General features: G+C 72.0%; 107 protein-coding genes and 3 pseudogenes (1 of these 110 running past the window's edge). 62 read left to right on the top strand and 48 right to left on the bottom strand.

Translation table 11 applies throughout. The features are described from left to right. Positions 1-102 precede the first annotated feature (102 nt). Together NQO67_RS04580 and NQO67_RS04585 are read left to right on the top strand one after the other, a co-directional pair. Positions 103-639, top strand: a complete 537-nt coding sequence (locus NQO67_RS04580) for a GNAT family N-acetyltransferase (protein ID WP_255946790.1) — start codon at positions 103-105, stop codon at positions 637-639. A 382-nt stretch (positions 640-1,021) separates the two neighbouring features. Further along, positions 1,022-1,486 (top strand): HIT family protein, encoded by a 465-nt coding sequence (locus tag NQO67_RS04585; protein ID WP_255946792.1) that lies wholly within the window; start codon positions 1,022-1,024, stop codon positions 1,484-1,486. 60 nt (positions 1,487-1,546) lie between these two features. Here the strand turns inward: NQO67_RS04585 and NQO67_RS04590 are convergent, their stop codons facing one another. Then, positions 1,547-4,336, bottom strand: coding sequence for an AfsR/SARP family transcriptional regulator (locus NQO67_RS04590; protein ID WP_255946794.1), 2,790 nt, complete (start codon positions 4,334-4,336; stop codon positions 1,547-1,549). A gap of 753 nt (positions 4,337-5,089) precedes the next feature. On the opposite strand from NQO67_RS04590, the gene NQO67_RS04595 reads away from it, so the two are divergent. Both NQO67_RS04595 and NQO67_RS04600 read left to right on the top strand, forming a co-directional pair. Beyond that, complete coding sequence (locus NQO67_RS04595; protein WP_255946796.1) at positions 5,090-5,578, top strand: hypothetical protein; 489 nt, start codon at positions 5,090-5,092, stop codon at positions 5,576-5,578. A gap of 133 nt (positions 5,579-5,711) precedes the next feature. Continuing rightward, positions 5,712-6,311, top strand: coding sequence for a hypothetical protein (locus NQO67_RS04600; protein WP_255946798.1), 600 nt, complete (start codon positions 5,712-5,714; stop codon positions 6,309-6,311). Positions 6,312-6,387: 76 nt separating this feature from the next. Here NQO67_RS04600 and NQO67_RS04605 read toward each other — a convergent pair whose 3' ends face one another. Together NQO67_RS04605 and NQO67_RS04610 are read right to left on the bottom strand one after the other, a co-directional pair. Continuing rightward, positions 6,388-8,220 (bottom strand): cholesterol oxidase substrate-binding domain-containing protein, encoded by a 1,833-nt coding sequence (locus NQO67_RS04605; RefSeq protein ID WP_255946808.1) that lies wholly within the window; start codon positions 8,218-8,220, stop codon positions 6,388-6,390. A gap of 247 nt (positions 8,221-8,467) precedes the next feature. After that, on the bottom strand, positions 8,468-9,076 hold the full coding sequence (locus tag NQO67_RS04610; protein WP_255946810.1) for a DUF6461 domain-containing protein: 609 nt from the start codon (positions 9,074-9,076) through the stop codon (positions 8,468-8,470). A 277-nt stretch (positions 9,077-9,353) separates the two neighbouring features. On the opposite strand from NQO67_RS04610, the gene NQO67_RS04615 reads away from it, so the two are divergent. The 3 genes from NQO67_RS04615 to NQO67_RS04625 all read left to right on the top strand — a co-directional run bounded on the left by NQO67_RS04615 (position 9,354) and on the right by NQO67_RS04625 (position 13,015). Continuing rightward, the gene (locus tag NQO67_RS04615; protein ID WP_255946812.1) at positions 9,354-9,707 is read left to right on the top strand and encodes a VOC family protein; all 354 of its coding nucleotides are present in this window, start codon (positions 9,354-9,356) and stop codon (positions 9,705-9,707) included. A gap of 738 nt (positions 9,708-10,445) precedes the next feature. After that, entirely contained in the window at positions 10,446-12,308 is a 1,863-nt protein-coding gene (locus tag NQO67_RS04620) for an ABC transporter ATP-binding protein (protein WP_255946814.1), read from the top strand. A gap of 35 nt (positions 12,309-12,343) precedes the next feature. After that, on the top strand, positions 12,344-13,015 hold the full coding sequence (locus NQO67_RS04625) for a tetratricopeptide repeat protein (RefSeq protein WP_255946816.1): 672 nt from the start codon (positions 12,344-12,346) through the stop codon (positions 13,013-13,015). Positions 13,016-13,068: 53 nt separating this feature from the next. Here NQO67_RS04625 and NQO67_RS04630 read toward each other — a convergent pair whose 3' ends face one another. Beyond that, complete coding sequence (locus tag NQO67_RS04630) at positions 13,069-13,785, bottom strand: alpha/beta fold hydrolase (RefSeq protein ID WP_255946818.1); 717 nt, start codon at positions 13,783-13,785, stop codon at positions 13,069-13,071. Between the two features lie 252 nt (positions 13,786-14,037). Here NQO67_RS04630 and NQO67_RS04635 point away from each other — a divergent pair, with 252 nt between their 5' ends. From NQO67_RS04635 to NQO67_RS04645, 3 genes are all read left to right on the top strand, one after another. Next, positions 14,038-14,784 carry an AraC family transcriptional regulator gene (locus NQO67_RS04635; protein ID WP_374118898.1) on the top strand — a complete coding sequence of 249 codons (747 nt, stop codon included), beginning with the start codon at positions 14,038-14,040 and terminating at the stop codon, positions 14,782-14,784. A 417-nt stretch (positions 14,785-15,201) separates the two neighbouring features. Then, positions 15,202-16,128: a non-homologous end joining protein Ku gene (gene ku / locus NQO67_RS04640; RefSeq protein ID WP_255946829.1), complete on the top strand. Its 927-nt coding sequence runs from the start codon at positions 15,202-15,204 to the stop codon at positions 16,126-16,128. A gap of 198 nt (positions 16,129-16,326) precedes the next feature. Further along, positions 16,327-16,725, top strand: a complete 399-nt coding sequence (locus tag NQO67_RS04645; protein ID WP_255946831.1) for a hypothetical protein — start codon at positions 16,327-16,329, stop codon at positions 16,723-16,725. 88 nt (positions 16,726-16,813) lie between these two features. On the opposite strand, the gene NQO67_RS04650 is transcribed toward NQO67_RS04645, so the two are convergent. Then, positions 16,814-17,509, bottom strand: a complete 696-nt coding sequence (locus NQO67_RS04650) for a TetR/AcrR family transcriptional regulator (protein ID WP_255946834.1) — start codon at positions 17,507-17,509, stop codon at positions 16,814-16,816. A gap of 72 nt (positions 17,510-17,581) precedes the next feature. On the opposite strand from NQO67_RS04650, the gene NQO67_RS04655 reads away from it, so the two are divergent. Further along, positions 17,582-19,198: an FAD-dependent monooxygenase gene (locus NQO67_RS04655; RefSeq protein WP_255948396.1), complete on the top strand. Its 1,617-nt coding sequence runs from the start codon at positions 17,582-17,584 to the stop codon at positions 19,196-19,198. Here the strand turns inward: NQO67_RS04655 and paaE are convergent. From paaE to paaN, 9 genes and pseudogenes are all read right to left on the bottom strand, one after another. Beyond that, on the bottom strand, positions 19,186-20,292 hold the full coding sequence (gene paaE / locus NQO67_RS04660; RefSeq protein WP_374118925.1) for a 1,2-phenylacetyl-CoA epoxidase subunit PaaE: 1,107 nt from the start codon (positions 20,290-20,292) through the stop codon (positions 19,186-19,188). The genes NQO67_RS04655 and paaE overlap by 13 nt on opposite strands. A gap of 11 nt (positions 20,293-20,303) precedes the next feature. Then, on the bottom strand, positions 20,304-20,819 hold the full coding sequence (gene paaD / locus NQO67_RS04665; RefSeq protein ID WP_255946847.1) for a 1,2-phenylacetyl-CoA epoxidase subunit PaaD: 516 nt from the start codon (positions 20,817-20,819) through the stop codon (positions 20,304-20,306). Further along, on the bottom strand, positions 20,813-21,643 hold the full coding sequence (paaC, locus tag NQO67_RS04670; RefSeq protein WP_255946860.1) for a 1,2-phenylacetyl-CoA epoxidase subunit PaaC: 831 nt from the start codon (positions 21,641-21,643) through the stop codon (positions 20,813-20,815). The genes paaD and paaC overlap by 7 nt, the downstream gene beginning before the upstream one ends. A gap of 9 nt (positions 21,644-21,652) precedes the next feature. Then, the gene (gene paaB / locus NQO67_RS04675) at positions 21,653-21,955 is read right to left on the bottom strand and encodes a 1,2-phenylacetyl-CoA epoxidase subunit PaaB (RefSeq protein ID WP_255946870.1); all 303 of its coding nucleotides are present in this window, start codon (positions 21,953-21,955) and stop codon (positions 21,653-21,655) included. Beyond that, positions 21,952-22,938: a 1,2-phenylacetyl-CoA epoxidase subunit PaaA gene (gene paaA / locus NQO67_RS04680; protein WP_255946881.1), complete on the bottom strand. Its 987-nt coding sequence runs from the start codon at positions 22,936-22,938 to the stop codon at positions 21,952-21,954. The genes paaB and paaA overlap by 4 nt, the downstream gene beginning before the upstream one ends. 110 nt (positions 22,939-23,048) lie before the next feature. Next, on the bottom strand, positions 23,049-23,903 hold the full coding sequence (locus NQO67_RS04685) for a 3-hydroxyacyl-CoA dehydrogenase family protein (RefSeq protein WP_255948398.1): 855 nt from the start codon (positions 23,901-23,903) through the stop codon (positions 23,049-23,051). A 59-nt stretch (positions 23,904-23,962) separates the two neighbouring features. Beyond that, a pseudogene (locus tag NQO67_RS44770) lies at positions 23,963-24,243 on the bottom strand (enoyl-CoA hydratase/isomerase family protein); the annotation flags it as partial. Continuing rightward, positions 24,235-24,406 (bottom strand): annotated as a pseudogene (locus NQO67_RS04695) (thiolase family protein); the annotation flags it as partial. The pseudogenes NQO67_RS44770 and NQO67_RS04695, both read right to left, overlap by 9 nt. Then, positions 24,406-26,118, bottom strand: a complete 1,713-nt coding sequence (gene paaN, locus NQO67_RS04700; RefSeq protein ID WP_255946894.1) for a phenylacetic acid degradation protein PaaN — start codon at positions 26,116-26,118, stop codon at positions 24,406-24,408. The gene paaN and the pseudogene NQO67_RS04695, both read right to left, overlap by 1 nt. A gap of 96 nt (positions 26,119-26,214) precedes the next feature. Here paaN and paaI point away from each other — a divergent pair, with 96 nt between their 5' ends. The 5 genes from paaI (at position 26,215) to NQO67_RS04725 (ending at position 31,956) form a co-directional block, all read left to right on the top strand. Then, the gene (gene paaI, locus NQO67_RS04705) at positions 26,215-26,649 is read left to right on the top strand and encodes a hydroxyphenylacetyl-CoA thioesterase PaaI (protein WP_255946896.1); all 435 of its coding nucleotides are present in this window, start codon (positions 26,215-26,217) and stop codon (positions 26,647-26,649) included. Continuing rightward, a complete protein-coding gene (paaK, locus tag NQO67_RS04710) occupies positions 26,646-27,992 on the top strand; it encodes a phenylacetate--CoA ligase PaaK (RefSeq protein WP_255946907.1) in 1,347 nt (448 codons plus the stop codon). The genes paaI and paaK overlap by 4 nt, the downstream gene beginning before the upstream one ends. A gap of 667 nt (positions 27,993-28,659) precedes the next feature. Continuing rightward, the gene (locus NQO67_RS04715; protein WP_255946909.1) at positions 28,660-29,994 is read left to right on the top strand and encodes an alpha/beta hydrolase; all 1,335 of its coding nucleotides are present in this window, start codon (positions 28,660-28,662) and stop codon (positions 29,992-29,994) included. A gap of 81 nt (positions 29,995-30,075) precedes the next feature. After that, positions 30,076-30,756: a TetR/AcrR family transcriptional regulator gene (locus NQO67_RS04720; protein WP_255946911.1), complete on the top strand. Its 681-nt coding sequence runs from the start codon at positions 30,076-30,078 to the stop codon at positions 30,754-30,756. 51 nt (positions 30,757-30,807) lie between these two features. Continuing rightward, entirely contained in the window at positions 30,808-31,956 is a 1,149-nt protein-coding gene (locus NQO67_RS04725; protein ID WP_255946913.1) for an FAD-dependent oxidoreductase, read from the top strand. Between the two features lie 84 nt (positions 31,957-32,040). Here the strand turns inward: NQO67_RS04725 and NQO67_RS04730 are convergent, their stop codons facing one another. Next, positions 32,041-32,709, bottom strand: coding sequence for a DUF1707 SHOCT-like domain-containing protein (locus NQO67_RS04730; RefSeq protein WP_255946915.1), 669 nt, complete (start codon positions 32,707-32,709; stop codon positions 32,041-32,043). A gap of 137 nt (positions 32,710-32,846) precedes the next feature. Continuing rightward, positions 32,847-33,371, bottom strand: a complete 525-nt coding sequence (locus NQO67_RS04735) for a MarR family winged helix-turn-helix transcriptional regulator (RefSeq protein ID WP_255946917.1) — start codon at positions 33,369-33,371, stop codon at positions 32,847-32,849. A 40-nt stretch (positions 33,372-33,411) separates the two neighbouring features. Between NQO67_RS04735 and NQO67_RS04740 the strand changes: the two genes are divergently transcribed. The 4 genes from NQO67_RS04740 to add all read left to right on the top strand — a co-directional run bounded on the left by NQO67_RS04740 (position 33,412) and on the right by add (position 37,368). Next, positions 33,412-34,341: a DMT family transporter gene (locus NQO67_RS04740; protein ID WP_374118899.1), complete on the top strand. Its 930-nt coding sequence runs from the start codon at positions 33,412-33,414 to the stop codon at positions 34,339-34,341. A 142-nt stretch (positions 34,342-34,483) separates the two neighbouring features. After that, entirely contained in the window at positions 34,484-35,488 is a 1,005-nt protein-coding gene (locus tag NQO67_RS04745) for a 2-dehydropantoate 2-reductase (RefSeq protein ID WP_255946919.1), read from the top strand. A gap of 319 nt (positions 35,489-35,807) precedes the next feature. Beyond that, positions 35,808-36,344, top strand: a complete 537-nt coding sequence (locus NQO67_RS04750; protein ID WP_255946921.1) for a hypothetical protein — start codon at positions 35,808-35,810, stop codon at positions 36,342-36,344. Positions 36,345-36,420: 76 nt separating this feature from the next. Beyond that, entirely contained in the window at positions 36,421-37,368 is a 948-nt protein-coding gene (gene add, locus NQO67_RS04755) for an adenosine deaminase (protein ID WP_255946923.1), read from the top strand. Between the two features lie 106 nt (positions 37,369-37,474). Here the strand turns inward: add and NQO67_RS04760 are convergent, their stop codons facing one another. Both NQO67_RS04760 and NQO67_RS04765 read right to left on the bottom strand, forming a co-directional pair. Beyond that, positions 37,475-38,437 (bottom strand): MerR family transcriptional regulator, encoded by a 963-nt coding sequence (locus NQO67_RS04760; RefSeq protein ID WP_255948402.1) that lies wholly within the window; start codon positions 38,435-38,437, stop codon positions 37,475-37,477. A gap of 20 nt (positions 38,438-38,457) precedes the next feature. Next, on the bottom strand, positions 38,458-39,297 hold the full coding sequence (locus tag NQO67_RS04765; protein ID WP_308295618.1) for an MFS transporter: 840 nt from the start codon (positions 39,295-39,297) through the stop codon (positions 38,458-38,460). Positions 39,298-39,509: 212 nt separating this feature from the next. Between NQO67_RS04765 and NQO67_RS04770 the strand changes: the two genes are divergently transcribed. Further along, positions 39,510-40,067 carry a 2'-5' RNA ligase family protein gene (locus tag NQO67_RS04770; protein ID WP_255946925.1) on the top strand — a complete coding sequence of 186 codons (558 nt, stop codon included), beginning with the start codon at positions 39,510-39,512 and terminating at the stop codon, positions 40,065-40,067. 82 nt (positions 40,068-40,149) lie between these two features. Here NQO67_RS04770 and NQO67_RS04775 read toward each other — a convergent pair whose 3' ends face one another. Both NQO67_RS04775 and NQO67_RS04780 read right to left on the bottom strand, forming a co-directional pair. After that, complete coding sequence (locus NQO67_RS04775; protein WP_255946927.1) at positions 40,150-41,436, bottom strand: phosphatase PAP2 family protein; 1,287 nt, start codon at positions 41,434-41,436, stop codon at positions 40,150-40,152. Between the two features lie 308 nt (positions 41,437-41,744). Then, positions 41,745-42,413 (bottom strand): class I SAM-dependent methyltransferase, encoded by a 669-nt coding sequence (locus NQO67_RS04780; RefSeq protein ID WP_255946929.1) that lies wholly within the window; start codon positions 42,411-42,413, stop codon positions 41,745-41,747. Between the two features lie 404 nt (positions 42,414-42,817). Between NQO67_RS04780 and NQO67_RS04785 the strand changes: the two genes are divergently transcribed. Next, complete coding sequence (locus NQO67_RS04785; RefSeq protein ID WP_255946931.1) at positions 42,818-43,633, top strand: hypothetical protein; 816 nt, start codon at positions 42,818-42,820, stop codon at positions 43,631-43,633. A gap of 78 nt (positions 43,634-43,711) precedes the next feature. On the opposite strand, the gene NQO67_RS04790 is transcribed toward NQO67_RS04785, so the two are convergent. The 3 genes from NQO67_RS04790 to NQO67_RS04800 all read right to left on the bottom strand — a co-directional run bounded on the left by NQO67_RS04790 (position 43,712) and on the right by NQO67_RS04800 (position 46,791). Continuing rightward, a complete protein-coding gene (locus NQO67_RS04790) occupies positions 43,712-44,818 on the bottom strand; it encodes a mandelate racemase/muconate lactonizing enzyme family protein (protein ID WP_255946933.1) in 1,107 nt (368 codons plus the stop codon). 14 nt (positions 44,819-44,832) lie between these two features. Then, entirely contained in the window at positions 44,833-45,504 is a 672-nt protein-coding gene (locus tag NQO67_RS04795) for an RraA family protein (protein ID WP_255946935.1), read from the bottom strand. Positions 45,505-45,633: 129 nt separating this feature from the next. Beyond that, positions 45,634-46,791, bottom strand: a complete 1,158-nt coding sequence (locus tag NQO67_RS04800; protein ID WP_255946937.1) for an FAD-dependent monooxygenase — start codon at positions 46,789-46,791, stop codon at positions 45,634-45,636. 86 nt (positions 46,792-46,877) lie between these two features. Between NQO67_RS04800 and NQO67_RS04805 the strand changes: the two genes are divergently transcribed. After that, the gene (locus tag NQO67_RS04805) at positions 46,878-47,435 is read left to right on the top strand and encodes a TetR/AcrR family transcriptional regulator (RefSeq protein ID WP_255946948.1); all 558 of its coding nucleotides are present in this window, start codon (positions 46,878-46,880) and stop codon (positions 47,433-47,435) included. Positions 47,436-47,449: 14 nt separating this feature from the next. Further along, a complete protein-coding gene (locus NQO67_RS04810; protein ID WP_374118901.1) occupies positions 47,450-47,740 on the top strand; it encodes a GNAT family N-acetyltransferase in 291 nt (96 codons plus the stop codon). Positions 47,741-47,762: 22 nt separating this feature from the next. Here the strand turns inward: NQO67_RS04810 and NQO67_RS04815 are convergent, their stop codons facing one another. Further along, positions 47,763-48,224 carry a nucleotidyltransferase domain-containing protein gene (locus NQO67_RS04815; RefSeq protein WP_255948404.1) on the bottom strand — a complete coding sequence of 154 codons (462 nt, stop codon included), beginning with the start codon at positions 48,222-48,224 and terminating at the stop codon, positions 47,763-47,765. Here NQO67_RS04815 and NQO67_RS04820 point away from each other — a divergent pair. Beyond that, positions 48,172-48,369: a hypothetical protein gene (locus NQO67_RS04820; RefSeq protein WP_255948502.1), complete on the top strand. Its 198-nt coding sequence runs from the start codon at positions 48,172-48,174 to the stop codon at positions 48,367-48,369. The genes NQO67_RS04815 and NQO67_RS04820 overlap by 53 nt on opposite strands. 292 nt (positions 48,370-48,661) lie before the next feature. Here NQO67_RS04820 and NQO67_RS04825 read toward each other — a convergent pair whose 3' ends face one another. Continuing rightward, positions 48,662-49,336, bottom strand: a complete 675-nt coding sequence (locus tag NQO67_RS04825) for an esterase/lipase family protein (protein WP_255946950.1) — start codon at positions 49,334-49,336, stop codon at positions 48,662-48,664. Between the two features lie 158 nt (positions 49,337-49,494). Between NQO67_RS04825 and NQO67_RS04830 the strand changes: the two genes are divergently transcribed. From NQO67_RS04830 to NQO67_RS04840, 3 genes are all read left to right on the top strand, one after another. Continuing rightward, on the top strand, positions 49,495-52,287 hold the full coding sequence (locus NQO67_RS04830) for a LuxR C-terminal-related transcriptional regulator (protein WP_255946951.1): 2,793 nt from the start codon (positions 49,495-49,497) through the stop codon (positions 52,285-52,287). Positions 52,288-52,465: 178 nt separating this feature from the next. Continuing rightward, positions 52,466-52,795, top strand: coding sequence for a MazG-like family protein (locus NQO67_RS04835; RefSeq protein WP_255946952.1), 330 nt, complete (start codon positions 52,466-52,468; stop codon positions 52,793-52,795). Between the two features lie 239 nt (positions 52,796-53,034). Beyond that, complete coding sequence (locus NQO67_RS04840) at positions 53,035-54,390, top strand: COG1361 family protein (RefSeq protein ID WP_255946953.1); 1,356 nt, start codon at positions 53,035-53,037, stop codon at positions 54,388-54,390. 79 nt (positions 54,391-54,469) lie between these two features. Here the strand turns inward: NQO67_RS04840 and NQO67_RS04845 are convergent, their stop codons facing one another. After that, complete coding sequence (locus NQO67_RS04845; protein ID WP_255946954.1) at positions 54,470-55,882, bottom strand: aminotransferase class V-fold PLP-dependent enzyme; 1,413 nt, start codon at positions 55,880-55,882, stop codon at positions 54,470-54,472. Between the two features lie 585 nt (positions 55,883-56,467). On the opposite strand from NQO67_RS04845, the gene NQO67_RS04850 reads away from it, so the two are divergent. The 10 genes from NQO67_RS04850 to NQO67_RS04895 all read left to right on the top strand — a co-directional run bounded on the left by NQO67_RS04850 (position 56,468) and on the right by NQO67_RS04895 (position 67,030). Then, positions 56,468-57,832, top strand: a complete 1,365-nt coding sequence (locus NQO67_RS04850; RefSeq protein ID WP_255946955.1) for an NAD(P)/FAD-dependent oxidoreductase — start codon at positions 56,468-56,470, stop codon at positions 57,830-57,832. Further along, the gene (locus NQO67_RS04855; RefSeq protein WP_255946956.1) at positions 57,829-58,212 is read left to right on the top strand and encodes a (2Fe-2S)-binding protein; all 384 of its coding nucleotides are present in this window, start codon (positions 57,829-57,831) and stop codon (positions 58,210-58,212) included. The genes NQO67_RS04850 and NQO67_RS04855 overlap by 4 nt, the downstream gene beginning before the upstream one ends. Continuing rightward, positions 58,209-59,681, top strand: a complete 1,473-nt coding sequence (locus NQO67_RS44165) for an FAD-dependent oxidoreductase (protein ID WP_255946957.1) — start codon at positions 58,209-58,211, stop codon at positions 59,679-59,681. Before NQO67_RS04855 ends, NQO67_RS44165 begins: the two co-directional genes overlap by 4 nt. After that, positions 59,678-60,634: a dihydrodipicolinate synthase family protein gene (locus NQO67_RS04865; protein WP_255946958.1), complete on the top strand. Its 957-nt coding sequence runs from the start codon at positions 59,678-59,680 to the stop codon at positions 60,632-60,634. Before NQO67_RS44165 ends, NQO67_RS04865 begins: the two co-directional genes overlap by 4 nt. Then, the gene (locus tag NQO67_RS04870; protein WP_255946959.1) at positions 60,634-61,635 is read left to right on the top strand and encodes a proline racemase family protein; all 1,002 of its coding nucleotides are present in this window, start codon (positions 60,634-60,636) and stop codon (positions 61,633-61,635) included. The genes NQO67_RS04865 and NQO67_RS04870 overlap by 1 nt, the downstream gene beginning before the upstream one ends. Positions 61,636-61,736: 101 nt before the next feature. Continuing rightward, the gene (locus NQO67_RS04875; protein ID WP_255946961.1) at positions 61,737-62,720 is read left to right on the top strand and encodes an aminoglycoside phosphotransferase family protein; all 984 of its coding nucleotides are present in this window, start codon (positions 61,737-61,739) and stop codon (positions 62,718-62,720) included. Positions 62,721-62,878: 158 nt separating this feature from the next. Further along, positions 62,879-63,286 carry a YciI family protein gene (locus NQO67_RS04880; protein WP_255946963.1) on the top strand — a complete coding sequence of 136 codons (408 nt, stop codon included), beginning with the start codon at positions 62,879-62,881 and terminating at the stop codon, positions 63,284-63,286. Between the two features lie 8 nt (positions 63,287-63,294). Then, entirely contained in the window at positions 63,295-64,440 is a 1,146-nt protein-coding gene (locus NQO67_RS04885; RefSeq protein ID WP_255948406.1) for an RNA polymerase sigma factor, read from the top strand. A 134-nt stretch (positions 64,441-64,574) separates the two neighbouring features. Continuing rightward, positions 64,575-66,077: a pyridoxal phosphate-dependent decarboxylase family protein gene (locus NQO67_RS04890; protein ID WP_255946965.1), complete on the top strand. Its 1,503-nt coding sequence runs from the start codon at positions 64,575-64,577 to the stop codon at positions 66,075-66,077. Between the two features lie 119 nt (positions 66,078-66,196). Beyond that, positions 66,197-67,030 carry a MerR family transcriptional regulator gene (locus NQO67_RS04895; protein ID WP_255946967.1) on the top strand — a complete coding sequence of 278 codons (834 nt, stop codon included), beginning with the start codon at positions 66,197-66,199 and terminating at the stop codon, positions 67,028-67,030. Positions 67,031-67,293: 263 nt separating this feature from the next. Here the strand turns inward: NQO67_RS04895 and NQO67_RS04900 are convergent, their stop codons facing one another. Next, a complete protein-coding gene (locus NQO67_RS04900; protein WP_255946969.1) occupies positions 67,294-68,607 on the bottom strand; it encodes an alpha/beta fold hydrolase in 1,314 nt (437 codons plus the stop codon). 285 nt (positions 68,608-68,892) lie between these two features. On the opposite strand from NQO67_RS04900, the gene NQO67_RS04905 reads away from it, so the two are divergent. The 3 genes from NQO67_RS04905 to NQO67_RS04915 all read left to right on the top strand — a co-directional run bounded on the left by NQO67_RS04905 (position 68,893) and on the right by NQO67_RS04915 (position 72,799). Continuing rightward, positions 68,893-71,100: a glycoside hydrolase family 127 protein gene (locus NQO67_RS04905; protein ID WP_255946971.1), complete on the top strand. Its 2,208-nt coding sequence runs from the start codon at positions 68,893-68,895 to the stop codon at positions 71,098-71,100. A gap of 115 nt (positions 71,101-71,215) precedes the next feature. Further along, entirely contained in the window at positions 71,216-71,959 is a 744-nt protein-coding gene (locus NQO67_RS04910; RefSeq protein ID WP_255946973.1) for a sulfite exporter TauE/SafE family protein, read from the top strand. A 207-nt stretch (positions 71,960-72,166) separates the two neighbouring features. Beyond that, on the top strand, positions 72,167-72,799 hold the full coding sequence (locus NQO67_RS04915) for a LysE family transporter (RefSeq protein WP_255946975.1): 633 nt from the start codon (positions 72,167-72,169) through the stop codon (positions 72,797-72,799). A 75-nt stretch (positions 72,800-72,874) separates the two neighbouring features. Here NQO67_RS04915 and NQO67_RS04920 read toward each other — a convergent pair whose 3' ends face one another. Together NQO67_RS04920 and NQO67_RS04925 are read right to left on the bottom strand one after the other, a co-directional pair. After that, positions 72,875-73,318: a GNAT family N-acetyltransferase gene (locus tag NQO67_RS04920; RefSeq protein WP_255946976.1), complete on the bottom strand. Its 444-nt coding sequence runs from the start codon at positions 73,316-73,318 to the stop codon at positions 72,875-72,877. 245 nt (positions 73,319-73,563) lie between these two features. Beyond that, positions 73,564-74,661 carry a glycoside hydrolase family 53 protein gene (locus NQO67_RS04925; protein ID WP_308295628.1) on the bottom strand — a complete coding sequence of 366 codons (1,098 nt, stop codon included), beginning with the start codon at positions 74,659-74,661 and terminating at the stop codon, positions 73,564-73,566. Between the two features lie 505 nt (positions 74,662-75,166). On the opposite strand from NQO67_RS04925, the gene NQO67_RS04930 reads away from it, so the two are divergent. Both NQO67_RS04930 and NQO67_RS04935 read left to right on the top strand, forming a co-directional pair. Then, positions 75,167-75,451 (top strand): hypothetical protein, encoded by a 285-nt coding sequence (locus NQO67_RS04930; RefSeq protein ID WP_255946980.1) that lies wholly within the window; start codon positions 75,167-75,169, stop codon positions 75,449-75,451. Positions 75,452-75,783: 332 nt separating this feature from the next. Continuing rightward, a complete protein-coding gene (locus NQO67_RS04935; protein WP_255946982.1) occupies positions 75,784-76,428 on the top strand; it encodes an NADPH-dependent F420 reductase in 645 nt (214 codons plus the stop codon). Between the two features lie 67 nt (positions 76,429-76,495). Here NQO67_RS04935 and NQO67_RS04940 read toward each other — a convergent pair whose 3' ends face one another. Both NQO67_RS04940 and NQO67_RS04945 read right to left on the bottom strand, forming a co-directional pair. Then, positions 76,496-77,923 carry an FAD-binding oxidoreductase gene (locus tag NQO67_RS04940; RefSeq protein WP_255946993.1) on the bottom strand — a complete coding sequence of 476 codons (1,428 nt, stop codon included), beginning with the start codon at positions 77,921-77,923 and terminating at the stop codon, positions 76,496-76,498. After that, positions 77,920-79,092: a fumarylacetoacetate hydrolase family protein gene (locus NQO67_RS04945; protein ID WP_255947009.1), complete on the bottom strand. Its 1,173-nt coding sequence runs from the start codon at positions 79,090-79,092 to the stop codon at positions 77,920-77,922. The genes NQO67_RS04940 and NQO67_RS04945 overlap by 4 nt, the downstream gene beginning before the upstream one ends. A 168-nt stretch (positions 79,093-79,260) precedes the next feature. Between NQO67_RS04945 and NQO67_RS04950 the strand changes: the two genes are divergently transcribed. Next, on the top strand, positions 79,261-80,331 hold the full coding sequence (locus NQO67_RS04950) for an enoyl-CoA hydratase (protein WP_255947011.1): 1,071 nt from the start codon (positions 79,261-79,263) through the stop codon (positions 80,329-80,331). Between the two features lie 192 nt (positions 80,332-80,523). On the opposite strand, the gene NQO67_RS04955 is transcribed toward NQO67_RS04950, so the two are convergent. The 10 genes from NQO67_RS04955 to NQO67_RS05000 all read right to left on the bottom strand — a co-directional run bounded on the left by NQO67_RS04955 (position 80,524) and on the right by NQO67_RS05000 (position 89,923). Next, entirely contained in the window at positions 80,524-80,655 is a 132-nt protein-coding gene (locus NQO67_RS04955; RefSeq protein WP_255947013.1) for a hypothetical protein, read from the bottom strand. A 19-nt stretch (positions 80,656-80,674) separates the two neighbouring features. Continuing rightward, on the bottom strand, positions 80,675-81,607 hold the full coding sequence (locus tag NQO67_RS44530) for a hydrogenase maturation protease (RefSeq protein WP_374118903.1): 933 nt from the start codon (positions 81,605-81,607) through the stop codon (positions 80,675-80,677). Continuing rightward, on the bottom strand, positions 81,604-82,653 hold the full coding sequence (locus NQO67_RS04965) for a hypothetical protein (protein ID WP_255947015.1): 1,050 nt from the start codon (positions 82,651-82,653) through the stop codon (positions 81,604-81,606). Before NQO67_RS04965 ends, NQO67_RS44530 begins: the two co-directional genes overlap by 4 nt. After that, complete coding sequence (locus NQO67_RS04970) at positions 82,650-83,375, bottom strand: DUF6084 family protein (protein ID WP_255947024.1); 726 nt, start codon at positions 83,373-83,375, stop codon at positions 82,650-82,652. Before NQO67_RS04970 ends, NQO67_RS04965 begins: the two co-directional genes overlap by 4 nt. A gap of 73 nt (positions 83,376-83,448) precedes the next feature. Next, on the bottom strand, positions 83,449-83,658 hold the full coding sequence (locus NQO67_RS04975; protein WP_255947026.1) for a hypothetical protein: 210 nt from the start codon (positions 83,656-83,658) through the stop codon (positions 83,449-83,451). Further along, positions 83,651-84,508: a DUF5947 family protein gene (locus tag NQO67_RS04980; protein WP_255947028.1), complete on the bottom strand. Its 858-nt coding sequence runs from the start codon at positions 84,506-84,508 to the stop codon at positions 83,651-83,653. The genes NQO67_RS04975 and NQO67_RS04980 overlap by 8 nt, the downstream gene beginning before the upstream one ends. Continuing rightward, positions 84,505-85,059, bottom strand: a complete 555-nt coding sequence (locus tag NQO67_RS04985) for a NifU-related iron-sulfur-binding protein (protein WP_255947041.1) — start codon at positions 85,057-85,059, stop codon at positions 84,505-84,507. Before NQO67_RS04985 ends, NQO67_RS04980 begins: the two co-directional genes overlap by 4 nt. Positions 85,060-85,074: 15 nt before the next feature. Beyond that, positions 85,075-86,823 carry a nickel-dependent hydrogenase large subunit gene (locus tag NQO67_RS04990; RefSeq protein ID WP_255948410.1) on the bottom strand — a complete coding sequence of 583 codons (1,749 nt, stop codon included), beginning with the start codon at positions 86,821-86,823 and terminating at the stop codon, positions 85,075-85,077. 148 nt (positions 86,824-86,971) lie between these two features. Next, positions 86,972-88,036 (bottom strand): NADH-quinone oxidoreductase subunit B family protein, encoded by a 1,065-nt coding sequence (locus tag NQO67_RS04995; RefSeq protein WP_255947043.1) that lies wholly within the window; start codon positions 88,034-88,036, stop codon positions 86,972-86,974. Positions 88,037-88,147: 111 nt separating this feature from the next. Then, positions 88,148-89,923: a hydrogenase maturation protein gene (locus tag NQO67_RS05000; RefSeq protein WP_255948412.1), complete on the bottom strand. Its 1,776-nt coding sequence runs from the start codon at positions 89,921-89,923 to the stop codon at positions 88,148-88,150. 581 nt (positions 89,924-90,504) lie between these two features. On the opposite strand from NQO67_RS05000, the gene NQO67_RS05005 reads away from it, so the two are divergent. From NQO67_RS05005 to hypE, 5 genes are all read left to right on the top strand, one after another. Beyond that, the gene (locus NQO67_RS05005; protein WP_255947045.1) at positions 90,505-90,861 is read left to right on the top strand and encodes a hydrogenase maturation nickel metallochaperone HypA/HybF; all 357 of its coding nucleotides are present in this window, start codon (positions 90,505-90,507) and stop codon (positions 90,859-90,861) included. A 22-nt stretch (positions 90,862-90,883) separates the two neighbouring features. Further along, positions 90,884-91,735: a hydrogenase nickel incorporation protein HypB gene (gene hypB / locus NQO67_RS05010; protein WP_255947054.1), complete on the top strand. Its 852-nt coding sequence runs from the start codon at positions 90,884-90,886 to the stop codon at positions 91,733-91,735. Positions 91,736-91,823: 88 nt separating this feature from the next. Beyond that, positions 91,824-92,222 (top strand): HypC/HybG/HupF family hydrogenase formation chaperone, encoded by a 399-nt coding sequence (locus NQO67_RS05015; protein WP_255947056.1) that lies wholly within the window; start codon positions 91,824-91,826, stop codon positions 92,220-92,222. Positions 92,223-92,235: 13 nt separating this feature from the next. Next, a complete protein-coding gene (hypD, locus tag NQO67_RS05020) occupies positions 92,236-93,486 on the top strand; it encodes a hydrogenase formation protein HypD (RefSeq protein WP_255947066.1) in 1,251 nt (416 codons plus the stop codon). 64 nt (positions 93,487-93,550) lie between these two features. Next, entirely contained in the window at positions 93,551-94,540 is a 990-nt protein-coding gene (gene hypE / locus NQO67_RS05025) for a hydrogenase expression/formation protein HypE (protein ID WP_255948414.1), read from the top strand. Between the two features lie 19 nt (positions 94,541-94,559). Here hypE and NQO67_RS05030 read toward each other — a convergent pair whose 3' ends face one another. The 3 genes and pseudogenes from NQO67_RS05030 to NQO67_RS05040 form a co-directional block, all read right to left on the bottom strand. Then, positions 94,560-95,288 (bottom strand): polysaccharide deacetylase family protein, encoded by a 729-nt coding sequence (locus NQO67_RS05030; protein ID WP_255948416.1) that lies wholly within the window; start codon positions 95,286-95,288, stop codon positions 94,560-94,562. Between the two features lie 508 nt (positions 95,289-95,796). Beyond that, positions 95,797-96,708, bottom strand: a pseudogene (locus NQO67_RS05035) (DMT family transporter); the annotation flags it as partial. Next, on the bottom strand, positions 96,659-97,471 hold the full coding sequence (locus NQO67_RS05040; RefSeq protein WP_255947079.1) for an SDR family NAD(P)-dependent oxidoreductase: 813 nt from the start codon (positions 97,469-97,471) through the stop codon (positions 96,659-96,661). The pseudogene NQO67_RS05035 and the gene NQO67_RS05040, both read right to left, overlap by 50 nt. Positions 97,472-98,139: 668 nt before the next feature. Between NQO67_RS05040 and NQO67_RS05045 the strand changes: the two genes are divergently transcribed. The 7 genes from NQO67_RS05045 to NQO67_RS05075 all read left to right on the top strand — a co-directional run bounded on the left by NQO67_RS05045 (position 98,140) and on the right by NQO67_RS05075 (position 102,788). Further along, on the top strand, positions 98,140-99,270 hold the full coding sequence (locus NQO67_RS05045) for an MGDG synthase family glycosyltransferase (RefSeq protein ID WP_255947081.1): 1,131 nt from the start codon (positions 98,140-98,142) through the stop codon (positions 99,268-99,270). Positions 99,271-99,366: 96 nt separating this feature from the next. Beyond that, the gene (locus NQO67_RS05050; RefSeq protein WP_255947083.1) at positions 99,367-100,536 is read left to right on the top strand and encodes a YihY/virulence factor BrkB family protein; all 1,170 of its coding nucleotides are present in this window, start codon (positions 99,367-99,369) and stop codon (positions 100,534-100,536) included. 183 nt (positions 100,537-100,719) lie between these two features. Further along, on the top strand, positions 100,720-101,118 hold the full coding sequence (locus NQO67_RS05055) for a phage holin family protein (RefSeq protein WP_374118927.1): 399 nt from the start codon (positions 100,720-100,722) through the stop codon (positions 101,116-101,118). Then, the gene (locus tag NQO67_RS05060; protein ID WP_255947087.1) at positions 101,115-101,525 is read left to right on the top strand and encodes a DUF3618 domain-containing protein; all 411 of its coding nucleotides are present in this window, start codon (positions 101,115-101,117) and stop codon (positions 101,523-101,525) included. The genes NQO67_RS05055 and NQO67_RS05060 overlap by 4 nt, the downstream gene beginning before the upstream one ends. Before the next feature lie 357 nt (positions 101,526-101,882). Further along, positions 101,883-102,068 carry a hypothetical protein gene (locus NQO67_RS05065; protein ID WP_255947089.1) on the top strand — a complete coding sequence of 62 codons (186 nt, stop codon included), beginning with the start codon at positions 101,883-101,885 and terminating at the stop codon, positions 102,066-102,068. A 63-nt stretch (positions 102,069-102,131) separates the two neighbouring features. Beyond that, positions 102,132-102,359, top strand: a complete 228-nt coding sequence (locus tag NQO67_RS05070) for a DUF6480 family protein (protein WP_255947091.1) — start codon at positions 102,132-102,134, stop codon at positions 102,357-102,359. A gap of 96 nt (positions 102,360-102,455) precedes the next feature. After that, on the top strand, positions 102,456-102,788 hold the full coding sequence (locus tag NQO67_RS05075) for a DUF3140 domain-containing protein (RefSeq protein ID WP_255947093.1): 333 nt from the start codon (positions 102,456-102,458) through the stop codon (positions 102,786-102,788). A 137-nt stretch (positions 102,789-102,925) separates the two neighbouring features. Here the strand turns inward: NQO67_RS05075 and NQO67_RS05080 are convergent, their stop codons facing one another. Together NQO67_RS05080 and NQO67_RS05085 are read right to left on the bottom strand one after the other, a co-directional pair. Continuing rightward, entirely contained in the window at positions 102,926-104,407 is a 1,482-nt protein-coding gene (locus tag NQO67_RS05080; RefSeq protein ID WP_255947095.1) for an MGH1-like glycoside hydrolase domain-containing protein, read from the bottom strand. Then, positions 104,404-104,556: a hypothetical protein gene (locus NQO67_RS05085; RefSeq protein ID WP_255947097.1), complete on the bottom strand. Its 153-nt coding sequence runs from the start codon at positions 104,554-104,556 to the stop codon at positions 104,404-104,406. Before NQO67_RS05085 ends, NQO67_RS05080 begins: the two co-directional genes overlap by 4 nt. Before the next feature lie 608 nt (positions 104,557-105,164). On the opposite strand from NQO67_RS05085, the gene NQO67_RS05090 reads away from it, so the two are divergent. Then, positions 105,165-106,385 (top strand): ROK family protein, encoded by a 1,221-nt coding sequence (locus NQO67_RS05090; protein ID WP_255947099.1) that lies wholly within the window; start codon positions 105,165-105,167, stop codon positions 106,383-106,385. Positions 106,386-106,472: 87 nt separating this feature from the next. Here NQO67_RS05090 and NQO67_RS05095 read toward each other — a convergent pair whose 3' ends face one another. Next, the gene (locus NQO67_RS05095) at positions 106,473-106,880 is read right to left on the bottom strand and encodes a DUF4190 domain-containing protein (protein ID WP_255947101.1); all 408 of its coding nucleotides are present in this window, start codon (positions 106,878-106,880) and stop codon (positions 106,473-106,475) included. Between the two features lie 258 nt (positions 106,881-107,138). Here NQO67_RS05095 and NQO67_RS05100 point away from each other — a divergent pair, with 258 nt between their 5' ends. From NQO67_RS05100 to NQO67_RS05110, 3 genes are all read left to right on the top strand, one after another. Beyond that, positions 107,139-108,395 carry a DUF4032 domain-containing protein gene (locus tag NQO67_RS05100; RefSeq protein ID WP_255947103.1) on the top strand — a complete coding sequence of 419 codons (1,257 nt, stop codon included), beginning with the start codon at positions 107,139-107,141 and terminating at the stop codon, positions 108,393-108,395. 182 nt (positions 108,396-108,577) lie between these two features. Next, positions 108,578-109,054, top strand: coding sequence for a VOC family protein (locus NQO67_RS05105; protein WP_255947105.1), 477 nt, complete (start codon positions 108,578-108,580; stop codon positions 109,052-109,054). Positions 109,055-109,199: 145 nt separating this feature from the next. After that, positions 109,200-109,853 carry a phosphoribosyltransferase gene (locus NQO67_RS05110; RefSeq protein WP_255947116.1) on the top strand — a complete coding sequence of 218 codons (654 nt, stop codon included), beginning with the start codon at positions 109,200-109,202 and terminating at the stop codon, positions 109,851-109,853. 85 nt (positions 109,854-109,938) lie between these two features. Here the strand turns inward: NQO67_RS05110 and NQO67_RS05115 are convergent, their stop codons facing one another. After that, complete coding sequence (locus NQO67_RS05115) at positions 109,939-110,418, bottom strand: Dps family protein (RefSeq protein ID WP_255947118.1); 480 nt, start codon at positions 110,416-110,418, stop codon at positions 109,939-109,941. A 374-nt stretch (positions 110,419-110,792) separates the two neighbouring features. Between NQO67_RS05115 and NQO67_RS05120 the strand changes: the two genes are divergently transcribed. Beyond that, on the top strand, positions 110,793-111,608 hold the full coding sequence (locus NQO67_RS05120) for a VOC family protein (protein WP_255947120.1): 816 nt from the start codon (positions 110,793-110,795) through the stop codon (positions 111,606-111,608). A gap of 108 nt (positions 111,609-111,716) precedes the next feature. Continuing rightward, positions 111,717-111,905, top strand: the 5' portion of a protein-coding gene (locus tag NQO67_RS05125; protein WP_255947122.1) for a DNA polymerase ligase N-terminal domain-containing protein. It continues 492 nt past the right edge of the window; only the first 189 of its 681 coding nucleotides appear in the window; its start codon is at positions 111,717-111,719; its stop codon lies beyond the right edge, outside the window.

A 111,905-nucleotide genomic window follows, 5' to 3' on the forward strand; every position in this document is an offset into this window, starting at 1 on the left:
CTAGTGGCTCGTATCGCATTGTTGGACGGTTAGCAGCCTCACGCGGGCGGCAATAGCGTGGTGGTCGACGATGCGCTGGGGTGGGGAGGTGGCATGGGAGGAATGGGTCTGCGGTTCGCCGCCTACGTGCCGCGTCCGCTTGAGCGGCACGCCCCCGCGTCCGCAGTGGTGGCGGAGGCGACCGGGGACGACGTGTCGGTGCTGGCCGTGTTGCAGGCCCGGGCGCGCGGTGGTTCGGCGCGCGAATGGGCGGGCCGCATCCATCGGGCGCGCTGTGGCGATCGCAGCCTTGTGGTCACTGCGAAGGTGGCCGGCGAAGCCGTCGGATATGCGAACGTGGCATTCCTTCCTGAACACCCTATGGACCATGCCCCGGCCGGCTACTACCTGACCGGCGTCACGGTGGATCCTGCCTGGCGGCGGCGCGGCATAGCGAGGCTGCTGACCCGGCGGCGCATGGACTGGGTCTGGGAACGGGACTCGGCAATCTGGTGCTTCATCTCCGCCCGGAACCGCGCCTCGCTCGACTTGCATCGAGAACTCGGGTTCCATCACGTGCTGTTCGGCGCCTCGTTCCAGGGCGTCGAGTTCACTGGCGGTGAGGGTTGGCTTCTGCGGGCGGACCGGCCGCAATCGTGACGGCATGGGGTGCGTGGGCTCCGGACCCGGCTCAGTCGCACCCGGGGTCACTGAATTGCGCCACCCTTTCCCACTGCGGGGACAGTCGGTGGCTTGTCAGGCAGCCTGGGGCCTGGGCGAGGGATTCGGTCCACTGACGGATCGGTGAGTCGGGCGCGAAGTCAACACCGCCCCCATCGAAACCGGCATCGAGTCCTACTGTCCGGCTCGCCCCAGAGCCAAGCAGAATGGCAGGGGCGAAGTGGACCACCGCGACACGATGCCCCGAGTGGACTCGGACCCGGGGAGAGGCCAGATGCGGGGGGGGCAAGTCGCTCGCGCCTGGGTGCCGCTTCTGGTGTTGTGAGCGGCACGACGTACTCGGGTTTTGAGGGGACAGGCCGTGACGGACGACGGATGCATCTTCTGTGCAATAGCCGGGAGGAAAGCGGACGCCAGCATCGTCCACGAAGACGACTCGGTGATCGCTCCTATGGATCTCCAGCCCGTCACCCCGGGCCACCTGCTGGTCATCCCCAAGGCGCACGCGGTGGGGCTGGAGGATCTTCAGGAGGACGTCGGCGTTCAGGTCTGGAAAGTGGCACATCAGCTCGGACGTGCACTCCGCCGATCAGGCTTGCGGTGTGAGGGCGTCAACTTGTTCCTTGCGGACGGCGAAGCAGCCTTCCAGGAGGTTTTCCACGTTCACCTGCATGTCTTTCCCCGCTTCACAGGTGACCCATTTCGCATTGATGCTGACTGGCGCGTCCAGGAACGCGACCAACTCGACAAGACGGCTGCTGCCGTCCGTGGCGGCCTCGCTGCCCTCGACGACCTCGACGACCTCGACGACAGACAACGACGCTGACGGCCTTCGCTCTTCGGGCCGGACGGTCTTTCGTCTGAGGCGCCGAGGAAGCACGCCACCTCACAAGGGGGCGCCGTATCCGTCCGTGCGCACGTCCCTGAGTCGGGCTTGAACTGCTTCGGCATCGGGGTGGTCGAGTTCCAGGAAGATTTCCAGGGCGCGCTGCCAGGCGGTGCGGGCGGCTTCAGGGTCACCTGCTGCGAGGTGTGTCTCGCCTGAGCGGGTGAGGATCTCACCCTGGCGGTAGCGGTCGCCCAAGTGCTGGTGTAGCTCGAGGGCGTTGCTGTAGCACGCGAGAGCGCGGTCGTGTTCTTTGAGGTGGTGGTGGATGTAGCCGAGGCTGTCCCAGGTGGCGGCCTGCCCGTGCGGTGATCCGAGTTGCTCGAACATGTGCAGGGCCTGCTCGCAGGGTGCCACGGCCTCCTGGCATCGGTCCAGCAGACAGAGGTCCACGCTGATCGAGTTGAGAGCGTGGGCCATGCCGCTGAGGTTGCCGTCGGCCTCGTAGAGGGCGTGGGCCTGCCGGGAGTGGGTCAATGACTCCGAACAGCCTTGCTGGAACCCCAACAGCCAGGCCGCGTGTTGGTGCATGCGGGCCTGCCCGGTCCGGTCGCCGAGTTCGGTGAAGAGCGCAAGGGCCCGGTCGAGATGGTGGCGCGCGTTGCCGTGTCGCCCGAGCCGGCCCAGAGCCCAGGCAAGGCCTGCGTGCATCCAAGCCTGCCCGGCCGTATCCCCGGCGCGTTGGGCGGCGTGCAGGACACGTTCGTGGGTGGCCACGGCCGAGTGCCAGTGGCCCTGCATGTCCAAGAAGGTGGTGAGTATCCCGGCCAGCTGCCAGGCGTGAGTGACGAAGTCGGTGTCGGTGGCGAGTTCCATGGCCGCGTCCAAGACCGGCAGCTCGCTGCTGAGCCAGACGATGGCGGCACCCTGATCGGCGGGTTTCACTGGAGCGACGCCGGGCGCGTGCGGCGGGAGGGCGATGGAGTGCGGGCTCCTTGTCACATATGCTTGGGCGTTTGCGGCGCTGTGGAGGTAGTGGTCGAGGATGCGTCGCACGGCGTCGTGCCGTTCGTCCTTGGTGTCGATTGCCTCGGCGAGTTCGGCGGCGTAGGCGCGCAGCAGGTCGTGCAGGGTGTACCGGCCGGGGCTGTACTCGTCGATCAGGTGGGCGCGGGCCAGTTCGGCCAGGGGCGGGCGCAGCTGTTCGGTGGTGGTGCCGGCCAGGGCGGCCATGGCCGTTGTGGAGATGTCCGGGCCGGGGTAGTGGCCCAGTCGTCGGAAGAGTCGGGCGGCCGGTGGGGTCAGGGCGTGGTAGGACCAGGAGAAGACGGCCCGTACGCTCGCGGTGATTTCTCCGGTGTCGAAGGCGTCCAGGCGGTTCGGATCGGCCCGTAGCTCGGCCGCGAGGTGGGCAAGCGGGAAGTCGGGGCGTAGGGCGGCGCGGGCGGCGACGACGCCCAGGGCCAGTGGCAGTCCGCCGCAGCGTTCGAGCAGGTCGGCCACGGCTTCGGGTTCCGTTGCGACGCGTGCCGGGCTGAGGTGGTCGGCGAGTAATCGGTACCCCTCGGCGTCGTCGAGGGTGTCCACGGTGATGGGACGGGCACAGTGCGCGGTGATCAGGCTGGGCAGCTGCTGGCGGCTGGTGACGAGCACGGTGCAGCTGGTGCCGCCGGGTAGGAGGGGGATGACCTGTTCGGAGTTGCGGGCGTTGTCGAGCACGATCAGCATCCGCCGTTCGGCCACCAGGCTCCGGTAGAGGGCTGCCTGGGCGTCCAGGTCCGCCGGGATGGAACGTGGGCTGGCGCCGAGCGCTTCGAGGAAGGTGTGTAACGCCGCGCCGGGTGGCATGGGCGACTGCGCCGGGTCGAAGCCGCGCAGGTTCACATACAGCTGCCCGTCGGGGAAGTCCTTGACCCTCTGGTGCGCCCAGTGCAGCGCGAGCCAGGTCTTGCCGATGCCGCCCGTCCCCCCGATCGCGGAGATCACCAGGGTGGCACCGTGATCGCCGTCCCTGCCCAGGGCATCATCCAGACGGGCCAGCTCGCGGGAGCGGCCCGTGAAGATCGCTGGAGGCGCCGGCAGCTGCCGCGGCACAGGAACAGCGGCCCGCCCGGGCACGGTCACCGGTCGCGCAGGTGCCGTCAGGGTCGGGTCGGCCTGGAGGATGCGTTGGTGTAGTTCGGCGAGTTCCGGCCCCGGGTCGACGCCGAGTTCGTCTGCGAGGAGTCGGCGGATGTCGGCGTAGACGTCGAATGCTTCCGCCTGCCGGCCGCTGCGGTACAACGCCAGCATCAACAACGCGCGCAGCCGCTCCCGCAGCGGGTACTGGGCAGCCAACGCCGTCAGGTCGGAGATCACGTCGTTGTGCAGGCCCGCCTCCAGGCTGATCTCGCTGCGCAGCTCCAGCAGGCCGAGCTTGAACTGTGCCAGGCGCTCGCGTTGGGCGTGAGCGTAAGGGCCTGCAACTCCCGCCAGCGGCTCGCCCTCCCACAGCACCACCGCCTTGTCCAAGGCCTCCCGCGCCGCGGACAGATCCCCCTCCGCGCGGGCCTGCTGCGCCTGCGCCTGGTACCGCTCGCACACGGTCAGATCCAGCTCTCCCGGCGCAACCCGGAGCAGGTATCCGCCGGCCTCGGAGACCAGCACGTCAGAGCCGACCGTCCTGCGTAGCCTGGAGGCGTAGGTACGCACCGTGGCCAGAGCCCGATCGGGGGGCGTCTCGCCCCACAGCGCGTCGATGAGTTCCGCGGCGGAAACCACCCGGCTCTCCTGTAACAGCAGGACGCACAACATCGCGCGCTCCTGAGGACCGCCCACCCGCAGCGCGTCGGGCCCGCGCCAGATACGCACCGGCCCCAGCACCGTGAACCGAAGCGGAGCCGGCGACGTCACCGATACACCTGAACCACCCAAGCTCACCTGGGCTTCCAAAGCCTGATCGCTTCGGCGGTGCACAGGAACGCAGAAGCCCAGCTGCTCCAACGGCATGCCGAACATCTCTTCCAGCACCCGCTGCTTCGAGGGGCGTGGACACGGCGGATCGGGCTGACGCCACCGGTGAAACTGCCGCGCCGTCACCTCCCCCGGCTCCCCCGGCTCCCCCAGCCTCCCGGCCACCACCGCATAGGCAGCACGGAACACCGCAGGCTGACCCCACCCACGCTCCTCACACGCCACAGCAAAGGTCGTCGCCTGCCCCATCGCACCCATCCCCCGCACCCCCGGCTGCGCACGCCCGGCTCCAACACCACACCGTAGGGGCCCAGACCAAACAGCTCACAGGGGCCAATCAGCCGAAGGTCCGTGTCGCCTCGCCACCCATGCTTCATGGGGGCTGTTCGGAGGCGGAATGCAACGACGCGCGCTTCTGACAAACCCGAGCCATGTCAACCGCGTACGCGAGTTCCGCTCTCCTTAACGGCTCTCCTGGTGTCCGGGTTGGGTACCACTCCAGAAAATACGGACCCGCTGGCGGACTCCCGCACCGTTGACAGGGAATCCCGGGCTGCGCGGAATTCGCAGCCTGATGCCTTGCTCGGCCGCCGGGTTCGGCCTCGAAGCCCACCTGGCGCCGCCGTCACGGTGTGACGCAAGCTGGTCCGCATGGATTGGTTGCCACTGCTCTCCACCTTGGCCGGGGCCGTGATCGGCATCGTCGCTACGCTCATCGCGGATCGGAACCGGTGGAAGCGCGAGGATGCCAAGGACGCTCTCAAGCTACGGCTGGACGCCTACACGCAGTACACCACCGTCGTGAAGGTCCTGGGTGAGACCCTGCGGGCCTTGGCCGGGCGAGAAAACCCTTTCCATGAAGAGCGGGCACTTGCGCTACGCGAAGCCTTTCGGGACTCGGGCATCGCCATCGCATCCGAACGGATGTGGCTCATTGCGCCCGAACCTGTCGTCAAGGCCTCCAACAGCGTGTACCACTGCCTGCGGCGCATCTGCGACGGATACATCGACGGCACTGCCGTCAGTAGTCCGGAGGATCAGGCGCGCTGGGAGGCACGTGGCAAGGCGGCCGCCGAGATGCGCAAGCTCATGCGGGAAGACCTTGGCGTGGGCCCGCTCACCGAACGTCACAGCGCTTGAGTGGTCGGTAGGGGGTTCCGCGGCTCGGACGCTTGTCGGGGAGAGTGGCATAGCCGTGGCGGAGCGACACCGGACTGTAGAGAGACAAGCGGAGGGGAGGACGGACATGCAGAGGTACGTCCACCACCAATTGATGACCGTTGTCGAAGCGGCGTGCGCAGTGGCGATCAACGCGGCTGTGGTGTTCGGTGTGAGCGGTCCTCCCAAGGGGGACGCCGGTTGGCAGGCCGTTGTTTTCGTCATTGCGCTCGCCGCCGTATTCGGGGCTCTCGTCTTCACCGGGTCAGCCTGGCTGGGCGGCGAAAGGCGTGACTTCGAGAGCGCGGTTCCTCTGGCCAGCCCTGAGACGGTACTACCTGCGCCGCGCGAGTCTCTCCGCCACAGCTTTGAGTGGGCCTTCGTCGTCCTTCTGGTGGCGCCGAGCCTGGTCATCGGCCTGATATGGGAATCCTGGGTGGCGTTATGGCCACTGGTGATCGTGATCGATCGGCTCGCAAGGGGCGCATACGGAATCTACTGGGAACGACGCCACGGTCTACTGCTGTGGCGGGGGAACGTTCCGGACCAGCCTTCTGGGGAAGGGCCAACACCTCTATTCATCCATACGGCAACCCACGCCCTAAGAGGCATGCACGATCTCCTTCGGCGGTTGTGCCGTTGCGTTCATGCTGCGAGTCAACGCCGATTGCCCTTCCCGCAACATCAGCGCGCGTACCCAACCGAGTGTGCCTGAGGTACGCACCGGGTCCGCGAGCGGCGCGCCGCGCGGGATGTCAAGGGTCGCGCCGGGAGCCCGGCTGCCCGCCCGCTCAGCGCAGCAGCGCGTCGAGGAACGGGCTGGATAACACATGGTGGGGGTCGAGCCGGTCGAGCGTCGCGATCGCTTCATCCCAGCCCGGGCCGCCCCCGGCGCGCTGGCTGGCGGGGATGGCGCGGGTGAGGACGTCCGGGTCGGACCATGCGGCGGTGTCGCTGTAGGCCCAGCCCTTGGACCATTCCACGCGAACCGTCGCGCGGTCTCCGTCCAGGGTCAGGAGGAACTGCTCGATGTCGCGGTAGAAGCGGTGCAGGGCGGGTGTGGTCGGCAGGGAGAGGATGTCGATCCACACGGCGGTGTCGATGTCCGGCCGGTCGGGACGCGGCCGCAAGGCGGACAGCAGCGGGGGCCGCGCGTCGGGGACGCCGCACACGGATGGATCCTCCAGGCCCGTCACACGGATCTCCACCTGACCGTTGACCGGGTACTCGCCGCGTGCCGCGTACTGAGCGAGCAGCGTGCGGTAGAAGTCGGCGAACTGGCTGACCACCCATTGCAGATCGGCGCGGCGGGTGAGGACGGCGTAGCCGTTGGCGGTCTCGCGCAGCGTGGTGGGCCGCACGTACTGCAAGAGGTTGCGGGAGGCGCCCCACAGGTCCGAGCGCAGGCCGCCGGCCAGCAGGTGGGTGAGCACGTCGCCGGTCAGCACGTCCCGCACGGGGGTCCCCGAGAGCAGGACGTCGGTGATGTCGCCGGTCAACGCGACCTTGGCCAGCAGGTACTGGACCTGCCCGAAGAGCGGCGCGCTCGCCCAGGCCCCGGAGACCAGGTCCCCGGCCAGCCGGGCCACCGGCTCGGGGAGGGAGTCGGAGAACGGGTAGTTGTACGGTTCGTCGACCGCGCGGGCGGTGAACGGCCGGTTCGGGGCAACGCTCCAGACCTTCAGCCAGGGGTTGCCGGTGAAGGCGAACCAGATCGCCTCCACCCGGCCGGTGCGGTCCACGAAGCCGGCCAGGGTCCGGGTGCCGACCGGGGCGCCGGGGGCGGCGAACAGTTCGGTGGCGGGGATGTCCAGAAAGGACTGGCAGCGGAGGTTGTCGTCGGTGCCCGTCCGCAGGACGGCCTCGGTGACGAGCGAGCGGCCGAGGTGGGTGAGGAGCGCGGCGCAGTCGGGCTCGGCTCGGTTGACGCTCCGCAGGACGTAGCGGCCGGCGTCGTCGTCCCAGACGACCACGGTCAGTTCGGTGACCAGGTTGCTCAGCGAGCCGTAGCCGTGGCCGGGCGAAGGTCTCTCGCCGACGGCGGGGGCGGCCGTGCCGTGCGCACCGATGGCGAGCGCACCACCGACCGACAGATCACCGGGTGCCGGCGCGGAGACGACCCCGTACCCGCCCGCGCCGGCGAAAGCGAGCAGCGTCTCCAGCGAGGCGCCGGCCTGGCCCCGGACCCCGGCCGACCCGTCGGCGGCCTGCCGCTCCAGCGACACCGCGGTGAGGTGCACGGTGGTGTCCAGCAGGACGACCCGGGCCGCGGCGGGTGTGCCGTCGGCGACCGTGAGGGGGGCCCAGCCGTGCCGGTGCCCTTGCGCGCGTACCGTCCAGCCGGCGCCGTAGGCCCAGTTGACGACGTCGAGCACCTCCTGAGGGCTGCGGGGCGCGCACGTCCACAGCCGGTCGGTATGGATCTCACCGGCCCAGTTCTCGTAGGCGCGCTGGTAGACGTCGATCCCGGCCGGGAAGCCCGGCGGCAGTGGCGCTGCCGCGTACGCACTGCCCGGCCGGACCAGCCCGGGCAGCAGCCAGACCGCGCCGCTCGCGGCGGCCGACGACGCGAGCAGCCTGCGCCGCGACGGCCCGCCGCCCTGGTTCGAAGGGTCGCCCGTCATCCGTACATCCCCCTGCCCCGCTCCGGACCGGCCTGCCGGACCGGTCGAGCACGCACATTACCCAGCAACGAGGGCCTTACGGTCATACGTTCGGTCGATTCACATGAACGAGTGAATGTCTCGTGAATCAACCTATCTCGGGAGCTCAAGCCATATAGGAGTCCTGCCCGGTCTACCCGGTGCAGGCAAGAGGCAGCGGCGACCCGCGCCGGCGGCCCGGGTGCCGGACGAGCGATCCCTGCCGAACTCAAGTGGAACGGCCAGGTGAGAAGGCGGGGCAGGAGACGCCGCCCGTCCACGGGGCGTCGAAGTCGGCTGCGGTGAGGGTGATCCCCGTCAGGACGCGTACGGCGAGGATGAGGCAGCCTTCGGGCTCTTCCGTGTCGGCTTCGCCGCTGGGTTCGCAGTCCTCGGAGGCATCGAAGCCGGCTGCGGTGAGGGAGGCGACGACGGGGTGGCCGGTGTCCACGCTGCCGGAGGGTCCGCCGAAGTAGCCGCCGGACAGTTCCAGACGGCCGAGGATGGCGCCGTCGTGGGCGATGGTGGCCGTCTTCGTGTCGGGGTCGCGGTAGGCGCTGACGGCGGTACGGCCGTCGGCGGCGAGGGTGCGCAGGACGTCGTCGTCGAAGCCGATCCAGCTTTCGAATTCCACGGTGAGGGTCCAGCCGCCGGGCATTGCGCGGCCGAGGATGAAGGCGCCTTCGCCCTGGTGCTCCTGGAGGAAGCGTGTGGCGTGGTTCAGGCCCTCGGGGCAGGGGACGGGGTCGGCCACCCCCATGAGGTGGAGGGTTTCGGTGAGGGGGTGCGGGGCGAGGGTCATGCACCAGCCTTCGCCGAACATCTCGTCCAGGTCCACGGTGCGGGGCCTTTCTACTCGGGTCCGTCGGACGGTGTGGGGCCGCTATCTGCTGGGGACGTCGTCGACGGCCGGGGCGTGCACGACGACCGGTGCGCAGACGCGGCCGTCGAACCGGGCAGACACCCGACCACGAACGCCCGACGTCGGCTGTACTCGTTGAGTCGGAGCATGGCCTAGCGCTCGTGTTCCACGGCATCGCAGCCGTGCACGCCAGAACATCCCCATGACGCCGGAGTGCTGACGACATGACGAACCGCTGGATCGGAGTGACCGTATGACGAACCGCTGGACCGGAGTGACCGTCGACTGCGTCGACGTGGAACGGGTGGCACGCTTTTGGAGCACGCTGCTGGACCGCCCGCAAGGGCCCTCCGAACCCGGCTGGATCTACCTCGGCCAGCCCGACGACCCACTGCCCCGCCTCGTCTTCCAGCCTGTCGGCGAACCCAAACAGGGCAAGGTGCGTCTGCACCTCGACATCGCGGTCGACGACATCGACCAGGGCATCGCCCAGGTCGTCGCCCTCGGCGGCCGGTTCACAGGCGAGCGGCACGACTACGACGACGGTGTGGTCGTCGTCATGGCCGACCCCGAGGAGCACGAATTCTGCCTCACCCAGTACTACTGACACCGCACACAGCCCCGCCTTTCACGGCGCGCCAAGCGCCGACGCCCGACACCTTCGGCACGGCGACGGCGACGGCGACGGCGACGGTCTGCAACGCCACCCGGGCCCCGTGTCCTCCGACCGTCCCCCGACCCCCGTCCGACCCGACCGGCATCAGACGCTCGCAACGAAGCCGTAGAACACGCCGCGCCGTTGACCTGGTCCAGCCACCAGCCCACAGGCAGTGTCCGGCATCCAGGACAAGACCACGAACGGGTGACGTGATGCGTTCGAGCGCCCTTCTTTCCCCCTGGAGTGCGACCTGCCCGGCCCGTACCAGCCAATAGAACATCCGTCCATCATCTGCCCCTGAGAAGCCCGTTACGGACCCCCTGCGGAGGCGTTCTTAGAGCATCAGTACCCCTTACGCGCCCAGATGGAGGACGCCATGCATCCTGTACTCGCCCTCGTGCGCACGCCTCTTGGATTCGAACAGCGGCGGCCCGTCGCAAAAGCGTCCGTCGTCGACACGCAGAAGGTTGACGCCGCCGCCTCCCGTCGCTCAGCACGCCCGCAAACGAGGTGGGCGGCATGAGCGGACCCACCGATGCAGCCGCCGACAGCGCCCCCGAATCGCGCGCCGCCCGCCGGAATCCCCCGGACACCACGGCACCTGCCGAACCCGCGGGCGAACCGGAGGTCGTCCCCACCGCCTGCGAGCCGGACGCCACCTCGCAGACCGCTGCCCCCGGGTCGCAGATGCGGTACGTCGACCTGACCGGGAGGCGTGAAACGGCCGGCCGTTCCATTCGGATGCGTGACATGGCCCGTCGGCTGCCCCAGTTGGTGCGTCGTTCACTGGCGCTCGCCTGGCGGGTCGACCGGCGGGCGACCCTGGGCCTGCTGCTGTGCCAGGCGGTCTCCGGCGTGATGCAGGCCCTCGGCCTCGTCGCCATCAGTGGAACCCTCACCGCACTGCTGACCAGCGGACACGTCTACGACAGGCTGGTGCAGGCGTGGCCGTCCGTGGCCCTGCTGGCCGGCGCCAGCGGCGTACGCGCCCTGCTGGGCATCACCGTCAACTGGCTCTCCGCCCGCCTGGGCCCGCTGATGTCGCGCGAGGCCGAGCAGATGCTGCTGACCGGCTGTGCCGAGGTGGAGCTGTGCGCCTATGACGAACCCGACTTCAACCGCGCCCGTGAAGCCGCCGACCGCGGCGCCCAGGTCACCGGTGACCTGATCAACCAGGGCCAGGACCTGATCGCTTCAGGCGCCAGCTTCCTCGCCGGGGCGATCGTGCTGGCCGGAGTGCACTGGGTGCTCCTCCCGCTCCTGGTGGCGGCCAGCCTGCCACAGGCCGTCGCCCAGGTCAGCGCCGCCCGCGTACGGTACCTGGCGAACCTACGCAGCAACGGCGACCTGCGGATGCTGTCGGTGCTGCGCTGGCACATCTACACGAAGGACGCCGCCGACCAGATCCGCGCCAGCACCATGGCCGCGTTCCTGTCCGACCGATACCGGCAGACGGTCGCCCGGATCAACCGCGAGGACCGGTCCGCAGCCGACCAGGGCGCCCGCATGTCCCTGGTCGGCGCCCTGTGCGGAGGCCTGGGATCCGCAGTCGTGTGGGCGGCGGTCGTGTGGCTGCTGGCCAACGGCCGTATCAGCGTCGGCCATGCGGGAACGGCCGTCTTCGCCTTGCAGACGGTGGGCCAGTCGGTCCGCGCCCTGGTGTCCGTCGGGGCGCGAGCCGTGCGCACGGGACTGTTCATGGACGACTGGAGCGGCTTCCTGGACAAGGCGGGCGGGTTCCGCATGCACAGGGGCCCACGCCAGCCCGGGCCACCGCGGACCATCGAGATCAAGTCGGTCACCCACCGCTACGCAGGCAAGGACCAGGATGCACTGTCCGACGTGTCCCTCACCCTGCGCCAAGGCGAGGTCACCGCTTTGGTCGGCTTCAACGGCTCGGGCAAATCCACGCTTTCGAAGCTGGTCAGCGGCCTGTACCTGCCCACACACGGACAGGTGCTGTGGGACGGCGCCCCCACGGACCAGGCCGACCCGCAGGCGCTGTGGCAGCATGTGGCCCTGGTGCCGCAGGACTACGCGCACTGGCCACTGACCGCACGCGAGAACGTCACCCTCGGGCAGCCCACGGCACGCGGTGACGCCGCGGTGCAGGAAGCGTGCCAGGCCGCGGGCGCCGACGAGGTCGTCGACAGGCTCAACTCCGGCCTGGACACCCTCCTCGCCCGCGAGTGGCTGGGCGGTGAAGAGCTGAGCGGCGGACAGTGGCAGCGCATCGCCCTCGCGCGGGCGTTCTTCCGCAAGGCGGGGCTGCTCGTTCTCGACGAGCCGACCGCGAACCTGGACCCCCGTGCCGAACACCGCATCTTCCAGCGCCTGCGGGACCTCGCTCGGGACCGGGTAGTGCTGCTGGTCACGCATCGCATCACCAACGTCGCCGTGGCCGACCGGATCGTGGTTCTCGACGAAGGCACGATCGTGCAGGAAGGCACCTACCCGGAGCTCGCCCAGCAACCGGGCCTGTTCCAGCAACTGCTGTCGTACCAGGTCACCGCCGAGCAGGAGAGCCGGAAACACCAGACACCCGCATGAACCGCCCCACCACCACGTCAAGAAGCCCAGTCCCGATGGCTTCCCAGAGCCGGGCGGGCGCAGCCCATGAGGCCGTGGCCACCGCGGAGCGCAGTGTGGCCCTGTGCCGGCGTGCCGCGAACCACTCACCGGAGCGTTACGAGCCGGCCCTTGCCCGTGCGCTGCCGCTCCTGAGCCTCCTTCAGGGACGGGTCGACGACCCCGCAGCAGCCGTGGCGTCGGCCAGCGAAGGGGTGGCCCTCACCCGGCGCCTGGCCGAGTCCGACTGGCGGACGTACCACCCCCTGACCGCCCGACGGCTCCGTTTCCTCGCCCGTGCCCTGCTGCGCGCCGGTGACCATGCGGCTGCCCTGGCCTGCCTCGAGGAGTCCGAGTCCGTCCTGCGGGAGGTGCTGGAGCGCGCCGGTGCGGAGACCGACCGCCACACGCCCGAACTCGCCGAGACCCACTTCCACCTCGCCTTCGCCCTCCGTGCGGCAGCGCTGGCGCACCTCGCCGCCGGCCGCCCCGGCGAAGCGGTCACCGCACTGTGCGCTCTCCTTGCCCTCACACAGCGCGCCGACGGCACCGGTGTCCACGCCCTCTGCGTCAGGGCCTTCGCCGAGGCCCGCGCGGCGGAACCGGAGGAGATCGTGCCGGCGTGGCAGCGGCAGGTGGCCGAGCCGTACCCGACGTTCGTCTATCGCATCTCGACGGACGGGGCCTGAGATGACGGGCCTGCGCCCCCGGGAGCGCGGGATGCGCAGCGCACGCGTCGCCCTCAAGGGCAGGCCTGCCGTGTGTGCGTCGACGCATCGGCCGTACCCTCGCCGAGCAGGAGTGCAGCGACCGCCTCCGGGGCCTCGTGCATGGCGTCGTGGCCGGTCGGGAGGTCGTGCACCCGCCACTCGGGATCGGCTAGGAGTCGGGTGCGCAGTCCAGCGAACGGCGTCCGGTCCTCCCATCCCGAGCAGTAGACGAACTCCCGGCAGGGAACCCGAGCGAGCGCGCCGGTGAGCCGGATCGTCTGGAGGAACGACGCGAGGGGATGGGGACGGCGGCGGGGGTCGTCGCTGCCGCCGTCCGGCGGTCGGACGGCGTAGCCGGTGCCCGCCACGCCGGCGACGGCCACCGCCCGGAAGTACTCGTTCGTCGACGACCACCACGAGTCGCCGTCACGCGGCACGAAGGCGTCGAGATGCACCAGCCGTGAGATCCGGCCGTCGGCGCGGTCGGCGACGGCGGCGATCACCAACCCGGCGTAGCTGTGGCCGACCAGCGTCGCGCCGGTGATGTGGTTGTGCTCGAGGTACCGCACCACGTCGTCGGCGTGCGTGTCGAGGTTGGCGGTCGCGACCGTCGCGTTGTCGTCGTCCGGCCGCAGACCGGTCAGGGTCAGGGCGTGCACGGCATGACCGGCTCGCTCCAGCAACGGAACCACCTCCTCAAACGCCCAGGAACCCTTCCAGGCGCCGGGCACGAGGACGAACGTTGCCATGCGTCTCTCCTTCTGTCGCAAGCCGCGGCGGCGAGGCGCGCCACCGCGCCGCCGTGTGGTCCGCTCGGACGCTCCGCCCGTCTGAAGACCACTCCGCATGGAGGCAGTGTCACCAGATCACCGTGTGGCGTGCTACCGCTAGAATGCCAACCGATGCCCGTTCGCCGCCAACCTCGCCCGACGGCCGGTGTGACGTCACATGTGTGGCCCTCCGGCGGGCGCCACCTGTGGCCGTCCGGCGAGACAAGCGCCGTGCAGTCGCACGCACGGGGACACCTGGTATACGCGGCCAGCGGCGTCTTGGCGGTTCACACCCAGTACGGCACGTCGATCGTCCCCGCCAACCGGGTCGCCTGGACCCCCGCCGGCTTCACGCACTACCACCGCGCCCATGGCGACACCGATATGCGGATCGTCTTCCTCGCACCGTCCCTCGCCCGGCTCCTGCCGGACGATCCCGCCGTGTTCCGGGCCTCCGGCCTGGCCCGCGAGGTCCTGCTCGCGCTGACCGGCCCTCGCAACTACGACGATGACGCGCCGCACTACAGCCGCGCCGCGCGCACTCGCCTCCTTCGCGTCCTCGTCGATGAACTCCGCGAAGCGCACGAGCAGCCACTGCACCTGCCGGAGCCACGGGACGACCGGCTGCAGGCCATCGCCCGGATGCTGCGGGAGAAGCCGGCAGACAACACCACGCTGGCCGAACTCGGGAAGTCGATCGGAGCCAGCAACCGCACCCTCAGCCGGCTGTTCCGCAACGAACTCGGCATGACCTTCTATGAGTGGCGCACGCAGCTACGCGTCTACCACGCACTCGTACTCCTCGCTGCCGGCCACGACACCATCCGAACCGCCTACGCCTGCGGATGGGCCAACCCCAGCAGCTTCATCGCGGCGTTCACCCACATCATCGGAACGACCCCGGGCCGCTACCGAACCGGTCTCCAGACCACTGCCCACGCCTCCCGACTCCCGACGGCGGCCGCGTCCTCGGGGTGACTCGTACTGGCTCACCCCCGGGCCGATGCGATCCTCCACCGCGACACGTGGCCGCACAGCTGCGATGCCGGAAAATCGCCAGCCCTTCCCGTAGCGCGCGCTCACTGTCGCGGCATGTCGCTCGAGAGTCGAGCCATCGTCCAGGCGGTCGGCAAGGAGGCGATCACGCGCTTCCTCGCCGAGGACGTCCCCCGGTTGTTCGTGCCGCGACGTCGACGTCGCGTTTCACGGCCTTCGCGCCGCCGCCGAGCGGGTGGTCGTGGAGGAGACCATGACGGCGACCGGAGCCACTGGTCCGTAGGCGACGACGCCCGCTGCCCCCTCCCCCGCACGGCCAGCCCCGGCCCTCGTTTCACGTGTGGGGTGAGAAGCTCGGCGGTAGGCTGACCCTCTCGGGGCTTTTCGGGAGGTACCGCCATGCCCCGACCCATCTGGTCCGGTTCGATCAGCTTCGGCCTGGTCACGATCCCCATTCGGGTGACGGCGGCTGCCGAGGACCACTCGATCTCCTTCCACCGGATCCACCTCGCCGACGGCGGCCGCGTCCGCAACCGCAAGGTGTGCGAGCTGGAGGACCGAGAGGTACCCGCGGACGAGATCGGGAAGGGCTACGAGATCACGCGTGGCACCGTCGTCCCCATCAGCGACGACGAGCTGGACAACCTGCCCCTGCCCACGGCCAAGGCGATCGAGATCGTCGCCTTCCTGCCCGCCGAACGCATCGACCCGATCCGCATCGCCGACGGCTACTACCTGGAGGCCGCCAACTCCGCGGCGAACAAGCCCTACGTGCTGCTGCGGCGGGCGCTGGAGCGTTCCAGCAAGGTGGCCATCGCCAAGTACGCCTGGCACAACCGCGAACGCCTGGGCATGCTCCGCGTCATCGGCAAGGCCATCGCCCTGCACGCCCTGAAGTGGGACGACGAAGTACGCGACCCCGCCAGCCTCGCTCCCCCGCCCGTCGACCTCAGCGACGAGGAGATCGAGGCCGCGATCCAGCTGATGGAGAGCATGGACCGGGACGACGTCAGTGACTACACCGACGAGTACACCGAAGCCGTGGCCGCACTGATCGAGGCCAAGCGCGAAGGTGTCGAGCCGCCCCATCCCGCACGCGAGGAACAACCGGCACAGGTCGTCGACCTCATGGACGCCCTGCGCAACTCGGTCGAGAAGGCCCGCACCTCCCGCGGCGAAGACGCCACCGTCCACAAGATGCCCGAACGGCAGAAGAAGACGGCGGCCAAGAGGACCACGAAGAAGGCAGCGCAGAAGACGACGAAGAAAACGGCGAAGAAAACGGCGAAGAAGGCCAGCGGCCGCCAGTCACGCCGTTCCGCCTAGGCGGAGGGAACCGGCGCCGCGGCCGGGAGGTGGACGGTCATCATCAGACGGCTGGTTCCGGTGCCCGAGCCGCGGCGGGTGTCGGCGGTGTCGACGGCGGGCGTGTCGGCGGGTTCGTCCGACGACAGGCCGCGCAGGTGCGTGCGACCCTGACGTCCGTCGGGTCGTCGTGCTGCGAAAGTCGGGAAGTGGTACCGCATGTTCATCCGGCCCTGGGACGCCTCCCTGGACCAAGCCGAATGGCAGGCCTGGATCACCGACGGCCACGACCAGTTCACCTGCCGTGCCCAGATCGTCGACGACCCCGAGGCCAAGGCCGACCTGCCGCGCCGCCAGATGGCGCACTTCCGGCCCGACGGCGACCACGCCCCCATCGACCCCGACCAGCCGCCCTACGGACGGATGCTCCCCGGCATCCGCGGTCCGAAGCTGGATGTGATCGACGTACGGGCCGAGTTCAAGTACGACGACCACAAGCCTGTCGAGCACCGCACCGCCGTCGCCTCCCGTCTCACCCGGCGCGGCCAGGGCCCGGACGTGCCCGCCGCACGCCAGCAGTTGCGCCGCCTGGACCGCCTCGGCACCTGGAAGCCCTGACGAGGCTGCGGATCCTCGCCGGTAGCCATACGGCGTCTCGCTTGGGAAGGGTCCCGAAAGAGCGGCCTACGCTCACCCCCTGCCCGGCTCACCGGGGCGGCGTGGCTCCCGAACCTTCCGCGCCGCGCCCCTGGGCGGTCCCCGACCCCAGCGCCGCCTCCAGCGCGTCGAACGCCGCGCACGCCCGTGCCCGGTGCTCGTCCGCCAGCGCTGCTGCCTTCTCCCCCGCCAGCAGGCGGCGAGCGGTGGTGACGTAGACCGAGCGGTAGGCGGCGACGGTCAGGGCCGCCGCGAAGTCCGGGTCGGTGAATCCGGGGGCGGTCTCGGCGAAGGTCCGGGCCAGGGCCTCCTCCAACTCCTCGACTCCCTCGCGGGCCCGGGCGCGCAGGCCGGGCGAAGCGATGACGATCCGCCAGAAGGCGGGGAAGTCGTCGTCCACCGCGGACAGCGGGTGGTGCTGGTCGAGCAGCTCGAGCACCAGGCGGCGCAGGGCGCCCAGCGGGGACTCGTCCGGTCCGCGTCGCCGAACGGCTTCGGTGAACAGGTCGATCGCCTGGGGGATGCGGTCGATGAAGAGGTCCTCCTTGCGCGGGAAGTAGTTGAAGACCGTCATGGCGGAGACCTCGGCAGCTCGGGCCACCTCCGCCACGGTCACCTCGTCGAAGCCACGCGCAACGAACAGCCTCGTCGCCACGTCCGAGATCCGCTGCCGCGTCGCCTGCTTCTTGCGCTCCCGCAGGGATCGTTCCGCAGCCCGGTCCTGGGCTTCCCGGTCCTTCGTCATGGCGGAGACTCTAGCCAAAGAATTTGAGTCGACATAATTTTTTAGTGGCTATAGTTTGTTGCCATGGAGCACATGACGCACTACGACGTGGTGGTGGCCGGGGCCGGACCCGTCGGCCTGATGCTCGGCTGCGAACTGCGACTCGGCGGGGTGGCCCGCGTGCTGGTCGTCGAGCGCCTGGCCGAGGTGGACGAGACGATCAAGGCCGGGGCCATCAACACGCCCACCGCCACCGCCCTCGACCGGCGGGGCCTGCTGCCCGACCTGGCCGAGGTGCAGCGACAGGCGATGGATCACTTCCGGGAGTTCCGGCGGGTGAGCGGCGGGGACGGAGACGGCGTGCCCCCGAAGTTCGCCGGGCACTTCGCCGGCATCATGCTGACGGCAGGCTTCCTGGACGCGGCGGACCCGGCCTTCTCCGACGCCGGCCCGGCCGGTGACGTGGGCCTGGTGCCACAGGCCGCGCTGGAGCGGATCCTCGCCGACCGTGCCCGAGAGCTCGGCGTCGAGTTGCGTCGACGGGTCGAGCTGACCGGCCTCGAGCAGGACGACGACGGGGTCAGCGTGACCCTGGCCCCCACCGACGGTTCCGCGCCCGAGTCGCTCCGCGCGGGGTGGCTGGTCGGCTGCGACGGAGGCCGCAGCAGCGTGCGCAAGCTCGCCGGATTCGACTTCCCGGGAACGCCACCGGAGATCACCGGCTACCAGGCGATCGCCAGCCTGGTCGGCGCCGAGGGGCTCGGCACCGGCTGGACCGCAACGGACACCGGCGTGTACGCCCACGGTCCGATGCCCGGCCGCGTGCTCAGCGTCGAGTTCGACGGGCCCCCCGCCGACCGCACCACGCCGGTCACCGTCGAGGAACTCCAGGCCAGCCTGCGTCGGGTGACCGGCGTGGCCGTCACCGTGACCGAGACGCGCTCGGTGACGCGCTTCACCGACAACTGCCGTCAGGTCACGGACTACCGCTCCGGCCGGGTCCTGCTCGCGGGGGACGCGGCGCACGTGCACTCGCCGTTCGGCGGACAGGGCCTGAACCTCGGCATCGGAGACGCGATGAACCTGGGCTGGAAGCTCGCCGCCGTCGTGCGCGGCCAGGCCCCCGACGGCCTCCTCGACACGTACACCGGCGAACGGCATCCCATCGGCGCGTGGGTGCTCGACTGGACGCGCGCCCAGATCGCCCTCATGCGTCCGGAGTCGCACGCCCGGGCGCTCCGCGCGGTGGTCACCGACCTGACCCGGACCGTCGACGGCACCACGTACCTGGTCAAGAAGATCTCGGGCGTCTGGCAACGCTACGACCTGCCCGGCAGCCACCCGCTGGTCGGCCGCAGCGCACCCGACCTGCAACTCGCCGACGGCACCCGCCTCGCCGACCGTCTGCACGGGGGCCGCGCCCTGCTGCTCGACCTGACCGACGACGCTGGGCTGCGGGCCCGGGCCGGGGCGTACGGCGACCGGGTGGACGTCCTGACCACGACCTGCCCGGACCGTCCGGAGCTGTCCGCTCTGCTGGTACGTCCGGACGGGTTCACGGCCTGGGCCGCCGACCAGCCGCAGCCAGGCGTTCCCCAGAAGCAGGAGGACACGTTGGAGGACGCGCTGGAACGCTGGTTCGGAACGCCGAGTGGCCTCGGCGACATCGCGGCGGGAGGAGCACGGCGGCCCGCTCCTCAGCTGTCGTAGTCGACGGTCAGCGTGTCGGAGACGGGGTAGGTCTGGCAGGTCAGTACGTAACCTGCGGTCACTTCGGCGGGTTCCAGCGCGAAGTTGCGGCGCATGTCCGCCTCGCCCTCGGTGACGCGGGCGCGGCAGGTGCCGCACACGCCGCCCTTGCACGCGAACGGCAGGTCCGGGCGGATCCGCGCCGCGGAGTCGAGGATGGTGGCCTCGCGGGAGAGCGCGGAGGTGGTGGAGCGGCCGTCCAGGACGACGGTGACCTCGCTGGCCGGCCCGTCGGCGCGGGGCTCCTCGTGGCGGACGGGTGCGACGGGCTCGTCTCCGGCGAAGAAGAGTTCCCGGTGGATCCGGTCCTCGGGCACCCCCAGGGCGGCGAGGACCTGCTGGGCGTCGACGACCATGCCGTGCGGACCGCACAGCCACCAGTGGTCGGCCTCGGAGACGTCGACCAGGCCGTCGATGAGCGCGGCCAGCCGGTCGGCGTCCAGCCGGCCGGTGAGCAGCTCGGCCTCGCGCGGTTCACGGGACAGCACGTGGGCGAGCTGGAACCGGGCGGGGTAGAGGTCCTTCAGGTCGGCGAGCTCGTCCGCGAACATCACCGAGCCGGTACGGCGGTTGCCGTAGAAGAGGGTGACCTGCGAGGCGTCGTCGGCGGCGAGGACCGACTCGGCGATGGAGAGCATGGGGGTGATGCCCGAGCCGGCCGCGATGAGCACATGGTGCCCGGGGGTGGTCAGATCGGGGGTGAAGGCGCCTACCGGGCCCATCACCTCGACGGTGTCGCCCGGCGCAATCTCGTTCACCAGCCAGGAGGAGAACAGGCCGCCCGGCACCACGCGTACACCGATGCGTGGCCGCGCGCCCGCCGGGGAGCAGATCGAGTACGAGCGCCGCTCGTCCCGGCCGTCGACCTCGCGCCGCAGCGTGAGCGACTGGCCGGGTGCGAAGGCGAACTCGGGTGCCAGCTCGTCGGGGATGTCGAAGCTCACCGCGACCGCGTCCTCGCACAGCCGCTGCACTGCCGCCACCTTCACGCTGTGGAAGGCCGGGCGGCGGCGCGCCGGCCGCACCGGGGTGGGTGCCGCGGCCTCGGGCGCCATCAGGTCCTCCATCAGATCTCCTTCACGTACTCGAACGGTTCGCGGCAGGCGCGGCAACGCCAGAGTGCCTTGCAGGAGGTCGCGCCGAAGCGGGAGGTCTCCTCCGTGTCCGCGGCCCCGCAGCGCGGGCAGGGCACCGCCCGGCGAGGTGCCGACAGGACCAGCGGCACGGGCCCCGGCGTCCGGCGCGGGGCCGGTCCGGGCGGGGCGATGCCGTGCTCGGCGAGCTTGCGGCGGCCCTCAGGGGTGATCCAGTCGGTGGTCCACGGCGGGTCCAGGACCGTGCGCACGTCCACCCGCTCGTAGCCGGCGTCCTTCAACCGGGCCGCCACGCCGGCGCGCATCTCGGACATGGCGGGGCAGCCGGAGTAGGTGGGTGTGAGGTCGGCGACGACCGTGCCCTCGGGGCTCACCCGCACGTCACGCAGCACGCCGAGGTCGGCGAGGGTGAGCATGGGCAGTTCGGGGTCGGGCACCTGTTCGGCGATGCGCCGGGCGCGGTGGGCGTCGGTGCGGGCGGTCACCATGTCGCGTCCGGGTGGGCTCGGGCCACGCCCTGGAGTTCCGCCAGCAGCGGGGCGAGGTGCTCGGTGTGGTCGCCCTCCCGTCCGGAGCCGGCCGGCGGCGGGCCTTCCTCCGGCAGGGGCAGCCCCGCCGCCTCGGTGACCTGCCGCAGTACCGCGAGGACCTCGGTGCGCGCGTCGTGGGCGTTGCACAACTCGCCGAGGTGGGCGGCCACCCGGTCGAGGCCGGTACGCATCCTGCGGTGCGACTCCGCGGTGCCGTCGCCGAGGCGGACGACCCACTCGGCCGCGTACTGCCGGTGGTAGGTCAGTTCCTTCCCGCCCTTGGCGGCGATGGCGGCGAGCACCGGGTCGGCGGAGGCGGCGAGCTGTTCGAAGTGCGCGAGACGCCAGGTGGCGAAGACCAGCAGCCGGGCCATGGAGAACGCGAAGTCCCCGTTGGGGAGTTCGACCAGGCGCACGTTGCGGAAGTCGTCCGGGTCGCGGAAGTAGGCGTAGGCGTCCTCGCCGCGCGCGGTGCCGTCGATCTGGCCGCAGCGGGCGTAGAGGAGACGGGCCTGGCCGAGGAGGTCGAGCCCGATGTTGGCGAGGGCGACCTCCTCTTCCAGCTCCGGGGCGCGCGTGGTCCACTCGGCCAGTCGCTGGGCCGCGACGAGGGCGTCGTCGGCCAGTGCCAGGCACAGCTCGGTCAGCCCGCCCCGGTCCACGCCGTCCGGCACCGCGGTGCTCACGCCGTGCAGGGGGTCCTCGAAGCCGGTGCCGTACGCCCACCGGGTGTCGTCCTCGTGCCCCTCGGCGAGGGTCATGTAGACGTGGTCGTCGCTCATGCCCTGCTCCTAGATGTGGGGGACGTCGCCGGGGATGTCGTAGAAGGTGGGGTGCCGGTAGACCTTGTCGGCGCTGGGAGCGAAGAAGGGGTCCTTCTCGTCGCGGGTGGAGGCGGCGATGTGCTCGGAGCGCACCACCCAGATGCTCACGCCTTCGTTGCGCCGGGTGTACAGGTCACGTGCGTGGGTGAGCGCCATGGCGTCGTCGGCGGCGTGCAGGGAGCCGACGTGGACGTGGTTGAGTCCGCGCTTTCCGCGCACGAAGACCTCGTACAGCGGCCAGCCGGCCTTCTTCGCCTGGTTCTCGCTCATGCCGCTGCTCCGTTCTGCGCCCTGGCGGCCTGCTTGGCGGCGTGTGCGACGGCCGCCTCGCGCACCCAGGCGCCCTCCTCGTGCGCGGCCCGGCGCCGCGCCACCCGTTCGGTGTTGCACGGCCCTTCGCCGCTGATCACTCGCTTGAGTTCGGCCCAGTCGGGGGTGCCGAAGTCGTACCGCCCGCGCTCCTCGTCGTAGCGCAACTCGGGGTCGGGCAGGGTGACGCCGAGCTTCTCGGCCTGCGGCACGGTCATGTCGACGAACCGTTGGCGCAGCTCGTCGTTGCTGTGCCGCTTGATCTTCCAGGCCATGGACTGCGCCGAGTTGGGCGAGTCCGAGTCGGGCGGGCCGAACATCATCAGCGACGGCCACCACCAGCGGTTCACCGCGTCCTGGACCATCGCACGCTGGGCGTCGGTGCCGCGCATCATCGTCATCAGCAGCTCGTATCCCTGCCGCTGGTGGAAGGACTCCTCCTTGCAGATGCGGACCATGGCGCGCGCGTAGGGCCCGTAGGAGCTGCGGCACAGCGGCACCTGGTTGCAGATGGCGGCGCCGTCCACGAACCAGCCGATGACGCCGACGTCGGCGAAGGTCGGGGTCGGGTAGTTGAAGATCGAGGAGTACTTCTGGCGGCCTTCGATGAGCCGTTCGGTGAGGTCGGCGCGGTCGGCGCCCAGCGTCTCGGCAGCCGAGTACAGGTAGAGGCCGTGGCCGGCCTCGTCCTGGACCTTGGCGAACAGGATCGCCTTGCGGCGCAGCGACGGCGCGCGGGTGATCCACTCGCCCTCCGGCTGCATGCCGATGATCTCGGAGTGCGCGTGCTGGGCGACCTGCCGGATCAGCGTCTTGCGGTAGCCGTCCGGCATCCAGTCACGGGGCTCGATGCGCTGGTCGCGCGCGATCGTGTCATCGAAGTGCTCATGGAGCGCTGGCGGCGTGGTCTGCGTCGACGCAGACCCGGCCTGGCGTGCCGTCATCCCTACCACCTATCCCAACCGACCGTTCGTTCGGCTCATGATATGACGAGGTTCCATGATTTCGGAAGTGCAATCCTCGGTTCTGCCCGGCCGGGGTGCCGCGGTCGTGGTCACGGCCATCGGTAGAACCCCCGCCCCGTCTTGCGTCCCAGTTCCCCGCGGGCGACCTTCTCGCGCAGCAGCCGCGGCGGGGCGAACCGCTCGCCGAGCGCGGCGTGCAGGTGTTCGGCGATGGCCAGGCGCACGTCCAGGCCCACCAGGTCGGTCAGCCGAAGGGGGCCCATGGGGTGCTTGTAGCCGAGGCGCATGGCGTCGTCGATGGCCTCGGGTGCGGCCACGCCCTCCTCGACCATGCGGATGGCCTCAAGGCCCAGGGCGAGGCCGAGCCGGCTGCTGGCGAAGCCGGGCGAGTCCTTGACGACGACGTCCTTCTTGCCGAGGCAGTGGGTCCACGCCAGTGCTGACCGCACCGTGGCGGGGTCCGTGTCGGGCGCGACCACGATCTCGACCAGCTCCGAGGCGGGCACCGGATTGAAGAAGTGCATACCGAGGAAGCGGCCGGGCCGGCTGAGGCCGGCGGCCAGTTCCGTGACGGAGAGCGAGCTGGTGTTGCTGGCCAGCACGGCCGTCTCGTGCACCGCGGCCTCGGCGGCGGCGAGGACCCGGGCCTTGAGCGCGGGATCCTCCGGGACGGCCTCCACCACCAGGTCGGTTTCGGCGGGCAGGGCGTCCGGCGACGCAACGGTGTGCACCCGGGCGAGGATCCGGTCGGCGGGCTCGGTCAACCGGTCGCGTTCGGCGGCTCTCTTCAGTCCCTTCGCCACCCGGTCGAGTGCGGCGGCGGCTGCCGCGGCGGCGTTCTCGACCACGGTGACGGCCGAACCGGCGGTCGCGTAGGACTGGGCGATACCGGCGCCCATCCGACCGCCGCCGATCACGGCGACGACTGCGGGTGCGGTGCTCATGCGCGGCTCCTCTTCGCCAGGTAGCGGGTCATCAGGTAGCGGGTCATACGGTCCTTCTTGTCCGCGCCGCCGCCGAGCGCCCAGCCGTCCACGGCGGCGACGGTCGGCATCGGCAGTCGCCGCACGCGTTCGAACAGGCGACTGTTGATGCCTTGGAGTGCGTCGTCCCGGCCGCGCTCCAGCGGTTCCGCGATGTCCCCGCGCACACCCGGCCGTGGCCGGTGAGCAGCAGCAGCCGGGGCGCTCGTTCCAGCGGGGCGCAGGTCTCGTGCAGTTCGGCGATCATGCGGCCGCTGATGGCGTTGCGGGCTTCCGGGCGGTGCAGTGTGACGATCGGCACCGAGGATCACCTCGTCCACGGCGTCGGCCGGGATGCCGGAGCGGCGCACGGCCTCGCCGACGACGAGGGCCGCGAGGTCGTCGGGGCGTACGGAGGCCAGGGCGCCCGCGTAGCGGCCCTGCGGGGTGCGGGCTCCGTCGATCAGGTAGACGTCGTCGGGCATCAGGCGGACTCCTCGCGGGTGGCGGCGACCGGGCGGCGGGACTGGAGTACGGCGAAGCGGCCGGTGACGAAGGCGGCGTCGGACAGCGTCGCGCTGGCGGCGGGGTTGGCCGCGCTGCCGTGGAAGTCGCTGAAGGCGGCGGACTGGTTGACGAAGATCTGGCCGGTGAAGTTCTCCGACAGGTGCACGCCGGCGTCCAGGGCCGCCTCTTCGGCTGCGGCCAGCACCGCTTCGTCGGTGGAGTGGACGGCGGCGGTCAGGGCACCGTGCGCCCGCACGGTCTCCCGCAGCAGCTCCAGGCTGTGCCGGGTGGAGTCGGTGCCGATCACGAAGGAGACCGGTCCGAACCACTCCCGGGTGAAGACGTCGTGATCGGTCTCGGCCTCCAGCCGTGCCACCAGCGGCGTGCGTACCTCCGCGTCGGGGTACTCCGGGTGCTCCACGGGGGCCGATGCGCGTACCGTCCGCCCGACCTCCGCGGCCTGCTTCACGCGGTCGCGCACGCCGTCGTTGACGATCGCGCCCAGCGTGCCGGCGGCACGGGCGGGGTCGGAGTGCAGCCGGTCCAGGGCTGCGGCCAGGTCGGCGGCGAAGTCGTCGGCCGTGCGGGGGCCCTGGTCGGTGGTGATGCCCTCGCGCGGGATCAGCAGGTTCTGCGGGGTGGTGCACATCTGCCCGCTGTACAGCGACAGCGAGAACGCGAGGTTGCCGAGCAGACCGCGGTAGTCGTCGGTCGAGTCCAGGACGACCGTGTTAAGGCCGGCCTTCTCCGTGTACACGGCGGCCTGGCGGGCATGGGTCTCCAGCCAGTCGCCGAACTCGGTGGAACCGGTGAAGTCGACGATCCGTACGTCCGGGTGCACGGCCAGCTCGGCGGCGGCACGACCGCCTGGGGCTTCGGCCACCAGGAGAACCAGGTCGGGGTCGAACCCGGCTTCGCTCAGCACGTCGCGGGCGATGCGGACGGTGATCGCGAGCGGCAGCACGGCTCCCGGGTGCGGCTTGACCAGGACCGGGTTTCCGGTGACGAGCGAGGCGAAGAGGCCCGGGTAGCCGTTCCAGGTCGGGAAGGTGTTGCAGGCGACGAGCAGCGAGACGCCCCGTCCGACGGCGTGGAACTTCTTGTCCAGCTCGAGGGCACCGCCCTTGCGCTGCGGCTTGCTCCAGCGGGCGGCGGCCGGGTGCTTCTTCTGCTCCGCCCACGCGTAGGCGACGGCTTCCAGGCCACGGTCCTGCGCGTGCGGGCCGCCTGCCTGGAAGGCCATGACGAACGCCTGGCCGGTGGTGTGCTGCACCGCGTGCGCCATCTCGAAGCTCGCCGCGTTGAGCCGGGCGAGGATCTCCGCCGCGACGCCGGCCCGGGTGTCCGGGCCGGCCGTGCGCCAGGCAACCGTCGCATCCTTCGCCGCGGCCACGGCCGCCCGCGGTGACAGGCGGGGATAGCTGATGCCGAGCGGAAAGCCGTAGGGCGAGTGCTCCTCGGGCGCCACCCGCCCCTCGTCCGGGTGCCCGAGCAGGTCGAAGGGCTGTCCGAGCTGGGCCCGGAAGCCTGCCTCACCCCGCTTCGCGGCGTCCTCGCCGTACACCGTCCTGCTGGGCGACTCGGGGTAACGCGTCCAGTGCTCCCGCGACCCGGTCGCGCTCACCGCCCGTTCCAGCAGTGCACGGTGGCGGGCGAAGAAGTCGGACCCCGCAGGGGCTGCGTGCGGCATGTGACTCACCTCTTGACAGGCAGTGGCGTGGCTTGATTACTTGACCGTGGCGCACACTAACCGAATGTTCGGTCGGTAGACAAGGTGGTGTAAAGCATGACGGAAGCCGCGCAGACCGTGCCGACGCCCGTGGCACGGATGTTCGCCGCGGACAAGGCATCGCGCTCTCTCGGCATCGAGCTCTTGGAGCAGGGCGACGGGACCGCCACACTGCGTATGACCGTGACGGGGTCCATGGTCAACGGGCACGGGACCGCCCACGGCGGATACCTGTTCCTGTTCGCCGACACCGCCTTCGCCTGCGCCTGCAACAGCCACGGCCCCGTCACCGTCGCCTCCGGTGCCGACATCACCTTCGTCGCCCCGGCGTACGAGGGTGACGTCCTGACGGCCACCGCCCGAGAGCTCACCCGCTTCGGTCGCAGCGGCATCTACGACGTGAGCGTGACCCGCGGGGACGCGGTGATCGCGGAGTTCCGCGGCCGCAGCCGCAGCATCCGGCACACGCAACCCGAGGAGCAGCCGCAATGACCAGCGACCCGACGACACCGGCGGACGCCCCGGCACGCCGCGGTGCGCCTCTCCCTGCGGACCTGCTGGACGACGCCGAGCGGCTGCCGCAGCAGGACGTCAGAGACCTCCAGCTGAAGCGCCTCCAGCAGACGCTGCACCACGCCTACGACAACGTCGAGCTGTACCGCAGGAAGTTCGACCAGGCCAGTGTGACGCCCGACGACTGCCGGACGCTTCAGGACCTGGCACGGTTCCCGTTCACCACCAAGGCGGACCTGCGCGAGACGTACCCCTTCGGGATGTTCGCCGTGCCCATGTCCGACGTACGGCGCATCCACGCCTCCAGCGGCACGACCGGACGCCCGACGGTGGTCGGCTACACGGAGCAGGACCTGTCCACCTGGGCGGACCTCATCGCCCGCTCCATCCGGGCCGCCGGCGGGCGTCCGGGGCACAAGGTGCACGTCAGCTACGGGTACGGCCTGTTCACCGGCGGCCTCGGCGCGCACTACGGCGCCGAACGGGCGGGCTGCACGGTGATCCCGGCCTCCGGCGGCATGACCGCACGCCAGGTGCAGATCATCCAGGACTTCGAGCCGGACATCATCATGGTCACCCCCTCGTACCTGCTGACCCTGCTCGACGAGTTCGAGCGACAGGGCGTCGACCCGCGCTCGACCTCCCTGAAGGTGGGCATCTTCGGCGCCGAGCCGTGGACCGAGGAGATGCGCCGCGAGATCGAGGAGCGCATGGACATCCATGCCGTCGACATATACGGGCTGTCCGAGGTGATGGGTCCCGGCGTGGCCCAGGAGTGCGTGGAGACCAAGGACGGCCTGCACGTGTGGGAGGACCACTTCCTTCCCGAGGTCGTCGACCCGATCACCGACGACGTCCTCGCCGACGGCGAGAGCGGTGAACTCGTCTTCACCTCGCTCACCAAGGAGGCGCTGCCGGTCATCCGCTACCGCACTCGCGACCTGACCCGGCTGCTGCCCGGAACGGCCCGGCCCGGGTTCCGCCGCATCGAGAAGATCACCGGCCGCTGCGACGACATGATCATCCTGCGTGGGGTGAACGTGTTTCCGACCCAGATCGAAGAGGTCGTGCTGCGTACGGCCGGCGTCGCTCCGCACTTTCAGATCCAGCTCAGCACGCGCGGCAGGATGGACCACATGACCGTCCGTGTCGAGGCGCGGTCCGACGCGGGCCCCGAGCAGCGTGACGCGGCCGCCCGCGCCATCGCCCAGGGCGTCAAGGACGGCGTCGGCGTGAGCGTGGAGGTGGTGATCGTGGAGCCGGAAACCCTGGAGCGCTCCGTCGGCAAGATCCGCAGGGTCAAGGATCAGCGCGGAGCATGATCCGGCTGCCAGCCGGGAGGGTGCGCGCCTTGCCGGTGGCCGTAGGCCGCGAAGGTTCCGCCCGGGGGGGCGCACACCGGGTCCGACCGGGGACGTGCACCGGGGGCGTGCACCGGCAGGGCGCCGCAGGCGCCTTGAAGGGGCGCGGGGCTGTGACATATGCGGCTCCGCCGCGTGGGCGCGACCGACCAGCCATGACGAGACCGTCAGGTCGTCACCGTTCCAAAAGGGCTGTGGGGCCGTTTCTGTCGGGCCGTTTCTGTCGGGCCGGGACCACCGGCAGGTGGCCGGCTGAGCGCGCCCACGCGGCCCAGCCGCATATCGGCACGGCCCCCGCACCCCTCATCGGTGGCCGTAGGCCACGTCGTGGGCGCCATGGCCGGGCGCCGGCCCCGGTGGCACGCGGCACGCGGCACGCGGCACGCGGCGACCGTGGCCCGCCGGGAGGCCCTCCCGCAGCCCCTCCCGGAGACCGGCGCAGGTCTTCGGCGCCCCAGGTGAGCCTGTGCCGTCTCGGCGGTAACCGCCGGGCTCGGCGTACGGGTTATCCCCCAGGAAGATCCACCGGCCTGCCGGATGGGCCCGTCGTGCCGGACGCGACATCCTGCTGGACGAGCAGGACGCGCAGGCGCCTGCGCCACCACGTACGGATTCCGGGGGATCATCCATGCCTACTCGACGCACCGCACTCCGATCGGGCCTGACCGGCGCCGCGGTCACCGCGCTGGCCGCCGTACCGCTCGCGGCCCTGACCGCGCGCCCGGCCTCGGCCACGAGCGGAATCGGCCCGGCCGGCGGAGCCGGTCACGCCGAGGCCGGGCGAGGCTCAGCGCACCGCGGCGGCGACCGGCTGCGGCTGACGCTGCCCGCGCCCACCGGCCCGTATGCCGTCGGCACCCGCGCGGTGCGGCTGGTCGACCACGCGCGGCCGGATCCCTGGGGCGCTTCGGCGCGTCCGTACCGCGAGCTGATGATCAGCGTCCGGTACCCCGCGGGTCACGTCGAGGGGCACCCGCTCGCCCCGCAGCTGCTGCCGGGCGAGGCCGACGAGTTCGCCGCGCTGGACTACCTTCCCGGCATTCCGGCCGACCGGATCGACTGGGCTGCGACCCGGACCCACGCGCACCAGGACGCTCCGCCGGCCCGGACCGTCGGCGGGTCTCCCGTCGTCCTGTACTCACCGGGTGCCGGCGACCCCCGTTCGTTCGGCACCACCCTCTGCGACGACCTCGCCTCGCGCGGCTACACCGTGGTGAGCATCGACCACACCTACGACGCGTACGCGGTGCAGTTCCCCGGCGAGCGGGTGGAGAAGACGGTGCTGCCGGCGGAGATGGCGAAGGCGGGATCGGATCCGGACCGGATGGTAGCGCTGTTGGAGAAGGTACTGGCGGTGCGGGTGGCCGACACCCGCTTCGTACTGGACGCGCTCCCGGCGGCGTTGCCCCGAGCGGTGCGGGCCGCCGTGCGCCCGGGCCGCGTCGGCATGTTCGGCCAGTCGGCCGGGGGTTTCGCCGCACTCCAGACGATGCACGACGACAGGCGGATCACGGCGGGCGCCAACCTGGACGGCGTCCTCGCCTACGTCCAGGAGGACTCCGACCCCGGCCACCTCTCGTCCGTCGCCGCCGACGGGCTCGACCGCCCCTTCCTGCTGGTCGGCAAGGACGGTGACGACCTCGGCACGGAACCGGCGTGGGCGGCCCTGTGGCGGCACAGCACCGGCTGGCGCCGGGGCCTGACGCTCCGCGGCGCGGCCCACGCCTCGTACACCGACCTCGAGTCCCTCGTCCCGCAGATCGTCGCGCGGCTCGGCCTGCCCGCCGCGGTCCTGGAGGACAACGTCGGCACGCTCTCCCCCGGCCGTGCCATCACCGCCGGGCGCTCCTACCTCGCCGCCTTCTTCGACCGCTGGTTGCGTGACGGGGACGACGACGGCCTGCTGGACGGCCCGTCCCGCCGCTTCCCGGAGGCCCGGTTCTTCGATGCCCCGCCCCGATGACGGGGGCCCGCGGTGCCGCACGTCCGATCCGGCCACTCCGAACACGTACGCTCCGAACATGTTCGTCCCTAGAATCGCGGCATGCCCACTCCCCAGAGCCGCCGCGAGCGGCCCGCCAAACCCGCCCTCACCCGGGCCGGCATCGTCGACACCGCCGTCTTGCTGATGGAGCAGGAGGGTCTCCAGCGCGTCACCATGCGTCGCCTCGCCCAGGCCCTGGACACCGGCCCTGCGTCCCTGTACGTGTACGTCGCCAACACGGCCGAACTGCACGCCGCGATCCTGGACCGGCTGCTGGGCAGGGTCGACATGGGCGTCGCAGCCCCGGGGGCCCACTGGCGCGCGCGGCTGGACGCCGTGCTCGCCGGCTACGAAGAGGTCCTGTTCGCCCACCCGGCGCTCGCCCAGTCCGCGCTGACCGCCCGCCCCGCGGGTGACAACTACCTCACCCTGCTCGAGACGCTGCTCGCCCTGCTCGCCGAAGGGGGCGTGCCCGAGCTCCAGGCCGCCTGGGGCGTCGACATCCTGCTGCAAACCGCGACCGCCTCCGCCGCCGAGCACTCCGCGCGTCGCGAGGACTCCCGCGCCGAGCAGGACTGGATCCGGCTACGCCAGGCCCTCGCCGGCGCCTCGCCCGACGTGCACCCGCACGTGCGCGCCCAGGCCGCCAACCTCGTCTCCGGCACCCCGGCCGAGCGTCGCCGCTGGAGTGTCGACGCCCTCCTCAACGGCATCCTCGTCACCCGCCCGGAGACCGAGTGAGCAGAGTGCTGCGAACTTGTTCGTAACGAACATGTTCGTTAGGGTGGCAGGATGACCACTGCACACCATCCCCTTGCCATCGTCGGAGGCGGTCTGGGCGGGCTGACCCTGGCGCGCGTCCTGCACGTCAACGGCATCGACGCGCCGGTGTTCGACCTCGACACCGCCGCGACCGACCGTGCCCAGGGCGGCATGCTCGACATCCACGACGACACCGGCCAGCAGGCGCTGCGCCTCGCACGCCTGCACGAGCAGTTCCTCGCCAGGGTCCATCCCGGCGGGCAGGCCCTGCGCGTGCTGGACAAGCACGCCACGGTGGTCCATGAGGAGGCCGACGAGCCGCACGGCGCCCGGCCCGAGATCGACCGGGGCGATCTGCGCGGTCTCCTGCTCGACTCCCTCCCCGAAGGCACCGTGCGCTGGGGCGCGAAGGCCACCGGCGCCCGCGCGCTCGGCGAGGGCCGGCACGAGGTCACCCTCGCCGACGGCAGCGCCTTCACCACCGATCTGCTGGTCGGCGCCGACGGGGCCTGGTCCAGGATCAGGCCGCTGCTCACCGACGCACGCCCCGCCTACAGCGGGATCTCCTTCGTCGAACTCGACCTCGAGGACGCCGACGCACGCCATCCCGAGGCAGCCGCCCTCATCGGTGGCGGCATGTTCTTCGCGCTCGGCGACGACAAAGCCCTCCTCGCCCACCGCGAGACCGACGGCAGCCTCCATCTGTATGTCGCACTGCGCGCCGAGGAGAAGTGGCTGGAGACCATCGACTTCGGCGACACCACGGCCGCCCGGCTGGCCGTGCTGGAGCACTTCGCGGACTGGGACGGCGCCCTGCGGCGCCTGATCGCCGACGCCGACGGTGCGCTGACCCCGCGCTGGATCCATGCCCTGCCCGCCGGACTGCGCTGGCAGAGCCGGCCCGGCGTCACGCTCCTGGGTGACGCGGCGCATCTGATGTCCCCCTTCGCCGGGGAGGGCGCCAACCTCGCCCTGTTCGACGGCGCCGAGCTCGCCCGCCAGCTGCTCGCCCACCCTGGCGACACCTCCGCGGGTGTCCACGCCTACGAGGAGGAGATGTTCGCCCGCGCCACCGAGATGGCCGGCGAGTCGGCCGAGTCCCTCGACGTGATCTTCCATCCGCAGGCCCCTGCGCCGCTGGTCGACATGTTCCGCGGCCTGGACGGCCGCGAACGCTGATCGCCGCCACGCAGGGGGCCCGTCGCAGCATGCCGGGAGATCGCCCGGCTCCCCCACCCCGCCGGCAGTGCACCCACGAGGGGGTCACGCGCCTGCCGACAGGGAGGCGGGCCTGCGCAGCAGCCACTGCCCGAACGTCCGACGCGGGGGCCGTATCACCACGCGTCCGTGGGCCTTCTGGCCGACCAGTTCCACTCGCAACGTGACCGGCGCATCAGGACTCGCCGGGGTCCGGCGGTACTTCACGCTGCTGTGGACGAGTTGGAGGCCGTCCGTGTCGACCACGACGCCCGGCCTCGTGACCAGCGTCAGCGTCTTGCCCGTCATCCCCACGTCGATCCGCACGGTGTCGTGCGTGATCACTGCGCCAGTGAAGTCCAACGTCACGTCGCAGTAGGTCACCGCGAGTTCCAGCCTCCGCGGTACCACCCAGCGCCCCACACGCTCGACCGCGCCGCTGTGGATCCGTTCGATCCGTACCACGTCCTTGACCTCGGCGGCCTCTGCTCCCGTCGCGCCGCCGGTGCCCGACGCGGGCGGCAGGTCGGCGGTGAGCACGGCCAGTTCGCCCAGGGTCCGCGCCGACAGGGCGGCTTCCAGGCGCTCGTCCAGCTCGTCCGCGGTCAGCAGGCCGTCTCCCGCCGCGACCCGCAGCACATCCACCACCCGGTCCCGGTCCGCATGGGAGGCCCGCAGCTCAGGCGACGGGCCGGGGGCTGGACGCTTCCCGGTGGGCGAAATCTCTCCCGACATGCTTCCGTCCTGGTCCTGTCGAACGTCTTCGCGCGACGCGGGCAGCGACGCGCGAGGAAAAGACTAACGCTATATCGCGACATGGAGCCCGGCACCGGGCTCATCGGAGGAGAGGCGGGGGCGGTCACGTGCCCGGGTCACTCGCCGCCGGGGGCGACGGGATGGTCGAGGCGGGAGAGCCACGTGGTGAGCAGCGTTTCGAGTGACGCGGCCTCGGTGGACGTCAGCAGATCCAGGAGGCGGCGTTCGTTGCGCATGTGGTCGGTGAAGGCACGGTCGATCAGTTCGCGTCCGGGGCCGGTGAGGGCGACGATCCGGCCGCGCTGGTCGCCTCCGGAACGGCGCCGGGTGACGAGTCCGGCCCGCTCCAGGCGGTCGATTCTCTTCGTCATCGCGCCGGTGGTGACCATGGTGTGCGCGGCGAGCTCGCCGGGTGCGCGTTCGTAGGGCTCACCAGCCCGGCGCAGTGCGCACAGGACGTCGAACTCGCCCTCGCCGAGGCCGTGTCGACCGTAGACGAGGCAGAGTTCCTCGGTGAGCCGATCGGCCAGGCGGTGCAGCCGGCCGATCACTCCTTGCGGGGTGACGTCGACGTCGGGGCGCTCGCGGCGCCACTCGGCCTGGATGCGCGCCACACGGTCCAGGGGTTCGTTGTGCTCCATGCATACCAATATAGCTTCCCAGGAAGTTATATTGGCTTCCATGGAAGCCAATATGCGCTGGATGGTACTGACCGCGGTCGCGCCAGTGGCCTGGGGAACGAACTACTTCGTCACACACGAGTTCCTGCCGGCCGACCGCCCGCTCTACGGAGCCGCCCTGCGGGCACTGCCCGCCGGTCTCGTCCTGCTCGTCGTGCGCAGGCAGCGGCCGCGCGGCGCGTGGTGGTGGCGGTCCGCGGTGCTCGGGCTGCTCAACATGAGCGTGTTCTTCGTCCTCGTCTACGCCGCCTCCCAACTGCTTCCGACAAGCGTCGCCTCGACCGTCATGGCGGTGTCCCCGCTGACGATGCTGCTCATCGCCTGGCCCCTGGTGTCCGAGCGACCCCGACCCGCCCACCTGGCCGGCGCCGTGATCGGACTCGGCGGGGTCTGCCTGATGCTGCTCACCGGGGTGGCCGGGGTGAGCGTGCCGGGAGTCCTCGCCTCGGCCGCCGCCATGCTGGTGTCGTCCTTCGGATACATCCTGGCCAAACGGTGGAGCACCGGTGTCGACGTGCTCGCCTCGACCGCGTGGCAGCTCACCGCCGGAGGTCTGGTCCTGCTCCCGGTCGCCGCAGCCGTGGAGGGCCCTCCGCCCGAGCTGTCCACACCGACGCTCCTCGCGTTCGGCTACGCCGCCCTGATCGCCACCGCGCTGGCCTTCGTCGCCTGGTTCACCGGGCTACGGCACCTGCCGGCAGGGACCGTCGGACTGATCGGACTGCTCAACCCCGTCACCGGCGTGCTGCTCGGCATCGTGCTCGCCGGGGAGGTGGTGACCGTTCAGCAACTGTGCGGCCTGGCCCTGGTCATAGCCGGAGTCGTGCTGGGCCGGCCCAAGCACGCGAGGCGACGCGGCGGCAGCCGGGCATCTTCCCGTCCGGTCTCCGACGAGCGTCCGGCACGCGCGTCCTGTCCTCAGGAGCGGTGATCGGCTCACGGACCGGTCGGCCACCAAGCCCCGGCCATCGGTCCGCCCTGGGCGAGCGGAGGCGGGAGATCGGGACTGGTCAGTCGGCATGCCGTGGTCCATGCTGGCCCTGCCCGGCCCACCCTTTCGCAGGAGTCCCTTCATGCCCAAGCCCCGCTTCGCTGTCCTCGGCGCCGGCAGCATCGGCTGCCACCTTGGTGGCCATCTCGTCGCCGCCGGGCATGACGTGGCCTTCATCGGCCGGTCCGGCGCCATGGACGTACTGCGCGAACGGGGGCTCACGCTCAGCACCTCCGTCCGGCCACCCGTCCACCTCACGCCGGACCGGCTGACGCTGGCCACCGAGCCCGAAGCCGCGGCCGGCGCCGACTACGTGCTGGTCACCGTGAAGACCGCCGGCACCGAGGCGGCAGCGAAGGACCTCGCCGCGCATCTGGCCCCCGGCGCCGTCGTGGTGAGCTTCCAGAACGGGCTGCACAACCCCGCCACCCTGCGCGCCGTTCTCCCCCGCCACACCGTGCTGGCCGGGATGGTGCCGTACAACGTGGTGCAGTCCGAGCCGGGCACCGTGCACCAGGGCATGCCGGGCAGGCTCATGACCGAGCCCGACGACACGCTCTTCGCCGCACTCCGTGCGGGCGGCCTGGCCGTCGAGGCCCGCGCCGACATGTCCGAAGTGCAGCACGGCAAGCTGCTGATGAACCTCAACAACGCGATCAACGCGCTCTCCGGGCTGCCGCTCCGCGACCAGCTGGGCCAACGCGCCTACCGCCGCTGCCTCGCCCTGTGCCAGCGCGAGGCCCTCGCCGCCTACCGCACGGCCGGGATCACCCCCGCACGCCTCGGCCCTACGGCTCCTGGCGTCACCCCGTATGTGCTGGGACTGCCCGACGCCCTCTTCCGCCGGGTGGCGGCGGCGTCCCTGCGGATCGACGCCCACGCGCGCTCCTCGATGTGGGAGGACGTGCAGCGTGGCCGGCCCACGGAGGTCGATTCCCTACAGGGCGAGATAGTCGCGCTCGCCACCGCCCACGGCCGAAGCGCCCCCGCAAATGCGCGTCTTGCCGCCCTGGTCCACCAGGCCGAGTCCACGCCGCGCACGTGGACGGGACCGGAGCTGTACGCCGAGCTGCGCGCGGCGCGCTGAACCGGACCGCACCAGCGGGCGGCGGACATCGCCGAACCGGAGCAGGAGCCGAACCGGAGCAGGGACCGAACCGGAGCAGGAGCTGAAAACGAACAGGAGCCGAAGCAGAGCAGGAGTCGAACCCGGAGCAGGAAGCGGGCGAGAGGGACAGCGGCAGGCCGCACGCCGGCTGCCCACGGGCCGGGGATCCAGGGCCGCCCGACCCCTCTCACCCCTTGGGGGCCAACCCTCATGCGAGCAGCGCGTGGCGCCACGTTCCCCGACGCCGCCCGGGTGAGCATGTGCGGGCCCAGCCGTCTTCCCGCACCGAGGCGATGCGATGCCCGAGCCCGCCCACCATGTCCACCCCCAGAGCGCCGCAACACGATGGATCATGCGTCACCAGCCGCGGGAACACTCGCTGTTCAGCAGCATCTACGGACTGGTGCTGGCCAGCGCCCTGGCGGCGGCTCTGGACGAGACGGGCGAGAAGGCCAACCCCGGACCGGACACACTGTGGGTCCTGCTCACTGCGCTGGCATCGGCCGCCGCCCACGGGTACGCGCACCTCATCGCCCAGCGTGCCTCCGCCGACACGGTGGCCACCGCGAGCAGACTGCGTCTGGTGCTTGCCGAGTGGCCGCTGGTCGCCGCCGTGCTGCCCACGGTGGGGATGCTGCTGCCCGCGGTCGCCGGGTGGTGGGCGGAGGCCGCGGCGGTGAACGCGGCCCTGCTGTTCAACACCGTTGCCCTGTTCGGCTGGGGCGTCTGGGCCGCCCGCACCGCGCGGCGCGGATGGCTGTCGTCGTGCTGTGCAGGGGGCCTGGACATGTTGATCGGACTGGCGATCATCGTCGCGAACGCCCTGATCAAGTAGCCGAGCCGGGGAGGTGCGGGGTCGGGACGGGCCGGCTCGGGCGGCAAGGCCGGCGCCGACTGTCTACAGTCCTGCCGTGAGAGATCTTCACCTCCTGCCCAAGGCGCACCTGCACACGCATCTGGAAAGCACCGTCCGTAGCGCGACGATCCGCGAACTGGGAGGCCGGCCGCCCGTCCAGGACCGGCCGTTCGGCAGTTTCCGGGAGTTCGCCGACCAGCGGGCTCAGGTACGCGCGCTGCTTCGCGACCGCCGGCACTTCAGGCGTATCGCCGAGGAGTTCTGCCAGGACGAGGCGGCGCAGGGCGTCCGCTACGCCGAGGTCACCTTCACCGCCGCCGCGCACGGCGAGCGCCTCGGTGATCCGGAGATGCCTCTGGAAGCGGTGGCGGAGGGGCTGGCGCTGGGCGCGCACCGGTACGGCATCCACACGCGGGTGATTCTGGACCACTCGCGCCGCCGCCCCGTCGAACGGCTGTGGCGCAGCCTCGAGCTGGCCACCAGGCACCCGCAGGTGGTCGCCATCGGTCTGGCGGGGGACGAGTCCTACCCGGCGGCGCCGTTCGCCGAGGTGCTCGATGCCGCCCGCGAAGCGGGACTGCACCTGGTGCATCACGCCGGGGAGACGGCCGGCCCGGCCAGCGTCTGGGAGGCTTTGACGGTGGGGCGTGCGGAGCGTATCGGCCATGGCATCCGGGTGCTGGAGGATCCGGAACTGGTCACCGAGTTGCGCAGGCGTCGCGTTCCCCTGGAGGTCTGCCCCTCCTCCAACGTCCTGCTCGGGCTGGTGGCATCACTGGCAGAGCACCCGCTGCCCCGCCTGCTCGCGGCCGGTCTGACGGTCACGGTGAACACGGACGGGGAGACGTCGTTGACGGCGGAGTACCAGCGTGCCCGGGAGATCTTCGGATACGGCGACACGGACCTGGCGAACCTGGCCCGCACCTCGGTCGAGAGCAGCTTCGCCCCCGCCGCGCTGAAAGCTCGGATCAGCGCCGAGATCGATCGATGGCTGATCAGCTGAGCCGTCGACATGGCTGTGCGACCGAGTCACCGAGCGACCGAGCCACCGAGCTGCGGTCGCCGGCACGCCTGTGCTGCTCGCGGAAGTCGACCCCGGCCGTGCAGCGCTAATCCGCGGGAGTGTCGCGCAGCCAGGCCAGGACCTGCTGGGCATGCACGTTGGGAGGGAAGATCGGGTAGAAGACGTGCTCGATCACTGCCTCGCGGACGACGAGGGTCAATCGTTTGAACAACGTCAGCCCGTCGACGTCGAACGTGGGGAGGCCGAGGGCCGCGGCCAGGCTCAGCTGAGGGTCGGAGAGCATCGCGAACGGCAGGCCAAGCCGCTCGACGACCTCGCTCTGATAGGGAGTGTCCTGGCTGGAGAGGCCGAAGACCCCTTGCGCACCCGCGGCCAGGAGCTCTTGGTGGTGGTCGCGGAAGTCGCACGCTTCGGTGGTGCAGCCCCGTGCTCCGGGTATGGACTCCCAGCCGTCGGGCAGGTCGACGTCCGGGCGGCCCGTGAGCGGGTAGAGGTAGATGACCGTGCGGCCGGCGCCAAGGGCGTCGACGGCGACCGTCTCGCCTGTGGTGCTGCGTAGGTGGAGGTGGGGTGCCGCCAGACCGGGGAGGTGGTCGGCCCCGCCGTCGTCTTCGGGGACGGGCAGGTCCGCGGGCAGCTGGGACAGGTCGCTCATGGTGTGCCCTTCGTCGTCAGGAGATGGAATCCTGCTGCCGTTGCGATGAGCGGCCTGCCTCAGGTGCTGCATCAGCGTCGCTCGGCGGGCGGTGAGGGCTTCGATCCGTTCGGTCAACTCGCCGATCGCGTCGCGGTAGCCGGCCAGTGACGCCGGGCAGTCGTCGGCATGCTGATGTCCGGCCGCCAGGCACTCCAGGAACGGCCGCGTACGCTCGGCCGAGATGCCGAGGTTGCCGAGAGCCCGGATCTCGCGCACCAGGCGCACGTCGTCCTCGTCGTAGTCCCGGTAACCGTTGGCCAGGCGACGCGGTGTGACCAACCCCAGCGACTCGTAGTAGCGCACCGCCTTGATGGTCACGCCAGCGCACCTGGCCAGCTCGCCGATCCTCATCCCACTCATCACCACGGACGCTAGACGTTGACCACAGGGGCAAGGTCAACCGGTCTCCGTACACTCTCCCGGAGCGCACGCGCACGGCGGCAGAGAACCACCTCGCCGGCCACGGCGCGGGCTACCCGATACCGCCGTTGCTCTGCACGAGCTGGCCGTTGATCCATCCGCCCTCTGCCGAGCGGGAGCAGCGGTGTGGCGAGCACATAGCGGTAGCCCTCGCTCAACTCGCGGCGATACGTGCGCGGCGACGCCGGCCCGGAGCGCTTCTGGGGCTCGGCCTCGGCCAGGCCGCGCAGGCCGACTGCGAGGAGCGAGGCCGACACGGCGAAGGTCGCGGCGTCCAGCAACAGGACGTTCTGCGCACCCAAGAGGGCGATGAGCACACCGCCGACTGCCGACCCGATCATCCCCGCACAGCGTGCGGCGCCGTCATACCAGGCTGCGGCCCTGGTCAGCAGCATCCCGGCAGAGTCGGCGAGAGGAGGCAGCAGTACACCGCGGGCGGTGTCGCCCAGGGCATGGAACAGCCCGGCGACGGCCATCAGCCCGCACAGCATCCAGAAACGCAGCGGGCCGACGAACTCCAGCAGGGGAACGGCGGCGACGGCCGCCCCGCAGACGAGATCGGACGCGACGCCGACCCGCCGCCGCCCTATCAGGTCGATCACCGGACCGCCGACCACGGCTGACAGCACGATGGGCAGCATCGTGCAGAACGCCACGATCCCGGCCTTGGTCGCGCTCCCCGTGCTGTGCAGGACGAACCACGGCACGGCCATCCCGGTGAGCGCATTCCCGGTGATGGAGACGACGTTGGCGGCAAGCACGGCGGTGAACGGGCGGCGATTGCCGGGCAAGAGCGGCTCCACAGGGGTGCGCACATCGGGACGTGGCGCATCGTGGCACGGGAACGGGGCTCAGGACACGGCAATATTCGCTGCTCGGCGCCCCGCTGTGGGGCCGGCCGGGATCACAGGAACCGCCCGTGCGCTCTCCGGGGTTTGCACGGCCGTCGGCCCGGGGTTTGCACGACCGGCGGCGCGTCCCGCTGGTGCGATCATGGCACGTCATGTACGCAGAAGCAGAGCCGGCCGGGAGCGAGGACGCGGCCGCAGGCTGGCCGGACGTGCCGGGCGACACCGCGTTCACCATCAGGGTGCCTGCGGCCGATCCACTGGTGAGGGCCCCTTTTCCGGCCCATGTGACCGTGCTCTACCCCTTTGTGCACGAGAGTCGTATCAACGCCGCCGTCGACCGTGAGCTTGCCGCGCTCTTCGCCGGTCACGACGCCTTCACCCTCACCTTCGACACCTTCAAACGCTATCCCGGGGTGCTCTACCTCGACCCGTGGCCGCACCAGCCCGTGACCGCGCTGGCCAAGGCCCTCACCCGGCGCTGGCCCGAAGCGGTGCCGTACCGGGGGATATTCGGCGCCGGCCTCGCCCCGCACCTGACGATCGCGAACGACCAGCCCCCCGCCACCCAGGACGCCGCCTACGACGCGTTGCAGGCCGAACTGGCGCCGCGGTTGCCGCTGAGCTGTCGCGTCTCGTCGGTGCACCTCATCGTCTGGGACGGCACTCGCTGGCAGGACCGGACCGTCTACCGGCTGGCGGGTCACCGCTGAGGCGCCGGGGCGGAAACGGTGACCGCGTCAGCCACGCTCCGCCCCACTCCGTCGATGGCACACGGACGGGGCCCGACGGGGCTCAGACGAGGTCGGGTTGCGGTTTTGCCGGTTGCGGTCCCGGGTGCTGCGTCGGCGTGGCCTCCGGGTCCCACAGCCGCGTGAGGCGCACATAGCCGTGGATCACCGAGGCCATCGACAGAAGGAGGAGCGGCCCGAACACCCACGCGTGCCGGGCCATCTCCGTCGGAAGATAGCGATAGGACACCAGGAGCAGGGCGAACACCGTCGTGCCGTGCAGGGCGAACCGGAGCCCCGGCCAGTCCCAACCGCGGTCGAACGCCCGCATGGCCGCCTCGATGGTCAGCGCGAACACCGCACCGGCAACGAGGTCCGCGCCGTAGTGGAAGCCGAATCCCAGGGTCGCGGTGAGGGTGGCGACCAGCCAGAAGGTGCCGGCCCATTGCAGCACCCGCGGGCCCTTACGGGAATGGATGAACAACGTGATGGCCCAGGCCGTGTGCAGGCTCGGCATGCAGTTGCGCGGGGTGATCTCGTCGAACGGCATCCAGCGTGGGGGGTGGATCGGCGGCGGCGTGTGCGGCCACACGTTGGCCACCACCCACTGCCCGCCGTCGGCCCCATAGGCGAAGACCGGCCCGACCACCGGAAAGAGCATGTAGATGCCCGGTCCGATCAGGCCGATCACCAGAAAGGTGCGCACCAGATGGTGGCCCGGGAAGCGGCGCTCGACCGCCACATTGCGCAGCTGGTACAGCGCGATGACGGCCGCTGCCAGCGGGAGCTGGCCATAGACGCCGTTGAGAAGGTGGGCGCCGACCGGGCCCGTCGCCGTGACCAGCTGGCCCACCAGCCACGACGGGTTGCCCAGCGCGTGGTCGGCGGTCGCCACGTACTGGTCGAGCACGTCCGGACGCGTCTTCGACGTGATGAGCAGCCAGGTGTCGCCCGTCTTGTGACCGGCCACCAGCAGCAGGCCCAGCCCGACACCCTTCAGCAGCAGAACGCGTTCCGGGCCGGTGCGGCGCGTGACGGCGATCACCGCATGGCCCAGAATCACCCACAAGGCACCGTTGCCGAAGTTCATCTCGGCGCCGACCGCCCACCGCACCAGCCAGAACACGACATCGATGCCGATCGCGGCGCCGACCGCAACGAACCGCTGCCGCCAGGTGAGCACCACCATCATCAACGCCATACCGGCGTACAGCAGCGGCCCCGAACGGGGAGCGAAGATCACCTCGCGCGCCTGGTTCGTGATCGGCCCCGGCAGGCCGTAACGACGCGCGGCGACCTCCAGCATGATGAGGAAACCGAGGACCGCCACACCGGCTGCGGCCCACAGCATCACCTGCGGTCGACGACACGCGGCGAGTACAGCTCTGCCGTTTATTCGGGAAAACACCCGCGATACGATGGATATCAATTGTTTTGTCTATTTTGCTAGATAGTGGCCATGGTGATCACTCTTTGTACCGAAGGGCACGTTTTTCCGGTGAAAGCCCGTCGATGGGGCGATCACCGCAAGTTCGAACATGCTACCGGAGCGGTCCGGATGGGCTTCGCTGGTCACGGGTGGTTCGAGGGGCTGTCGCCGTCGCGCCCGACGGTCCGGGCCGCCCGCCACGACACGGCGCGGCCGGCCCGCTCTGGAGGTCAGGGACGGGAGAGGCGTGCGGCGTCCTCCTGACGCAGCACGTCGTAGCCGACGAAGTCGAACATGCGAGTTCCGGTGCGAAGGGGCCGAGGAGCGCCGGCGAACCGGTGCGCGCCAACCCCATAGCCTGCGTCCGGCTCGGACAACCACCGGAGTTCGAAGCCCTGCCCCTCGAACCAGTCACAGATCAGCGGTACGCAGTCGGGCGCGGCACGGTGTCGGGTCCAGATGACCGTGCCTCCGGTCTTGCACAGCTGTCCGCAGGCACCGACGGTGCGTTCGATGTCGGTGTCGGTGATGTTGCCGAAGACCCCGCAGACGAGGAGGAGGTCCGCCGGGGCCATGTCCCGGTAGTGGTCGACGAGCCCCGCGTCGCCCGTCACCACCTCGACGTTGTTCAGCCGCGCCCGCCGGGCCGCCTCCGATGCCACGCCGCTGTTCCGGGGATCCAGCTCGACAAGTCTCGCCCGCACATCGTCCCGGCGGGGATGATCAGCAAGGACGGGCAGGAGGTCCCTGCCCTCGCCGGCACACAGGCTGATCACCTTCAGGGGCCCGACCGGGGCACCGTCCAGGGCCAGGCGCGCCTGCTCCTGAACCGCCCGCAGCCGCCGCGCCATCCAGGAGTCGGCCACGTCGTACCTGTCGTGCCAGGCATTCCAGTCCATTGCTGAACCATAGGGCGGCTCGCTCAGGGCTGTCCCCGTAATTGCTGGTCACTCGACCGAGGAACCGGGCGGTGCCGCTGGAAACCGGCGACGCCAACGGGGAAGTTCTTACGCACGCTGCTGGCGTCGGCCGGGGCCATCGCGCCACCCGAGTTCATCGAGCAGCAGGTCGCCGACTCCGCCCGGTTCGGGACTCCCGCCGACCGTGCGCAGCCGGCTGCCCGTGCCGCCGCACACCTGTCGCCCGACGGCACATGGCAGACGCTGCCGGAGCGGGCGGAGGCGTCGGACGTCCTCGACGAGCTCCACCGGCTCGGCGCGCTCGGGGCCACCGCATGGCTGGACGGCGTCGACTGCCCGCTGCTGCTGTACAGGCCGGCCGACGGCTACCGCCCACGCCCGGCATGGAGTGGTTCGACGAACTCGGTTCCCTGTTCGCACACGAGGTCTCCGACGAGCTGGCCGCGCTCTCCCGCACCCGGCCGACGATCAGCGTCGACCGGATCGACGCCACCCACCCCATGAACCTGGAGACTCGGGACACGGTGGCGAGTCTGATCACCGCGTTCGTCGGAGGGCTGCCCGACCAGGGAATCCGGCACGGTGGTCGCCGCTCGTGCGGGGCGGCGATACCGTTCGTCGGACATCCAGACGATCTTTCGACACCCTTCGGAGCAGCCGTGAGTGACGCTTACTCCCCCGTTCCGGAACTCAACGAGCTCAAGGAGTTCGAGGAGCGCTGCGGAAACGAGTACTACGCCGACGGGTTCGAGCTCGTCGAGTTCGGCAGGCCCAGCGGCGCCGAAACCTACTCGGAGGAGCAGGAGTTCATCGACAGCTTCGTGTGCTTCGCCCGCGCCAACAGAACTGGTTCGGACTATGCGTTCTGGCGCGTGGACGACCGCCCCGACCTGGCCACCGTGCCCGTGGTGGTCTTCGGCGACGAGGGAGGAATAGGGATCGTCGCCGGCAACCTCCGGGACCTGTTGCGGCAACTCGGATGTGACTGGTGGCAGTGGCCCTCCTGGGAGGGGGCCCAGTTCATGGCGCCCGACCCCGACGACAAGCCCAGCCCACGCCATGGGGACTATCTCGAATGGCTGAAGGAGACCTTCGACCTCACCCCACCGGACGATCCCAACGAGCTCCGGCACGTCGCCGAGGGCGAGTTCGGCACTCTGTTGGAGAACTGGGTGGATCGCTTCTACCAGGAGGAGTAGAAGCGGAGAAGAGGCGTAGCGGACGAGGGAGGAGCTGTCGCGGGCCGCTGCCCGATGGCCGACCGGGCCGCGGACGGGTCAGGTCTTCCTGGTCAACGTGCGCTGGGCGTGGTGTCGCACCACGGCCTCGTCGACTTCCACCCCGAGTCCTGGTCCGTCCGGGATCGGGATCTCTCCGGCGTGTACGGCGAGCGGTTCGGCGAGCACCGGCGTCTCGTCGCGTAGTGGATGGAAGTCCTCACCGAAGTACTCCTGCGGCCTGTCGCACAGCGGGACGCTGGCCCAGTAATGCAGGTGGGCGACGGTGCCGAGGGTGGGTTCGGTGTTGTGGCACACGATGCGCCGGGAGGCCGCCTCGGCGAGGGCGGCGATCTTCATACCGGCGGTGTAGCCGCCGCATGCGGTGATGTTGGGCTGGAGGACGTCGACCTTGCCCACGCCGATGAGGTCGCGAAACCCGGTCAGGGTGTGGGTCTGTTCTCCGGCTGCGATGTCGAGGTCGAGCGCCGTGGCGAGGCGGGCGTATCCGTCGAGGTCCCACGGGGCGACGGGCTCCTCGAAGTGGGTCACGCCGAGTTCCTGGAGCGCACGGCCGACCCGCAGGGCGTCGGCCGCCGTGAAGGCGTTGTTCACGTCCACCATCACCCGCACCCGGTCAGCCACTGCGGCCCGTACCGCCGTGACCGTTGCGACGGTGTTGTCCGGGACTCCCTCGAGTCCCCAGACGGTGGCCGTGTGCAGCTTGACGGTCGTGTACCCCTCGGCGTGCAGGGTGGCGACCTTGGCGGCCTCCTCGTCGGGTGTGCGGCCGACCCGCATGGCGCTGGCGTAGACCGCGGCCCGCTGGCGGAACCGGCCCCCCAGCAGGCTCCATACGGGGCGGTGCAGAACGCGCCCTTGCAGGTCGTGAAGGGCGATGTCGACGGCGCTCGCGGCGGCGGCATGGGCGCCCCCGCCGAAGCGGTAGCCCTGCCGCAGCAGGTCGCGTGAGAGCGGCCCGGTGTGGAAGATGTCCCGCCCGAGGACGAGTGGCGCCGCGCGTTCCAGCGCGTCGAGGGCGCTGCCTTCCGAGGTCGCGACCGCCTCACCCCAGCCGCTCGAGCCGTCCGAGGCGGTCAGCTTGACCAGCACGAAGCGATCGTGCAGCTGGAAGCCCTCCACCCGTCGTACCGTCAGATCCGCCACGGCTCCTCCTCCGTCTAGACGTTTCCGAAACGGTCGACGCACTCCGCGAGCGGTGACCCGTCCGCCAGCGCGGCGCGGATCCGTGCTTCGCTCTCGGTGAGCCGTTCGGCCCGTACGAGTGCCTCGTCGACGTGCTCGTCAGGTATCACGACCGTTCCGTCGTCGTCGGAGAGGACGAAGTCGCCGGGACGGATCGTCGTCCAGGTCGAGGTCGCTCCGGGAAGGCGGACGGGAACCTGCCGGCCGATGACCCGCCAGCGGCCGAGCGACTGGGTCGGGGTCACGTAGCGAGCGACGACGGGGAACCGGTGGTGCCTGAGCCAACGGACGTCCCGGACACCGCCGTCGACCAGGGCACCCACCGAGCCGTGCTCCCGCATGCCCACGGCGATCATTTCGCCGAAGTAGCAGATCCCGACGCCCTGCCCGCTCCATACCGAGACCTCGTCGGGCCCGATTCCGTCACAGGCCTCGATCTTGGCCGGGTCGGGGCAGACCTCCGACGGCTGCATATGGCCGACGATGGTGTAGGCCCAGCCCGCCAGCCCGTCGCCGCAGACCGCACGCAGGTCGGGGGATAACGACTGGTCGTGCAGGCCGAGTGAATCGAGTACGTCGGCGACGGTCGCCGTCTCCAGTGCGGTGAACCGGCTTCGGATGCCGCGTCTTTCCTCGGGTGTGCGCATGCCCAACTCCTGTCGCTCGGTGCCGAGAGCTCGTCGTGGCCGCGTTTCGTCGTTCGACACGGTCCAAGCGCTGGGAATCATGCCCCCGTCGCACGCGGATCATCGCGCCGTTTCCGGGTCCGACACCCGTCAGCCCAGGCTCGGCGGGGCCCAGTCGGCGTGCCGCAGGATGGTGCGGGCCGTCGCACGGGACGGGGCCAGCCGGAGGGCCGCATTGCGGAGGGAGACGGCCATGGGATGGGTCAGCCGCTGGCCCATTCGGCCGGCCTGGCGTGCGGCCCGTGCCACGGACTGACTGCGCGGGCGGCGCTGGGCGTCGTAACGCGCAAGTGCCCGTTCGACCGTGCGCTCGGTGGCGAGCGCGGCCGCCAGGGTGACCGCGTCCTCCAGGGCCTGGCAGGCGCCCTGGCCGAGGTTCGGAGTCATGGCGTGCGCCGCGTCCCCGACCAGTGCGATCCGGCCGACGGCGAAGGCGGGCAGGGGCGTCGCCAGTTCGTGGATGTCATGGTGCAGGACGGCCTCCGGCCGGGTCGCGTCCAGCAGTGCGGGGATGGGATCGTGCCAGCCGCCGAACCGCCGGCGTACCGCGGCAAGGGGATCCGCATGCCGTGTGCCGGCGGGCGCGTTGAGCACCGCGTGCCACTCCGCCCGGCCGTCGGCGAAGGCGATGTGGCCGAACTCGGTGCCCCTGCCCCAGGTCAGTTCGAAGTCGGTGGGCAGCGGCACCGGATGCGCGGTGATGGCGCGCAGGACCGTCGATCCGCTGTGGACGGGGCCGGGATGGCCTGGAAACAGCTGCGTGCGTAGCCGGCTGTCCACGCCGTCGGCTGCCACGACCAGGTCCGCGTCGAGGGCTCCGGCCCGGCCGGGCACCCGTGCCCGGCCGGGGTCCGAGCAGTCGACGGATGGCACGTCCGTCCCGATGGCCAGGCACCCGACCGGCAGTGCCGCACGCAGCAGACGGTGCAGGTCGGCTCGGGGGACACCGACGATCGGCGTGCCCAGTGCACGCTCGAGCGCGGCTCCGTCCATCCGTGCCAGCCAGCTGCCGTCGGGCGTGCGGGTACCTCCGGTGTACTGGGGACGCGCAACCGCGCGAACCGCTTCGCCGACGCCGAGGACGTCCAGGGCCCGGATGCCGTTGGCGTGCAGGGAGATGCCGGCGCCCACGTCGGCCAGGACCGGAGCGCGTTCCAGCACCGTCACCTCCCACCCGATCAGGCGCAGGCCGATCGCCGTGGCCAGCCCTCCGATGCCTCCCCCGACGACCACCGCACTGCCGGTCATGCCCGCCCCTCCTCGTCCGCCCCACCGCACCTTCTACAGCTGTAGAAGCAGGGTATTCCCCCTCTCTACAGGTGTAGAAATGGGGGGTGCCCGACGATCGACGTACCGTTCTTGCCGACACCGCCATCGCGGTGCTCGCCGAGACCGGGATACGAGGACTCACCCATCGCGCCGTGGACCGGGCGGCGAAGCTGCCGCCCGGCACCACATCCGCCTACTTCCGCACCCGCCAGGCGCTGCTCACCGCACTGGTCCGGCGTCTGGTCACGCTCGACCAGGCGGAACTCCAGGAGATCGGGAGCCGGACACCGGTGCCGAAGAGCCCCGAAGAACTGGTGGCAGGGCTCGTCGCCTTCGTCGAGCGGCGACTCACCGGAGAGGGGCGACGACGTTCCCTCGCGCGCTACGCATGCGCCATCGAGAGCGTCCATCACCCCGAACTGCGGGAGATTCTCCTACCACGCGAGAACGCGGCGCGCCAGGCAGCACAGGACTTCCTGGCTGCGCACGGCATCGCGGACGCCGAGGACCGTACCGTCACGCTGCTGACGTGCGTGGACGGACTGGTCTTCGATCGCCTTGTGAACGGGGGAAGCGTGTCCGACCAGGAGATCCGACGGCTGGTGTCGGCGGCGCTGCGCTAGAGGGTGTCTGACAAATGAGCGCGGGAGAAGGAGCGTCGTCTGGTGCGTGCGATAGCAAGGCGCCGAAGCGCCCGCGATGGGGCCCCCTGTTCGAGCGAAGCCGAGACGCCCTCGTCGGAGAGGTCGAGCGGTGGGCTCGGCGGAATCGCGCCAGGACCATGCGGTTGGCGGTGGTGCCCGGCAACGGACCGGCGTTCGCGTTGTACGAACGCTGCGGTTTCCAGGACACGGGAGAGCTCGGTGATGTGCTGCCGGACGGCGTGCGCAGGGAACTGGTGATGGCGAAGGAACTGCCTGTCGTATGACTGCCCTTCGGATGTGCAGCGGTCAGAAGTGGGTGGCGACATGGAAGGCCTGGCGGAGCTGGGCCATGTCGTGACGGTCGTGGTCGGCGGGTGCGTAGCCCTGGTGGAAGTGGACCTGCTGCTCCGGCGACAGGCACGGCACGGTGGACGCCAGGATCGTGCCGGTGACGAAGCACGAAGCGGGATAGGCGAACGGACGCTCCGGGTCGGGTGATGCCTGCACGGCGGAGCCATCGGCAGCGAAGACCAGGGGATGGAGATCGATCTCCCTGCCGCCGGGGTCGGCGACGACGAACCGGACGGGGCGCCAGTCGAGGGTCTCGACGAATCCGGCAGCCGCGAGAGCTGCCATCACAACGGGTTCCTGGTCGCCGCGGTGCATCAGGTCAAGGTCACGGTGCCGGCGGGTTTGCCGACCCACCAGAGCGTCGATGCCCCATCCACCACCGAGGTTCGTCGACCAGATCAGGGAGATCGCCCGGATCCCCGCGTCCGACGACGACGGAGACCTCGTCCGGGGCCTGTTCCTCGCCAGCCACGAAATCGACGGGACGACGGAGTGGCAGGTCCGCGGTGGTCGGCTCGTCGTCCTGCCGGGCGACATCAGACACCGGTATCTCGAGGCATAGCCTCCGCAGAGTTCGGGGAACCCCACGATCGCGACCGGCCGGCGGCGCCACCTGCGTCACGCCGTCCGAAGATCCGCCGCGCAGGCCCGCAGGGCCGTCGTGGGCAGGCTCGCCCTCCTCGACGGGTAGCCGGTGCCGTCCGCGGCCGGGTGAGCCGCAGGCGGGAGGCGGGGGCCCGAGACACGAAGCCGCACCGGGCCCGCCCCGCACGGTGCAGGGGGGCCGGTGCGGCCCGCCGGGTTCCCGGCCGGCGGGCGGACGCCGGAACGCCGAGGGAACGGGTGGCGCAGGTTCAGCCGGCGAGGTACCGCTCCACGGCACCCAGCGTGACCGTGTCCGTGAGGTATCCGATGTGGGTCTGGCAGGCCACGAGGTGGTTGGTGGCGCCGCTCAGCTCCGTGCTGGTGTAGGGGATGATCACACCGTCGCAGGGTGAGTACCAGGTGGCGTACTGCGTGTCGCCCGGTGTCTCGTCCCCGGAGTTGAGGGTGTCGAGGAAGCTGGAGCCGGGGTACATCTCCACGCACGACGGGTTCGTCAGGCACGCGGACGCGTAGGTGGTGCCGTGGTTGGCGCCCGCGATGGAGGCCAGCCGGCGCACGTGCGGCTGGCCGCCGAGTTCCTTGACGTACCAGTCGCTGACCAGGCCGCCCATCGAGTGGTTCACGATGTCGACCTGCTGGGCGCCGGTCTGCGCGAGCACCTGCTGGACGTAGGAGGCGAGCCCCGCCGCGCTGGTCCTGTTGGACTGGGCCCAGTTGTACTCGTAGGCGAACAGCTCGCCGCTGCTGTAACCGGCGGCCCGGAACACGGACTCGGCCGTGACCCAGTTGCTGGCGCTGCCGGTGTATCCGTGGACGAAGACGACCGGGGTGTGGCCGGCCGCCTGCGCGGTGCCGGGCAGCGCGAGCGCTCCCAGGCCGAGGGTGGTGAGCAGGGCGAACAGGAAGGCGGACAACCGTCTCATAGCGGCTCCTCGGGTCGGTGACCCTTGGAGTCTCGGTGCCGCGCAGGGTGCACGGACCGGTGAAATCACCAGTCCTCGCACCACCCCTACGATTGTCATGTCCCAAACAGCAAGAAGTGGTCTTCCCCTCCTCGCAACACGGGCCTGACACTGGCGAGATGGAGGCTGAACCGAGCGGTGACAAGCCGCCTTCGCCTGCGATCCACGGGCGGGACCGGGAGATCGGTGTGCTGCGTGCCGCGGTGGCCGGGGCGCGGGCGGGGCAGGGTGCCGCCGTCCTGGTGGCGGGCGAGCCCGGCACGGGACGAACGGCCCTGCTGACGGCCGCCGCACGCCTCGCGGACGGCTTCACGGTGCACCGCATGGCCGGGATCGCCCAGGAGGCGGACCTGGTGCCGGCCGGCCTGCACCGGCTGCTCCTGCCGCTGGCCCCGCAGCTCGGCTCCCTGCCGAAGGCGTCGGCTCGGCTGTTGGCGGAGGTGCTGTCCGGCCGGCTTCCCGAGGCTGGCGAACTCGGCATCGGCGTGGCCCTCCGCCAGTTGCTGGACGCCGCCGCCCGGTCGCGCCCGCTCGCCTGGTTCGTGGACGACGCCCAGTTCCTGGACGAGGTCTCCCTGCGGGTCCTGGGATGCGCGGCACGCCGACTCGCGGAGCTGCCCGTGCTGGTGGTCCTGGCGGCCGATGCCGGGTCGTGGGCCGCGACGGTGCTGGAGGGCACGCACCGCATCGACCTCCCGCCGCTGGCCCCCTCCGCCGCCGCCTGCCTGCTGCGAGACAGGGCCGCCGTCCCGCCGGATCCGGCGACCGAGGCGGAGCTGGTGCACCTGGCCGAAGGCAGTCCACTGGCCCTGGTCGAGCTGGCCACGGCGCTGCGCCGGGGGCCTGCCGCAGCTCCGCACGCGCTGCCTGCGGGGAGCCGGCTGCGCGCCCATCATCGACGCCGTGTGCAGGCGCTGTCCGACGCGGCCAGGACGACGGTGTGGCTGGCCCTGGTCGGCGAACGGTTGCCGGTGCAGGCCCTGACGGCGGCGACGCGGGTCTGCCGGACGGGCGTCGCCGGTTCGCCCGGCCCGGCCCGGGCACTCGACGAGGCGCTGGGATCCGGCCTCGTGACGGTGGCCGAGAACGGTGCCGGCGTCCGGGAGGTCACGGTGCCGGGTCGTCTGCTGCGGGCCAGCCTGTGCGCCGAGATGTCCCTGGCCGACCGGCAGGCAGCGCATGCGGCGCTCGCCGAGGTGCTCGACGGCGACTCGGTCCGGCTGCTTCGGGCGGTGCACCGGTTCGCCGCCGCCCAGGCCCCGTCCGACGAACTGGTGCGACAGCTGGACGAGACGGCACGGACGGCGCGTGCCGACGGCGACCCTGCGGCCTCCGCCTCGGTGCTGGAGCGTGCGGCGGAGGTCGTCGCGCACCCGGACACCCGGGCCCGCTGGCTGGTCACGGCGGCAGCGGACCGGTTGGCCGCCGGCGAGCCGGAGCGTTCGCGCGCGCTGCTGCGGCGCGTCCTGCCGCGCTGCCCGGTGGCGGGCACCAGGGGGCTGCGGATGCTGGTGCACGGGGAGATCGAGCTGCGGGACGGCGTGCCCGCCAGCGCCTGCCACTCCCTGTCCTCGGCGGCCGGTCTCTTCTCCCCCGCGGAACGCAGCCTGCGGGCCCGTGCCCTGGTGCTCGCGGGCGAGGCGAGCTGTCTTGCGGGTGATTTCAGCGCCTACTTCGCGCTGGCGGCCCAGGCGGAGCTGGCCCGGCTCGCCGACGATCCGCCGACCGTGCGGCTCGTGTACGACCACTTCACCGGGATGGCGGCGACCTTCCGGGGGCAGCACGCCGAGGCACGGCACCACCTGCGCGGTGTCATCCGGACCGCCGCCGCGCTGCGTGACCCCGAATCGCTGATCCTGGCCAGCCAGGCCGCGTACACGCTGGGCGAGGCCGGGCAGGCGCATGCGCTGGCGGTCGCGGCGGTGCACGGGGCCAGGGAGTCGGGCAGGGCGGGGCTCGTGCCGGGCGGCCTGGTGTACCAGTCGCTGTCGGCCCTGCTGCTGGACCGTTACGCCGCCGCGGAGGCCGCCGCGCTGGAAGGGCTGCGGCTGGCGGAGACGACCGGGCAGCGCAATGTGGCCGTGGACCACATGGCCGTCCTCGGGCTGCTCGCCGCGCTCCAGGGCGACCGGGCGTCCGCCGCGCTGCGGCTGGGTGCGGCCGCACACGAGGTGGCCGCCCGGGAACTCGGGCGGCCCCAGGCGTTCAACTGCTGGGTCTCGGCCTGCATCGACCTGGTGGAGGACCGCCCGGCCGACGCGCTGCACCGGTTCCGGCAGATGACGGCGGGGACCGGGCAGTTCAATCCGGCCATCCGGGCCCTGGCGACCCCGCACTACGTGGAGGCTGCGACCCGCTGCGGCCAGCGCAGCAGAGCTGCCGGCGCCCTGCATGCCTTCGAGAGCTGGGCCGCGGGGTCCGGCAGCACGACACGGCTGGCGTTGGCCCAGCGCTGCCACGGGCTGCTGGCCGAGGACGACTCGGTCGCCGAGGAGCACTTCCGTGAGTCCCTGCGCCTGCACCAGCACGCCCACACCGCCCTGGAACTGGCCAAGACGGAGTTGTTCTTCGCCCACCGGCTGCGCCGGGCCCGTAAGCCGGGCGCTGCCCGCAGCCTGTTGAGGGAGGCTTTGACGATCTTCCAGCAGTTCGACGCCCGCCCCTGGGCGGACCGGGCGACGGCGGAGCTGCGTGCGGCAGGGGACACGGTGGGCCCGGCCACGTCGCACGCCAAGACGGAACTGACGGCGCAGCAGATGCGGATCTCCGCGCTCGTGGCACAAGGGGCCACCAATCGGGAGATCGCCGACCGTCTCGTCCTCAGCACCCGGACCGTCGACTACCACCTGCGCAACATCTTCGCCCGCCTGGGGGTGCGGTCACGCGTGGAGCTGGCGGCGCTCTTCCGCTGATCTGCCGTTGCCGGCGGGTGGCGGCTGAGGGGAAGGGCAGGGCGGGCCCGCGCTGCCCGCCTAGGCTGATCACCATGCGCCCCAGATCCGGGAGAGCCCTTGCCATGATCGACATCGCCCGGCAGCCCGTCGTCGACGCTCCACGGCCGCGTCCCCTCGCCGTCGGGGGTGACTGAGGATGCTCAACGAGGCCCAGTGGGACACGATCGACACGCTCATCGCCTGGCTGGACGGTGCCAACGGCCGCGACCGGCAGGAAATCACCCTGCGGATGATGAAGCTCGCCGAAGAGGTGGGCGAGGTCACCCAGGCGTGGATCGGGTTCACCGGCCAGAACCCCCGCAAGGGCCACAGCCACAGCCTGGACGACGTGCGCGATGAGTTGTGTGACGTCATCATCACCGCCGCGGTGGCGCTCGGCACCGTCACGGACGACCCGGGCGCCGTCCTCGACGCGGCCCTCCAGCGCATCGCCGCACGCCGCCTCACCCCGGTGCAGGACGCGTGATGCCGTCCCGGGTCCGGACCACTGCCATGCCGTAGTCCTGATGCGCGTCGCGGCGAGCGGCCCGAGCACCGAAGACGCTCCGCGGTGTCCGGTCTGCCGGTGATGGGGCCATCGGTCAGGACCGACTCTGACCGGTAACGCCCTGTCCGCTACAACCTTTCGGCTATGTGATGACTCAAACGGTTGCGCCGGAGTTTCCCGGTGCAACAGCCCTGTGCTCACAACCTCGGGGGGAAGCGATGAGACCTGACTTCACCGGGCGCGTGCTGCGCCTGAGATCCGGCGTCTGCGCGGCGGTGGTGGCGGCCGGTCTGCTCGTCGCCGGCCTCGCCGCTCCGGCGTCGGCCGACGATCCGCCGCAGACCGACGCACTGTGGATCGAGGAGCCGTACGAGCAGACGCTGCCGCTCGGCACCGACGGCGGCCAGCCGCAGTCCCGCACGCTCGACATCGGCCTCTACCACGACAACGACACCTTCACGGTGACCGACGGCAGGCTCACCGTGGACGTCTCCGGGCTCGTCGGCGTCGCCGACGTGAGCTGGCCCGACGCCTGCACGCCGAGCGGGACGACCGCGGTGTGCACCGTGCCCACCGTGCCCGTGATCGGTCCCGACTACGCGGCGCAGGTCCACCTCACGGTCCGCGCGGCCGACGGTGCTGCGGCCGGTGCGCAGGGCAGCATCACGTACGAGGCGACGGCCACCGGTGGCCCGGACGGCACGCTGACCGCGCCGCACGACAGCTTCGAGACCACGCTCACCGTCGGCAGCGGCCCCGACCTGGCCATCGACGACGTCGCCGGGATCGAGCACGCCCAACCCGGCGACGAGCAGACGATCCCGTTCCGGGTCACCAACATCGGCAACGAGAGCGCGAACGGGTTCACGGTGAGCCTGAGCGCCTCGCACGGCCTGGAGGACCTGCCGCGCTACGACGCGTGCACGTACACCTCGTCGAACGATGACGACTACGCACCGATGACCTACGTCGACTGCGCCTTCGACCAGGTGCTGGCGCCGGGCGACTCCTTCGAGCTGCCCGCCCCTCTGACGGTGCTGCTCGCCCCGTACGCGCTGAACGAGCGCCTCGACATCGACGTCGAGCCCGGCGACGGCGCCCAGGACCTCGACTCCGGCAACGACTACCTGGCGTTGCAGATCGGCGCGGACAACACCGCGGACTTCTCCGTGACCGGCGACGCGGTCTCCGGGGCGGCGGGAGAGACGGTCAAGGCCCGGCTCACGTTCGCCAATCACGGCCCGGCCTGGGTGGCCAACCTCGGCTCCGGAGAGGCGGTCGCGCAGGTGCGGCTGATCGTGCCCGACGGCACCACGGTCACCGGTGTGCCGTCCGACTGCAATCCCCACACCCTGTCCGGCGGTTACTACCCGCAGCGCACGGGCGCGCCCCGCTACGACTGCGACCTGCCGTACTGGGTGCTGGAGGACGCGAAGCGCGGTTACGCCTTCTCGTTGCGCATCGACACCGTGGTGCCCGGCGTGCGGGGTGCCGTGAGCGTCCAGCCGTGGGACGGCGACTTCCCCTTCGATCCGGACACCACGAACAACACGGCGGCCCTGGCCGTCAACTGACCGGCGGCGACGGTGCACTGCTCGGTACGGCCGGTGCCGCACACCGGCCGTACCGAGCAGCAGCACTACCGGCAGCAGGTCAGCACCGCAGCCGGCGTGGCAGGGTCGCGGCCTCCGGGATGCGGTCCCGGTACGTCTCCGCGGCGAACTCCAGGAAGGTCTCGACGTCGTCGAGGTGGGACGCCAGGCCCAGTGACACCCGCACCGCGCCGCCGGAGGGCAGCTCGAGATCGGCCAGGTAGTCGTCGACGGTGTCGAGCCGGTCGTGCGCCGCGCGGCGCAGCACGGAGTGGCCGAGCCCGAACACGGTCTCCCCCGCCCCCGGGTTGCAGAAGCATCCGGTCCGCAGGGAGATGGTGCGTGCGGCGGCGTCGCGCGCCACGACCCGCTCGTCGACGATCCGCCCCTGCGGATCGAGGAAGTTCATGGCGACCGTGCCGCCGCGTCGCTCGGTGTCCGCGGGCCCGTAGAGGCGGACCATCGGCGCGCCCGAGCCGTGCCGCAGCTCCGCCAGGCCGGTCAGCAGCCGGCCGGTCAGGGCGGTGACATGGTCGTGCACCGTGTCGATGCCGATACCGCGGATCCAGTCGAGACCGACCTCGACATCGGGGATGCTCAGGAAGTTCAGCGTGCCGTCCTCGAAGGCCGACTCGTCGTCCGTCATGCGGTGCCACTGCCCCTGGGCGCTGGCCATCTGGATGGTGCCACCGGCGAACCACGGCCGCCGCAACCGGGCCAGCGCCGGGCGCCGCGCGATGAGGCAGCCGACGCCGGTGGGGTAGCCGAACACCTTGTACCAGCTCACGGCCACGAAGTCGGGTTGCAGCACGGCGAGGTCGAGCCGGTTGGTGGTGACGTAGGCGGCGGCGTCGAGCAGGACGTCGTACCCGAGGGAGTGCGCCGTGTCGATCCACTCCAGGGGATGCCACACCCCGGAGAAGTTGCTCTGCGCGGGATAGGCGAACAGCCCTCGCGCCGCGCGTTCCGTGCCGGCGCGGCCGTTCCGCGCGGCTTGCGCCAGCGCCGTGTGCACGGCCTGGTCGGACACCCGCAGGCCGGGGGTGTCCAGCGGTATGTACACGGTGCCGGTGCCCTGGGCCTTGGCGTATTCACGCAGCCCGTTGACGGAGTTGTGGTTGTCGGTGGTCAGGACGAGCGGGCTGCGCGGGTCGAACGGGTACGCCTCGCCGACGAGCCGCATGGCGCCGGTGGCGTTCGGGGTGAAGATGACGGCGTACTGCTCCGGGTCTGCGTTGAAGAACCGCAATACCGCACGTCTGGTCCGGACGAGAAGCTCTTCCGTCGCCGTCGACGTGGGATTCTCGGAGTGCGGGTTGCCGTAGCAGCCGGAGGTGATGCGTTCCGCCTGCATCGCCAACTGGAATCGCGCGGGCAAGCCGGCGCCGGCGTAGTCGAGGTAAACGTGGTGATTCTCGTCCAGGTAGCCGTATTCCGTGGCGCGTAAGTGAGTCAGGGTTCTTTGGTCGAACATATATCCACTATATGACCGCCCTTGACAGCCACTTGACATCAGCGCGGCTATTGCCGGTCATGGCGTCCGATACCGCCCCCTCAGACGATTCTCGCGCGTGCGGCAGTCCGCCGGCACCCGCCGCCGACCTCCAGCATGCCGGGGGATCCGGCGTCCGGAGCCGACCGGCGGAACAGGGTCGGATCGCAAGGTCAGATTGGCGCGAAAGGGGCCGGAGCGCGTCGGCCAAAGGCCTCTTTGACGTCACCGGGGATGCCCTGCCCGCGCCGTCACCGGCGCCGGGCTTCAGTCCACTTCCGAGCGGGCAAAGCAAGCGGCACCGCAGGGGGTTTCCGCGGCGGGCGGTGACGGCGTGAAACGCGGCGGGGATAATTGTCATGCACCTGCTTTGAATACACCCGCTTTTCCGTTTCCTGCCATGGTCGTCCGCCTCGTTCCAGGCCCGCGTTTCTCTTCCTTCCGGGCGCTCGCCCGCCGTATCCCCGGGGGCCCGTTTCCCGCCCCGCCGGAGGTGGGCGGCATTTACACCGCGCGTACCGGCTCCCTAGCCTGAGATCGTTCGCGGTACGGAACGGAGGCGGGCGGGTGCACCCTACGAGGGTCGTGGTGCTGGGCGCGGGAATCGTCGGCGCCGCCTGCGCCCGCGAACTCGCCGTGGCGGGTCTTGACGTCACCGTCCTGGACCGGGGCGGCCCCGCATCGGGCACCACCTCGCACGGCGAGGGCAACATCCTCGTCTCCGACAAGGTGCCGGGCCCCGAACTCGAGCTCGTGCTGCTGTCGCGGCGGTTGTGGCCCGAGGTGCTGGACGCCGTCGCCGAGCACGCCGCGCCCACGTCACCGTCTCCCTCGTGCGCCGAGTGGGACCCCAAGGGGGGCATCGTCGTGGCCACCACCGACGACGGTGCCGACGGGCTGACCCGGTTGGCCGCGGCGCAGCGGGCCGCCGGGGTGCGTGCCGAGCCGATGGGATCCCGAGAGGTGCGCGCCGCCGAACCGTTCCTGACGGAGCGGCACACCGCCGCCGTGTACTACCCGGACGACGCCCAGGTGCAGCCGGCCGGCGCCGCCATGGTGCTGCTCGGCGACGCCCTTGCGCACGGCGCCGTGCTGCGCAGGGGGCACGAGGTGGTGGGCGCCGTCACCCGTGGCGGCCGGCTCGTCGCGGTGCGCACCACCCGGGGAACGGTCGGGGGCGATGTGTTCGTCAACGCGGCCGGGCCGTGGTCGGGCGGGCTGTCCGTGCGGCTCGGCGCGCCGGTCGACGTCCGGCCGCGGCGCGGCGAGATCCTGGTGACCACGCCGCTGCCGCCCACCGTCTTCCACAAGGTGTACGACGCCGACTACGTGGGAGCCGTCGGCAGCGGCGACACCGGGCTCCAGACGTCGGCGGTGGTGGAGGCGACCCGCGGCGGCAGCGTGCTGCTCGGCTCCTCGCGGCGGCACGCCGGCTTCGACGACCGGCTCCGCCCCGAGGTGCTGTCCGCGATCGCGGCCACCGCGCTGCGGCTCTTCCCCGCCCTCGCTGACGTGCCCGTGATGCGGGCCTACGGCGGCTTCCGCCCCTACGTCGCCGACCATCTGCCCGTCATCGGCCCCGACCCGCGGCTGCCCGGCCTGTGGCATGCGACCGGGCACGAAGGCGCCGGCATCGGACTGTCCGTGGGCACCGCCCGGCTGCTGCGCGAGCTGCTGCTCGACGAGCGGCCGAGTCTCGACCCCGCCCCCTTCCGGGTGAACCGGCCGGCCGTGTGGGGTGAACCGGCCACCGCGGACGGCACCGAGCCGGCCGGCCCCGACGCGGGCACGGTCACGGACACGGGAGCCGGGACGACGGGGGAAGGCTCCGCAGCCGCGGGGAGCACGGCGCCGGACGTGCCACGCCCCGGCACCGCACCCCACCCCACCGGGACTTCGCAGGCCCCACCGCCCACCGAGGAGCAGCCATGACCCCCAGGCTCGTACCGGCGCACCACGATGCCGTGCGCCGCACGGACCGCCCGCTGACCGTCACCGTCGACGGCACGCAGGTGACCGGCGTCGCGGGCCAGTCGCTGGCCGGGGTGCTGCTCGCGGCGGGCCGCACCGCCTGGCGCACCGGTCGCACGGGTGCGCCACGGGGCGTGTTCTGCGGCATCGGTGTGTGCTACGACTGCCTGGTCACCGTGAACGGTGAGCGTGACGTACGCGCCTGCCAGCGCCGCGCCCGCGACGGGGACACGGTGACGACCCAGTCCCGCGCTCCCCGGCCTCGGTCCCCGGCTCCGGATGCCGCCTCGCACGCCCCGGAGCCCCCGGACGCCGCCGGCCGTACGGCGGGGCGGCCGTGACGCGCCGTACGGTGGTCGTGGTGGGTGCCGGACCCGCGGGTCTCGCGGCCGCTGACACCGCGTTGGCCGCCGGTGCCGACGTCGCCCTGCTCGATGCCGCTGACCGGCCCGGCGGCCAGTACCACCGCATGCTTCCCGAGGCGTACGGGGCCCGGGCCCCGCAGGCGATCCAGCACGGCCACCACGCGTTCACGCGCCGTGCCCACCGCGTCCTCGACCATCCGCGGTGCTCCTGGTGGGCGGGCGCCGAGGTGTGGGCGCTGGAGCGTCCGGAGCCCGGCACCGTGGCCCCGCCGAAGGTGCACGTCCTCTCCGCCGCGCCGCGCGGCCCGCGCCGGCGACACGTCCTGGCACCTGACGCGCTCGTCCTCGCGACCGGCGCCCACGACCGCGTCCTGCCCTTCCCGGGCTGGGACCTGCCCGGGGTGTACACCGCGGGCGCCGCACAGGCACTGGCCAAGGGAGAGCGGCTCGCCGTCGGAGACCGGGTGGTGGTCGCCGGCACCGGGCCGTTCCTGCTGCCGGTCGCGGTGTCCCTGCTGGAAGCCGGGTCCACGGTGATCGAGGTCGTCGAGGCCGGTGAGCGGGTGCGGGTGGCGCGCGGCTGGCTCGACCATCCCTGGGAACTGGGCGCGCAGGCCGGCAAGAGCGGTGAACTCCTCTCCCTGGCCACCGCGCTCGCCCGCCGCCGGGTGCCGTACCGCTTCGGCCGGGCCGTGGTGGCGGCACGCGGCGACGGCCGGGTGGAGGAGGTGGTGACCGCGGCGGTGCGCACCGACTGGTCCGTGGTGCCCGGCACCGAGCGGACCACGGCGGTCGACGCGGTGTGCGTCGGCCATGGCTTCACGCCCCGGCTCGAACTCGCCGTCGCCGCAGGGTGCGCGTTGCGACCCGGCCCCGGTGGCGCATCCACCGACGTGTTCGTGGGTGTGGACGGCGACCAGGCCACCAGCGCCCCCGGGGTGTATGCGTGCGGTGAGATCACCGGCATCGCCGGGGCGCCGGCGGCCCGTACCGAGGGCGCGCTGGCGGGCTGGCTCGCCGCGGGTGGCGCACCGGACGCCCGGTCGCTTGCGGCCCTGCGCAGGCGCCGTGACCAGGGCCGCGCCTTCGCCCGCCGGCTCGCGGACGCCCACCCGATCGGCTCCGGGTGGCCCGGCTGGCTCCGGCCCGACACCGTGGTGTGCCGCTGCGAGGAGACGGACTACGCGACGGTGCGTGCGGCGGCCGAGGACGCCACGGCCGGCGAGGCACGGGTGGCCAAGCTGGCGACGCGGGCCGGACTCGGGCCCTGCCAGGGCCGGATCTGCGGGCCCACCGTTGCCGAGCTCCGCCGTCTGCACGGCGCCCCGCAGCCCCCCGGGCCCCCGACCGCCCCCGTCGATCCCGGCCCCCAGCACCGTCCCCTCGCCGCGCCGATCCGGCTCGGCGAACTCGCCCGGCCATCCGTGGAGGAGAGCGGCCCATGAGCACCCGCGCAAGCATCCCCGCACACACCGTCCCCGAGCACGCCCTGACCGGTGTCGTCGTCGCGACGGCGCTGCCCTACCGTGCAGACCCGAAGGCGCCTGCCGGCCTTGCCGTGGACTACGACCGGTATGCCGAGCACTGCCGCTGGCTGGTGGACAACGGGTGCGACGGCGTCGGCCCGAACGGTTCGCTGGGCGAGTACTCGTCGCTCACCGACGAGGAGCGCCGCCGGGTGGCCCGCACCGCGATCGAGGCGGTCGCCGGGCGCGGCAAGGTCATCGTCGGCGTGCACGGCGTCGGCTCGCACCAGGCCGCGCACTGGGCCGAGGCCGCGGCCGAGGACGGCGCCGACGGGGTGCTGTGCCTGCCGCCGACGATGTACCGCGCCAACCGGGGCGAGGTCATCGCGCACTTCGAGGCGGTGGCCGCGGTCGGGCTGCCCGTGATGGTCTACAACAACCCGCTGGACACCAAGGTCGACCTCACGCCGGACCTGCTCGCCGAGATCGCCCGTATCGACGGCGTCCAGGCGGTGAAGGAGTTCTCCGGTGATGTGCGCCGGGTGCTCCAGATCAAGGAGCAGGCGCCGTCGTTGGACGTGATCGGGGGCGCGGACGACGTCGTCCTGGAGAGCCTGCTGATGGGGGCCACCGGCTGGTTCGCCGGTTTCCCGAACGTCTTCCCCGCCGAGTCGGCCGAGCTGTTCCGGCTGGCGCGTGAGGGGCGTCTCGCCGAGGCTCGGGCGCTGTACGAGCCGCTGGTCGCCGCGTTCCGCTGGGACTCGCGTACCGAGTTCGTACAGGCCATCAAGTTGGGCATGGAGTTGGTCGGCCGGTTCGGTGGGCCCTGCCGGCCGCCCCGCGGTCCCCTGCTGCCGGCCCAGCGCGCCCAGGTGGCGGACGAGATGGAGCGCGCCGTCAAGGCCATCGAGGCGCAGCGGCAGGCCGTCTGATGCGCAGCGTCCGCGCCATCAGCGCCGTCGACTCGCACACCGAGGGCATGCCCACCCGGGTCGTCACCGGCGGCGTGCCGCCGATCCCCGGCGCCACCATGGCCGACCGGCGCGCCTACGCCGTCGAGCACCTGGACGGGCTGCGCCGGTTCCTGATGGACGAGCCGCGCGGACACCCGGCGATGAGCGGCGCACTGCTCCAGCCGCCGGCCCGCGCGGACGCGGACTGGGGCGTCGTCTACATCGAGGTCAGCGGCTTCCTGCCGATGTGCGGGCATGGCACGGTGGGCGTGGCGACGGTGCTGGTGGAGACCGGGATGGTGCCGGTGACCGAGCCGGAGACGGTGGTGCGTCTCGACACTCCCGCCGGTCTGGTGGAGGCCAGGGTCGCGGTACGTGACGGGGTGGCCGAGCAGGTGACGCTGCGCAACGTGGCCTCCTTCGCGCTCGACCTGGGCGCGAAGGTGACCGTCCCCGGCATCGGCGAGGTCACCTACGACATGGCGTACGGCGGCAACTTCTACGCCATCGTCGACCTGGCGAGCGTCGGTCTGCCGTTCGACCGGGCCCGCAAGGACGACATCCTCGCCGCGGGCCTCGCGATCTCCCGGGCGGTGGACGAGCAGAACATGCCCGTTCACCCCACCGACCCGCAGATCCGGGGCTGCAAGCACGTGCAGTTCCTCGCCCCGAACGCAGGCGCCCGGCACTCGCGCAACGCGATGGCGATCAGGCCCGGCTGGTTCGACCGCTCCCCGTGCGGCACCGGCACCTGCGCCCGCATGGCCCAGTTGTACGCCCGCGGCGAGTTGCCCCTCGGCACCGAGTTCGTCAACGAGTCCTTCATCGGCACCCGCTTCACCGGCCGCCTGCTGGACACCACCGAGGTCGGCGGCGTCCCGGCGGTGCTGCCCGAATTCTCCGGGCGCGCATGGATCACGGGCACGGCGACGTATCTTCTCGACCCGTCGGACCCGTTCCCGGAGGGCTTCGTGCTCTAGGGCTCCCGGCCGTAGGTGGTGGCCCGCCGGGTGGGCGGCCGGGTGAGTGGCCGGGTGAGTGGTCGTGTCCTGAACCGGTATCGCGGCGCGGAGGATCTTGCATGTCGAACGACACGGGGGCGTGGGGCGAACCCGAAGCCCTCCCCCTGCACACCGGCAGCAGACGCATCTCCTGGCGCGACCTGCCGCGCGCGGTGTCGGTCGGGATCGAGGAGGTGCTGCACGGCTCGGTGGCCACCGCCACCAGCCAGCCCGGTGGGTTCTCCGAAGGCCTCGCTTCCCGTGTGGTGCTGGCCGACGGACGCAGGGCCTTCGTGAAAGCCGTCGACGCAGCGGCCGCCCCCGGGGTGGGTGCCTTCCACCGCCGCGAGGTCGCGATGGCGGGCGCCCTGCCCTCCGGCGCGCCCGTGCCGCGGCTGGTGGGGTCGTACGACGACGGCCGTTGGGTGGCGCTGGTCTTCGAGGACGTCGATGGCGTGCTTCCTGCCCAGCCGTGGCGCATGTCCGAACTGGAGCGGGTGCTCGACGCCGTCACCACCCTGTCCGAGCAGCTGACGCCGGCGCCACGGCTCGCTGCTCCCGCGCCACCACCACGCCTGGGCGGTTGGGGGCGGCTGGCTCACAGCCCCACGGCGCGGGCGAGACTGGCCACGGTCGCGCCCCGGGCCGCGGACGACCTGGAGCTGTACCTCTCCCTGGAGGCCCGGCTCGACGCGGCGACCGCCGGAACGACGCTGGTCCACGGTGACCTGTACCCCTTCAACATCCTGCTCTCCGGCGACCGGGTGGTCTTCGTGGACTGGCCGCACGCCTGGATCGGGCCGGCGCACGCCGACCTGGTGATGCTGCTGGGCAGCGTGGCCCTCAGCGGCATCGACCCGGAACCCTTCGCCGCACGTCACCCCCTGCTGACCGGCGTCGAGCCGGAAGCCGTCGACGTCCTCATCTCGGCACAGGCGGGATTCCTGCTGGCAACGGCCTGCTCCATGGGCGGCTCCGTCGACCCGCGGCTGGTGCAGATGATGACCCGACTCGGCCTGGCCTCCCTGCGCTGGCTGTCCGGCCGTAGGGCGGGCAACCGCTAGGGGCGTCCGTCGGGGTCGGCGGCTCCGCCTGCCCAGCCCGCGTGGCCGGAAAAAAATTCCAGGAAAGTTCCGGCGATGATGTCGAGAACCCGCGGCCGGCTCCGTCCCCGGGGTGAACGCGACCACAATGGGCCGCACCCGCACCGAGGAGAACCACGATGGCCAAGTACCTGCTGTTGAAGCACTACCGCGGCGCCCCTGCTGCGGTCAACAACGTGCCGATGGACCAGTGGAAGCCGGAGGAGATCACGGCGCACGTGCAGTACATGGAGGACTTCGCCGCCCGGCTCGGGGAGACCGGCGAGTTCGTCGACGGTCAGGCGCTCGCCCCCGAGGGCATGTGGGTCCGCTACGACGGTGAGGGCCGGCCTCCGGTCACCGACGGTCCCTTCCCCGAGACCAAGGACCTCATCGCCGGCTGGATGGTGATCGACGTCGACAGCAAGGAACGCGCCGTCGAACTGGCCGGCGAGCTGTCGGCCGCCCCCGGCGCGGACGGCAAGCCGATCCACGAATGGCTCGAGGTGCGCCCGTTCCTGGCGGCGCCCCCCACCATCACGGAGTGACCGTATCGATGGACGAGACCCTGCTCCGGAGTCTCACACCAAGCGTCCTCGGGATCCTCGTCCGCCGCGGAGCCGACTTCGCGGCGGCCGAGGACGCCGTGCAGGACGCGCTGGTCGAGGCCGTCCGCGTCTGGCCGGCCGACCCACCGCGGGACGCGAAGGGCTGGCTGGTCACCGTGGCCTGGCGCCGGTTCCTCGACGCGACCCGGGCGGACGCCGCACGCCGCCGGCGTGAGGACCTCGTCGACGAAGAGCCGGCGCCCGGGCCCGCTCCCGCGGTGGACGACACGCTCCAGCTGTACTTCCTGTGCGCCCACCCGTCGCTGACGCCGTCGTCCGCGGTCGCTCTCACGCTGCGCGCCGTCGGCGGGCTCACCACCCGCCAGATCGCGCAGGCCTACCTGGTGCCCGAGGCGACCATGGCGCAGCGGATCAGCCGGGCCAAGCGGACCGTCTCCGGGGTGCGGTTCGACAGGACCGGCGACGTCGCCACCGTGCTGCGCGTCCTCTATCTGGTCTTCAACGAGGGCTACACCGGCGACGTCGACCTCGCCGCCGAGGCCATCCGGCTCACCCGGCAGCTCGCGGCCGCGATCGACCATCCCGAGGTGGCGGGGCTGCTTGCCCTCATGCTGCTCCACCACGCCCGGCGCGCTGCGCGGACCGCGCCGGACGGCAGCCTGGTGCCGCTCGCCGAGCAGGACCGCAGCCGGTGGGACACCACGTCGATCGCCGAGGGCGTCGAGATCCTGCAAGCGGCGCTCGCCCGCGACCGGCTGGGCGAGTTCCAGGCCCAGGCCGCCATCGCGGCACTGCACGCCGACGCGCTCGTCGCCGAGGAGACCGACTGGGTGCAGATCGTCGAGTGGTACGACGAACTCGTGCGCCTGACGGACAGCCCGGTCGTCCGGCTGAATCGTGCGGTCGCCGTCTGCGAGGCCGACGGACCGCGCGCCGGCCTGGCGGCGCTCGCGGCAGTGGACGCCACGGTGCCGCGTCACACCGCGGTGGCGGCGTACCTGCACGAACGCGACGGCGACCTGACGGCGGCGGCACGGCTGTACGCCGAGGCAGCCCGAAAGGCCCCCAACCTCGCCGAGGTCAACCACCTGACGCGCCAGGCCGCCCGGCTCAACTCCCGCGGGCGTCCCTGACCGGCCGCGCTCGACGACGTCGTCGGTGAGCGCGGCGGCCGGGGTGCGAGCTCGGCACGCCGTGTCCCGATCTCATCGTCAGGTGTCGCTCCTGCCCCTTGGGCCGACGGGACAGGGCTGTGAGCATGGCGTTCATGAGCAATGACGCATCTGCCCGTGCCGAAGCGGGCACCGCCCCGTCCGCCGAACCGGTCTTTCCCCGGGGCCGCGCCTCCTTCGACCCGCCCACCGCCCCGGCGGACTGGTTGTGGAGCCGTGTCATGGACGTACTGACGGACGAGCGCGCGCAGATCGCCGGACGGCCGGTGAGCAGCAAGGTCGACCTCGCCCAGCTGCGTTCGACGGTGGACGCATACGACTTCGCCACGCCGGCCGATCCCGGTGCGGTGCTCGACGAGGTCGTCGCCTTGCTGCGGGAGTACACCGTCCACACGACCCATCCCCGCTACTTCGGGTTGTTCAATCCGACGCCGACCCTGCTGGGCGTCGTCGGCGAGACCCTGGCGGCGGCGTTCAACCCGCAGCTGGCCGCGTGGTCGCATGCGCCGGCGGCCGCGGAGATCGAGGCGCACCTGCTGCGTTTCCTGGGCGCCTGCATGGGTTATCCGGCCGATGCGGTGACCGGTTCGTTCACCAGTGGCGGCGCGGAGGCGAATCTGACGGCGACGCTGCTGGCGTTGACCCGGACATGGCCCGAATACGGCACCGGCGGGTTGCGGGCGCTGCCCGGGCGGCCCGTGCTGTACGCGTCCGTGGAGAGTCATCTGGCGTGGCTGAAGATCGCCCACGCGACCGGCATCGGCCGCGAAGCGGTGCGGCTGGTGCCCGTGGACGCCGCGCTGCGGCTGGACGTGGACCGGCTCGCGGCCCGGATGGCAGCGGATCGCGAGGCCGGTGACCTGCCGTTCATGGTGGTCGGTACGGCCGGCACGACGGGAGCGGGAGTCATCGACCCGTTGCCCCGGCTCGCCGGGTTCTGCCGGGAACAGGACGTGTGGTTCCACGTCGACGCCGCCTACGGCGGTGCGGCGGCGCTGTCGGATCGGCTGAAGGGCACGCTGGCGGGGATCGAGCGCGCCGATTCGGTGACCGTGGACGCGCACAAGTGGATGAGCGTGCCGATGGGCGCCGGCGCTCTGCTGTGCACCGACGCGGAGGCGCTGGCGGAGACGTTCCGGGTGACCACGTCCTACATGCCGGCCGACGTCCCGGGCGCCGTCGACCCCTACAGCTCCAGCCAGCAGTGGTCCCGCCGGTTCGCCGGCCTGAAGCTGTTCCTCAGCCTCGCCGTGGCCGGCCGCTCCGGATACGCGGAGCAGGTGGAGCGTGACGCCGAGCTGGCCGATGCCCTGCGCCGGCAGCTGACCGGCGCCGGGTGGAGGGTCGTCAACGACACTCCGCTGCCCGTGGTCTGCTTCGCCGACCCCGCAGCCGACGGGGTGCCGGCGGACGCGGCATGGGAACACCACAGCGCGCTCGCGGCCTCCGTCGTCGACGGTGGTCGGGCCTGGATCAGTCCCGTCCGGCTGAACGGGCGCGCGGCGCTGCGCGCCTGCGTCATCAGCCTGCGCACCACGCCCGCGGACATCGACGAACTCGTCCGTGCCGTGCACGACGCACGCAACGCGCTCTCCTAGGCGCGGCCCGCGCCTCCTGCGCCACGCCCTCCGAGGTCCTTTCCCGGACGGCGTGGCGCCGCCGCGCTCACCATCGCCTGCCTTGACCCTGCCCTTGGGACAGGGCCGAAGATCTGGGCATGGCTGTTGATCCCGCGGGGGTGCTCCTGTCGATCGGCGAGTTCGCGCAACGTACCCGGCTGACCCACAAGGCACTGCGGCTCTACGACCGGACCGGTCTGCTCCGTCCGGCGACCACCGACGCCAACGGATACCGGCGCTACCGCGTCGACCAGGTACGCGCCGGACAACTCATCGGTCTCCTCCGGGGCGCCGACATCGGCCTGGCCGACATCTCCCTCGTCCTGGCCGACCTCCCCACCGCCGGGGAGCACGCCGTCGAACGGCTGGAGCGCGTGCTCGCCGACCTCGAACGTGCGCACACCAACCGCAGGTTGCTCATCCGCCATGTCCAGTCCACCCTGCGAGAGAAGGACGGTTCCATGTTCCCGATCGAGACCCGGCACGTTCCGGCCCGCCGCGTCATGTCCATCCAACGCCGGCTCCGCGCCCCCGAGACCGACGGCTTCGTCCGAGCGGCCAAGGCGGCGTTCACCCAGCACCTGGCCGGCGCTGCGGCCACCGGACCGTTCACGCTGATCTTCCACGGCATCGTCGACGCGGACAGCGACGGCCCCATCGAGGCCGTCCTCGGCTGCCCCGACCACGTCCAGCCGACGGACGCGATCGGCATCCGCACCGAGCCCGCGCACGACGAGGCCTACACGACCATCACCAAGGCCCAGTGGGCGTACCCCGCCATCCTCGCGGCCTACGACGCCGTCGCGTGCTGCCCCCAGGCCGTGGCACGTGCCGGTAGCCGGCTGTCCTGCCGGGAGGTCTACGTCGCCGAACCGGACGACATCAAGGAGGAGGAGCTCGTCTGCGACATCGCGTTCCCGCTCGGGGACTAGGGGGTGTCTGACGGCCGTCGTCGCCGTGCTGGCCGCGTGTGCGGTGGCGGCGGCGGTGCCCGCATCCTGTCCGAACCGAGGGCGTAGTACCCGGCGCAGACCCGGGGCCTTCCGGTCGGCCGGAAGTACGACGTCGCACCTGGACCGGATCACCCGGACGATCGCCGCCGGCTGAGGCGTTCCGCCGTGGTCGGACGCCCGGTGGAGGGACGGTGGACGCACGGCGGGCGACGGTCCGGGGACACACCGCCCCTCGGCCGGCGCTACCAGCCCCCGGGCAGCTGCCCCGTGTCCCTCAGCATCCCCATCAGGCGGCTGAAGACCCGCGCGTCCTCGTGGATACCGTCGTGCTCGTACTCGTTCGTCACCCAGGTGTGGACGTTGCCGACCTCGGCCGCGGTCCGGAGCTGAAGGTCCGCGTCGACGTACATGTCGTCGTGGAAGACGACCGACGCCACCGGCACCGCGTTGGCGGCGAGGCGGTCGGGGGCGTACAGCTCGGACCAGGAGGCGCGTGCGGCGAGTTGCTCGGCGGCGGGGGCGAACGGACGGAGCGGCCCGATCTCGTCGAACATCCAGGGGTAGATCATCTCGCCGGTGAACAGCAGCGGCCGGGCGTCGGGAGCGAAGGCGGGATGCCGGGCGCGTTCGCGTTCGGCGGCCCACGCGCTGGGTGCGCCGCCGGTGCCGCTGCCGTAGATGGATTCCTGGAGGACCGTGAAGAGCGGGCGGTCGGCGAACGCGGTCCTGTTCCAGACCTCGCCGAGGAAGGTGTCCGTGAAACGTTCGCGCCCCTCGTCGGCGAACGCCTCGTCGAGGATCCAGTGCACTCGCTCGAAGCCGGACTTCATGCCGAAGGCGAGCCCGAGGAGCTGGAACCGGCGCACCGTCAGCACGTCCCCGTCAGGCAGCCGTACGTCCCCGGCGGCCAGCAGATCGGCCACCCGGTGCACGATGTCGGCGTCTGCCGGGTAGCGCCGCTGGAAGATGCGGTTCTTGGCTGCGACGCGGGGATAGGTGCGCCGGTAGACCTCCGCCGCGGACGGCGGGATCGCCGCGAGTCCGCCCGCCACCAGGCAGGCGGTGAGGCCCTCGGGCGCCCGGGAGAGATAGGTCAGGGTGAGGAAGCCGCCGTAACTCGTGCCGAGGGTGACCCAGGGCCGTCCGCCGAAGACGGTGCGGCGCAGGTGCTCGGCGTCGGCCACGATGGAGTCGGCGCGGAAGTGGCACAGGAAGTCGGCGCCTTGCGTGGCCGAGTCGAAGGACTCCATCACCCGGCCGTCGACGGGTGAGCTGCGGCCGGTGCCGCGCTGGTCGAGCAGGACCACCCGGAACGCGCGCAGCGCCGGGGCGAGCCAACCGCCGTCCGCGGGGCCGAGCGGTCGGGGGGACTTGCCGCCGGGGCCGCCCTGGAGGTACAGCAGACACGGCAGATCCTCGCCACGTCGCGCCGGGTCCACCAGTTCCCTGGCGAACAGCGACAGCTCCGGGCCACCACGCACCGCCCAGTCGAGCGGCACACGCACCCGATGGTCCCGTACGTGGACACCGGGCAGGGTGTATTCGGCGGTGATCACTCCCGGTTCCCTCCTCTCGTTCCGTTTCCTTCGATCCATCGGGTGCCACGGCTCCGTCTCGGGCCGCTTCCACGGCTTCGTCTCCTGCCACGCGCACCGGGCCACGCGCCTGCCGTCGTCGGCTCGTCGGGCGCCGTCGACCTGTGCGTTCCGTTCCCATTGACTCTCCGGGGCCGGCCCTCATACTGTCCTTCAGATTCTCGAACACATGTCGGTATATCGAACGATGAGGCAGTGACACCGCGCCGGACCACCGTGGCCCTCCGCCCCGACCGAGGAGACACCATGTCAGAGTTCTCGCGGTTCTCACGCCGCGACGCCCTGCGGCTGACCGCCCTCGCCACCGCCATCCCGGCCTTCCAGGCAATGTTCCCGGCGGCGGCCGGGGCTGCGGCGCCCGCGGAGGCACGCGCGGGGGACGTGCGGGAAACGGTGGCCGGCGGGGCGGCGGGGCGGACGCTATCCGTCCCCTCCTCCTGGGTCGTCAAGCCGTTCGACAACACCCGTGTGACGCTGGCGTCGAGCCCGTTCACGGCCAACCGCGACCGGGTGCTGAACTTCCTGCACGCCTATCCCGCCGACCGCATGCTCGCCGTCTTCCGCACCAACGCCGGTCTCGACACGCACGGCGCCCAGCCGCCCGGCGGCTGGGAGACCGCGGACGGCAACCTGCGGGGCCACTACGCCGGCCACTTCCTCAGCGCCCTCAGCCTCGCGTACGCCGGCACCGGCGAGCAGGCATACAGGGACAAGGTCGACGCCATGGTCACGGCGCTCGGCGAGTGCCAGGACGCGCTGGCCGCCCTGGTCGGCACGGACGACCCGGCCGCGCCGAGCCACGCCGGCTATCTGGCGGCGTACCCCGAGACGCAGTACATCAAGCTGGAGCAGTACGCCACGTACCCGACCATCTGGGCGCCCTGGTACACCTGCCACATGATCATGCGGGGGCTGCTCGACGCCCACCAGCACGCCGGCAGCGCACAGGCGTTCGACATCGTGCGTGGCATGGGCGACTGGGCGTACAGCCGGCTCGGGCACCTGCCCAGGACCCAGCTGGACCGGATGTGGAAGATCTACATCGCCGGCGAGTACAACGCGATGCCGGTCGTCATGGCCGACCTGTACGCGCTCACCGGCGACGAGCGGTACCTGACGACCGCGAAGTGCTTCGACAACACGTACCTCTTCGAGGCCGCCGTGGCGAACCAGGACACCCTCGACGGCGAGCACGCCAACCAGCACATCCCGCAGTACCAGGGGTACCTGGAGATCTACGAGCAGACCGGGGACGAGAAGTACTTCACGGCCGCGCGGAACTTCTGGGACATGGTGGTGCCGCACCGCACGTACGTCGACGGCGGCATGGCCGGCTCCGGCGAGATCTTCGGCAAGAGGGACGTCATCGCCGCGACCATCCAGAAGGACAACGCCGAGACCTGCTGCGTCTACAACATGCTCAAGCTGAGCCGGAGCCTGTTCTTCCACACCGCTGACCCGAAGTACATGCAGTACTACGAGCGCGCCCTGTACGGCCAGATCCTGGCCTCACGGCGCAACACCTCCAGCGACAGCGACCCGTTGCTGACCTACTTCGTGCCCGTGAACCCCGGTGCCAGGCGCGAGTACGGCAACCTCGGCACCTGCTGCGGCGGCACCGGTCTGGAGACGCACGCGAAGTTCCAGGACTCCGTCTACTTCAGCTCGGTGGACGGCGCCACGCTGTACGTGAACCTGTATCTGCCGTCCACCCTCGACTGGCCGGAGCGCGGGCTGAAGCTCACCCAGTCCACCGACTACCCGACCGACCCGGCCGGCACCAGCACCCTCACCGTGACCGGCAGCGGCCCCCTCGACCTGCGGCTACGGGTCCCCTACTGGGTCGAGCACGGCTTCACCGTGCGGCTCAACGGCACCGTGCAGCAGGTCGACGCCACGCCCGGCGGCTACGTCTCGCTGAACCGCACCTGGCGCAGCGGCGACCGGGTGGAGATCGCCGCGCCGTTCACGCTGCGCATCGAACGCGCCCTGGACGACCCGGCCACCCAGGCCGTCGCCTACGGTCCGGTGCCCCTGGTGGTCCGCAGCTCGGCGACGCAGTACCAGAACCTGACCCTGTACCGGGACTACCCGCTCAGCCGTGACCTGAGCCGGGTCATCCGCCCGACCGGCGAGCCGATGACGTTCACCGCGAACGGTCTGACCCTGGTGCCCTTCTTCGTCGACACCACCGACGCGTACCACATGTACGTCAGGCGGGCCGAGCCCGAGATCGTCTTCGGCTCCACCGCCACCGGCATCGAGAACCGCCCCGGGTCGAACGGCCTCACGTTCCTCGACGAGGTCTGGGACCGCGGCCCGTTCACGGACCCGGGCGGGCTGGTGCAGGCGGTCACCGAGGTCGCCGACGAGCGGGTGGCCGCGGGCCAGCTGACGGCGGACCAGCGGCACACGGTGATCGAGGCCGCCGCCCGGGCCGACCTGCCGGCCTGACCCGTCTCGCTCCGGCCGGTGCGGTGCGGTGCTCGGCCGGATGTTCGTCCGGGTACACGCGAGAGATCGGCATGTGCCACGATCGTGGTGTGCGGCGATCGGGTGGTTCTTGACCATGGGACAGGGCCATTTCGTCGTCGCCGCGGCGCTGGGCGCCACCGTCACGGTCGGGGCCCTGGCGCAGCGCATGACGGGCATCGGGTTCGCGCTGTTGTCGGTGCCCGCGCTGGGGCTGCTGCTGGGCCCGCAGGACGGGGTCGCGCTGTCCAACTGCGCGACCGGCGTGGTCAGCGCGATCGGCCTCGCCGGCACCTGGCGGCAGGTGCGCTTGCCGGCGATGACCGTGCTGGTCGTCGCGGCGGCCTGCGCCGTACCGCTGGGGACGGCCACGGCGGCCCGGTTGCCGGCGCCCGTGCTGTTCGCCTTCCTGGGGGCGGCGGTCAGCGCTGTCGCCCTGCTGGTGCTCGCCGGAGTCCGGGTGGCGTCGCTGCGGGGCACGCGCGGCGCCGTGATGGCGGGCGGGGCGAGCGGGTTCATGAACGCGGCGGCCGGCGTGGGCGGTCCGGCGTTGTCGCTGTACGCGGCGAACGCCGACTGGCCGATGGCGCAGTTCGTGCCCAACGCCCTGTTCTACGGCGTGGTGCTGAACGTGTTCTCGGTGGCCGCCAACGGCCTGCCCGCGCTCACCACGGGGACCTGGCTGGTGGCCGGGGGCGGGCTGGCGATCGGGACCCTGGTCGGCGAAGCGCTCACCCGGCGCGTCCCGCAGGCGTGGGTCCGGCGCGCCGTGATGCTGTTGTCCCTGGCCGGAGGGCTGATCACGCTGGTGCGGGGCCTGTGGCAACTCTGCAAACGGTGAGCTGCCGTGGCGGGTGCGCGCGCTCGGGACGGCTCGGGCCGCCCGATCGGCCGACCCTGCCGAAATTGAGTTGCCGTGGCCACGACGGCACCGACAGGATCTGCCCATGACCACGACCACCGCATCCCTGCCGCTGACCTCCGCCGCCCGATCGGTGCGAGTCCAGCAGCAGCAGGACCGCCTGGGGAGGCCGAAGCTCCTTCGGTCATGACCGCCGCCCTGGTGGCGGGACTCCTCGCCGGATACGGCATCGCCATGCCGGTCGGAGCGGTCTCGGCCTATCTGGTGGCGCTCACGGCGCGGACCTCCTTGACCATCGGTGCGTGTGCCGGACTGGGTGTGGCGACGGCTGACGGCCTCTATGCGCTGATCGCCACCGTGGGGGGCGCCACGCTCGCCGACGTCATCGCACCGATCACCCTTCCGCTGCGCTGGGGATCGGCCGTGGTGCTCGTCGCACTGGCGGTCCGCAGCGGCACGACGGCACTCGACCAGTACCGCAACGGACCGGCGGCGGCGCGCACCGACGAGGCCGTCCTCAGCCCCGCACGGGCCTATCTGGGGCTGCTGGGGGTCACGATGATGAACCCCATCACCGTGATCTACTTCGCGGCGCTGGTGCTGGGCAGCCAGACCGCGGCGGCCCCACACCACCTGGAACAGGCCGTCTTCACCCTCGCCGCCTGCACCGCATCCGCCAGCTGGCAACTGCTCCTGGCCGGTGGTGGAACGCTGCTCGGGCGCGTGTTGACCGGCTCCCGCGGGCGGGTCGTCACCGCCATGGCGTCCAGCGTCCTGATCACCGCACTCGCCATCCGACTGGTCGTCCCGGCGTCATGACACCGCCCGACCGCACGAGAAGCCCACCCCGGAACGCCCGGGCCGGGGCCCGGCGGACGCGATGCCGACCCGCGGTCACAGGCGCGTCCGGTAGAACACCTTGACCGGCAGGGGTGCTGCCCCGAGTGCCTCGTAGAGGGCGAGCGCCGGCGGGTTGTCGGTGTCGGCGGTCCACTCGATGCGCGTACAGCCCGCATCCCGGGCCGCCTCGCGGAGCGCAGCCATCAGGGCGCGGGCGACACCCCTGCGGCGTGCCGCAGCCCTGACGAACAACTCCTTGAGATACAGGCTGGTGTGGGCGCCGCTCGCCGGCCACAGCAACGTGTACGACGCGAACCCGAGCACCTCGGCACCGTCGCGGGCGAGGAGGACCGTCGCCAGCGGCCGCTCCCCGAACAGGGCGTCCTTGATCTGGTCGAGCTCCTGCGGTGCGGGGCGGTCGCCGTAGTACTCCTGGATCTCGTTGAGGATCGTCGCGATGACCTCGGCGTCCGCCACCGTCGCCCTGCTGATCTCCACGTCCGTGCTCCGTCTCGCCTCGGGACAACGCAAGAAACACGCTTCGCGCCCGCGCCTGGTGCGCGGCGCGTGCACTGGGCGGCACCCTAATTGCCCCGCGCCGTGCGCGACATGCAATAAGCGCGGTGCCGGGAGGCGCGGGCTCCGCTCGGTGTACCGGCGGGAGCCTCTGGTGCGCTCCACGGCCGCCGAGCAGGAGCCCGCGCCCACACCGTGCGCTCAGGCCGGACGCGGGGGTGAGCCGGTCACGAAGTCCACTTGATGTTCGGGTTCAGATGGCCGGTCCAGTCGAAGACGGCCATGTTGTCCCAGCCGTCCCCGCTGCCGGAGATGTTGGCCGGGTCCCAGCCGTTGCCGGGAACGGCGTACCAGGTCGGCTCCCAGTAGAAGACGCCGATGGCGCCCGCGCTGCGCGCGGTGTTCTGCACGTCGGTGAAGTTGGCGGCCTGGCCCTCCCAGGTGAGCGGGTAGCCGGAGCACCCGGAGGTGACGGAGTTGCCGGTGCTGTCGGCGTTGTCCGCGGTGAAGGGGTAGGCCGTCTCGGCGATGACCACGTCCTTGCCGTAGCGGGACCGCATGTCGGAGACCACGGAGGACATGGTGGACATCGAGCCGTGCCACATGCAGTAGTACGAAAGACCGGTGATGTCCCAGGAGACGCCCTTGGCCTTGATCCCGTCGTAGAACCAGCGTGCGTTCGCGTCGCTGTCGGCGTCCGCCGTGTGGATGATCACCTTGGTACCGCTGTTACACGCCTTGGTCGCGTTGTAGCCGGACTTGAGCAGCAGGCTGAGGTTGGTGAAGTCGTTGTTGATCACCTTGCCGTCGTCCCACAGCATGCCGACGTTGATCTCGTTGCCGATCTGCACGCTGTCCGGCGTGGTGCCCTGGGCCTTCAGGCTGTTGCACACGTCGTAGGTGTAGTCGTAGACGTCGGTCTGGAGCTGGCCGATGCCGTGGCTCGACCAGGCGGCGGGCTTGTACTGCTTGCCCGGGTCGGCCCAGGTGTCGGAGTAGTGGAAGTCCACCAGCAGCTTCAGGCCCTTGGCCTTGACCGTCTTGGCGTACTGGAGCACCTTCGCCTTGTTGTTGTAGCCGCTGGCCGGGTTGTTCCAGACGCGCAGGCGGACGTAGTTCACGCCGGCGGACTTGAGGATGTCGAGCGGGTCCTTGGCGGTGCCGTTGGCGTCGTAGTACGTGGCACCGAGGTCCAGGGCGCGCTGGGCGGTGGACACGTCGGCGCCGAGCATGCTCAGCGAGTTCAGGGCGGCGGCAGGGGGCGGCGTGGTGAGCAGGGCCGCCGGCAGGGCCATGGCCGCCGCCAGCAGGGCGGCCTTCGCCATGCGTCCGAATCTGACCTTCGTCAAGGCGATCTCCTTCGCTAGGAAATTCCGCAGAAACGTCCGGCCGGAGTCCGGTGGATACCGATCGCCGCCGGCGCCCTGCGCCCCGTGGCGCGAGCGGATGCGGCCAGGCCGTGCCGGGCCGCCCGGTGCGGCGCCGAACCCGCCTCCGACCGGCGCAGCACCTCTGCCTCGTCCGTCGGGCCGCCCCGAGCCCCGTCGCAGTGGAGATAGAAAGCGCTTGCCGCCAGCAGTATGCCATGGCCACGTCAATCAGTGGGGTGTTTCGACGGACCCCCGGCGTCTGCCCTCGTCCACGAACACCCCGTCACGAACCCCGCCCCTCGAAATCCGCGGTGGGATGGCAGCACGCAGAATGTGCGTGATCGCGTCCGACGCCGTGGTCCGCCACGAGGTCCCTGCGGGGAGTTGATCAGCCGGCTGCGCGCGGCGGCACCGATGGTGCGCAGTGCTCGTCGCGGACCAGCGCCCTAGACTCCCGCCCATGGATGCCGTCGTACCGCTCCTGATCCTGGTGGGCTTCCTCGCCGTGGCCCTGGGCTTCTTTGCGTGGTTGGCGTCGCGCATGCGTCGCCGTGGCCTCGCCGGTGGGGCGGTGGGTGCCGCCCTGGCCTCGTACGAGGAGGCGTTCCGCGCCACGGCGCACGCATCTCACGTGGAGATCCGTGCCCAAGCAGAACGCAAGGAGCCGATCCTGTCACCTGGTGACCACTGGGGGCGTGGGTCCGGAACTGGTCGGCCGGCAGCAGGGAGCAGCGAGCAGTCCTGACCGTCGCGGCAGCCTCCGCTGATCGCCTCCCTTGAGCCGTTGAGGAGGCTCTGAGCCTCAAACCAGCCGTCATGTGCTGCCGGGGGCCGGCGGGTGGGGGCCGGGACGCGGGCCGCACCCCCGCCGTGCACCACCGGCACCGCGGGCACCGCGGGCCACGGGTTTCGCCGGCAGTGGCCGGGTCACCCGTGGTGGGCCAGGGCGCCCGAGCGGGGCTCGGCTGCGCGAGCCGCGAGCCGGTGGAGCCTGCGAGGCGGTGAGGGCTTCGGCGGCGGGGACTGCGGCGGCCCGCGCCGCGTCCTCGGCGGTCCGCAGCAGATCTGGAGACGCTCATGAAGATCGGCATCATCGGAGCGGGGCGAATCGGCGCCACCCTCGCCCGGCACTTCGCCCGCATCGGCCACGACGTGGCCCTCAGCAATTCCCGGGGGCCCGAGACCCTGACCGATCTGGTCCAGGAGCTCGGCAGCTCCGTGCGGGCGACGACCGCCGCCGAGGCGGCGGACCACGGGCAGGTCGTGGTGGTGACGATCCCCTATGGCCGCTTCCGCGAGCTGCCTGCCGAGCAGCTCCACGGCAAGGTCGTCGTCGACACCTGCAACTACTATCCGGAACGCGACGGACACGACCCCGAACTCGACGCCGACATCACCACGTCCAGCGAGAAGATCAGGGCCTTCACCGGCGCGAACCTCGTCAAGGCGTTCAACGCCATCTACTGGGAGAACCTCCGCGACCGAGGCCTGCCCAAGGGCGACCCGGGCCGTCTCGCGATCCCCGTGTCCGGCACCGACTGGGAGGCCAAGGCCGTCGTCTCCGGGCTGATCCGTGACATCGGCTTCGACCCGGTGGACGCCGGTGACCTGGGCCTGGGCGGGCGCAAACACCAGCCGGGCAGCCGCGTCTACGGCGCGGAGCTGTCCGCGGACGAGCTGAGCGGAGCCGTCGGGGCCGGCGCCAGCGCGGCCCGGGCCTGAGCAGCATCGGGCCCGACGGCCCAACGCGGCCCGAGAGCCCGGGGCGCCCTGCCCCGAGCCCATGAGGTCACGCCGTGCCGACGTCGCCGGCGACGGCATCCGCCGTGGTTCCGGCCGCGGCGAGGACCTTGCCGGGGTTGAGGATGCCGCGCGGGTCCAAGGTGTGCTTGATGTCGCGGTGCACCCGCACGCCGACCGGGCCGAGTTCCTTGGTAAGCCAGTCACGCTTGAGGACACCGACACCGTGTTCGCCGGTGATGGTGCCGCCCAGTTCCAGACCGAGGTCCATCACCGCGCCGAACGCCCGGTGCGCGCGCTCGACCTGGTCCGGGTCGGCCGGGTCGAAGAGCACGTGCGGATGGAGGTTGCCGTCCCCGGCGTGTGCGACGCAGGTGATGCGCACCCCGTGCGCGCGTGCGACGTCCTGCACGCGGTCGACGAGTTCGGCCAGCATCCGGCGGGGCACGCACACGTCGTCGGCGAGATAGGCCCCGAGGCTCTCGGTGGCCACCGCGACCAGGCGGCGGGCGGCCAGCAGCATCTCGGCCTCGGCCGGGTCCTCGGAGACGATCGCGTCGCCGTCGTGCACGGCGGCGATGTCCGCGAACCGCTTCAGGTCCGCCGCGGCCTGCTCACCACGGTCCGACTGGGTGATGAGGACGGCGCCCGCGTCCGGCGGGAAGCCGAGGTCCCGGTAGGCCGAGACGACGTCCATGGTGGGGCGGTCCATCAGCTCCAGCAGGCTGGGCCGGGTGCCGTCGGCCATGTAGTCGCTGACCACGGCGCACGCCGCGGCAGGGGTGGGGAAGAACGCGACGGCGGTCAGCGGGGCCTGCGCGGCCGGCCGCAGCGCCAGCGTGACCTCGGTGATGACGCCGAGGGTGCCCTCGGACCCGACGAACAGGTGGGTCAGGTCGTAGCCGGCGACGCCCTTGGCGGTGCGCCGTCCGGTACGCAGCACGGAACCGTCGGCGAGCACGACGGTCAGGCCCCGCACGAAGTCCGCGGTCACGCCGTACTTGACGCAGCACAGGCCGCCCGCGTTGGTGGCCGCGTTGCCGCCGAGGGTGGACTCCTCCCAGGAGGACGGGTCCGGCGGGTAGAACAGGCCGCGCTCGGCCACGGCGCGGGAGAACACCGCGTTCACCACGCCGGCCTCGACCACGGCGACCTGGTCGACGGTGTCGATCTCCAGGATGCGGTCCATGCGCTCCACGGACAGCAGGATGCAGCCCTCGATGGCGTTGGCGCCGCCCGCGAGACCGGTCCTGGCGGCCTGCGGCACGACCGGGATGCGGTGCGCATGGGCGGTACGCAGCACCAGGGAGACGTCGTCGGTGCTGCGGGCGCGTACCAGGGCGGCGGGGCGGCCGCTCGGGCAGAACGGGGCGCGGTCGCTGCGGTGCGCGGCGAGCACGTCGGGGTCGGTGACCAGCGCGCCGTCCGGCAGTCCCGCCGCCAGCTCGGCCAGCGCGGTGTCCAGGACCGTACTCACAGCAGGCCCCTGGCCGCCAGGTTGCGCATCAAGGCGGTGATGCCGAACTCCCACGGTGGTGCCTCCTCGCTGGTGGTGACCGTGTTCACCAGGGCGCCGAGCCGGGGGCTGGAGATCCGCACCAGGTCGCCGTGCTCATGGGTGAAGCCCTCGCCGGGCGCGGAGCGGTCCTCGGTGGGCGCGAACAGGGTGCCGGTGAACAGCACGAAGCCGTCCGGGTGCTGATGGTGCGCGCCGTGCACGGACGCCACCAGATCCAGCACGTCACGGCTGATCTCACGCATCGAGCTCAGGCCCGCCAGGACGTAGCCGTCCTTGCCCTCCACCCGCAGCTCGATGTCGAGTGCGCGCACGTCGTCGAGGGTGAAGTCGTCGTCGAAGAGGCGGATGAACGGGCCGACGGCGCAGGAGGCGTTGTTGTCCTTGGCGCGTGGCAGCAGCAGGGCGCTACGGCCCTCGATGTCCCTGAGGTTGACGTCGTTGCCGAGCGTGGCGCCCCGCACCCGGCCGCGGGAGTCGACGGCGAGGACCGCTTCGGGCTCGGGGTTGTTCCACACGGAGGCGGCCAGTACGCCGATGTCGGCGCCGGTGCCGACCGCGGACAGGACGGGTGCCTTGGTGAAGACCTCGGGGTCGGGGCCGATGCCGACCTCCAGGTACTGCGACCACAGCCCCTCGGCGATCAGCAGCTCCTTCGCCCGGGCGGCTTCGGGGGAACCGGCGCGCACGTTGGCGAGGGCGCCGCCGACCGCCTGCCCGACGCGTTCCCGCACCCGCTCGGCCTGGGCGGGGTCGCCGCCGGTGCGCTCCTCGATGACCCGTTCCAGCATGCTTCGGGCGAAGGTCACCCCGGCCGCCTTGATCAGTTGCAGATCGATGGGGGCGAGCAGGTGCGGCACGTCGCGGCGGCCGGTGGCGGTGGCCTGGAGCAGATCGGCCAGCGGCCAGCTGCGGCCGCCGGGAGCACTGTGCACGATGTCCGCGGCGTCGTCGCGTTCCAGCAGGTCGGTGACGGTCGGGGCGACGGCGGTCAGGTCGACGACGTCCTCGCCGCGCACCGCGGCGACACAGGGGCCGCCCCACTCCGGCTCCTGCACACGGGCTATGAGGGCGGCGCGGCCGGCGTCCTCGGGGAGTACGACTGCGGGCGACACAGCGGTCGGATCCAACGTTCCTCCTGCAACAGTGCTCTGCGGTGCGGGCACGGGGCGCACCTCCGCCGGTCCCGGCGGGGCGTGTCCCGGGGATCCTGCCATCAGATCACGGCCGACTCGGCCGATCCCAGGGGCCTCTCACTGGTCGGACGGCGGCCAGCGGTCGGTGAACGAGCGCTCTCCGTGCGTGTCCGGCACACCGGGGACGGGCTGCGGGTCTCCGACGGCGATCCGCGCGTCAAGGCGCGCGCGGTGGTGCGCAGGTTGCAGGAGTTCGACCCTCCCGTGGAGGGCAGGACGAAGGTGCTGGGCTTCGACGGTGGAACCGGACCGCGCACCGGCCCGGATCCGCCGCGCTCCACCCATGCCGGGCGAGCACGACGACGAGCCACCGGGAGAGACGTGACAGACCAGGCGCCGCACACCACAGGGACCGACGGGACGGACGCCGACGGCGGGCAGCAGCCACGCGTGCACTGGGCCAAGCACCCCGTCCCGGACACCGACCACCACGCGGCCCACATCACGCTCTCCCACCCCCGGCTGCGCAACGCCCTCACCCTCACCATGTACGACCAGCTGGAGCGGGCCTGCGAGGAGATCGACGCCGACGAGGAGGTGCGGCTGACGGTGGTGCGCGGCGCGGGCGGACGGGCCTTCGCTGCGGGCACTGACATCCGTGAGTTCCGCAGCGTCACCTCCGGTGCCCACGGGGTGGCGTACGAGCGGCAGGTGGGCCGGGCCGTGGACCGGCTCGCCGGGCTGCGGATGCCTGCGGTGGCAGTGGTGGAAGGAGCGGCGGTGGGCGCCGGCCTCGTCCTCACGGCCGCCTGCGACCTGGTGCTCTGCACGCCGGACGCGGTGTTCGGCGCGCCGATCGGGCGCACGCTCGGCAACTGCCTGTCCCCCACGGCGATCGCCCGGCTGTACGCCGGTCTGGGTCGGGCGCGGACGCTGCGCGCGTTGCTCACCGCCCGGCTGATCACGGCCGCCGAGGCGCACGAGGCGGGTTTCGTCACGGAGATCGTCGCCCCTGACCGCCTCGGGGTACGCATCGACGAGGTGTCGGCGGACATCGCCCGCTGCGCCCCGTTGACGCTGGCCGCCCTCAAGGAGGCCGACCGGCGGGTGCTCGCGGCCGCCGATCCCGGGCACGCCGACGACCTGTACACCCGGTGCTACGGCAGCCAGGACTTCCGCGAGGGCGTCACCGCCTTCCTGGCCAGGCGGCCCGCCGAATGGCAGGGACGGTGAGGGCCTGAGCGTGATCGACGCGCGCCACCACCGGTCGTGGCCACCTCTCCCGGCGGTGCGCGATGGTACGGCCGTGCGCCGGTACGGCCGTGCGCCGGTACGGCCTGCCGGCGGGCAGAGAAGTCGCCGATGCGGCCCGGGACCGGTAGCCGGCTGCGGCTGCCGGTCGGTGCCGGTCCCGGGCCACGCGGGTCACATGCGCGACATCTTGGCGTAGCGCAGCATGTCCGATGCGCTGAAGGCGACGGCCGCCACGGTGGCCGCCGCGAGGACGCCCACCATGACGCGGACGGCGAGCGCCGGGATGCGGATGCCGTGCTTCATGCGATTCACCTCCTCACGACTACGGGGCGGTACCTGCTCCAAGCCGCGGGACGGCCTGCGGAAGGGGACCGAGGGGTCCCGGGTCGGCGCCGGGGTCTGCCAGGAGGGTGCCGACGATGTCGTGCAGGGCGTCGACGGCGGCGTCGACGGCGGCACGCACCGGTGGGCTGAGGCCCACGGTGACGTCGGGTTCGTCGCCGCGCAGCCGCACCAGCGGCTCGCAGCCCAGGACCAGGACGCGCGGCAGGGGCGTGCCGGCGTCGTGAGCGAGACGTGCGGCGAGGGCGAGCACCCGGACGGGGTCCATGCCGTGCGCCTCGGGCAGCGCGGCAGCGTGCGGTGCGGGGGCGGGCGCCGGCCCGGGCTCGATCAGGTACAGGGTGCCGGGCGGTCCGCCGCGCGGGGCGGCGTCGACGAACACGGCGGCGTCGTAGCCGTCCAGCAGCCGGTAGGCGAGGTCCATGCCGCGGATGCCGAAGTCCGCCACGTGGACCTGCTCGGGCAGCGGCCGTGGTGCGGCGCGCAGCGCGGTGATGACGTCCGGGCCGAAGGCGTCGTCGGCGAGGAAGATGTTGCCGATGCCGGCGACGAGCAGCCGCGCGGCACTGCCGGGGCCCTCCTCCACGGGCTCGATCTCCTCCGGGGTGAAGAAGAAGCGGTGGCCGAGGCCGGTGGTGAAGTGGCGGCCCTCGTCGGCGGGCAGGGTGACGGCGATGTGCAGGCCGCCTTCCATGTCCTCCTCGACGGCGTCGATCTCGGCGTGCCGGCCCGTCAGGGCGAGGTCGAAGATGTCGGCGCGCCGGCGGGGGCGCAGCCGGACCATGCTGCCGCGGGCCAGCCGGACACCGCCGACGGTCACGGTGCGCCCGGTGCCGGTGGGCGGCGTTTCGGGCCCCGTCGCGATCCCGGGTGGGTCCCGGGGTGCGGCCGGGGGTTCGGGGTGCGGTCTCATGCGTCCTCCCGTGCCGGGGCGAGGCCGCGGATCGTGCCGCGCAGGGCGATCAGGTCGTCGGGGCTCAGCGCGGCGCAACGGTCCAGGATCTCGCGGGCCTTGGGGTCGGTGGCGCGTGCCTCCCGCTGCTCGTCGGGGGTGAGGCTGAGCACGCTGAGGATGAGCAGGTGGTCGATCTCGCCGCCGTCGAAGAGATCACCGGGGCTCTCCGGGGCGACGGCGGGGAAGTCGTACAGGGTCACGGGCGAGGACAGCAGGGCAGGTGCGCGGTGCGGGTCCGGCGCGTGCGGTGAGTCGCCGATCAGGACGGGCCAGGTGCCCTCGTTGCGGCAGCCCGCCGCCGCCTCGCGCAGCGGCCCAGGCGGGTCGATGAGCGAGACGAAGGCGCCGTCGTCGCAGGTCAGCACGGTGTGGGTGGACAGGAACGCATACGGTGCGAGGAGGTCACGCGCGTCTCGTGGGGAGCCTGGGGACGGCGGGCAGGGCGTGGTGTTGGTGACGGTGGCCCGGATGCGGAGCACGCCGTCGTCGACGGGCTCGGCGGCCAGTTCGACGGTGCCTTCGAGGCGTTCCCAGCGCCGTACCAGCACCCCGGCGAGGCGGCCGGAAGGGGCGCGCAGTTCGTCCTCGTGCGTGCCGGCGGGAATGTCGACGGGGTGCCGGCGGGTGCCGTCCGCCGGGCGCCAGGGTGGCAGCGTCCAGCTTCGCTCGGTGGCCTCCTGCCAGCTCAGATGGGTGACGTCGGCGACGGTGAGCCGGTCCACGGGGTGCCGGGTGCCGGCCGCGTCACAGCGGTGCACCTGCCGGTCGACCAGGTGCAGCAGCCGCACCTGCACGGAGACGGTGGCGTCCGGTCCGGTCTCCAGCAGTACCTCGGTACGCATCCGGGCCGGTTCCCCGCAGCCGGCGGCCACCCCGGCCGGATAGACCCCGCCGAACGTCCAGCGTTTGGTGTTCTTCAGCGCCGATCTGCGGTACGGCCAGAGCAGGTAGCCCTCGTACAGGCAGGTCCGGGCGATCTTCTCCACGGCGGCCGGCGTCCTCATGCCGCCCCCGCCGGCTCGGCGCGCTCGGCCAGGTCCAGCAGGGCCGCCACCGTGCGGTCGGCGTCCACCAGGCCGTGCACCGTCCGGTAGGCACCGAGCCGGTCGCCGGTCTCGCTCGACAGCCGCACCCAGCTCCCCGGCCCGAAGTAACGTGCCGTCAGCTCGCGCCAGTGCGCGGCGGGCAGCCGGCATGCGGTCTCGGTGTCCCAGGGGAGCTGGGCGGTGGACAGCCGGCCGTCGACCGCGGTGTGGAAGACGGTGCCGTTGAACAGCAGTTCCAGGGGCACGTCCGCGCTGCGCAGGGCCCGGAAGTAGGTGTGCAGGGCGCGTTCGCAGTCCCCGGTGCAGGGCACCTCGAGGTCGATGCTCGTGTGTGTGTCGAAGGGGGGCACGACCGTCGTCAGCCGGGTCCAGGCCAGCGGGCGCAGGCTGGTGGCCCACTGCTCGGGCTGCCCGAACAGCTCGGCGAGGGCCGGCACGTCGGCGTGCTCGTAGGCGGCACGTGCCGCGTCGATCCGGATCGCGGTGGTGAGCAGCACCGAACGCACCGGGCCCCCGCCGCTGCGGGTCACGGCCAGCCGGAACACGAGCGTGGGCACGGCGGCGTGCTCCAGCGGCCGGACGGAGCTGACGGCGAACGACAGCCGCGGGATGTCCGTGCGCGACGCCACCGGGCCGGGCCCACCGGGGTGCGGTGCGGCGGCGCGGGCGGGTGCGCTCATGCCCCGGCCCCGCTTCGCTCGGCGGGCTGCGGGCACGGCGCGCACCTCATGATGTCTCGCTCGCTTCGCTCGCTCATGCGGGCGACAGGTTGGGCATGCCGGGCAGGATCGGGTTCCTGGCGTCCGCGCAGATGCCGGTGGACCTGCGGGCCGTGGAGCTGTCGTCGGAGAGATGGCCGGGCTGGCGCTTGTAGGACCCCTCGTGGTTGCCCTGCCGCACGCCGGGGGTGTGCGACGGGGTGTCAGGGTGCGCCTTCGGCGTGCCGACCTTGATGTCAGCCATGGCGGGTCCTTTCTGCGGCGGGCGATGCCCCGGGCGGCGGGGACGGTTCCCCCCGCGACGTGAGCGGTTCAGCGGCGTGGGCGGTTCCCTCGGGTGGCGCGGGCGGTTCGTCGGGGGCGAGGCCGGTGAAGAAGCGCCGGACCGACTCCCGGGCCTCGGCTCCCCCGCCGAAGCCGCGCCATCGGGTGCGGAGCACCGCCACCAGCCGGTAGCAGTCGTCCAGCGGAACGATCCACTGCTCGTGCCGCTCCCCCGCCCGGTCGACCAGCAGCGCCTCGGTGCCGGGCACGAGGGTGGCCAGTGCCGGGTGACCGGCGGTGAGCCGGTCCCAGACGTCCGGGGCCACGGGCGCACGGGTGGTGCCGAGGGGGCTCGGGTAGCAGGCCGTCACCCCGCCCGGGAACGCGGCCGTGCCGGCGACGAAGAACGCGAGGGTGACCGGCACCCCCAGCGCCGCCCAGGTGAGGTCGTCGATGTCGCCGCCCAGGCGCAGCCTGCGCTGGGGGATCAGCCGGTAGCGCGGGCCGCGCGACGCGCCCCCGCCCGGGGTGGCGGCGCTGCCGGCCGGCGGCTCGGTCGCGAACAGCAGCGCGCACGCCCGGCAGGCGCACAGCACCGCATCGGCCGCCGGGTCGAGCAGATGCCGGTGGTCGCCGGGCACCGGCTCGGCGCACATGTCGCAGCACTCGCCGGACGCGTCGGCGGCACGCGCGGCGCGGCGCCGCTCGACGGCCGACCCGGCGCGACCTGGGTCGGCAGCCGGCCCGGAGCGGCCCGCCGCGATGTCCCGCAGGGGGCGGCGGGCAAGGTCGCGCAGCGGTGCGGCGGCGAGCGGCGCGGGCCCGGTCACCGGGGGTGGCCTTCCAGGGCCGGGCGGCGGGTCAGCGCCGCCACGGGGATCAGTGCCGGCTTGCGGGCGGTGGCGGCCTCGGTGACCAGTTCCACGCGTTCCACCTCCGGCGCCGCCGCGGTCACCGCGGCCTCGACGGCCGCCTGCCACGCCTCGGACGACGACCCGCAGCCCGAGCCGCTCCCGCAGCCGCCGGCGCGCACCCGTACCCGGGCCGTCGCACCGTCCAGCGCGTCCAGGCCGGCCCGCTCGCCCCCGCCGAGGTCGCCGAGCCGGGCCAGGGCGCGGCGGATGCGGATGGCGGGCGGATCGGGGTGCAGGTCGTGCACGAGCAGCAGGTGTCCGACGAGTTCGTCGCCGGCCAGCGCCCGGGCGGTGTCGCCGTCGGTGTGCCGCAAGACGCGTGCCAGGCAGGCGCCGTAGAGGGTGACGAGGGCGTGCACGGCGTCCAGGGCCTGGGCGCGCGCCGGGTCCGGAAGGTCGTCCAGGCCGGTGAGCAGCCGCTCGACCTGGGCCACCTGCCCGCGCACCGCACTGTCATCGGAGGTCATGGGAGGCCGCCCGTCTCACGCCAACGCGCCGAAGGTGGGGGTGTGGCTCTGGGTGAGGGTCTTTCCGTCGCCGAGGTACATGTGGACGCCGCACGGCAGGCAGGGGTCGAAGCTGCGCACGGTGCGCATGATGTCGATGCCCTTGAAGTTGTCCCGCTTGTTCTCCTCGAACAGCGGCAGCCCCTGCACGGCGTCCTCGTACGGGCCGGGGGTGCCGAAGGAGTCACGGGGGCTGGCGTTCCACGGGGTGGGCGGGTACGGGTGGTAGTTGGCGATCTTGTGGTCGCGGATGACGAGGTGGTGCGAGAGCACGCCGCGCACCGCCTCGTGGAAGCCGACGCCGATGGCGTCCTTGGGCACCTTGAAGTCCTCGAAGACCTTGGTGCGGCCGGCCCGCACCTCGGTCAGGGCGCGGTCGACGAAGTACAGCGCCATGCCGGCCGCGTAGGCGACGAAGTACATGCGGGCGCGGTTGCGTTCGATGGTGTTGGGGAACGGCGGCGGGGTCCAGGTGAGCCGTACCTCGGGGCTCGACGGGGTCTTCGGCAGGTCGATCTCGACGCTGTGGCCGGTGGAGCGGACGTGCGGGGTGTACACCTTGTTCGCCAGCGCCGTGGCCCAGAGGCGGGCGATGGGGCCGCCGCCGGTGTCGAGCGCGAGGTGGTCGCCGGTGCGCCGGTCGTACCAGCGCGGGCTCATCACCCAGCTGTAGTTGCCGCCGTTCAGGTCCCGCTTCTGGGGCTTGGGGACGGTGGTCTGGTTCCAGGGGTGGCGGCGGTCGACGGGGTTGCCGAGCGGGTCCTTGTCGACGTAGATCTCCTCGCTGCTCCAGTCCTCGTAGTAGGAGCTGCCGAGCAGGATGCGCATGCCGAGGTTGATGTCGACGAGGTCGGTGGTGAGCAGCTCGTTGTCGACGACGATGCCGGGGGTGACGAACATCCGCCGGCCCCAGTCGGTCATGTTCCGGTAGTCGTAGTCGACGACGTCGGGGTCCTGGAAGCAGCCCCAGCAGCCCAGCAGGGTGCGGCGCCGGCCCACCTGGTCGTAGCCGGGCAGCGCCTCGTACCAGAAGTCGAAGACGTCGTCGTTCATGGCGACGGCGCGCTTGACGAAGTCCAGGCAGCGCATGAGGCGGACGAGGTAGTCGGTGAAGACCTGCGGGGTGGCCACCGTGCCGACGCCGCCCGGGTAGAGCGTGGAGGGGTGCACGTGGCGGCCCTCCATCAGGCAGATCATCTCCCGGGTGAGCCGGCTGAGCTGGAGGGCCTCCTTGTAGGTGGTGCCCTCGAACGGGTTGAAGGAGCGCAGGATGTCGGCGATGGTCTTGTGGCCGTGCACGTCGGCGCGGGGCGCTGCGGTGCGCTCGGCCTGCTCCAGGACGCCCGGGTTGGTCTCCTTGACCATGCGTTCGCAGAAGTCGACGAAGACCATGTTGTCCTGGAAGATCGTGTGGTCGAACATGAACTCGGCGGCCTCGCCGAGGTTGACGATCCAGTCCGCGAGCGGCGGGGGCTTGACCCCGTAGGCCATCTGCTGGGCGTACAGCGAGCAGGTGGCGTGGTTGTCGCCGCAGATGCCGCAGATCCGGCTGGTGATGAAGTGCGCGTCGCGCGGGTCCTTGCCCTTCATGAAGACGCTGTAGCCGCGGAAGAGGGAGGACGTGCTGCGGCACTCGACGACCTCACGCGCCGAGAAGTCGATCTTTGTGTAGATGCCGAGGTTGCCGACGATGCGGGTGATGGGGTCGAACGCCACATCGGTCAGGTCGCGCTCGGAGCGGTCACGTTTCTTGGCCGCGTGGGTGTTCTGTGCGGTCGCCACTGGGGGGTCCTCTCGCGGGTGGCGGGCGGGCGTCGTGCGGTGCCGGGCGGACCGCGGGGATCAGCATCCGGGGGGCTCAGTGGCCGCGGGCTCAGCGTCCCGTCCAGCGCGGCTGGTATCCGCTGGTCAGCGCCGGTTCCTTGCGCCGCCATGCGGGTTCCTTGTTGACGGTGGCGTTGGTGATCGAGCGCATCCGCCGGACGAAGGGCCCGTACACGCTCATCATTCCGGAGGACAGGGTGGCGCCGGGCGGCTCGTCCATGAAGGGCATGAACTTGTCGGGGAAGCCGGGCATGGTGCAGCCGATGCAGATGCCGCCGACGTTCGGGCAGCCGCCGATGCCGTCCATCCAGCCACGCTTGGTGACGTTGCAGTTGACCACCGGGCCCCAGCAGCCGATCTTCACCTGGCACTTCGGGGAGTTGTAGTCCTTGGCGAAGTCACCCTGCTCGTAGTAGGCGGCCCGGTCACAGCCCTCGTGGACGGTCTTGCCGAACAGCCAGGTGGGGCGGAACTGTTCGTCCAGCGGGATGGTCGGTGCGAGGCCCGCCGCCTGGTGCAGCACCCACAGCAGGGTCTCCATGAAGTTGTCGGGCTGGACGGGGCAGCCGGGGACGTTCACCACGGGCAGGCCACCGGCCGAGCGGAAGTCCCGCCCGAGGTAGTCCACGAGCCCCATGCACCCGGTGGGGTTGCCCGCCATCGCATGGATCCCGCCGTAGGTGGCACAGGTGCCGATGGCGACGACCGCGTAGGCCTTCGGGGCGAGCCGGTCGATCCACTCGGGCAGCGTCATCGGCTGGCCGGTCTCGGGGTTGTTGCCCATGCCGGACCAGTAGCCGTCACCGTTGATCTGCTCGTTGGGGACGGAGCCCTCGACGACGAAGACGAAGGGTCCGAGTTCGCCCGCCGCGGCCTTGTGGAAGGGCGCGAGGAAGTCGTCGGCCGACTCGTAGGCGAGCACCTTGTTGTGCAGGTGCACCTTCGGCAGGCCCGGGATCGCGCCCAGCACCACGTCTTCGAGGCTGGGCAGGGTGGCAGCGGTCACCGAGACGGTGTCCCCGTCGCAGCTCATGCCCTCGGAGGTCCACAGGATGTGCACCTCGTCCACGCCGTTGGCGGTGGTCGGTTCCACGGTCGTCGGCTGCGCTGCCATCGGCTCATCCCTCCGACTGCCACCGGGACGCGTCCGGCGGGGCTCACGGTCATATACATATCGTCATATACGACATACCACCCTGCTTCGACTCCTATAGGGGTCGGTCGCTCATCCCCCCGATCGGCGTAGCCGCTGTCCCGCGCCGGTCTTCTTCGACGCCGACGGCGCCGACTTCTTGGACGCGGACACCACCGGGGTGATCTTCGGCAGCGGCCCCGCCGGGAGGGACTTCGGCGCGGGCTCCTTGTGGACGAAGGCGGCGCGCAGCGCGTGATAGGGCGCCGTCGGGTCGTAGAAGACACGGCGCATCCGGGCCAGCTCCTCGTCCCGGTAGCTGCTCAGCGGCTTCACCGCCTGCTCGCGGGCGCGGGTCGCCTTCTTCTCGGTGATCCGCTGGTGGGTGGCCGGGTCCTCGGCGAGAGCTGCGGCACGTTGGGCCACCTGGGTGGCGAAGCCCTGCGGGCTGCTGGGCAGCACATGGTCCACCAGGCCGAGGCGCCGCGCCGTGGCCGCGCTGAGCGGCTGGGCCTCCCGCAGCAGCGCGTCGGCGGTCTCCGGACCGACCCGGCGGGGCAGCGTGTAGGTCACGTACTCGGAGCCGGGCAGGCCCATCAGACGGTAGTGCGGGTTGAGGACACAGCCCGAGCGGCACCACACCTCGTCCGCGGCGAGCGCCAGCATCACCCCGCCGGCTGCGGCGTTGCCGGACAGCGCGGCGACGACGAGCCGGTCGGTGGTGGTGAGCACCGCCTCCACGACGTCGTCGACGGCCTGGATGTTGGCCCAGGACTCGTCGGCGGGGCTGGCCGCGGCCTCGATGACGCCCAGGTGGATGCCGTTGGAGAAGAAGTCCCGGGTGCCGCCGATGACCAGCACCCGGGTCGGCCGGGTGCAGGCGAACCGGTAGGCGGCGAGCAGCCGACGGCACTGCACGGTGCTCATGGCGCCGCCGGGGAAGGAGAACCGCACGAATCCGACGCCGTCCTGCTCCTGGTACCGGATCTCGCTGAACGTACGGCGGTTCACGGGTACTTGGAGTGGCGCCGGGACCTCGGGCAGCGGCGGCAGCCGCTCGTCCAGGGCGAGCGTGGCGGGCAGCCGGAAGGTGGGCCGGCCATCGGGGCGACGGCGCGGGCGCAGCTGCGGGATCCACACCGCGCCGTCGGTGGTGGCCCGGCAGATCGCCTGCGCACGGGTGGCGATGACCGCACCGGGGCGGCCGCGCAACTGGTCCTCCGGGTGGCCGCCGTGCAGGTACCACTCCTCGCCGAACAGCTCGTCGAGCACGCCGGGCTGGGAGTCGGCCGCGCGCAGGGTGCGCAGCACGGTGGTGGTCGAGGCCTCCTTCCAGTCGATGCGGCGCTCGCTCTGGGCGAGGTGGGGGCGTGCCCTGACCTGGAGGTGCTGCTGCGGGCGTGGCCGGTAGGTGCCGGAGGTGAAACGGGCGACGGCGAGCATGACCGCTTCGAGCGCCGCGTCGGCCACCTCGCCCCGGTAGATGTCGCTCTTGCCGGTCGCGGGCAGCGTGAAGGAGGCGGACGCCCAGATGTCGCCGGCGTCCAGCTCGGCCTCCGCCTGGAGGACGGTCACCCCCCAGGCGGCCCGGCCCTCCTGGATGGCCCGGTCGAGGGATGACGGGCCACGGTCGCCGGGCGGCCCCGGATGCACGATCAGGCAGGTGTGGCGGGTGAAGACGTCCTCGGGGATGGCCGTCTTCAGCATCGGCGCGATGATCAGTTTCGGGTCGTGCCGCTCGGCCGCGGCACGCACCGCGGCGGCGTCGTGCACCACCGCATGGGCGACGGTGTGGCCGCGGTCGCGTAGTTCGGCGTCGATCCGCTGGGTGAGGCTGTTGAACGCGCTGGCGATGAGCAGGATCCGCACCACGACCTCCAGGGTGACGCGTGCCGCGTCGTCGGCTTGGGTGAGTACCGCGGCGGCATGCGGAGCGGGGTGCCACCGCCGCGCGTCCGGCGGGCGCCACGACCGTGCGCCGCGGCGGCCCCGGCCGCGAGGGCCCGGGGGCGCCGGCTGGGGCCTCTCGTTTGGATCGTGCCGGGCTCGCGGGGTCCGGCGCGCGCGTCTGCCGCGTTGCCGTCGGTCGCCGACGCACCGCGTCGACTCCCTCCTCCCCCACGCCGTCAAGGCAGTGGGGGAGCACCAGACCTCGCTCCCTGATCCAGCCTGATCCAAACGAAAGACCGTGAGCAGCGCGGGCGCAGCTGCCGCGGTGGCCGGGGCCGGCCCGCGGTGCTGCACGGGCGCGACATGAGGGATCGTGCCTCGCCGTCCTGGCACTTTCCGGATGGCTCGGCCGGCGAGGGAACGCAGTTGCGCCTATCGGGCGAAGACACGCGCGGCGTTCGGGCTCGCGGCCCGCTGCGGGCGCAGGTCGTTCCTAGAGTGCGAGCGGCATTCCTTTCCGGCAGGCGGCCCTTCTTCCTATCGCTGGAGCGACCCGCACCATGCACGAGCTGTCGATCGCCACCGCCCTCGTCGAGCAGGCCGAGGCGGTGTCGCGACGGCACGGGGACGCGGCGGTGGCGACGGTGCGGGTGCGCGTCGGGGAGCTGGCCGGGGTGGTGGCCGACGCCCTGCGGTTCTCCTTCGACGTGGCCCGGGCGGGCACGGCGGCCGCAACGGCGCTGCTGGTCGTCGAGGACGTGCCGGCGCTGGCCCGCTGTGCGCCGTGCGGGGTCACCTTCGCGGTGGGCTCGCCGCCCCTCCTGTGGTGCCCGCACTGCGATGCGGCCACGTCGGGCGTGGTCAGCGGGCGGGAGCTGGAGATCACCGCCGTCGAACTGCACGAAGGCACCGGCTGATGTGCCAGGAAGGAGCACGTGGATGTGCAAGGTCGTCGAGGTGCGGCGGGCGGTGCTCGCCGAGAACGACACGCTGGCCGCCGCGCTGCGTGCCGAGCTCACGGCACGTGGCACCCTCCTGGTCAATCTGCTGTCCAGCCCGGGCAGCGGCAAGACGGCGCTGCTGGAACGGCTGCTCGGGTGCTGTGCCGAAGGGGGCATGCACGTCGCGGCGCTCACCGCCGACCTCGCCACCGAGAACGACGCCCGGCGACTCGCCCGGGCCGGGGTGCCGGTCCAGCAGGTGCTGACCGGCGGCCTGTGCCACCTGGAGTGCGAGCAGCTGCGGGCCCGGCTGGACGGCTGGCTCCCGGACGGCACCGAGGTGCTGTTCGTGGAGAACGTCGGCAATCTGGTCTGCCCGGCCGCCTACGACCTCGGCGAACGTCTGCGGATCGCGCTGATGTCGGTGACGGAGGGCGAGGACAAGCCGCTGAAGTATCCGGCCGCCTTCGGCCTGGCCCACCTCGTGGTGCTGACCAAGACCGACCTGCTCACCGCGGTCGGCTTCGACAGCGCGGCGTTCGAACGGCACGTGGCGGCCGTCAACCCCGGCGTGGAGGTGGTCCACACCTCCGCCCGCACCGGCGACGGGCTCCAGACGCTGCTGGAGCGGGTCCGGGCGGTGTGCCACGGGGCGACGCCGCACCGGCCCGTGCTGGCGGCCCGGCACCTGAGCGAGTTCGGGCACGACCACGGCAGCGCGGCTGCCCCGCACGAGCACGCGGCTTCGCCGCACGGGGTCGACACCGATCCCGCCCACGCACCCGAGGGTGACGACGCCGCTCACCCGCCCGAGCACCGCCGGCGATGCGCACCGGCCGAGACCCGCTGACCGCGCACGGCGCACGCCCCCCGCACCCTGCGCCGCACATCCCACCCGAGAACCCCGCAGACCCCCCGCACCGAACAAGGAGGCGCCCATGTGCCTGGCAGTGCCCGGCAAAGTGGTGGCCACACAGGAACGCGACGGCATCCCCATGGCGAAGGTCGACTTCGGAGGGGTCGTCAAGGACGTCTGCCTGGCCTATCTGCCGGACATCGAGATCGGTGACTGGACGATCGTGCACGTCGGTTTCGCCCTCCAGCGGCTGGACGAGGAGTCGGCGCTCGCCACGCTGGAACTCTTCGGCCGGATCGGCGCCCTGGAGGAGGAGTTCGGCGACGCCTGGCAGCGCGCCGCCGCGGAGGCGGGTGCCGAACTCCCGCCGGGCATTCCGCCGCAACCACCCGCGGCGCCGGTGCCGGACACCCCGTCACCGGAGGCGGTCGGCCCGCCATCCGCGGACCGCGCACCACGTACGACAACGGGCGAGCAGTGAAGGGTCAGGCACGATGAAGTACATCACGGAGTTCAACGATCCGGCCCTGGCCGAGCGGCTGCTGGCCGACATCCGCGCCACCGTCACCCGGCCGTGGGCCCTGATGGAGGTCTGCGGCGGACAGACCCATTCGATCATCCGGCACGGCATCGACCAGCTGTTGCCGGAGTGCCTGGAGCTGATCCACGGGCCCGGCTGCCCGGTCTGCGTGACCCCGCTGGAGATGATCGACAAGGCCCTGGCCATCGCTTCCAGGCCCGAGGTGATCTTCTGTTCGTTCGGGGACATGCTGCGTGTCCCGGGGACCGGCGGGGATCTGTTCCGGGTCAAGAGCGCGGGCGGTGACGTGCGGGTGGTGTACTCGCCGCTGGACGCCGTACGGATCGCCCAGCGGCACCCGGACCGCGAGGTGGTGTTCTTCGGCATCGGCTTCGAGACGACGGCGCCGGCCAACGTGATGGCGGTGCACCAGGCCCGCCGGCTGGGCCTGGCCAACTTCAGCCTGCTGGTCTCGCATGTGCGCGTGCCGCCCGCCATCGAGGCGATCATGCGCTCCCCCGGCTGCCGTGTGCAGGGCTTCCTGGCCGCCGGGCACGTGTGCAGCGTGATGGGCACCGGCGAGTATCCGGCGCTGGCCGAACGCCACCGGGTGCCCATCGTCGTCACCGGTTTCGAACCGCTGGACATCCTGGAGGGCGTCCGGCGCGCCGTGCACCAGCTGGAACGCGGCGAGCACCGGGTCGACAACGCCTATCCGCGTGCCGTGCGCGAGGAGGGCAACCCGGCGGCGCTCGCGATGCTCGAGGAGGTGTTCGTGACCGCCGACCGGGCCTGGCGGGGCATCGGGGTCATCCCGGACAGCGGCTGGCGGCTCGCCCCCGCGCTGCGCGCGTACGACGCCGAGCACCGTTTCGAGGTCACCGACGTGTGCACCGAGGAGTCGGCGGCCTGCCGCAGCGGCGAGGTCCTGCAAGGGCACATCAAGCCGCACGAGTGCGCCGAGTTCGGCACCCGGTGCACACCGCGTACGCCGCTCGGCGCGACGATGGTCTCCAGTGAGGGCGCGTGCGCCGCGTACTACCTCTACCGGCGGCTGCGGCCACCCGCCGCAGGGACCGCGTCACCACCGGCGGCCGAGCACGCACCGGCTGCGGCACGCGCGGGCGTCGGCGAGGACACGACGGCACCCCCGGCGTCCGTGCCCTCTGTGGCGTCGGTGCCGGCGACGGTGACGGCCGGTGGGGAGGCGGGTTCCGTTGACTGACACCGTGCTCGACGCAACGGCCTGGACGTGCCCCGCGCCGCTGCGCGACCACCCCGTCGTGGTGATGGGCCACGGCGGGGGCGGCGCGCTGTCGGCGGAGCTGATGGAGCACCTCTTCGCGCCCGCCTATGGCAACGAGGTGCTCGCCGGCCTCACCGACTCCGCCGAGGTACGGCTCGGCGGCGCACGGCTGGCGCTGTCCACCGACTCGTACGTGGTGCGGCCGCTGTTCTTCCCCGGTGGCTCGATCGGCGACCTGGCGGTCAACGGGACCGTGAACGACCTGGCCATGTCCGGCGCCCGTGCGGCGTTCCTGTCAGCCGCGTTCATCCTGGAGGAGGGCACGGAGCTGACCGTGGTCGGACGGGTGGCGCAGGCCGTCGGCGCGGCGGCGCGGACGGCCGGGGTCACGGTGGTCACCGGTGACACCAAGGTCGTCGACTCCGGGCACGGTGACGGGATCTACCTGAACACGTCCGGCATCGGGCTGATCCCGGACGGCGTCGACATCCGGCCGCAGCGTGCCAGGCCGGGCGACGTGGTGCTGGTCAGCGGGCCCGTCGGCCTGCACGGGATCGCGATCCTGAGCGTGCGTGAGGGGCTGGAGTTCGGGGTGGACGTGGCCAGCGACACCGCACCGCTCGGCGGTCTCGTCGAGGCGATGCTGGCCGTCACCCGCGATCTGCACGTCCTGCGGGATCCCACCCGCGGCGGCCTGGCGACCAGCCTCAACGAGATCGCGGCGGCGTCCGGCACCGGCATCGTCATCGACGAGCACCGGGTGCCGGTGCCCGAGCCGGTGACCGCGGCCTGCGGGTTCCTCGGGCTCGACCCCTGGTACGTGGCGAACGAGGGGCGCCTGGTCGCCCTGGTGCCGCCCGCCGACGCCGAGGCGGTGCTGGCCGCGATGCGGGCCCATCCGTCCGGGGCCGGTGCCGCCGTGATCGGCAGCTGCGTAGCCGATCACCCCGGAGGTGTGGTCGCGCGGTCGCGGTTCGGGGGGACCCGGGTGGTGGAGCTGCCGATCGGGGAGCAGTTGCCGAGGATCTGCTGAGCGTGGCCGGCGGTTCCGGTCAGGGCCCCGCGGGCATCGGGTGCGCGACGCCCGGGATCCCGTGGTCCGCCAGGGGGCCCACTGTCAGGCCGGCGGCGCGGCAGTGGGTGACCAGGTCGGGGAGCATGTCGAGGGTCGCACGCCAGCAGCCGGGTGCGGCGGTGCGGTCGCTGTCGTGGAGCAGCACCGTGCCGCCGCCGCGCAGTTGGCCCCGCACGGTGGCCAGCACGGACGCCGCGGTCGCCGTCTCGGTCCAGTCCCGCCCCCAGGCCGTCCAGAGCACCGGCCGCAGTCCGCAGCGCCGCGCCGCCAGCCACCGGCCGCCGGTGAGGATCCCGTACGGCGGGCGGTACCAGCGCGGTGCGACCCCGGTGAGGTGCGCGAGCGCGGCCACGGCGCGGCCGACGTCCCGGAGGTCGCGGCCCGGTGCGGGCAGCCAGGGGCGGCCGTGCGTCCAGCCGTGCACGGCGAGCTCATGGCCGCGTCGGGCGATGTCGCGGGTGAGGGCGGGGTGGCGCACCACGGCCTCGCCGAGCACGAAGAACGTGGCGCGCACGGACAGCCGGTCCAGGTGGTCGAGGAAGTGCGGGGTGCTGTTCGGGTCCGGCCCGTCGTCGAACGTCAGGGCCACATGGCCCGGTTCGCCGGTGCCGGCGAGCCCGGGGAAGAGCGTGCGACGGACGCCGGGCAGCCAGGTGCCGGCCGGGAGGACGTGGCCGGCCAACGCCAGCGCCGCCGTGGTGGCCAGGGCCGTGACGACGGCCGGTCCGGGGCCGCGCGGGGCAAGGGCCGCCGCACGGCTGGGGTCGGGCCGGCGGTTCGCCCCCGGCAGGCGGGACGGTGCGCGCGGCCGCCGGCCGGCCTGCGGCGCGCCGCGGCGTACCGGCGGCGTCGACGGCGGGTATGCCCGGTGCCGGCCCTGGAACTGGCCCCAGCCCTGGAACTGGCCCCGGCCCTGAGGCTGGCCCCGGCCCTGAGGCTGGTCCTGGACGTCGCGGATGGTCATCGCCTTCCTCTCCGTGTCGTCGTGCGGTGCCGTACGGGTCACGCCGTGGTCGTCGTCGCGGCCCCGCGTCGTCGTCGCGCGACGACGGGCGGCTGCCCCGGCCGCTGCCGCGCCGCGCGCCGCGACGCCCACCCCGCCCGGGGCGCCGCCACTGGCGCCACCGTGGGGGGCGCTTCGGCAGTGCTCGTGCGCCGCCGGGGGCGCTGTCCCAGTCCGAGGAGCTGCCTGCCACCGCAGGCGACCGGGCCAGGCCCGTGGTGCCCGCGGCGATCAGGCAGGCGCCCAGCGCACCGGCCAGCGGATGGTCGCCCAGGGCGACCCGCTCGCCGAACAGCGCCCAGCCGAGGACGACGCTGACGAGGGCGTCCCCGAGGGTCAGCGCCGGCTGGGAGGCCGCCAGCGTGCCGGCGCGCAGGGTGCTCTGCAATAGGACGAAGCTGAGCAGGCCGACCACTCCGGTGGCGTAGAGGTAGCCGCTGGCGAACACCGTCGACCAGCCCTCCGGGATCCGCCCGGTGACCTCCTTGATCAGGGCGGCCGTGGTGCCGAAGCCGATGGCGGTGATGCTGCCGAGCACGGTGGCGCGCGGGGTGCCGCGCACTTCGTGCGCGACGAGCAGGAGCAGCGCCACGGCCAGGGCGAGGCCGGCGCCGACCGGCAGCCAGCGGTACGGGTCGGCGATGGCGGAGCCGCCCGAGGGCGCGGCTGCGGCCATGAACAGGGCCAGGCCCCCGGCGAGCATCAGGAAGGACAGCCAGGTGATCGGGTCGGGGCGGTGGTGGAAGAGGACGCTGCCCAGCAGCAGCGTGAACAGCAGCTCGCTGGCGAGCAGCGGCTGCACCACCGACAGCTCCCCCGTGGTCAGCGCCCCCGCCTGGAACGCCGCGGCCAGCACCAGCGCCGCCGAGCCGGCCAGCCAGTGGGGGCGCCGCAGCAGTCCCACGACCCGGCGCAGCGCCTGGCGGCGCCGGGACCCGGCGTACGCGGGGTGTGCGCCACCGGCCGCTTCGTCGTACTGCTGCTCGACCGCCGCGCGCCGCTGGAGCACGGAGGCCGCGCCGTTGGCCAGCGCCGCCAGCAGCGCGAGGGTCGCCGTCAGGGCGTCCACAGCATCACCCGAACCGCGCGGCCAGCCGGTGGTAGAGGCCCGGGGCGATCCCACGGACGAGGACGGGGATGCGCAGCCAGCGGGGCACGTACACCTCGTGGCGGCCCTGCTGGAGCGCGTTCCAGACGGCGTCGGCCACTTTCCGGGGCGGCATGGGGCGCGGCAGCGACCGGGTGTACGGGGCGCCGCGCCGCTCGAAGAAGCGGGTGGCGACGACGCCGGGGACGACATGGGTGACGCGCACTCCGGTGCCGTCCAGTTCGCAGCGGAGCGCGTCGGCGAAGGTGGCCACCCCGGCCTTGGCCGCGGAGTAGACCGCCTCGCCGCGTACGCCGAGCCGGCCCGCCACCGACCCGATCAGCACGATGTGCCCCTGCCCGGCCGCCAGCATGTGCGGCAGCACCAGCCGCACCAGCTGCACCACGGAGGCCAGGTCCACGGAGAGCACCCGGCTCGCCGTGTGCAGCGGCATGGTGTGGAAGGTGCCGGCCCACCCGATGCCCGCGCCGGCGACCAGCAGGTCGACCCGCCCGGCCGCTTCAAGGGCCTCGCTCACCAGCTGACGGGTGCCGTCGCCGGTGGTCAGGTCCGCGCACAGCGCGGTGGCAGCGGTGTGCGCGGCGATCTCCTCCAGTCGCTCCGCGTCCCGGCCGCTGACCAGCAGCCGCCAGCCGCCTTCGGCGGCGATGCGTTCGGCGATGGCCGCCCCGATGCCGGACGAGGCGCCGGTCACCAGCGCCACACCGGGCGGGATGCCGCCGGCACGGGACGGCTCCGGGGTGGGCCGGGCAACGGTGTCGGAATCGGTGCGGGCCATACCAGTTGTCTCCGTCCGCCGTGGTCGCGCCGGCGCTCCACGCCGGTCGCTTCGGCACGACGCGGCAGGCCGTCTGGGGCCTGGCCGGCGGGTCAGGCCGCATTCGGGTAGCGGCTCCCTTTCGGTGCAGGTGAGCGGGGGTCTGGTGCTCCCCGCTGCCTTGGTGGGGTGGGCGGTGCCCCATGCTGCCGGGGGGTGCCTCCCACTCCCGTCAGGCAGTGAGGGAGGAGGAGGGCGTCGACGCGGGGCGACGGGGGCACCTCCCTGCTCGAACAGAGTTGAGAGCTTGGGGGAAACCGGCGACAACGCCGCAGACGGGCTTGCCAGGCCCCGCGACCGCGGCAAGATCCGCCGGACAGGCCCTAGGGGTAGCCGGAGCCACGGCTCCGTAAACCGGGCCAGGGCCGTTCACCGCAGTGCGGGAACCCGAAACGGGGACTTGGGCGCACGCCCGGTTGCGGACCGTCGTTTGAGCGTGCCGGCTGCGGATACTCCGGCCGGTGAGGGTGTGCCGGACGCCGTGACGTGGCGGGTCCGGGGCAGTGGTTGGCGCGCCGGCCCCGCGGGGCGGGTGCGGGGCCGCCGTGCGGGCCCGGCGCCGGGCCCGGACCGGTGCGGCCGGGACCGGGTGGGCGCGGAGGTGCCATGGACGAGCCGGAGGGCGGCGGATGGCCGCACGATTCCTCATTCTGAGCGCAGGCATGGGCTCCGGCCACGACGCGGTCGCCGCGGAACTGGCCCGCCGGCTCCAGGCCGCGGGCCACCACACGGCGCGCGCGGACGTCCTGGAGCTGTTCCCGGCGGGCGTCGGCAGCGGGCTGCGGTCCTTCTACCGGACGGCCGTCGGCCGTCTTCCGGCGCTGTACGCCGGGGTGTACGCGACGTTCCTGCGCCCCGGGCACGGCCCACGGCCCGGCAGCGCGCCGCTGGCCGCCCTCGCCGACCAGGGCCTGCTCGCGCTGGTGCGCCGGGAGCGGCCCGACGTGGTGGTGGCCACCTTCCATCTCGCCGCCCAGCTCACCGGCCGGCTCCGGGCACGGGGCGCGCTGCGGGTGCCGAGCGCCGTGGTGGTCACCGACTTCGCGGTGAACCGGCAGTGGCTGCACCGGGGCAACGACATCCACCTGTGCCTCACCTCCTCCGTCGCCGAGCGGGTACGGCGGGCCGTGGCGCGTCCCGCCGTGGTATCGGGGCCCCTGGTGGGCGAGCGTTTCCTGCACCCGCCCGGCGGTGCGCAGGACTGGGGCGAGCGGCTCTGCGGGACGAGCGGTGGACCGGTGCTGGTGTCGGCGGGTGCCTGGGGCGTCGGCACCCGGATCGCGGACACCGCGCGGCTGGTCAGCGCGGCCGGTTTCCTGCCGATCGTGCTGTGCGGCGACAATCCCCGGCTGCGCCGGGCCCTGGCGCGGGTGCCGGGCGCGCTCGCACCGGGATGGGTGGACGACATGCCGGGGCTGATGGGTGCCTGCCGGGTCCTGATCGACAACGCGGCCGGCCAGACCGCACTGGAAGCGCTGGCCATGGGGCTGCCCGTGGTCGGCTACCGCCCCATTCCCGGCCATGGCGTGGCGGGAGTGCGGGCGATGGCCGCGCTCGGCCTCAGCGACCACCCTCGGGACTCCTGGTCCCTGCTCCGCTCCCTGGACACCCTCGCCCCGCCCGGCCCGGCCCGGGACCGTCGGATCGCCGCGGGGCGTGCGCTGCTCGTCGGGGATGTGGTGCGGCAGCTGGAGTCGCTGGCCGGCGGCGGCCGGCCGCCGCCGGCTCCCGAGACGGGCGCGCGGCACGGGGTCGGCTGAGCGGCGAGCACGCGGTCACCACAACCGGCGAGCCGCCGATCACGACCGGAGGCCGCCCGTAGGGATCCTTTCCCGGCGCCGGGTTACACGACCCGTATGAGACACAAGCTGCACCGTAGGCGCGGGGGGCGGGCGGAGCCGGACCGCGCGACGCGGGACCGGCAGGACCGCGCGGCGACGTGTGGTTCCCACATCGCTGACGAGGAGCACGCCCCGTGGCAGGCCGAACCCGGCGCTGCCGCGCACCACGACACGTCCGCCGGCGAAGGGGACTCCGGCCCCGGCGCACGATCCGGATCGACGGCCGTGGCGTGGGGGGCGGGCCGGCTGAACGTGCACACCATCTGGCCGCTGCTGCGCCGGGCCAGGGCGGACTTCAAGAGCAACGAGTTGACCGACCGCGCCGCTGCGCTCACCTATTACGGCATCCTGTCGCTGTTCCCTGCGCTGCTGGTGCTGGTCTCGGTGCTCAGCGTGGCCGGGAAGGAAGTGGCCGTGCAGGTCGTGGCCGACATCCGGCTGCTGGTGCCCGGGAGCGCGGAGAACACCATCACCAACGCGGTGGAGCATCTCCAGGCGCACACCGCGACCGGTTCGGCCGTGGCCATCCTGAGCCTGCTGGTGGCGACCTGGACCGCGTCCAGTTACGTGGCGGCGTTCATCCGCAGCGCCAACGCCACCTACGGCATGCCCGAGGGCCGCCCCACCTCACGGGTGCTGCTGGTGCGGCTCGGTGTGACGGTGGCGCTGATGGTGCTGGCCTGCGGGAGTGCGGTGCTCGTGGTGTTCACCGGCGATGTGGCCCGGCACGCCGGGGAGACCCTGGGCGTCGGGCACACCGCCATGAAGGCCTGGTCGATCGCCAAGTGGCCGGCCCTGGTGCTGCTGGTGACCATCATGATCGCGATGTTGTACCGGCTGACGCCCAACGTGCACGTCCGCGCCCGGTGGATCACGGCGGGCAGCTGTCTCGCCCTGCTGATCTGGATGGCCGTCTCCGGCGGCTTCGCCTTCTACGTGGCGCACTTCGCCTCGTACAACAGGACCTACGGCACGCTGGCCGGGGCGGTGGTCTTCCTGGTGTGGCTGTGGGTCTCCAATGTGGCGATCCTGCTCGGTCTGACGTTCGATGCCGAGTTGGCCCGGCAGCGCGACGAGGCGGCAGCGCCCGGGGCCGCGATGAGCGCTCCGCCGCGCTCCACCCGTACCTGGAGCGCGAAGGACCATCGGCCCTGGCGTCACAGGCACCGGCAGCACACGAAATGAGGTGCGCTTCGCTTCCACCGGGCCGGGTACTCGCGGCCCGGACACCGGTGCGAAGGTGTCCGCCGCATGATCGGCGGCACCCCGGAGACCCACTGCTGCGGGAGCGAGGAAAGGCAGGTGAGGGGCGTGAGCACCGTCTATCAGGACCGGGTCTATGAGGACCAGGCCTATCGGGACCGGCAGGTGCAGACCCGCGCCACCGACGAGTCGGTGGGCGTACTGGTCTCCCGTGCGTCGGAGCAGATGGCGCAACTGGTACGCCAGGAGCTCCGTCTGGCACAGGCGGAGATGACGCAGAAGGGCAAGCGGTTCGGCATCGGCGGCGGTCTGTTCAGCGGGGCGGGGCTGATGGCCTTCCTGGGGCTTCAGGCGCTGGTGGCCGCGGCGATCGCGGCCGTGACGATCGCGTTGCCCGTGTGGGCCGCCGCGCTGGTCGTCTTCGGCGCGCTGATGCTGATCGCCGCCGTCCTGGCGCTGGCCGGCAAGCTGGAGTTGGGCCGGGCGACACCGGCCTCGCCACGGCAGACCATGGAGAGCGTCAAGTTCGACGTCGCCGAGTTGAAGGAGGCGGCACACCGATGACCCGCAACTCCCACCGCGGACACACCGCCACGCCCGAGGAACTGCGCGCCCAGGTCGAGGACACCCGTGAGCAGTTGAGCCACACCGTGGAGGCGCTGGCCGCCAAGGCGGACGTGCGGGGGCGCGCCCAGGCCAAGGCGGGGCAGGTCAGGGGCCAGATGCGCGACCGGCTCGGGCAGGCCAGGTCCAAGGCACACGGCGCCACGCACCGCGAGCACCACGGGCACCGGGCCGTCGGCGCTGAGCACGGCCGGCACGGGACGGACGCCCAGTCGCGGCGCGAGAAGACCATGGTGATGGCGCAGAGCGCCCGGGACAAACGGGTGCTGGCTGCGACGGTCGGCACCGCGGCGGTGACCGCCGCGGTACTCATGGGCCGCCGCCGCCACTGCCCGCACCACCGCTGAGTCCGATCCCTCGTCCTCGTCGCGGAAACCGTCTCCACGGGACCAGGCCGCAGGCGTCACACCCGCGGCCTGGTCCCGGCCGTCGCAGCCGTGCCGGCGTGCGGTGCATGGCGCGGCGCGGCGCCGCAGCGTGCGGGCGCCGGGTCGGCAGTCGGGGCAGCGGGATCGGCATCCGGACGGCGATCCGTTAGATCCGCGATGTACCGGGCACCCGAAAGGTGCGCTTTTACTGATGTAGCCCGCGCGACGTGCGCGCCGGCCACCCCGGCGGGCCTGCTTTTCCGGCTGGGGGTCCGGGGGTCGTCCCCCGGGAAAGCGCAGTACGCAGCGCCAGGCCAAGAAGGACGATGACGGAGCATGGACATGCGCAAGGAGACCCATTCCGGCCCACGCCTCGTGAGCGTGGTGGCCGGGCCGCTCGCCACCCGACGCAGGGGCGGCACCATCCGCACCTGCATACCCGCCCGCTCCGGCCAGAGCGGTTACCGCGAACCGGCGGACACGGACGACACCGACGCGCACATCGTGCGCGGCGAGGATTGACGCCGCGCCCGCGTGCGCGCGCACGCCGCGCCGACCCGGAACGGCAGAAGGGACACGGCCGACATGGTGGACGCCAATCCCGACCCGGACCCCACCCGCACCCCCGGTCTGGAACCGGGCGGCGCCGTGCCCGAGGGCGATACGCCGCCCGCGGAGGGCAGCACCTCGGGAGCCGGCCCCCAGGAGACGTACAACCCGATCACCGGGTGGGCCAGGGTTCCGCTGATCACCATCCTGATCTTCGTGGGGCTGGTCGCCGCGTTCTTCCTGGCGTACGCGCTGGCCGTGTGACCGGTCAGACAGCGCGTACGGCGACGGGGTGATCGTTTCCCCGGCGCGGAGCCGGGTACGCAGCAGGCTTCAGCCGGTGCAAGGAGGTGAGCTGGGGTGGCCAAGGCCCTGGAGTCGGAAGTGTTGTGGAACGAGTTCCACGAAGTGGTCAACATGACGTCGCAGGAGCTGAGCGCCTGGCTCAGGATCAGCGAGTCGGGCGAGCACACCGAGCCCCTGCCGGACCAGGCGGGCGCCCCCATCGGCCGCCACGTCCTGGGCATCCTGCAAAAGCGTCGCACCGACCTCACCAACGACGATGTCCGGGTGATGCGCAAGGTGGTGGACCTGGTCGAGCGTGCGGAGGACGCGAGCACATCCGAGCAGGACATGATCCGCCACCGGGACCGGCTGATGAACCTCGGACACGATCCGCTGAAGCCGAGCTGACCGCGCCGCCCCGGGCCCGGTGAGCAGCGGGCCCGGCCGGACCGGTCGATGCCGAAGGGCAGGGCGCGTCCGACGACGCGGGGCCACACCCCCCGAGGTGGTGTGGCCCCGCATCGCCGCACGGGGTCCAGCCTGCTTCAGCAGGCGGTCTCTGGACCGCGGGCGGTATCCGGCACGTGCGTCGATGCGGGCGTCCGGGACGTCCGCGTCCGACGGCCGGCGGCGGTCACGGCCGGCACCCCGGGCCGGGCGAGGACGTCCAGGGTCACGGCTGCCGTCCAGCTGAACCCGGCGCTGCCGTGTGCGGCGCCGGTACGGGCGTCGACGTACTCGGCGAACCCGGAAGCGGCGCTCGCCGTCAGCATGGCCGCGGCCAGGGCATCGGCCGAGCCCTGCGCACCGTACTGGCGCAGCCCCCGCTCCAGCATCCAGTTGATGTTGAACCAGGCGGGTCCGCGCCAGTACCGGGACCCGTCGTAGGCAGCCCCCAGCAGGTCGTAGCTGGGTACCAGGGTGGTCTGGTCGCCCAGGGAGAAGTGGCGGCCGCGCACGGTCGCGAGCAGCGCGTCGACGACGTCGGTCGGCAGGTCCGGCACCAGCAGCGGCACCAGTCCCGCGACGGTCCGCTCCTCGACGAGCGCGTCCGCCACCACGTCACGGCCCAGGAACATCCCCGCCGCGGGCTGCCACAGCCGGTCGACCAGCGCCTCCGTCAGCGCTCGGGCACGCGCCAGGTGCGGCACCGGGCTCCTGCCCAGCGCCTGGGCGATGGCCGCCAGCGCATGTTCCGACACGGCGAACAGCGCGTTGAACGCCGGGTCCTCCACGGCGAACAGCGCGGGCATGTCCGCATCGTCGTATTCGTGATCACGGTAGTGCGTCGCGAGCCGCACATACCGGCCGTAGTCCTCGTCCGTGGGGCGGTCGGCCAGGTCGCCGCCGCCCTGGGTGAGGTCGACGCGACGGAAGGAACCGGCCGGGGCGGGCTCCACACGCGCCAGCGGTCCGTCCCAGCACGGGCTGTTGTCCATCCCGGACTCCCAGGGATGGACCACGCTGGCCAGGCCCTGCCCCGCCACGTCACGTCGATCGGCGAGATAGCCGTGCCACGCGACGAGCCGCGGGTACATCCGGGCCAGGAAGCCGCGCTGCGCGGAGTGCTCGGGGTCGCTCTGGTGGACGAGCCAGGCGGCCAGGGCGTGGACCGGGGGTTGGACGATCCCCGAGGTGTCGATCCCGGTCGGCGCGCCGGCGCGGGCGCCGGCCTTCCGGGACCGCCAGAAGCCGGGGCCGGGGAAGTAGGCGTCCGCCGGCACCGCCGGGTTGTACACGATGTGCGGAATGCGCCCGTCCGCCCACTGGGCCTCGCACAACGTCTCCAGCTCGCGCTGTGCGCGCAGCGCCGACAGATGCCGCAGCCCGATCGCGATGAACGCCGAGTCCCAGCTCCACTGGTGCGGATACAACGTCCGCGACGGGACCGTGCTCGCGCCCGTCCAGTTCGCCAGCAGCACCCGTGCGGCGGCACCCCGCAGTCCCGGGCGGACGCCCGAGTCGGACAGGCCGGTGCGGGCGGGGGTGAAGTGCGCCGGCTCACCCGGGATGACGGTCTGTGTCATGCGTCACCCCTGGTGAAGTGAGCGGACTCGGCCTGGGTCCGGCGGGCGCGCCGGGTGGCGGGCCCCATCCCGTGCGGCGTGGGCACGGTGTGCACGACACGGTTCACCATGTGGTCCTCGCAGAGGTTGAGCAGGGCCGGTAACTGCATGACGCCCCCCGGTGAGCGCAACGCCTCGTTCAGCGGTCCGGATACACAAAGGCTGTTCAGTAACGTCGACGATATATAGCTATTACGTCTTGTCAACATCCAAAAGTAGGGTCGAGATGCAGCACAACCCGGCGTAAGTACGCACGGGACAGGCGCACGCGTGCGGAGATACAGCGGAGAAAAGCGCAACATGCGGCTTTTATTCCGTTTTGCCTCTTTGATCTCTTTATTCGCTTGTGCGGCTGTCGGCGGCTCGATCGTGATCCGCCTCCGGCTCGGAACCGCTTCGGACGAGAGCGGTCAACGACCCGCCGGCCCTGCGCGTCGTCGTCGCCCCGCGGTCGCACACGGAGTCGTATACAAGGCACAGACCGTGCCTCTGTCGATCTATATGATGAAGAGCCGCTTCTCCCCCTCCCTCCAGGACATCGGCGACATCCGTGGCGGGCTCGTCCGCATCGAGAACCGCACGGCGCGGGGCAGCGCGCATGGGCCGGCTGCGACCGGCCATGGCACGTGGAGGTGGTGCTCGAGGGGCGGCGCGCGGGGAGGGAGCAGGGGGGAACCGCCGGGGCAGCTGCCAGGACGAGCGAGGAGAGCGGACGAACATGCCGGCCAGTCAGGCAAGCGCGGGGCATCTGCTGCAGTTGATCCGCAGCGGCCAGGCCACCACCCGCGGCGAGCTCCAGCAGGCCACCGGTCTGTCCCGGTCCACCGTCGGACACCGTCTCGACCAACTCTTCGGCGCCGGCTGGCTGCGCGAGACCAGCGGCGCCCCGGGCGCCGCAGGAAACGGCGCCGCGACCAGCGGACGCCCCTCCGCCCACCTGGAGTTCGACTCCTCGCACGCGGTGGTGCTCGCCGCCGACCTGGAGACCCGGCACGCCCAGGCCGCCGTCCTCGACCTGACCGGACGGGTGCTCGCCCAGCGGGCCGCGCCCCTGCTCGTCGCCGACGGCCCCGAGCAGGTCCTGGACACCCTCGCCCGCTGGTTCTCGCCGCTGCTCGACGAGGCCGGTGCCGACGCCGCACGGGTCTGCGGGATCGGGCTCTCCGTGCCCGGGCCCGTGGACTGGGCGACCGGCCGGGTCGTGCAGCCCCCGATCATGCCCGGCTGGGACCAGTACCCCATCCCCGAACGGCTCCAGCACGCCTACACCCGCCATGTCGCCCCGGGCGGCCCGCCGGTACCGGTGCTCGTCGACAACGACGCCAATCTGATGGCGTATGCGGAGCAGCGTCACCACTTCCCCGACTGTGCGGCGTTCCTGCTGGTGAAGGTGTCCACCGGGATCGGTGCCGGAGTCGTCGTCGACGGCGAGTTGTACCGCGGCATCGACGGCGGGGCGGGCGACATCGGCCACATCCGGCTCCATGACGCGCCGGAGGAGCTGTGCATGTGCGGGTCCTACGGCTGCCTGGCCGCCGTCGCCAGCGGGCGCGCGCTGGCCGGCCGGCTCACCGCACAGGGCACCCCGACCACGTCCGGCTCCGACATGCGCCGTCATCTCGCGGCGGGCCATCCCGACGCGGTCCGGCTCGCCCGGGAGGCGGGTCAGCGCGTCGGAGAGGTCCTGGTCACCGTCGTGACCATGCTCAACCCGGGGGTGCTGGTGCTCGCCGGCGACCTGGCCGGGACCCCGTTCCTGGCGGGCGTGCGCGAGTTGCTGTACCAGCGCGCGATGCCCCGGACGACCGCGCATCTGCGTGTGGTGACCTCGCAGCTCGGCGACCAGGCCGCCCTGACCGGAGCCGGGACGACGGTGGTGGAGCACCTTTACGCCCCCGACCGGGCGGACGCACGGCTGGCCGCGCGCGACGTCGGCTGAACGGGCCCGGATGCGGGCCCGGATGCGGGCCCGGATATGAGCCCGGACCGGGGGGATCGTGCGCGGCGGCGAAGCGTCCGGTGGACGTCAGTTCTCCAGGGAGTGCCCGAAGTCCCTGGCGCACTGGGTGGTTTCCGACTGTGTGTCGGCGTGCCGCAGGCACTCCCGGTAGTCCCTGAACTCGTCCGACTTCCAGATGACCACGGCGAAGGCCGTGAGCACCGCCCCCACCAGGAGTGCCAGCGCGCCCAGGCAGGCGCCCACCACGGCCTTGGTGCGGTGGCGCACACCGGGCCGTCGCCCCCGGCGCGCGCCGATGATGCCGAAGACCACCGCGAGCAGACCGAGCAGGACCGCGCCGATCACGGTCCAGAACAGCACGCAGGCGAGGATGCCGAGCACCAGCGCGGCCACCCCCATGCCGTTGCCGCGCGGGGCCTCGGGCTGCGGAGATTCCTGCCAGGCCGGCGAGGCCGGTGCGTCCCAGTTCGCCATGTTGCTGCCTCGTTCCCCTCTCGCCGCCGCCCCCGGGTGCGCGACGATGCGTCCCGCACCGGGCCTCGGTGGCGTCCGGCGCCCTCCCCGTCCCCGGTGGCCGGGGACCGCCCGGAGCATAATGACGACGGCGTGGAACGGGCAACGGGGCCCCGAACGCGGTCGGACATCCCGGCACACCGGCAACCGACCACCGGCACCCCGTCCCCCTGGTCTCCCCGACTCCCCACTCCCCCTCACCTGCGCGAGGCATCCACGATGGCATTGCAGATCAGCGCCACCAACCCGGAACACCCCACCCTGTTGCTCGATCTGCCCTGGCACCTGCCCTTGGAGCAGTGGCCCGACAAGCATCTGGTGCCGCTGCCACGCGGCATCTCCCGGCATGTGGTCCGCTACGCACGGGCCGGCGACGAGATCATCGCCGTCAAGGAGCTCGCCGAGCGGCCCGCGGTGCGCGAGTACGAGATGCTGCGCACCCTGGATCGGCTCGCGATACCCGCGGTGGACCCGCTGGCCGTGGTCACCGGCCGGGTCGACGCCGACCAGGAGCCGCTCCAGCCGGTACTGATCACCCGTCATCTCCAGGGCTCCCAGCCGTACCGCTCGATGTTCGAGACGACCATGCGGCCCGACACGGTGCACCGGCTGATGGACGCGCTCGCCGTGCTGCTGGTACGGCTCCACCTGGTCGGCTTCGCCTGGGGCGACTGCTCCCTGTCGAACACGCTGTTCCGCCGGGACGCGGGCGCCTACGCCGCGTACCTCGTGGACGCCGAGACCGCCGAGACGCACCAGCGGCTCAGCGACGGGCAGCGTGCCTACGACATCGAACTGGCCCAGGTGAACATCAGCGGCGAGATGCTGGACCTGGAGGCGTCCGGGGCGCTGCACCCGTCCCTCGACCCGATCGCCTTCGGCACCGACATCGGCCGTCGCTACGAGGAGTTGTGGAGCGAGCTGACCCGGGTGTCGGTCTACCCGGCGGGCAAGCACCACTACATCGAGCGCCGGATCCGCCGGCTCAACGACCTCGGCTTCGACGTCGCCGAGATGCAGATCGGCCACGAGGCGAACGGCGACACGGTGACGTTCGTGCCGAAAGTCGTCGACGCAGGCCACCACCAGCGGCAGTTGCTGCGCCTGACCGGCCTGGACACGGAGGAGAACCAGGCGCGACGGCTCCTGCGCGACCTGGAGTGCTGGATGGCCACCCAGGACGACTACGCACCGGGCGATCCCGCGACGCGTTCGCGCACGCACGCCGACCCGGCGGGCGCCCAGGGCGCCCGGCCCGAGGTGCTGGCCCACCGGTGGGTGCGGGAGGTGTTCCGCCCGACGGTGCGGGCCGTTCCCGAGGAGCACCGGCGGGGTCTCGATCCCGCCGAGCTCTACCACGAGCTGCTGGAACACCACTGGTACCTCTCCCAGCGCTCCCAGCACGACGTGGCTCTCGACGCGGCGGTGGCGGACTACGTCCGCACGGTCACGCACCAGCCCGACACCCGGGCCTGAGGCGCACCGGAACCCGCGGCGGCGGAACCGGGTCACGAAACCGGCGCTGCGGAAACTCATCGCCGGGGCGGCGATGAGTTTCGGGCGACGCGGCAGTCCACCCTCCCAGCCAACCGCCGAGGAAGCCGGCGTCGCGTCACGGAGCACGACGGCACCCTGCGACGACCAGCGAGGAGAGCGTCATGCCGAGGATCACGCCCAACCTGTGGTTCGACACCCAGGGCAAGGAAGCCGCCGAGTTCTACTGCTCGATCTTCCCGAACTCCAAGATCACGAACGTTCTGTACTACGGCGAGGTCGGCCCGCGCCCCGCGGGCACCGTGCTCACGGTCGACTTCGAGCTCGACGGCCAGCCCTACACCGCGATCAACGGCGGCCCCGAGTTCACCTTCGACGAGGCGGTCTCCCTGCTGATCAACTGCGCCGATCAGGACGAGGTGGACTACTACTGGTCCCGGCTGCTCGCCGACGGCGGCCAGGAGTCGCAGTGCGGCTGGCTGAAGGACAAGTACGGCATGTCCTGGCAGGTCGTCCCGGAGCAGCTCGGCGAGGTGCTCAGCGACCCCGACCCCGAGCGCGCCCAGCGGGCCATGAAGGCGATGTTCGGGATGCGGAAGATCGACGTGGCCGCCCTGCGCGCGGCGGCCGACGGGGACTGACGAGGCACGCCCGGATGCGGTGCGCCGGTGCCGCCATGAGGTGCTTCATGCCGCGGCGTGCGGGAACCCGTCATCGCCATAGGGAGACCGCAGCCACCGGGCCGTGCGCACCGCCCGGCCGGACGAGTGACGCAGGGAGTACCCCATGCGATTCCATGACCGCAGGCAGGCCGGTGAGCACCTCGCCGGCTGGTTCCTCGAATGGCAGGAGACGCCGCGCCTGAGCGACGTCATCGTCCTGGGCCTGGCGCGCGGCGGGGTGCCCGTCGCGGCGGAGCTCGCGCAGGCCCTGCACGCACCGCTGGACGTGGTGGTGGCACGCAAGATCGGCCTGCCCGGCAACCCCGAGCTGGGCCTGGGCGCCATCGTGGACGACGACGCCCCCGTCTACGACCACGAGGCGCTCGCCGTCTTCGACCTGACCGAGGACGACCTCGCGCCGGGCGTCGCCCACGAGCGCAGGGAGCTGCACCGCCGTGAGCACCGCTACCGCAGGGGGCGCCCGGCGCCGCACCTGCACGGCCGTACGGTCATCCTCGTCGACGACGGCCTGGCCACCGGCGCCACCGCCCGCGCCGCGCTGCGGCACCTGCGTCGGCAGCACCCGCACCGGCTGATCATGGCCGTCCCCGTCGGCAGCCCGGACGTCGCCCTCAGTCTGCGCGACCACGCCGACGACGTGATCTGCCTGCACCAGCCCGGACACTTCCGTGCCCTGCGGCAGTGGTACGGGGACTTCGACCAGGTCACGGACACGGAGGTGGAGCGGACGCTGCGGGACCTGCACGCGGTGGTGTGACCTGCGGCGCGAGAGGGGCAGGCGGGCGTCACGATGTCGGGCACCCACCCGCGGGTGGGTGCCCGACATCGTGATGCCGCTGTGGTCAGCCGGTCTGCTGCTGTTCCGCCTGGAACATCCAGAGGTGCTTCTCCAGCTGCGCGGTCAGGCCGATGAAGAGGTCCTGGGTCACCAGGTCGCTCTTGTCGGTCAGGTCGATGCGCTCCCGCATCCGGCTGATGATGTCGCGCAGCGCCTGTGCGATCACCCCGACGACGTCGGAGTCCTTCACCCAGCCTTCCTTGACGCCGGTGGTGCGCGTGGTGTCGGCGACGGTCCGGGCGCGGCCGTCCGGCGGCACGCCGATCGCGGCGGCGCGCTCCGCCACGGTGTCCGCGTAGGTGCGGGCCGTGTCCACCACGTCGTCCAGCTGGAAGTGGATCGTGCGGAACCGCGGTCCCACGATGTTCCAGTGCGCCTGCTTGCCGACGAGTGACAGATCGAGCAGATCCACCAATGCGCCCTGAAGCGCATCCCCGGTGGCCTTGCGGTCGTCGTCGGGCAGCGGGCTCTGCATGGCAGTCATGCTCGGGTCTTCCTTCCTCACGACGTGCGGGTGTTTCATCCTGGTTCGTGGCAGCCGGTCTGCTGCCCTTCGAGTGCCCCGGGGCGGGCCGGCCATGCGCCCGAGATCGCCGGGGCACCTGCCGGCGCGGCGAACGACCCGGCGCTCACCCGGTGCCGGCCACTGGTGCGCCCGCTCCCTCGGCAGCATCCTGCGCAGCCGCCCGCGCTCCCGGACGACCCTTGCGCTCGCCGAATGCGGGTACCCGACGGGCGTGGATCCGTACCGAGCGTGCCGTACGCGCCGCGTCGAACGGCCGGCCGGTGCGTCCACCGTCGCCGTCCCTTCAGCGCGTCGCCACCGCGTATCCCCGTACGAGCGGAACACTGCCTGCGATGGACAAGCACACGACACCGACCCCGACGGACCGGCCCACGTCCACGAAGGACGTCTTCGGGGCGCCCAGCTGGGTCAGTCTGATGGCGCGGGACCTCGAGGCCGCACAGGCGTTCTACGGCGCGGTGCTGGAGTGGGAGTTCCGGGCCGGGCGCCTGGGCAGGGAGTTCACCGTCGCGTTGTATGACGACTCGCCGATCGCCGGCATCGGGGAGCTGGCGCCGTCGCTCCAGGTCGCGGTGGCCTGGCAGCCGTACTTCGCCGTCCCGGACGCCAACCGGACCGCCGCGCGCATCCGGGAACGCAGCGCCACGATAGCGGTGGGCCCGCTCCCCTTCGTGCTGGGCCGCGGTGCGCTCGCGGCCGACCGTGACGGGGCCGTCTTCGGCCTGTGGGAGGGAGAGCTGATCTACGACTGGGTGGAGTGGCGCGACCGTGCACAGGCCTGGATCAGCCTGCGTACCCGCGACGCCTTCGAGGCCGCGATCTTCTACGGCGAGATCCTGGAGTGGGCGACGGACCGGCCCGGCGGGTGCGACGTCGAGTACGTGCACGACGAGGTCGTCCTCCGGCATCAGGGACACGCCATGGCCCGGCTGTCGTCGGGGGCACTGGAGGCAGCTCCCGACCCGCTGCTCCGGCCGCACTGGCGGGTGCACTTCCGGGTGCCCGACGTGCCGCACTGCGTGCGGATGGCACGGAAGCACGGGGGGACCGTGACCGAGCAGCAGGACACGGCCATGGGAGTCGAGGCGACGCTGCGGGACCCGGACGGTGGGTTGTTCACGGTCACGGAGGCACACCCGGAAGGGTGAGCGGGCACGCACCCCCCGGACGGTGACCGTCGACAGGTCGTGCGGCCGCACGGGCGTGCCGGCCCCGGTGCGGGGTACCCGCAGCTCCCTGAGCGGAAGGAGCGCGACGTGGCCGACCAGCGCAAACGGCCGTCGAAGAACGACGCGGACGACACCGGCGGCACGGCGCTGCGCACCTACCGCGCCAAGCGCCGCTTCGACCGGACCGGGGAGCCCCGCGGCAGGGCGGAGCCGGGCGCCGACGCGCCCCGTTTCGTGGTGCAGATCCACGACGCCAGCACCATGCACTTCGACTTC

It is taken from the genome of Streptomyces odontomachi, from assembly GCF_024435355.1.
Classification (GTDB): Bacteria; Actinomycetota; Actinomycetes; order Streptomycetales; family Streptomycetaceae; genus Streptomyces; species Streptomyces odontomachi.

Bases quoted from the DNA above. Each gene is read 5' to 3' on its own strand.
- NQO67_RS04775 (WP_255946927.1), bottom strand. From the start codon at position 41,436: ATGCTGTGGGCCGCAGCCGGTGTGGCGGTCCTCGGTTTCCTCATCATG.
- NQO67_RS04880 (WP_255946963.1), top strand. From the start codon at position 62,879: ATGGCCAAGTACCTGCTGTTGAAGCACTACCGCGGCGCCCCTGCTGCG.
- NQO67_RS04895 (WP_255946967.1), top strand. From the start codon at position 66,197: ATGGCTGTTGATCCCGCGGGGGTGCTCCTGTCGATCGGCGAGTTCGCG.
- paaC (WP_255946860.1), bottom strand. From the start codon at position 21,643: ATGAGCGACGACCACGTCTACATGACCCTCGCCGAGGGGCACGAGGAC.
- NQO67_RS04885 (WP_255948406.1), top strand. From the start codon at position 63,295: ATGGACGAGACCCTGCTCCGGAGTCTCACACCAAGCGTCCTCGGGATC.
- NQO67_RS04890 (WP_255946965.1), top strand. From the start codon at position 64,575: ATGAGCAATGACGCATCTGCCCGTGCCGAAGCGGGCACCGCCCCGTCC.
- NQO67_RS04770 (WP_255946925.1), top strand. From the start codon at position 39,510: ATGTACGCAGAAGCAGAGCCGGCCGGGAGCGAGGACGCGGCCGCAGGC.
- NQO67_RS04840 (WP_255946953.1), top strand. From the start codon at position 53,035: ATGAGACCTGACTTCACCGGGCGCGTGCTGCGCCTGAGATCCGGCGTC.
- NQO67_RS05100 (WP_255947103.1), top strand. From the start codon at position 107,139: ATGGCATTGCAGATCAGCGCCACCAACCCGGAACACCCCACCCTGTTG.
- paaB (WP_255946870.1), bottom strand. From the start codon at position 21,955: ATGAGCGAGAACCAGGCGAAGAAGGCCGGCTGGCCGCTGTACGAGGTC.
- NQO67_RS04650 (WP_255946834.1), bottom strand. From the start codon at position 17,509: ATGACGAAGGACCGGGAAGCCCAGGACCGGGCTGCGGAACGATCCCTG.
- ku (WP_255946829.1), top strand. From the start codon at position 15,202: ATGCCCCGACCCATCTGGTCCGGTTCGATCAGCTTCGGCCTGGTCACG.
- NQO67_RS04835 (WP_255946952.1), top strand. From the start codon at position 52,466: ATGCTCAACGAGGCCCAGTGGGACACGATCGACACGCTCATCGCCTGG.
- NQO67_RS05045 (WP_255947081.1), top strand. From the start codon at position 98,140: ATGGCCGCACGATTCCTCATTCTGAGCGCAGGCATGGGCTCCGGCCAC.
- NQO67_RS05080 (WP_255947095.1), bottom strand. From the start codon at position 104,407: ATGACACAGACCGTCATCCCGGGTGAGCCGGCGCACTTCACCCCCGCC.
- NQO67_RS04905 (WP_255946971.1), top strand. From the start codon at position 68,893: ATGTCAGAGTTCTCGCGGTTCTCACGCCGCGACGCCCTGCGGCTGACC.
- NQO67_RS04910 (WP_255946973.1), top strand. From the start codon at position 71,216: ATGGGACAGGGCCATTTCGTCGTCGCCGCGGCGCTGGGCGCCACCGTC.
- NQO67_RS05085 (WP_255947097.1), bottom strand. From the start codon at position 104,556: ATGCAGTTACCGGCCCTGCTCAACCTCTGCGAGGACCACATGGTGAAC.
- NQO67_RS04715 (WP_255946909.1), top strand. From the start codon at position 28,660: ATGCCTACTCGACGCACCGCACTCCGATCGGGCCTGACCGGCGCCGCG.
- NQO67_RS05090 (WP_255947099.1), top strand. From the start codon at position 105,165: ATGCCGGCCAGTCAGGCAAGCGCGGGGCATCTGCTGCAGTTGATCCGC.
- NQO67_RS04955 (WP_255947013.1), bottom strand. From the start codon at position 80,655: ATGAAGCACGGCATCCGCATCCCGGCGCTCGCCGTCCGCGTCATGGTG.
- NQO67_RS04605 (WP_255946808.1), bottom strand. From the start codon at position 8,220: ATGACGGGCGACCCTTCGAACCAGGGCGGCGGGCCGTCGCGGCGCAGG.
- NQO67_RS04915 (WP_255946975.1), top strand. From the start codon at position 72,167: ATGACCGCCGCCCTGGTGGCGGGACTCCTCGCCGGATACGGCATCGCC.
- NQO67_RS04600 (WP_255946798.1), top strand. From the start codon at position 5,712: ATGACCGTTGTCGAAGCGGCGTGCGCAGTGGCGATCAACGCGGCTGTG.
- NQO67_RS04685 (WP_255948398.1), bottom strand. From the start codon at position 23,903: ATGAGCACCGCACCCGCAGTCGTCGCCGTGATCGGCGGCGGTCGGATG.
- NQO67_RS04810 (WP_374118901.1), top strand. From the start codon at position 47,450: ATGAGCGCGGGAGAAGGAGCGTCGTCTGGTGCGTGCGATAGCAAGGCG.
- NQO67_RS04630 (WP_255946818.1), bottom strand. From the start codon at position 13,785: ATGGCAACGTTCGTCCTCGTGCCCGGCGCCTGGAAGGGTTCCTGGGCG.
- NQO67_RS04875 (WP_255946961.1), top strand. From the start codon at position 61,737: ATGTCGAACGACACGGGGGCGTGGGGCGAACCCGAAGCCCTCCCCCTG.
- NQO67_RS04730 (WP_255946915.1), bottom strand. From the start codon at position 32,709: ATGTCGGGAGAGATTTCGCCCACCGGGAAGCGTCCAGCCCCCGGCCCG.
- NQO67_RS04970 (WP_255947024.1), bottom strand. From the start codon at position 83,375: ATGAGCGCACCCGCCCGCGCCGCCGCACCGCACCCCGGTGGGCCCGGC.
- NQO67_RS04620 (WP_255946814.1), top strand. From the start codon at position 10,446: ATGCGGTACGTCGACCTGACCGGGAGGCGTGAAACGGCCGGCCGTTCC.
- NQO67_RS04925 (WP_308295628.1), bottom strand. From the start codon at position 74,661: ATGGCGAAGGCCGCCCTGCTGGCGGCGGCCATGGCCCTGCCGGCGGCC.
- paaA (WP_255946881.1), bottom strand. From the start codon at position 22,938: ATGACGGCACGCCAGGCCGGGTCTGCGTCGACGCAGACCACGCCGCCA.
- NQO67_RS04615 (WP_255946812.1), top strand. From the start codon at position 9,354: ATGACGAACCGCTGGACCGGAGTGACCGTCGACTGCGTCGACGTGGAA.
- NQO67_RS04735 (WP_255946917.1), bottom strand. From the start codon at position 33,371: ATGGAGCACAACGAACCCCTGGACCGTGTGGCGCGCATCCAGGCCGAG.
- NQO67_RS04865 (WP_255946958.1), top strand. From the start codon at position 59,678: ATGAGCACCCGCGCAAGCATCCCCGCACACACCGTCCCCGAGCACGCC.
- NQO67_RS04725 (WP_255946913.1), top strand. From the start codon at position 30,808: ATGACCACTGCACACCATCCCCTTGCCATCGTCGGAGGCGGTCTGGGC.
- hypE (WP_255948414.1), top strand. From the start codon at position 93,551: ATGGGCCACGGCGGGGGCGGCGCGCTGTCGGCGGAGCTGATGGAGCAC.
- NQO67_RS04965 (WP_255947015.1), bottom strand. From the start codon at position 82,653: ATGAGGACGCCGGCCGCCGTGGAGAAGATCGCCCGGACCTGCCTGTAC.
- NQO67_RS04655 (WP_255948396.1), top strand. From the start codon at position 17,582: ATGACGCACTACGACGTGGTGGTGGCCGGGGCCGGACCCGTCGGCCTG.
- NQO67_RS04930 (WP_255946980.1), top strand. From the start codon at position 75,167: ATGGATGCCGTCGTACCGCTCCTGATCCTGGTGGGCTTCCTCGCCGTG.
- NQO67_RS04625 (WP_255946816.1), top strand. From the start codon at position 12,344: ATGGCTTCCCAGAGCCGGGCGGGCGCAGCCCATGAGGCCGTGGCCACC.
- NQO67_RS04780 (WP_255946929.1), bottom strand. From the start codon at position 42,413: ATGGACTGGAATGCCTGGCACGACAGGTACGACGTGGCCGACTCCTGG.
- NQO67_RS04745 (WP_255946919.1), top strand. From the start codon at position 34,484: ATGCCCAAGCCCCGCTTCGCTGTCCTCGGCGCCGGCAGCATCGGCTGC.
- NQO67_RS04825 (WP_255946950.1), bottom strand. From the start codon at position 49,336: ATGAGACGGTTGTCCGCCTTCCTGTTCGCCCTGCTCACCACCCTCGGC.
- NQO67_RS04855 (WP_255946956.1), top strand. From the start codon at position 57,829: ATGACCCCCAGGCTCGTACCGGCGCACCACGATGCCGTGCGCCGCACG.
- NQO67_RS05110 (WP_255947116.1), top strand. From the start codon at position 109,200: ATGCGATTCCATGACCGCAGGCAGGCCGGTGAGCACCTCGCCGGCTGG.
- NQO67_RS05040 (WP_255947079.1), bottom strand. From the start codon at position 97,471: ATGGCCCGCACCGATTCCGACACCGTTGCCCGGCCCACCCCGGAGCCG.
- NQO67_RS04645 (WP_255946831.1), top strand. From the start codon at position 16,327: ATGTTCATCCGGCCCTGGGACGCCTCCCTGGACCAAGCCGAATGGCAG.
- NQO67_RS04720 (WP_255946911.1), top strand. From the start codon at position 30,076: ATGCCCACTCCCCAGAGCCGCCGCGAGCGGCCCGCCAAACCCGCCCTC.
- NQO67_RS04870 (WP_255946959.1), top strand. From the start codon at position 60,634: ATGCGCAGCGTCCGCGCCATCAGCGCCGTCGACTCGCACACCGAGGGC.
- NQO67_RS04595 (WP_255946796.1), top strand. From the start codon at position 5,090: ATGGATTGGTTGCCACTGCTCTCCACCTTGGCCGGGGCCGTGATCGGC.
- paaI (WP_255946896.1), top strand. From the start codon at position 26,215: ATGACGGAAGCCGCGCAGACCGTGCCGACGCCCGTGGCACGGATGTTC.
- NQO67_RS04795 (WP_255946935.1), bottom strand. From the start codon at position 45,504: ATGCGCACACCCGAGGAAAGACGCGGCATCCGAAGCCGGTTCACCGCA.
- NQO67_RS05070 (WP_255947091.1), top strand. From the start codon at position 102,132: ATGGTGGACGCCAATCCCGACCCGGACCCCACCCGCACCCCCGGTCTG.
- NQO67_RS04985 (WP_255947041.1), bottom strand. From the start codon at position 85,059: ATGACCTCCGATGACAGTGCGGTGCGCGGGCAGGTGGCCCAGGTCGAG.
- NQO67_RS05005 (WP_255947045.1), top strand. From the start codon at position 90,505: ATGCACGAGCTGTCGATCGCCACCGCCCTCGTCGAGCAGGCCGAGGCG.
- NQO67_RS04820 (WP_255948502.1), top strand. From the start codon at position 48,172: ATGCCCCATCCACCACCGAGGTTCGTCGACCAGATCAGGGAGATCGCC.
- paaD (WP_255946847.1), bottom strand. From the start codon at position 20,819: ATGGTGACCGCCCGCACCGACGCCCACCGCGCCCGGCGCATCGCCGAA.
- NQO67_RS05095 (WP_255947101.1), bottom strand. From the start codon at position 106,880: ATGGCGAACTGGGACGCACCGGCCTCGCCGGCCTGGCAGGAATCTCCG.
- NQO67_RS04785 (WP_255946931.1), top strand. From the start codon at position 42,818: ATGGAGTGGTTCGACGAACTCGGTTCCCTGTTCGCACACGAGGTCTCC.
- NQO67_RS05115 (WP_255947118.1), bottom strand. From the start codon at position 110,418: ATGACTGCCATGCAGAGCCCGCTGCCCGACGACGACCGCAAGGCCACC.
- NQO67_RS04580 (WP_255946790.1), top strand. From the start codon at position 103: ATGGGTCTGCGGTTCGCCGCCTACGTGCCGCGTCCGCTTGAGCGGCAC.
- paaK (WP_255946907.1), top strand. From the start codon at position 26,646: ATGACCAGCGACCCGACGACACCGGCGGACGCCCCGGCACGCCGCGGT.
- NQO67_RS04750 (WP_255946921.1), top strand. From the start codon at position 35,808: ATGCCCGAGCCCGCCCACCATGTCCACCCCCAGAGCGCCGCAACACGA.
- hypD (WP_255947066.1), top strand. From the start codon at position 92,236: ATGAAGTACATCACGGAGTTCAACGATCCGGCCCTGGCCGAGCGGCTG.
- NQO67_RS05105 (WP_255947105.1), top strand. From the start codon at position 108,578: ATGCCGAGGATCACGCCCAACCTGTGGTTCGACACCCAGGGCAAGGAA.
- NQO67_RS05015 (WP_255947056.1), top strand. From the start codon at position 91,824: ATGTGCCTGGCAGTGCCCGGCAAAGTGGTGGCCACACAGGAACGCGAC.
- paaN (WP_255946894.1), bottom strand. From the start codon at position 26,118: ATGCCGCACGCAGCCCCTGCGGGGTCCGACTTCTTCGCCCGCCACCGT.
- NQO67_RS04845 (WP_255946954.1), bottom strand. From the start codon at position 55,882: ATGTTCGACCAAAGAACCCTGACTCACTTACGCGCCACGGAATACGGC.
- NQO67_RS04995 (WP_255947043.1), bottom strand. From the start codon at position 88,036: ATGGCAGCGCAGCCGACGACCGTGGAACCGACCACCGCCAACGGCGTG.
- NQO67_RS44530 (WP_374118903.1), bottom strand. From the start codon at position 81,607: ATGAGACCGCACCCCGAACCCCCGGCCGCACCCCGGGACCCACCCGGG.
- NQO67_RS05065 (WP_255947089.1), top strand. From the start codon at position 101,883: ATGGACATGCGCAAGGAGACCCATTCCGGCCCACGCCTCGTGAGCGTG.
- NQO67_RS05060 (WP_255947087.1), top strand. From the start codon at position 101,115: ATGACCCGCAACTCCCACCGCGGACACACCGCCACGCCCGAGGAACTG.
- NQO67_RS04740 (WP_374118899.1), top strand. From the start codon at position 33,412: ATGGAAGCCAATATGCGCTGGATGGTACTGACCGCGGTCGCGCCAGTG.
- NQO67_RS04830 (WP_255946951.1), top strand. From the start codon at position 49,495: ATGGAGGCTGAACCGAGCGGTGACAAGCCGCCTTCGCCTGCGATCCAC.
- NQO67_RS04975 (WP_255947026.1), bottom strand. From the start codon at position 83,658: ATGGCTGACATCAAGGTCGGCACGCCGAAGGCGCACCCTGACACCCCG.
- NQO67_RS04935 (WP_255946982.1), top strand. From the start codon at position 75,784: ATGAAGATCGGCATCATCGGAGCGGGGCGAATCGGCGCCACCCTCGCC.
- NQO67_RS04800 (WP_255946937.1), bottom strand. From the start codon at position 46,791: ATGACCGGCAGTGCGGTGGTCGTCGGGGGAGGCATCGGAGGGCTGGCC.
- paaE (WP_374118925.1), bottom strand. From the start codon at position 20,292: ATGGCGCCCGAGGCCGCGGCACCCACCCCGGTGCGGCCGGCGCGCCGC.
- NQO67_RS05120 (WP_255947120.1), top strand. From the start codon at position 110,793: ATGGACAAGCACACGACACCGACCCCGACGGACCGGCCCACGTCCACG.
- NQO67_RS05050 (WP_255947083.1), top strand. From the start codon at position 99,367: ATGAGACACAAGCTGCACCGTAGGCGCGGGGGGCGGGCGGAGCCGGAC.
- NQO67_RS04760 (WP_255948402.1), bottom strand. From the start codon at position 38,437: ATGAGGATCGGCGAGCTGGCCAGGTGCGCTGGCGTGACCATCAAGGCG.
- hypB (WP_255947054.1), top strand. From the start codon at position 90,884: ATGTGCAAGGTCGTCGAGGTGCGGCGGGCGGTGCTCGCCGAGAACGAC.